We start from the raw sequence: 115,343 nt of genomic DNA on the forward strand, positions 1-115,343 counted from the left end.
TCTTTATTGGTGCTTCTGGAGCAGGAAAATGCAAATTGACAGATATTTTATCAGAAGAGTTTAAAATTCCGAAATTTAGTCTTAATATGAGCGAGTATAGCGATTTTAATTCTCTTGATAGATTGATTGGTCCTGTTTTAAGTAATGAAGGGTATTATGAATCTACTAGATTTTTCAAATTTTTGAACAAATCTTCTAATTCTATTATTTTCTTATCAGATTTTGATAAATGTAATAAAAGGGTTTTAGATTTTTTTTTGGAGGGGTTTAAAACGGGCAGACTTTTTGATGGTCTTGGGAAAAAGGTAAGCTTATCAGAAAGTTTAATAATAATAAGTATCAATGCTGAGAGTAATGAGCTTAATGGTATTGGCTTTAAAAATAAAATGGCAGGAGAAAATCATTTTGATCTTACATTGAAGAAGAGATTTCCTAATGAATTTTTAGAGTTAATAGATTATGTTTTTGTGTTTCAATCTATTGATGAGTTAGGTTTTGAAAAAATCATTTTTAATGAGCTTAATCGTTTTGCAAGGATATTAAGAGATAGAAAATTTGATGTTTTTTTTGAAAAAAGTGTTGTTGATTATATTCGGGAAAAGATTTATGGAAAGGGTTATGGATTAAAAAGTGTTAAAAAGTTCATATTCAAAGAAGTGGGAAAGCTTTTAATAGATGAAATTCTTTTTAAGAAAATTGAAAATTCTGGTAAAATAAAAATCTATTTAGATGAAACAATAAAATATGAGTTTTTATAAGGTTATAGGGAGTATTTATGAAAATATCAGTAATAGGAGCAGGCGCTTGGGGAACGGCTATTGCAAAGTCTTTGGCAGATAAATTTGATTTTAATATTTTTTTGTGGTCTTTTGAAGAAGATGTTAAGAATAGTATTAATAATAATAATGTTAATACCAAATATTTAAAGGGAATTAAATTGCCAAAAAATTTAGTTGCAAGTTCAGATTTGTTTGAAGTTGCAACGATGTCTGATTACATTTTCATTGCAACGCCTTCTCTTTTTACTGTTGATATTTTTAAAAAGTTGGATCAATTTTTCCATTCTTTAAAGATAAAGCCGAAATTAGCAATACTTACAAAAGGGTTTATTGCTTTTAATGGGAAAACTAATACAGTTATTGAAACCGCTGAAAAAATTATTAAAGGATATAAAGATGAAATTACTTATATTGTTGGTCCAAGTCATGCTGAGGAAGTTGGGCTTGGTGTAATAACAGGACTTGTTGCAGCTAGCAATAACAGAGAAAATGCATATTTATTTATTAATTTATTTAGTAAGACTTCAATTTCTTTGTTTTATAGCAATGATGTTTTTGGGGTGCAAATAGCAGCAGCTTTAAAAAATGTGTTTGCAATTGCATTTGGAATTTTAGATGCGTATAAATTAAATTATCCTAATTTGATAGGTAGTAATACAGAATCATTTTTATTTTCAATATCTTTAAATAATATGAAAGATATTGCAATAGAGCTTGGGGGAAGAAATATTGAAACTTTTTTATTTTTGTCTGGTTCTGGCGATTTAGATGTTACTTGTAGAAGCAAGTTTGGAAGAAATAGACGATTTGGTAATGAAATTGTTAGTAAAAACATTTTAGAAAGCTTTTTTAGCATAGATGATTTAATAAGTAATATTGAAAAAATTGGGTATTTACCAGAGGGAGTTTTGGCTACTAAATCAATTTTTTCCCTTTTAAAAGGATTAAATCGAGATATTAATTCCAATAGCTTGTTAAGTGTTATATATAGAATTTTGAATAAAGAATTGGAGTCTAAATCTGTTATTGAACACATGAGAGATATTATACAGTAAAATAAAGCCTCTTTAGAGGCTTTATTGTTTTTGCTCATTCATCATATATAAAATTTTATTATAAACATCTTCTATTATTTCAAAATTCATTACAATTTCTGTAAGCTCATTAGATTTAATAGTTCCTATTATGTTGTCATTTTTTGTTAAATCATCTCTTTTGACTAAAGAATTGCTGTCTACTAAAATTTTTATTCTTGTTATGTCCTTGTGTATGTTTTTAATATTTTTGATTCCCCCAAAGCATTCTACAATATGCTCTGCTACTTTGATTTTATTTGTTTTTTCTGAGTCTGCCATAGTTAATAATTTTATTCCTTGTAGAAAGCTTTGTATGCTAAGTAAGCATTGTATAAGTCAAATTTAGAAGTTATCTCCATTGGAGAATGCATACTTATAACAGCAGGTCCCATGTCTATTGTTCTTATTCCATATCTAGCTAAGAATTTGGCAACAGTTCCCCCTCCTCCTTCTTCTACCTTTCCAAGTGTTGCTACTTGCCAGGCTATATTATTTTTATTTAATAATTGTCTAATATAAGAAACAAGCTCGGCATCAGCATCGCTGGCCATACTTTTTCCACCATGTCCTGTGTATTTCATTATGGGTATACCATAGCCAAGTTTGGGAGCATTTTGTTCGTCATGAACTGAGTTAAATAGTGGGTTTATTGCTGCACAAACATCAGCAGAAATACTTTTTGAATTCCATAAAGCTTTTTGGACTTGAAGATTGTTGTATTCCGATTTTTTAATTTTAAAGATTATGTCAGAAACAAAATATTCAAGATATCTTGAGTCTAGTCCAGTTGAACCTGTTGAGCCAATTTCTTCTTTATCTACAAGAAAGCAAATAGCTGTTTTGTTTGGAATCTCTTCAAGATTAAATATGGATTCTAGCGAGGTGTAAGCGCAGATTTTGTCATCTTGTCCGTAAGCACCAATTAACGCTTTGTCAAATCCAATGTCTTTTGCTGTTCCTGCAGGCACTATTTCAATTTCTGATGATACGAAATCTTCTTCTTCTATTTTGTATTGTTCTTTTATTAATTGCAGAGTTGCTAGTTTAACTTTATCTTTTTCTTTTGTTTCAATTGGCAGGCTTCCAATTAAAATTTTTAGATTTTCTCCTTCAACAATTTCGTCTGATTTTTTATTCCTTTGTATTTTTCTGTCAAGATGAGGCAAAATGTCGGGAATTACGAATACAGGATCGTTTTCATTGTCACCAATATTGATTTCAACTTTTTCTCCATTTTTTAAGAATATCACACCCCTTATTGAAAGGGGTGTGGATAACCATTGGTACTTTTTTATTCCCCCGTAATAGTTGGTTTTAAGAAATGTAAGTTCGTTTTCTTCAGAGATTGGTGAAGGTTTTGCGTCAAGTCTTGGTGAATCTGTATGAGAAACAATTAAATTCATTCCATTTTCAATAGGATTTTTGCCAATAATAGCAAAAGCAACAGATTTTTCTCTACAGGTGTAAAAAATTTTATCGCCGGGCATTAAATTTTGTTTTTCTTCAGCGTTAAGGAACCCCCTTTTTTTTGCTCTATCTAAGGCATAGGATGTAACTTCTCTTTCTGTTTTAAATTTACTTATAAATTTTTTATAACTTTCAGAAAAATTGAAAATTTGATTTTTTTCTTCTTTGCTTAAAGAAATCCATGGATTTTGTTTTTTCATTAATAAGTCCTCCTATTTCATTTTAGCATTTTAATTGTTTTTAAAGTGTGTACAAAATAAATTATTTATTGTAAACTTACCTTTAATTTTAATATTATAAATAAATTATAAGGGAGAATTTTATGTATAAAAATGGTTTTTTGAAAAACTATTTAGTAGGGTTTTTATTTTTTTTAATAATTGCGTGTACCTCAAAAGACAGTTCAAATGAATATGTTGAGGAGCAAGAAGTGGATAACTCTTCTAAACTCAATGATGCTTCTCAAATAGATGAGCATACTATTGGTCATATTTTTCATGCTATGGGAGTAGTTCATTCAAAAAATGATCGAAAAGAATTGGGGAAAAATATAAAGGTTTTATATTTTTCTGAAAAAGATGGATACTTTGAAACAATACCTTCAAAAGAGGGTGCAAAGTTGATAGTTTATCTTTATGACAATATTTACGCAGGAGAGGCCCCAATTAATATCTCTGGAAAAGAAGCTTTTATTTTTGTTGGAATTACCTCGGATTTTAAAAAGATTATAAATAGTAATTTGCATGGTGCGCAAAGTGATCTTATTGGCACTTTTAAAGATCTTGATATTAAAAATTCAAAATTGGAAGTTACAGTTGATGAGAATAATTCAGATGCTAAAACTTTCCTTGAATCTATTAATTATATTATCGACGGTGTTGAAAAAATTTCACCTATGACAATGAATTAATTTATATTCTTGATTTTTTAGGCTTTAATTTAAAATTAAAGCCTATTTTGAAATCGAGATTTCAAGTCCTTTTATTAAAATTTCTGCTGTTTTTATGTTAGTTGCAAGCGGTATATTATGTACATCGCAAAGCCTAATGAGAGCCGACACATCTGGTTCGTGAGGTTGGTTTGTTAGGGGATCTCTAAAGAAGAATATAGCCAAGACATTTCCTTCAGCTATTTCAGCTCCAATTTGCTGATCTCCTCCCATGGGGCCCGATTTATATTTAATAATCGCAAGATCAGTAGCTTGTTGGATTCTGTACCCTGTTGTTCCTGTTGCAATAAGCTTGAATTTGGATAAGAAGAGATGGTTTTGTTTGACAAAATTTACTAAATCATCCTTTTTTTTATCATGTGCAATTAATGCTATTTTTTTTCCCATTAACTTTATTCCTTTTTTCAATGTAAAATAACTTTTGTTGAAATTTAATAAATTAAATCATTGTTGTGTTTTTAGAATTTATATTGGTTCTGGTTTATGCCATAAAAATCCCTGTCCATAGTCTATTTCTAGCTCATTTATTTTTTTTAATATTTCTTCATTATATACAAATTCGGCAATAATTTTTATATTTTTTGTATCTGCTATTTTTTTAATGGATTTTATTATTACAAAATCTATTTCACTAGAGTTTATGGCCTTTATGAAAGATCCATCTATTTTAAGCAAATCTATTGGTAGTGTTTTAATATATGAGAGTGATGTATGTCCGCTTCCAAAATCATCAAGTGCCAGTTTGATTCCAAAACTTTTTAATTCTTGAAAATATTTATTTATTATTTCAAAATTTTCAAGAATTCCAGTTTCTGTTATTTCTAAGCATATATTTTGAAGTGGAATTTGACTTTTCAACAAAGTGTCTTTTAAAAAGATTCGAAAGTTTTGTGATTTTAGTGAATAAGGAGATATGTTAATTGAGAAAACGTGAATCCCATTTTTTGATACAAAGCTTTTATATTCTCTTAAGGCCTTTTTAACCACCAATTTATCAACTTCAACAGTTAAATTATATTTGTCTATTAAGCTAAAAATTTGATCGTTTGGAATTGGTTTGCCCATGTGGTCAAAAAGTCTTGTCAAGATTTCTATTTTAGGTTTTAAGTTCTTTTTAAGAGGATTTATTTTTTGATAATAAAGAGTAAAAAAATCATTTTTTATTGCTTTGAGTATATATTGAAAGATTTTGTTTTGATTTTTTAAAATCACCGCTTCTGGTAGTTCTTCTTTGTATATAATAGGATTAGATTCTTTGTATTCTGATGATATTTTTGTAGCCATCATTAATTTGGGGATTTTGAATTCTAAATTTTCTTTTAAATTTACTTCTATTATTCCGATATTGAATTCGAATATAATAATATCTTCTTTTTGAAATGCCAACATAATTGTTTTTTTGATTTTTTTGGCAATTGAGATTATTTGTTTTTCACCGCCACTTGTGCATATAATTACTATTAAATTATTGTTTTTTAGCTTAAAAATATATTCAGAGTATAATGACATTATTTTTGAATACATTATTTTAAGTATTTTTATATTAAGCTTTTCTCTATCTCCTTTGTATTCATATTCTGTTGTTAGGGATAGGTCTAAATTAAGTAAGTATATTCTTTTTTTTTTGTTAATATCCATATTGTTTACTAGCAATTTTTCAATTTCTTTGACATTTTGAATCTCGTCTTGTGAATCAATAATTTCTAGATATTTATAGTTTTCTGTTTCATTAAGGTTTGGTATTTCTTTGATTGTTATTAATTTATCAATATTGTTTTGATCGATTGTGCTAATAAATACATCTACGTATATTTTTTTATTATTTTTTAAAGTTAAAAGACAGTTTGTTATTAATATATTTTTAAATTCAGAAATAGAATTTGTATGACAGCTTAAATCTATTTTTTTCAACTTTTCCCAATCTCGAATATCTATATCAGTTACTTTTATTGTATTCCCAGAAGTTTTTATTGGAAGATTAAGATTTTTACTACCTTTTTCATTGATATAAATAATTTCATTTTTGGTGTTTGTGATGATTACTATTTCTTTAATAAGTTCTGATAAATTTAAGAAGAAATCCAGAGTTGTGTTTTTATTGTCACAAAATAGTTTTTTTTGATGTATTAAGCTTTGCTTATATTCTAATTCGCTTATATCTTTTATTATTTCTATGTGATTAAGTTTTAAATATTCCTTATCGAATTTTTCATTGCTAATTATAATAGAATGGATTTTGTTTGTGTTTTTTAATTCATTCGCAATGTTTATTGAAAAATCTATTGGTTTTTCATAATTGTAAATAATGGCGAATTTAATATTATTTTGTTTTACATATTCACTGTATAAAGCTTTTTCAGATTTTACGATTTGAATTAAGTTAAAAATAGATTTAAGTTTTATAAGATCTCTAAGATTGATTTCGTTTTTAGAGATTACAACAGAATTTATATTTTGATAATTATTAACCTCTTTCATTTTATTGGTTTGCTCTTATTTTAATTTTTGTATGCCAAGTTTGTATTATTTTTTATTTTTGTATCTGCTATTTTTTTAGTGATTATTATCCAGATTAAACCCAATAACATTAGTGCTAGTGAGAGAATTTGTCCCATTGATATATTTAAAAAAGAAAATTCTAACAGACTTTTAATTGATTTGTAGTTTATTATAAATCCGAGTTCTTTATCTGGTTCTCTTAAATATTCGATAAAGAATCTGAAAAAAGCGTAAAGCATTATATATGTACCAAAAATAAACCCATCATGTTTTTTGATTTTTCTAAATAAAAACCATAGTAACATAAAAGTTACAGGCCCTTCGAAAAATCCTTCAATAAGTTGAGAAGGTATTCTTGGAAGGTTGATTAGCAGGTCATGAGGCAAAATTTCAAGCCCTACGGATGATGCAAATTCTTTTACACCCGGTATATTTGTGTCAAATGGTTCTGCATTAGGAAATATTATTCCCCCTTTTATTACTCTTCCATAAAGTTCTGCATTTGCGAAATTAGCAAGTCTTCCAAGTATATAGCCAGAAGAAAAAGCTATTGACCCATAGTCTGTTAATTTTAAAAAATATTTTTGTACATTTGTATTTTTAAGTTTTGTATTTATTATAATTAGAGGAGCAATTATTGCGCCTAAAAAACCACCATGAATTGCCATACCTCTAAAGCCTGTAAAGTTCCAATGTTGATCGAATGGTAAAAGAATTAACCAAGGATGAGAGTAATAGATCCCTGATTTGTCGTAAATCAAGGTAGATGCTAATCTGCCTCCTAATATTGCTCCAAGTACAAGCGAGAACATAAATGTTTCATAATCTTCTTTTTTGATATCAATATTGTCCGATTGTATTTGATACCAAATAAACTTATAAGAGATTAGTATAATAAAAATGTAAGATAGGCTATACCATGTAATTGGTATGCCTTGAATTACTTCAGGGTGCAACCAACTTGGATAATTTATATAATTTGGCATTAGACCTCCTTAGTCTTTTCAAGCTTTTCAAAAAGCTTTTTTTTAAATAACATATTTTGCTTTCTTAAGGTTTCGATTTCTCTTTTCTGAGATTTTATTATATCAATAATTTCGATACTGTCTATTGTTTTGTTTTTTATCAGTGACTCAAGATATTCAATTTTTTCAATGTATTCTTCTTGAGCTTCTCTTAGTACGAAATCGTAACTTTCATTTAAATCTTCTTCATTTAAAAGCTCAGCATTATTTGTTAAATCTTCAATTTCGATCAATTTTTTTGCAATTTTTTTTATACTTTTGGATGTTAAACTTGTAGGTTTGTATATAGTAATAGGGATTTTACTGTTTAAAGCTTGATCAACTATTTCATCTTTATAGATTGCCCCAATGCTTTGTAAATTTATGCTTAAATAGTTTTTTGCCGATTTTATTATTTTTTCGGTTTTTTCAATGTCATTGGGACTTTTGAGCATATTAAATATCATAAAAGGACTAATTGTTTTAAACAATTTGTTAAATTTAGAGTAATTTTCAGGATCTTCACTTTCGAGCTTTAACAGCAAGTTAGGTATATATATCTTTTGAAGATCGATTGAATTTTGTTTTATTGTTCTGAGAATTTCATTTCCTTTCGTCCCTCTTTTAAACACGCTTGATAACAGTCTAAATATTATATTTTTAAGAAATAAGTATGCATTCATTGTGGCTGTTACTGTTGGCGTTGTTACTATTACCCCTCTTTTTGACATTAAAAAAAAGTCTATGATATTAAAAGTTGTTCCTGCTCCAAGATCAATCACCAAGTAATCATATTTTAAAGCTTTTAAATTTTTTATTATAGTTTTTTTTTGAGAAGTAGCTATATTAGCAAGTTCTGGGATGTCAGAATCTCCTGCAATGAAGTTTAGATTTTTGATTTCGGATTTAATAATAATGTCTGAGAAATTAATATTTGTTTTTAAAAATGTGCCTATACTTTTTTTGGGTGTAATATTTAACATTGAATGTAAATTAGATGCTCCAAGGTCAAGATCAGCAAGCAAGACACTTTTTCCTTCATTTGCCAGGCAAATTGCTATATTTGTCGAGAAAAGAGATTTGCCAACTCCCCCTTTACCACTGGCTACAGGAATAATAATCAAGCTTTACTCCGTTGTTTTTATTTTTGCTTTAATTAGTGCTAAAATTATTGTATTAAATGTTAGATAAACTACTGTAATCCCTAAGAGTATGGCCAGAGAGATTTGATAGGCGTATATTTTAAAAGTAAATCCTAAGATAAATAATAATAATGTTAATATTATTTGAAATAATTTAGTTATTACTATGATGCCATGAAGAATTTTAAATTTTTCGTAGATAAAATAATAGAGTGTTAAATTAGCCATGAAAAATTCAGGTGAGTATAAAATAAATGTCAGCATAAATTTTATAGAGTAATTGTTAATAAAAATCAGTCTATTAATGGCTTGGTATAGTAAGGCTAAGATTAAAAGGCTTTCGAGTATTTGCAATATAATAAGGCTTGCTCGTATAAGGCTTTGTTTTTTTTTAGGATGTGAGTTTAACATAGTTTTAAAATATTATATTATGGAAATAAAATCAAGTTTTAATTTTTGCATTAGGAATGAATAAATGAAAAATAAATTTTTAATATGCGTGTATTTTTTGTTAACTTTGGGTATAAGTTCTTTAGTAATTGTTGAATCTATTTTTGCCTTTGATGAATCTAATAATAGTAAATTATCAAGATCTAGTTATGAGCAAATGATGATTCAAGCTTTTGAATTTGTAAAAGAAAATTATGTTGATCCTGTAAGCGACGAAGTAATTTTTGAAGGTGCTTTAAAAGGAATATTTCAATCCTTAGGTGATCCTTATTCTCAATATTTGACAAAAAGGGATTTAGAAGAAATTTCAAAAACAACAGTAGGAGATTATGTTGGTATTGGAATTTCTATAATAAAAAAAATGCATTCTCAAGATAAGCAGGAGAAGGCAAAAGATCTTGATCCTAATAGCTCTTGTGTTTCTATTGTCACCCCTTTTGAGGGAGGTCCGGCTTATAAGGCTGGAATTAAATCTGGAGATTGTATTACTGCTGTTGATGGTAAGAGTGTTTCTTCTATGGAGGTGGATCAAGTTGTTGATCTTTTAAAGGGCAAAGAGGGCACAAAAGTTAAAGTGTCTATTCTTAGGGGAAAAGATTTAATATTGGATTTTGAACTTACAAGAGAGAAGATAGAAATACAAACAATCAAGTATGATGTTATTAATTCAGATATTGGTTATATAAGAATAGTAAGTTTCAATCCACATACTTCTGTAGATTTTAGCAAAGCTTTAGACAATCTTAAGAGTAGAAATATTAAATCTTTAATTTTGGATTTAAGACTTAATACTGGGGGATATTTCCAGGCAGCTATAAAAATGGCGGATGATATTTTATCTAAAGGAACTATTGTTTCTACAAAATCAAGAAATTCTAGCAAGCCTGTTGATTATAAGGCAAGCTCAAAGCAGGTTTTGCCTTCAAATGTAAGAATCGTTGCTTTAATAGATAGATCATCAGCATCAGCGTCAGAAGTTTTTGTAGGGGCCTTAAAAGATAATAAGAGAGCCTATATTATAGGTGAAAAGTCTTATGGCAAGGGGCTTATTCAACATGTAGTTCCTTTTTATACTGGTGGATTTAAAATTACGAGCTCAAAGTATTATACCCCATCTGGAAAGAGTATTCATAAAGTTGGGATTGAACCCGATTTGGAAATAAAATCTCCAGATTTTTCTGAGGAGGAAACATTAATATATAAAGAAATTTTTGATAAAAAGCTGGTAGAAGACTTTTTGAAAGGCAAAAAATCCATTACCGAACAAGAGATTGATTTTTTTGTTGAGAATCTTGTTAAAGAAAATCCAAAATATAAAATTGATAAAGAATTTCTAGGCAAGTATGTGTTTTTTAATTACTATCAAGATAATAATAAAGAACTACCAATCTATAATATGCATTATGACAAAGTTTTAAAAGCAGCTTATGAGTATTTATCTAAATTAGGTAATTAAATTGTGAAGCAAATTGTTTTAGATTCGAATTGTTTAGTAGGCGATTTTGTTATTGTTAAAGATGTGAAAATATATCATCATCTTGTTAATGTAAGACGACTTAAAAAGGGTGATAAGCTGAACATTCTTTTAAAAAATAAGGAATTAAGGGTGTCAGAAGTATTGAAGATTGGCAGTAATTTTATTAAGTTTGTTACCAATAAAATAGATAAAATTGAAAAAAGTAACTTAGAGATAAGTATTTTTATTTCTAGTTTAAAGGGTAAAAAAATAGATTTGGTATTAAGACAGGTTGTTGAAATTGGAGTTTCAGAAATTAATATTATTAATGCAGATCATTCTGTGTCTAAAATAGATATAAGCAATACATCTGCTAAAGCTTTGAGATTTTCAAAAATAATAGATGAGGCCTTAAAGCAAAGCGGCAATAAAATTGTTCCCAAAATTAATTTTTATAATAATTTTTTTTATTTACCTTATTCTTTTTGTACTACTAGATATTATGTTGCCCATCAAAGTGGAATGATTTTAAGCAAGAATGAAAATTTTGACAATTTAAGCAAAATTGGAATTATAATAGGTCCTGAAGGATGCTTTTCAGACTCAGAAATTGCCTTTTTCAAGGAGAAAGGCTTTAATTTTGTAAGGTTTAACACTCCAATTTTAAGAGCAGATACGGCTATTATTTATTCCCTTGCTTATTTTAAGGCATTATTAGAGGATTTTAATGGCTAATTTAAAAGACATATATTCAAAACCAGACAGATTTTATTTTTTAGGTGTACCCATAGATGTTTTTGATAGTCGCAGTAAGCTTATAAGCAGATTTGTGTATCTTTCAGGGCATCCTTATCATTCGATAGTAATTTTTATCGGGTTTAAAGCTTTCTTAAAGGTTTTGATTTTTAAAAAGTTTAGAAATCACATTAAAAATTCTTCTCTTGTTTTTTTAAATTCTAAGATTGTAAGATTTTTTTGTAAGATTTTTAAAAGAGTTAATATTGACTGTTATGATTCAAATACAGTTCTTCTTATTTTAATGGGAATACTGGAAAATACCCATAAAACATGTTATATTATTGACAAGGATAAAGTGATTTCAAAGAAAAAATTTTTAAGATTGAAAGAATCTCATAAAGAAATTAGTTTTATTGGGTATTATGATTTAAAAGCTGTAAAGAGAAATAAAGAAATGTTTTTTGCAAATATTAATAAACTTACTCCTAGTGTAATAATAAGCTTTTGTAATGATAGATATCTTGAAAATTTATTTTACGATAATAAATTTAGTATTAGAACCAATTTAAGTGTTTTTTTATGAGCTTTTAAATTTTAACTATCTATATTTTATGAGGTGAATATGGCATTTTTGCTAAATCAATCGGTAGTTTATCCAATGCATGGAGTAGGTACTATTAAGGATATTAGAACTAAAGAGTTTAATGGTGAGATTATTGATTATTATGAGATACATTTTCCATTTAGTGATATGATTTTTATGGTTCCTGTTGCTAAGGTTGACGATTTTGGAATTAGAGCTTTGGTTAGCAGAGAAAAGGTAGAAGAAGTTTTTGATGTTATTAAAGAGTTTGAAGGTCAAATAGATTCAAAAAAAATAAAAGATGGCGGTCATGAATTTTATAAAAAAAGTGATATTTTAGATACAGCAAAGTTATATAAATTTTTATATAAAAAATCTACTCAAAAAGAACTTCCTTTCTACGAGAAAAGGATTTTGAATGATTTTGAGTTAATATTGGAGCACGAGATTAGTTTAGCTTTGCAAATTAGCTTTGAAGAAGCTAAGGAGAAGATCAAAAATATTTTGATCGATAGTAAAAAGGCTTAAAGTTTTTTCAATTTTTGAGAAGGTAGGATTTGCTGTGTTTGATTCTTTAAGATTGGTTTTTTTAATAATTTATAGGTTTATTTTAATATTTTGCCTTTTTTCTTTAATATTTATCTGTACATTTTATTTAAAGTATAAGTTTTTATATTTTAATTTTTCTATTTTTAGTTATAGTCTTTATTATAATGCCTATATTTATTCTTTCCCTTTGTCGCTTGTTGTTACTTTTATGAGGATGCCTTATCCTTTTTATGGAATGGTTTTAAACTCATCTAGAGAGACTTTTTATTTTTATTGTATTATCTTTATTCTTGTTTTATTGTTTTCTTATTTAGGATTTTTGGTTAGCCACAGCTTTCATTCTTACTATATTAATAGCAATAGACATAATAATTTTATCCTTAAAGATGAAGTTGTGCATTTTTTAAATGGTAAAATAATATTTTCTAGTAATAAACTTAGATTTTATGGTTTTAATGGAGTTTTAATTGTTTCAGAAGATGATAAAAAGGATAAAAGTTTTTCTTATCATCAGTCAAATCTTTCTGATTTTAGTATGATTAATTTTATTGGGAATAATTTTTCAGAGCAAAAAATTTATAATAACTTTGTTGATTTTCTTTTCAGGGATTTAAAAATTTTGAATAATTTTTTATTCTCACTCAATTATTTAAATTTAATTTTTAATATATTGGGAATTTCTTTATTGTTATTTGCATTTTCTTATGTTTTTAATCTTATTTTTTCAAATAGTTTTGCAATGTTTCTTTATCCCATTTTTATTATACTTTTTTTAAAAATTTATAATGTCTATTCAATTGAGTTTCCTAAGATTTACAATGTAATAATAGGAAAAAGTATGATCTCTGATTTTATTCCTTTTATTTTTTGTGTTTTAACTTTTTTTTCTACCTATTTATTTGGCTTTGTTTCAGAATATATTAAAATCAGCAAAGATTTAGATAATTTAGATAATGATTTATATAAGGATAGTTAATTATTAAAGCTTATGAAAAGAGAAATATATGCATTTTTGAGTAACTTTGTTATTTTTCTATGTGTTTTTTTAGGTTTATTATTTAGTTATTCTTATTTTTTTGGAGAAAATTTTTTAGAAAAGCATAGATTAATAGCAGCTTTTTTTGATTCTATTTTACTTTTTTATAAGTATTTTTATGGATTTTTTATTTTTATTGTTTGCATTTACTTTGCTTTTTTTGTGCAGCAAGAAATAAAGATTTATTTAAAATCGTATAATGGGTATTTATTTTCTAGGCTTTATGCATTTTTGCTGTTATTTTTTATTATGGGACTTTTTTTTACTTTTATATTTAATTTAATATTGCCTTATATAATTTCCCAGAGAAATGAGTATAAGTTTAGTTACGATAGATATAATCTTCTTGAAAGTGAAGCAAATCAAATATCTCTTAAAATTAAAAATATAGATATAAATTTGTCTTCAAATAGATTTTTTTTATCTTCTGATTTGTCAGATTCAATGAAGCAAAAGAGAAAACATCTTGAAAATTTGATTAGAATATATGATAAAATGCGAATTATTTATGTAAATAATGAAGAGCTTTTAACAAATTATTATTTAGTGAAATCTGAGTATAGTAAAATTCCAAACTATGACGTTGATTTGGAAAAGGTTAAAAAAACTTTTTCACGATATCCTTTGCAAAGCCTTAAAAAGCAAGATTTTTTTAATATTATCAATGAATTTATTGTTCAAAATGATTATTATACGGCCAATTATTTTGCTTATATTGCCCATGTTTCAACAAAAGATGATAAGTTTGTTGAGCTTTTAAATTTGACTTTAAAGTTTATTAATGAAAACAGGAATTTTGAAAAAGAAAAAATGCGGTTGATTTCTGAAGAAAAGCAAAAAAATTTTTTGTATCTTAATACTGAAAAATTTAAATTAGCTTATTATGGTTTTTCTAATCTTCATAAATTATTGCCCAGTGATAATGAAATTTTGAATTATAAAAATAAATCGCTTGAAAAGCTTAGGAAAAGATATCTTTTCTTTGATGAAATTGAAAAATATTTTGAATATTATGGAATAAATGATGTGTTTTTATTGCAACCAGATTCTAAGAGAGGTTTTTACGATTATATTTATATACAAAAAATTGTCACTCTTAATAATTATTCTAAAATAATAAAAAATTTTGAACTTATTAGATTTAATAAGACAGGAAATGTTATATTGCATATTAAAATTCCATTTGCTACTTTGAGAGGTAATTTTGTGTACCAAAATGTTTTAGACAAAGATAATGAGCATAGCGAAATTACTCTTACCAAAGTCTTTGCGTCTATGGACAGTTTTGATACAAGCGTTTTAGAAGTTGTTAAGATTAATGAAAATGTAGAAAATTTAGCTTTATTCTCAAATAATACTGAGGTTGGATTTTTTTTAAAAATCCAAAGTTTGTCAAGCGCTTTTTATAAGGTTGCTATATTAAATTTGAAATTAATTAATATTTTTTCCTTAAGTTTGATTTTGCTGATTTCTCCCATTTTGTTAGTTTTAATGGGAGCGTTTTTTATCTCTTTGTTTTCTAAAATAGAATTTAATTTCAATTCCAAGGTTATGATTTTTCTAGTATCATTAATGATAGCTATTTTCTCAGGGATTGCTTGTCTTTTTGCAAATTATTTTTTAATCGTTTTTACTTCTCTTCTTATATACGTTTTTAATAGCGTGTACATATCTTTAGCTATTCTTTCTGCGTTATTGTTTTTTCTTATTTTTAAAATAGTTATTTTAAATTACAAGGAAAAATGCATTTAATTTTTAACTTTTTTTTAGATTTTTAATTCTAGAGAAAAACCATTCATTTATTAGCAAGTTTTCTTTTTCAATTGTTTTTTTGCTTAATACATGAGAGTAGCTATTGATTTGAGTTTCGTCAATAATAAAAGGAGATATTCCATCAATTGAGTGTTTTATTTTTAAATTTAATTCTTTGTAAGGGGTAAAACCATTGGCAAATCCAAAATATATATTTGATTGAAATTGATTGTTAAATTCGATTAGGGTTTTTTGGATTTGTTTATCTAAAATCCAGTTGATAAATTTTTTAGTTAAAGTAGATGTTTCTAAAATACCAATAAAATTTGGGCTTGAGATAACAATTTCATTGTTATTGTTTATTAAATATGAAAATTTTATTTGCGTTTTCTCTTGTTCGCTTAAACTATTGTAAAAGGTTAGATCGCTCAATCCCGTTACTAAAAGAGATTTATTATTAAGCAATATTTTATTTAGTTTTAGGTAGCCATATCTATTGAAGAAATCTTTTTGCAAATCCATTTGTTTTGCATTTAAAAATGATGAGAAATATTCTAGCATTTTTAAAATTTTATTTTCATTGTAATTTAATTTATTCCTTTCAAGGGAAAACCCCACATCATTTATTTCGGAAATCACATAAAATAAATTTTCAGAAATATAGGGTGATATAAAGAATTTTCCGTCTTTTATGAAATTTTCATATTCTTCTTTTAAATATTTGATGTTTATGTATTTTTTAATTTGATATGTATTTTTATAGATTAAAATGGGAATGTCAAAACTTAATGGGATAATTTTATAGTTAAATTGTTTGAAAATATGTTTTAATATGGGGTAATCTGGATTAAAATTGATTTTTATAGATTTAAAATGGTTGGTAATGTTTGTGTTACCAATGTTTTTAGAAATAATTATTTGTGCATTTTCTTTTTCTATTGTTTGCAGGTCAATGCTATTTCTAAACTTAATTATAAAATTTAGTTTATTTTCGATGTTAAATTGATTTATATAAAATGGTATTGTTTTGTTGTCAGTTAGTATAACTATGTTCTTATTTATTGAACAGCTGAGGCTAATCAATAAAATTGCTATTGGTACTAAATTTTTTATTCTCATAAAATTATTCAAGTTTTTTCTTTTATTTTACAATAAATTATGTATAATTTTTATAGTTAATATCGATTTTCATGTTTAATTGGAAAATAGAGCAAGGGAACTGAAGAGTTTTTAGGGGGATGATGAATTTGAGTTTATTCGATTTTATACTTTCTATGTTTAATATCAATAAAGAGCTTACTTCTGAACAAATAAAGCAAAAAAGGCTAAAAGAAGTTAAAGTTAGTTTAAGCAGGGCAAGTAATTTTTTTAATGCTTCAAAGATTCAGGCTTTACCTCAATTTTCTAGATTTCTTTATAATTTTTATAAAATTTTTTCTCCCTTAAGACCATTTGCCCAAAGATATAAAAATTCTAATAAAATTGTTCATTTTGTTGTTGAAAAATATTTAAATGAAAGTCAAAAGAAATCTTTAGATTATATTTATTCTTTTTCTGCAAGCGATAACATGAATTTCGCTTCAGATCTTCCTAAAAAGTTGCATAATAATTTATCTCATTTGTTTAAAAATATAACTCAAGAGCAAATTAAATTGATTGATGAAACTTATGAAGCTTTACACAATTTTTTTGATTTGGTCTTATATCAATACTATTTGGTTCTTAAAAATTTTGATAACTTGCTTCCAGAAGATGATTTTGTGTATAGACCTAGATTCAGCTCTATAGGTTGTGGAGTTATTATAGATGATCTTAAAGATTTGTTAGAATGTATATCTTCTATTAAGAATATTTCCATTTGGAAAAACCTTTATGACATTGTTTTAGAAATTTATGGAAATAAAGAAGATTTTCCTATTAAATCGAATGTCTGGATTAAGATTATTTCTTCTATTTTGGATATAAATAAGAGTAAGGAAATTTTATATTTAATAAGATATGTTAGTGGAGATCCGGATTATTTTCCTATTTCTATTGGGCAAAAACCTAATCCAATAGCGAGAATATTTTTTAATGATCTTACTAAACATGTTTCCACTGAAATTGAAAAAATTAAAGTTTTGCAAAAAAATAGTAAATCTAAAGTATTGGCCGAACAGCTTTTTCCAGGAATATCTTTTTTAAATTTGGATAATTATAATGAAAAAATGAATGAAAAGATTGTATCTAAAATTGCGAGTACTACAGGTTATGTTTATTGTGAGCTTTTAGTTTATTTAAGAACATATACTATTCATTTTGTTAAAAAAGATCTTAATGATATTGTTAATTTACTTATTATTAAAGGACAATGGAAGCATATTGAGCTTTCGAGAGAAATGTCTAATGACATGCACGCCTTGATTAATATTTATGCAAGTCTTATTGATTTTGATTCTAATTTAGGAGATCAAGGTGGCTATGGTAACAGAATAAATGCATTGCTACATAGAGCTTCTGTGGGGGATAAATCTTCGGAGAAATTATTGTTAAATATAATAGCAGATATTAATAAAAAGGCGTTTACTATATCAAGTGAATATTATTCCAAAATTCATTCTATTGAGCAGCGTTTGCAAGATTGTCTTTCAGACTATTCAAAGGTATCTTTGGAAAGAGAGCTGATTTACAATTGGAAAGAGATTGATATAGATTTTGCTAAAAGCTACGGAAACAATTTAAACTTTGGGGGTGTAATGAAAAATATTTTAAGTAGTTTAGCTTTGTTTTTAAAGTTAATGGATTTATATTTGGAGAAAAAATCATAAATTAAAGGAGTGTCTAAATGGCTAGGAAATGCGAGATAACAGGGAAAAAAACTATGTTTGGAAATAATGTTCCAAGGAAGGGGCTTGCCAAGAAAAAAGGTGGAGCTGGGCAACATATTGGAGTAAAAACCAAAAGAACCTTTAAGGTTAATTTAATAAACAAGAAATTTTTTATTCCAGAGCTTGGAAGAAGTATTTACATTAAGGTTTCTGCTAATGCATTAAGAAGTATTTCTAAGATAGGGCTTGATTCTTTTTTAAAGAAAAACTGCAAAAAAATAGAAAACTTTTTATAAATTTTAATTTTGACAATTTTATTTTATTAGAATGCTGCTTGATATTAAGTATTCTGGGGGGTTGGCTGTTATTTTTGGGTCTGTAAATTCAAAATTTTTAAAAAGAATAGAGATGGCCATGATTGCATTTATGTTTTCTGGAAGTATTTTTTTTGATTTATAGCTTTCTAATATTAGATTAGGGCTAGGTGATTTTTCTTCGAGGAAGATGTGCTTTAAATTTTCTTCAAGTTTTAAGGCTTTTTTTATGTTTGTAGATTTTGAAATAAAGTGAGATAGTAGGATAAATGAATTTTCTTCTTTGCTTATAAAAGGTGTTAAAAACTCACAAAATTTTAGTAAATTTTTATTGCAAGTTTTCCCAAAAATTATTGGGATTATTTTTATATTTTTCTTTATATTGCTAATAAAATTCAATGTAATTTCAATTTTGTGGTCATTTTCGATTAATTTATCGTCTATATTTGTAAAATTTAAATTTTTTAACAATTTTAATATTTTTAGGTTTACCTTAATATTTTTATTAAAAATTCTCCATACATGATGATTGGATATATTGATTAAAAAATTGCTTTCTGCTTCAGAGATTATAAATACATTATTAGTTTGATTTGATATTATTTTTTTAAACAAATATTTATTTTTTAAAAAAAACTCATAGTTTCCATAACTTGTTATAATGGCTTTGTGAGTTTTTTTTTCTTCCAACTTAAATGATAAGTCGTCTGTATTATTTAAATAAAATATGTTTTCAACCAAAGGGTTTCTAACTTTCTTTATATATTTCGCCCCTTGATAGCATCTTCTACTGTGTTTATTTCCATAAATTCTGTTCCTTTGTCGATATCTCTATTTGGGTTGCCAGAAATAATTATTACAGTATCTTTATCATTAACAATGCCTTGCTCTTTTAATATTTTAAGAGAAGTTACCACAAATTCGGTAGTTCTTTTAAAATTATTGTCTACAAGATTAGAATAAACTCCGTAGGATAATGTCAATTCTCTTGCCAATCTCTCGCTATTTGTTGTAATGAACAAAGGAACACTTGCTCTGTAAGTTGCCATTATTCTTGCGGTTTTGCCCTTTAGAGAATCTACAATAATTGCTTTTACGTCTATAAGTTTTGTGGCATCGATTGCACATTTGATAATATAGTTTCTTGTAATGCTTTTGTCGTAAAAAAGTTCATCCTTATATGAGGTCATTTTTCTATGTTTTTCAACATTTTTAGCAATGCTTGTCATCATTTTTACAGCTTCAATCGGATATTTTCCGTAAGCGGTTTCTCCAGACAGCATAATTGCATCTGTACCGTTTAAAATAGCGTTAGCGATGTCAGATACTTCTGCTCTAGTAGGTCTTGGATTTTCAATCATTGTATGAAGCATTTGAGTTGCTGTAATCACAGGTACTCCATACTTTATGCAGGTTCGTGTTATTTTGAGTTGAGCAATAGGTACATCTTCTGCAGGAATTTCAACTCCCATATCTCCTCTTGCAACCATTATTCCATAAGATGCTTTTACAATTTCTTCAATATTGTCAATTCCTTCTTGATTTTCGATTTTGGATATGATTTTTACATCAGGATTTCCAGCAGCATTTAAAATTTTTTGAACATCTTGAACGTCTTTGGAATTTCTTACAAACGAATGGGCAATAAAATCAACATTGTATTTTGCTGCAAGCTCAATAAATCCTTTGTCTTTTTCGGTTACTGATTGCAGTTTAAGAGAAATGCCAGGAGTATTGATTGATTTTTTATTTTTAATTTGACCATCATTTTTAATTTCACAAATTAATCGATCAGATAGTTTAGCAACAACAGTCATTTCAAGCTCACCATCATCAATTAGCACTTTAGATCCTTGGGGTACTTCTTTAACAAACCCATCATAATTAGTTTGAAAGTTTTTAGGCTCATTAATGGGCGAAGTTGAGATGATTACTGTGTCTCCAGTTTTTACAATAATAGGATTTTCAATATTTGCTGTTCTAACTTCCGGTCCTTTTGTATCGATCATTAGAGCTATTTTATTTGAAATTTTTCTAACATTGTCTATTACTTTTATTGTATCTTCGTGTGATTGATGAGCAGTATTTAGTCTGATGACATTTACTCCCGCATCGTATAAATCTTTTATATGTTCTGGTTCGCATCTAAGATCAGAGATTGTTGCTACAATTTTTGTTAACTTTGAAATCATAAAGTTCTTCCTCCACTTTTATAAATTTTATGCTTTTTGTCTTTGAATAACAATATTTTGTAAAAAATTCAAAATATTGCTTTGCTAGCAGTATTTAGGTTTGATTTTTTAATTTTTTTACTAAAGTTTCATCTAACTTGATATGTAAATTTTTTTCTGCTTTTGGAATTACAAGACCTAGCTTTCCGTTTTTAACCCTTCTTAAATTTTTAACTTGAGTGTAGTAAAGATCCGCTTTTCCTGATTTTTTTGCTAATTTTGTATAAAATACGCATAAATTACCAGCAGCTAAAAGGACATCAAGGCAAGGAGTTTTATTTTTTTGACTTTTAATAAAAACATAAGCTCCAGGATAATCTCTTGTATGAAGCCAATAGTCATTTCCTTTAACGTAATGCCTTAAAAGTTCATCGTTTTCTTTTGCGTTTTTTCCAATAATAATTTCAAATCCACAAGAGGTAAAATGCAAGCCTATTTTTAGCGTTTTTTCTTTTTTTTTAATAGTATTTACTTCTTGGTTATATTCTTCTTTTGGAATTAAATTTTCGTTTAGCATCATTATTTTTGATTGAATGAAATTAAATTTGTCAAGATTATCTTGCAATTGATTTTGTATGGTTTTAAAAGAATTTTTGCCTTTTTTATACGCTTTAAAATATTGCAAGGCATTTTCTTTTGGTGATAATGATTGGTTTAAAGATATTTTTATTTTTTCTTCTTTATAATTTAAGAGGTGTATTTCTTTAATTCCTTTTTGTATTTTGTTAATATTTAATAAAATCAACTCACCTTTTTCCTTTTCATTTTCAATGTTTTCAATCAGCTTAATTTGTTTTTTTAAAGATTCTATTCTTTTTTCTAAAAAAATTAGCTCTTTTTTATATTTTTCAATAAGCAATTCTTTTATGTTAGTTTTTTTAATTTGATTATTGAGCGATTCGTAGTAATTTTCAAGAAATTCAGAATAAGATGTAAAATTGGCATTACTATATTCTTCTTTTAGATTCATAATTTTTTTATCAGATATTTTATTACTTTCATGTATTTCTTTGGCTTTTAAAAAGATTTCACCCGATGTTTCTTTTATTTTTGGTCTTCTGTAATATGCATCTAGTATTTTAAAGTTTGAGTTTGTAGCTATTATATTTGGAGAGGATGGCCACAATTTAATAAATAAAATAATTATTTCTTTTTTTAAAATCTCAAGAGAAATGATTCTTTCATTTTTCATTTGGAAAGCTTTTAGAATTTTTCCATTTTGAATTTTTGATTTTAGGAAGTCAGAAAATCTTAATTTTAAAGCGTTCCTTTTGAAATTTTTTTTTGTTATATGAAATCTGGTAGTGTTTGGATTTAAAGAAATTAATATTTTAAATTTTTTATTGTCAATTTTATTGTAAATCTCTAAAATCAAACTTTTATAATCCGGTTGTATTATTTTTTTTATTAAAGAGTTTTCGAAAGGGATTTCTTTAATTAAAGTGTTTATTTCAACATAATTCAAAGACATTTTTATCAAATCCTAATTCTTAAAAGATGTTTATACACAAGCTTTAAATTTTTATTTTATGTATTAAACTATTACTATCAATAATAGTTTATTTTAGTGATATGTAGTATTATGGAAGTAAAGTTTATTGGCAGTAAATAGTAAATGTGGTTTTTTGTCAATAGCTTAAGCTTAATAATAAGAGTTCATAAAATGATAAAAACAATTCTTCTGTTGGTTTTATATCCTGTTGCTGTGTTTGCTCAAGTATCTGCAAATCAATATTTTGAAGGAATTTATGCTAAATATCAAAATATAGAGGATATGCAAGCAACAATTAATTTTACTTTAAAAGGATTAAAGCAAACAGGTGTTTTGCTTTATAAGTTTCCAGATAAGTTTATTATTAGTTTAGATTCAAATAATCAAGTTTTTGTAAGTGATGGTGAATTTTTGACTGTTTATGTTCCATCCCTTGGGACTTCGTTTAATCAGCAATTAGTAAAAGGTAGCAGTGGGGGAGGTCTTATGAAAGTTTTAAATAGTGAGTATAGCGTGTCTTATACTAATTCTCCAAATCTAGAAGCTCTCGATTCATCTGATTCTGGAAAATATATTAAATTAACCTTTTCTAGAAAGCTTTACAAGGGGGCCGCTACTATTAATTCTTTTATTATTGCTTTTACCCCGGATGGAATAATCAGAAGAATTACTGCTTATCCTACTAGTGGTGGGCGTGAAATAGTTATTGATTTGACTACTGTGAAGTTTAATGTTGGAATTCTTGATAGCAAATTTAAGTACGATCCTCCAAAATCTTCAAATAAGGTAGATAATTTTTTATATGATATTAAAAAAAATTAAGGTTTAAATCTATGGAAGAAAATGATTTTATTAAATTTGGGAGTTATTTGAGAAAAATTAGAAATAGTAAAAATTTGACCCTTGAAATGGTGGCTGATGATATTAGAATTTCTATTAAGTATCTTAAAGCTCTTGAAGATTCTAATATTGAAATTTTTCCAAATGAAGTTTTGGCTGTTGGATTTTTAAGAACTTATAGCGAATATTTAGATATTGATTCTAGATTGATGTCAACTCTTTTTAAGGATTATAAAAATAGACTTAATAATAGTTATATTGGGATTAGATCTGAAGATAAAATTTCAAATTCAGGCTTTTTAAGCGATAATAAAGCTTTGAACAAAAAATTATTTTTTTTTAATTTAGAGTCTTTAAATATGTCGAAAATCCTGTTAGGAATTGTTGGTGTTATTTTGCTATTATTTGTGATTTTTGCTTTTAGAGAATTTGAATTTTTTTTTAAAAAATTTTTTAAGCTTAGTCAAGATGAGAAGATAATTTCAAATACTCATGAAGTGATTTTTGATAAAAAAAATTTTTGGAATGTTTCTCTTAAAGAGGGGGATTTTTTATCTTTAATGCATGGTGATAATATTGCAAAATATAGAGCATCGTTTGTTAGTGATGACTTGATTATTGTTAATGAGTCTAAAAAAAGTGAAAATATTTTTAATTTAGGAGAGTTTAAAGAGATAAATCTTGATGATAATATGAGAGTCAAAATTATTTATGAGAATTATTATTATGATAAGTCTAAAATAGCTCATGTAAGTTTAGAATCTTTTGATTTAAACGTTAAATATGTATCTGAAACTAATATTGACAATAGATTTGATATTTTAAATTGGCAGTTTGATGTTAAGGGAACTGAAAAATTATTAAGTAGCGATTATCTTACCTTATATTCTTCTCAGAAACTTTCAAATGTTGATTTAAAAATCGATTTTTTAAATGATACATTTTTTAGATATGCCGATGAAAGCAATCTTCATGGTAAATCTTTTTTAGCATCCAAAGGTATTCCTGTTAATTTAGCTTTTGAAAAATCTTTAATACTGTTTTTTTCAAGACTTTCTGATGTTAATATTGTTCTTAATGACAGAGATATTACTCCTTTTTTAAAAGAGCAGGGAAAAGAAATTTTTGCTGTTCAATTCTTCTGGGTAAAGACACCTTCAGGGTTTGATCTTAAGGTTTCTGAAGTTTATTAGCAATGGATAAGATAAAAAATTTTTTTTCTAGCTTAAATGTTTTTCAAAAGAAAATTGTTCTTAGTGAAAGTAAAAATCCAATTCTTGTTTTAGCAGGGCCTGGAAGTGGTAAAACAAGGGTTATAATTGCAAAAATTGTGTATTTAATCAAACATATGAATATAAATCCTAATGAAATTCTGGCTTTAACTTTTACCAATAAGGCTGCAAATGAAATGAATGACAGAATAAATGATCTTTTAAAATTTGACAAGAAACTTCATATTCAGACTTTTCATTCTTTTGGGGCTTGGCTTTTGAGAGTTTACTATAAGGATTTTGATAAAAATTATGATTCAAATTTTACAATTTGGGATACTAATGATGTTGTTAGGTTTGTCAAACAAATTGATCTTGCTTCAAATCTTGAAATGGCAAGGCATATTGCAACTTTGATTTTAAAAGACAAAGAAAATTTTTTCTTGGAAAAATTTATTGAATTTACAGAAAAGAAATATGAGTATATGAAAATTTATGAGGAAGAGAAAGCTAAGAATAATGCTTTTGATTTCTCAGATCTTATTATTAAGCCTATTTTAATGTTGAGGCATTCTAAATCTCTAAAAGAATCTGTTCAATCTAAATTTAAAGTTATTTTTGTAGATGAGTATCAAGATACAAATTATTCACAATTTTTATTTTTGAAAGAACTTTATTTGGATGGTATGTATTTTATGGTTGTAGGAGATGAAGATCAGTCAATATATTCTTTCAGAGGAGCTAGAATTGAAAATATTCTTGAATTTGAAAAAACTTTCAGCAATGTTGTTAAATTTTATTTAGTGCAAAACTATCGTTCGAATTCAAATATAGTGGGTATTGCAAATGGGGTTATCTCAAAAAATAAAAATAGGTATGAGAAGAAAATAACGACTCAAAATACTTCTGATAAGAGAATGAAGTTTTTAGTTTTTCAAAGCACATCAGATGAAGCTGAATATTTTTCTAATTTGTTTGTTACTAATGATATTGAAACAGCAATACTTTATAGATTTAATTCTCAATCTTTTCCTTTTGAGACATCCTTTTTAAGGAAAAATATCCCATACAAGATTTTAGGAGCAATTAAATTTTATGAGAGAGAGGAAATAAAAGATATTATTTGTTTGCTTAGACTTTTTATAAACAAGAAAGATAAAATATCTTTTTTGAGAATGATAAACAAGCCTTCTAGAGGAATTGGAAAAACTGCTCTAGATAAAATAATTAGTGCTTTAAATGATGGTGATGTTAATTTTAATTTGTTTTGCGCAAGTAAAAAGGCTTTGAATTTGCTTAAAAATAGAGCCAAAGAGTCTCTTTTTGTGTTTTTAAATGCTTATGATGAGCTGGGTAAAAAACTTTTTGAAAATAATTATATTAATTTATCTGCTTTTATTGAGGATGTTGTAATTAAATTTGGTCTTTTAGATTATTATAAAAAATTTGATAAGGACGAAAAATTAAGAAATATTGATGAACTTATTAATAGCGGAATTGAATATTCAGGTACATTTGAAGGCCTTGCTATATTTTTAGAAAATTCTTCACTTTCCCCTTTGATTTCTGGAGATTTTAAGTCCAGTATACTTTTGTCTTCGATTCATGGTGTTAAAGGACTTGAATTTGATAGAGTTGTGATTTCAGGACTTGAGAAAGGTCTTTTGCCAGCTGAAATTGAAGAATTAACAGAAGATAGACTTGAGGAGGAGAGAAGACTTTTTTATGTTGCAATTACAAGGGCTAAATCAGAGCTTATTGTTACCTTAAATTTGAAGCGAGCTTTTAGAGGTTCTTTTAGAAGTACTGCGCTTTCTGTTTTTTTCCAAGACATTGACAAAAATTCTTATGATATTATCTTTATTCCTGAGTATTTGAAAGAAAATTTTAATAATTTTTTTATTGATAATAAAAGGGATATTAGATTTAATATTGGGGACTATATAATTTATAATGGAGAAAGGGGAATGATTGTCGATAGTTGGCATCAAGGCAGCTCTCAGTTTGTTAAGATTAGTTTGAGAAATGGTAAGAAGGCTATTTTGAGTTCTGAGTATATTAAAAAAATTATTAAAGTTTAGAGGTTTATTTTGAAAGATATACATTTAGAAAATAGTTTAAAATTAAGCTTAGTGATACTCAGCAGAGAAAGTGAAGATAAATTTATTTCAAAATTTGAGAAGGTTATTAAATTGGTTAACGAAATCTCAAGTTTTGATGTTCAAGTTAGTTTTGATGCTAATAAGAAAAAGATTTCTGCATTGCGTGAAGATAAAGTAAGAGTTTCTCTTTCTATTGAATCGATTAAAAAGCTTAGTAATTCGTTTTTAGATGGATATTTTGCATCTCCTAAAATATTAGGATAAGGATAAGGCCTTGGACTTAAACAATTTAACTTTAACCAAAATTCAAGAATTAGTATTAACCAAAAAATGTAAAATTTATGACATTTTACTTGCTTATAGAAATAATTATGAATCAAATAAGGATATTAATGGATATATTGAATTTTTTGATGATTCTTTAGAGATTGCAAAAAAGTATGACGATTGTTTAAAAAATTTTGAATTAGAAGATTTGCCTTTAATTGGAATGCTTATTGCCGTTAAAGATAATATTTCAATTCAAGATAAATCTTTAACTTGTGCTTCTGAAATTTTAAAAGGCTATATTTCTCCTTATGATGCAACCGTGATCAAGAGGCTTAAGGATAAAGGAGCAATTCTAATTGGTAGAACCAATATGGATGAATTTGCTATGGGTTCTACCTGTGAATTTTCTTATTATGGTCCAACTTTAAATCCAATAAATAGAAAATATGTTATAGGTGGCAGTTCCGGGGGATCCGCAGCTGTAGTTGCATCTTTTCAAGCACCTTTTTCGCTTGGTAGTGATACTGGAGGCTCTGTTAGGCTTCCTGCATCTTTTTCAGGAATTTTGGGCTTCAAACCTTCTTATGGAGGCCTTTCTCGATATGGGCTTGCATCTTATGCTTCGTCTTTTGATCAAATAGGATTTTTTTCTCATTCTATTGAAGATATTGCTTTGATTTTAAAGCATACTTGTGGAGCTGATAAAATGGATTCTACTAGTGTAGACATTCTTGATGATTTTTATCCTTTAAAAATTGAGTCGTTGCAAGGTAAAAATTTAGCTGTGATTAAAGAACTCAGTGAAGATCTAATGGACAAAGATGTTGCAAGTGGTTTTTCCAAATTTAAATTTGATCTTTTGTCAAAAGGTATTAATATAAAAGAAGTTTCAATAGAAGAGATTAATTTTATCTTATCAATTTATTATACAATTTCTCCTGTTGAAGCATCCTCTAATCTTGCTCGTTATACCGGACTTTGTTATGGTAAGAGAATATCAGAAAATTTGAGTCTTAATGATTTTTATTTTAAGCATAGGAGTGATTTCTTGTCAGAAGAAGTTAAAAGGCGTATTGTTCTTGGAAATTATTTATTGTCAGAAGGTTATGATGCCAAATATTATTCAAAAGCTTGTGAAATTCTTCAAAATTTAATTATTCCCAAATTTAACAAGCTTTTTGAAAATTTCGATTTTATTATTACTCCAACAAGCTTTGTTAAACCTTTTAAAGTTGGTTTGGATTTTGATGATCCTGTTAAAATGTATTGTTCAGATATTTGTACGGTGATTGCAAATCTTATTGGAGCTCCTGCTATTTCGCTTCCGTATTTTAAGGATAAAGAAGGACTATCGATTGGAATGCAAATTATCGGGCGCAGCAAGAAGGATTTTGAACTTTTAAGTTTTTCGAAAAATGTGATTAGGGAATTAGGATTGAATGGAATATAAATTAGTTATTGGATTAGAAATTCACATTCAGCTGGGTTTAAGAACAAAGGCTTTTTGTGGGTGTAAGAATGATTTTGGAGGAGTTCCCAACTCCCGTGTTTGTCCAATTTGTCTTGGGTTGCCTGGTTCATTGCCAAGTGTGAATGCAGAGCTTATTAACAGTGCAATTTTGGCAGGGCATGCCACAAATTCAAAGATTAGACATGTTGTTAAATTTGATAGAAAACATTATTATTATCCAGATTTGCCAAAAGGATATCAAATCTCGCAAAATGATAAGCCGATTTGTGAGGGCGGAAGTTTATTGATCGAAACCTCTTCAGGGGTCAAAAAGATTAACATTATTAGAATTCATATGGAAGAAGATTCGGGTAAGAGTCTACATTTGTCTGATAGTGAAAATCAGAGCTATATTGATTTTAATCGTTCGGGTGCTCCTTTGCTTGAGATTGTTTCTGCTCCAGATATTAGCAGTGGGGATGAAGCAGTTGCTTTTTTAAGTTCTTTAAGAGAAATTTTTAGGTATCTTGATTTGTCGGAATGCAATATGGAGAATGGTTCTTTTAGATGTGATGTAAATGTCAATTTAATTGTCAAAGAGAATAACGTTGAGTATAAAACTCCCATAGCTGAAATAAAAAATTTAAACTCTTTTAAATCTATTAAAGTTGCCATTGAATATGAAGAATTAAGGCAGCAAGAGGAGTGGGTTCAATTTAGAAAAACCCTTGATAGTTGTGGCAAGCACACTAGAGGATTTGATGATAAGAGTGGAATGACAGTAATTCAAAGGGATAAGGAGACAGTATCTGATTATCGCTATTTTCAAGAACCCGACTTGCCTTTAATAGAGATTGATGATTTTTATATTGATAATATTAAAAATTTAAAGTTAATTGAACTTCCATTTGATGCAAGAGTTAGGCTTAAAGATCAATATGGACTAAGCGATTTTGATGTTATTACTTTAACATCAGATAAACACTTGCTTAGATATTTTGAAGAGGCTGTTATTAATGCAAGTGATCCTAAGAAAGTGGCCAATTGGATATTATCTGAAGTTTTAAATGTTCTTAATGAAAAAGGAATTAGTGTTCTTGAATTTAATTTGATTCCAAGCTACATTACAGAGCTTGTTGAGTTTATTATTGCTGGTAAAATAAGTGGTAAAATGGCAAAAAAGGTGTTTTCAGAGATGATGACCAGAAAAGTTAGTGCTTCTGTTATTATAAGTGAAAATCAATTAGAGCAAATAAGCGACAAGCTTGTTATTAATCAGATTGTGCTTGAAGTTTTAAATGAAAATCCTAAATCAATTGAACTTTACAAAAAGGGTAAAGATCATGCTATCAAATTTATGATGGGGCAAGTAATGAAAAAATCTTCAGGAAAGATTAATCCTATACTTGCAAATGAAATTCTTTTACAAAGTTTGTCAAATGTATGATTTGTCCTTAATAGACAATTTGCCGGTGATTAAAAGGGCAAGATTTTTTTATCTTTACGATATTCATGGCAAGAGATATTTGGATTTATATTTAAATGGTGGAAAAAATTTTTTAGGCTATAGGATTCAAGGGTTAAATCGCCTTTTTAAGCAAACTATGTCAAGGGGTTTGATATCCCCTTATCCTTCTGTTTTTAAAAATCAGTTTACCAACTTAGTATTTACTTTTTTTAAAGAGGCTGGATCTGTTTATATTTTCAAACTAGAAGAAGATGCAAAAGAATTTTTATTATCTTTAACTGGTAAAGATAAAGTTTTTATGCCTTGGGAAAAAGAAGAAGGAATATATGAGTTTAAAATAGGATTTAGAAACATCAAATATCCTATGATTTTTAATATTCCTTTGCCCGATTATATGTCCGTTAGTATTGTTGTTCTAGATAATCTTTCCAGAAAAATAGAATTTAAGGATAATTTTGATGCTGTAACTTTATCTTTGGCTAGACATACATTAAGCAAACTTTTATTTTATAGGAAAAATCTTAATGTTGATTTTAATTCTTTTGCTACTCCCTTATTTAGAGTGACTGATAGATATATGTTTCCCCTTTATAATGCTTCTTATCATGCTGAAATTTTTAATGAATTTCTCAAATATGGGTATTTAATTAGTCCAAATTTTAATACTCCATCTATTGCTCCTTTGAAGTTTTCTAAAGGGGATCTGGATAATTTTAAAAAAATTTGTTTTGCTCTTAAGAATAAGTTTATTGATGGGCTTGACAGTGATCCTTGCAAATAATACAATGAATAAGATTTATGCATAAAATTATATGTAAGGGTAATGTGCTATTATGAATAGAATAACTAATAATGTTACGATTTGGATCAAGCCAAAGACTGTTGAGAAAAAATGGTATGTAATTGATGCAGCAGATAGAATTTTAGGTAAAGTTGCTGTGGATGTTGTTAGGATTTTAAGAGGCAAGCATAAGGCTTATTATACTCCCCATCAAGATTTAGGTGACAATGTTATTATTATTAATGCCGCTAAGGTTAGACTTACGGGAAAGAAATATCAACAAAAGCTTTATTATAGACACTCGAGATATCCGGGAGGTCTTTATTCTGACACTTTTAGAACATTGTCAGAGAGAAAACCTTGCGCACCTCTTGAGATTGCTATTAAGGGTATGTTGCCAAAAGGGCCTTTAGGGCGCGATCTTTTTAGAAATTTAAAAGTATTTTCTGGTTCAGAGCATACTCTTAAAGCTCAAAATCCTGTAAAATTGGAATCTAATTCAAGAGAGGTAAAATGAAAAAATCAAATTTTAGCAATGTTAATTTATCAATGGGAACTGGTAGGAGAAAATCTTCTGTTGCTAGAGTTTACATTAGAGAGGGTAGTGGCAATATAAAAGTAAATAATAGAGACCTTGACTCTTACATTCAACTTGAAAATTTAAGAACAATAGCACTATCGCCTTTAGTTTTGACAAATACGCTTGGAAAATATGATCTTTATATTAATGTTTATGGGGGAGGGATTTCAGGTCAATCGGGGGCAATAAGGCACGGTATTTCAAGGGCTCTTTTTGAACTTGATGAATCTAATAAGATGATTTTGAGATCTAATGGATTTTTAACAAGAGATTCAAGGAAAGTTGAACGTAAAAAATTTGGAAAGAAAAAAGCACGAAAAAGTTTTCAATTTTCCAAAAGATAATTTTATTTTTTTTATAATTTTACATTTTTATTTAAGCAAAAAAAAATCCCTTTAAAAGGGATTTTTTTTATTTTTGCTTAATAGAATAAAAGACGTTTTTACCGTGGTATTCGGCAGTCGTTTCCAATTCTTCTTCTATTCTTATGAGTTGATTGTATTTTGCTATTCTGTCTGTTCTTGAGAGTGAACCGGTTTTTATTTGTCCTGTTCCAAGAGCTACAACAAGATCAGCTATTGTTGTATCTTCTGTTTCTCCCGACCTGTGGGAAACTATTGCTGTGTAGCCCGCTTTTTTAGCCATTTCCACAGCTTCAAATGTTTCTGTTAGTGTTCCAATTTGATTGACTTTGATAAGAATTGAATTAGCAACTCCCATTTCAATTCCTTTTTTAAGAAATGAGGTGTTTGTTACAAATAAATCATCTCCAACAAGTTGTATTTTGTTTCCAATTTTATCTGTAAGTTTTTTCCATCCATCCCAATCTTCTTCGGCCATGCCATCTTCAATTGAAATAATTGGATATTTTTCTACCCATTTTGACCAATATTCAACCATTTGTTCTGAAGTAAGCTTTTCTTTTGTTGACCATTTAAGTATATATTTTTTTGTTTTTGGATCATAAAGCTCAGATGTTGCTGGATCAAGAGCTATTGCTATGTCTTTTCCAGGCTCATATCCCGCTTTCTTTATTGCTTCTATAATCATCTCGCAGGCTTCTTCATTTGATTTTAAATTTGGAGCAAATCCCCCTTCATCTCCAACAGAGGTTGCATACCCTTTGCCATTTAGAATGCCTTTTAGTGTATGAAAAACTTCTGCTGACATTCTTATTGCTTCACTGAAAGTTTTTGCTCCTACTGGCATTATCATGAACTCCTGAAAGTCAACAGAGTTGTCAGAATGTGCACCACCATTAATTATGTTACACATAGGTGTAGGTAAAATGTTAGCTTTGTACGCTCCAAGATATTGATAAACCTTTAGTCCAAGATACTTTGCAGCAGCTTTGGCTGTAGCCATTGAAACTGCTAAGATTGCATTAGCACCAAGCTTTTCTTTTGTAGGGGTTCCATCAAGTTCAAGCATTTTTCTGTCAATTGCAACCTGATTTAAGGCGCTCATGCCTTCAAGTTCTGGGGCAATTATGTTTTTTATATTTTCAATTGCTTTTAAAACCCCTTTTCCCATATATACAGATTTATCACCATCTCTAAGCTCAACAGCTTCGTTAATTCCTGTTGATGCACCTGATGGTACAGCAGATCTTCCGTAAGTCCCATCTTCTAAAATGACATCAGCTTCAACTGTTGGATTCCCCCTAGAATCAATAATTTGTCTGGCTTTGATTTCATAAATGTGAAAACCCATTTTTGTACTCCTCGTATTATTTACTTTAATGTATGTTTTTAGTATAATGTTAAAAAGTCTAAATGTGTAGTATTTTATCAAAAGAATTATTGTGAGTTTTGTATATAATTTATGAGAGAAAGGCTTTTATGTTTATTGATTTTTGCAACTTTATGTGCTAACAATCTTTTTTCGAATGATTATATAATGTATGATTTTGATTTAAGTTTAAACGATTTTTTAGAAGTTTCAACAAGAAAAGACAATCTTGAACCTATGGTTGATTCCAAGCGGGTATTATTGTTTTATCCTCCTAGTAAAGAAATTAGAAAAATTTTTGCTGCTTTTGATTTTGATCAGTATTCCAAGAAATATTTATTCAAAAAAAATGAGTATGGAGTTTTTTTTGTTAAAGTTAATATTCCTCATGGTACAAGTGATATAAAATATAGACTTATTGTAGACGGTGTTTGGACTAATGACGAGTATAATAAAAATGTGGTTTATAATGAGGATTTAATTCCGTTTTCTAAAATTGAGGTTGCTAAAGAGAAATCTAGCTATATTTCTTTGAGAAATCCAATACAATCGTATGAAAATAATGAGATTGAAATTTTTTACATAGGCCGTCCTGGACAAATAGTTACAATAGCTGGTAGTTTTAACAATTTTAATCCTTTTTTAAATAGGCTTGTTGAAAAAGAAGACAATAAGGGAATTTATACTATTAAGCTTAAAAATTTACCCAAGGATAGAATTTATTATTATTTCATTGATTCTGGTAACAAAGTAATAGATAAAAATAATGTTAATAGAATTAATTTATACTTTGTTGAGGGGATTGATAATAAAATAGATTTTGAAGTCTCCTATTTTGACCATAAATGAGCTTTTAAATTGTTTATTTATTCATCTCGTCAAAAAGGTATTGAGATACAAAGTGATCTTTTTCTACTTCTTCAAGTTTTGGGTGTACTTGGGTTGATAAGTGAATTTTTCTAATGTTTGCCAGAGTTTGTTCGTCTAGCTTTATATTTTTATTTTTTCTTTTTTCAGGGTTGATTTCGGGAATTGATGCTATTAGCATTTTAGTATATGGATGAATTGGGTTTGAAAATAGTGTTTCTCTGGGTGCAAGTTCTAGTATAACTCCAAGGTACATTACAGCGATTTTATCACTCATATATTTTACTACAGCAAGATCGTGAGAAATGAACAAATAAGACAAATTGAATTCTTTTTGCAGTGTTTTTAGCAGATTTAAAATTTGAGCTCTGATTGATACATCAAGTGCAGAAACGGCTTCATCTAAAAGTAAAAGTTTAGGATTTAAAGCTAGTGCTCTAGCAATTCCTATTCTTTGTCTTTGACCCCCCGAAAATTCATGAGGATATCTAGCTAACATGCTTTTATGTAACCCGACAATATCTGTTAGTTCGTTTACCCTTTGCTCTATTTCTTGTTTTGTTTTTGGAAGAATTTTGTTTTCATTATATATTTCTAGTGGTTCTGCTATTATTTCTTTTATTGTCATTCTCGGATCAAGTGAAGTATGGGGATCTTGGAATACCATTTGCATATCTTTTTTTGTTCTTAAGAGTTCTTTTTTTGAAAGTTTAGTTATGTTTTTTTCGTTAAAGTAAATATTTCCAGAAGTTGGTGTGTAAAGTTGCATTATTGAGCGAAGAGTAGTGGATTTTCCGCACCCAGATTCTCCGACGAGTCCTAAAGTTTTATTTTTTTCAACTTCAAAGCTAACATTGTTTACTGCATTTACTTTTTGTTTGTTTTTCCAAAATAAAAAATCTTCTCCAGTTGTGAATGTTTGTATTAAGTTTTCTACTTTAAGAATTATTTCTTTTTTACTGCTCATTTAAAACTCCTCAATACTAGTTTTTGTGATTTCAACAGGATTTTCTTTTATTGAATAAAGTTTTTTATTTGGATCGTGCTCTAGAGTAAGAATTGATTTTAAAAGTCCAATGGTGTAAGGGTGTTTAGGGTTGTTAAATATTTCCTCTACTGTTCCTTCTTCTACAATTTTTCCTTGATACATGACAGATACTGTGTCACAAATTTCAGCAACAACCGCAAGGTCGTGAGTTATAAATATGATAGAAGTATTGAATTTTTTAGATAGGTTTTTGATTAATAATAATATTTGCTCTTGGATTGTAACATCAAGGGCTGTTGTCGGTTCATCTGCTATCAGTAAGGACGGATGACAGCTGAGCGCCATGGCAATCATGACTCTTTGTCTCATCCCCCCTGAAAATTGATGAGGGAAGTGTTTTATTCTCTCTTCTGCATTTACGACGCCAACAGTTTTTAGCATTTCTATTGCTTTTTCTTTGGCTTCTTTTTTTCCCAATCTTTGGTGTAAGATTATTGTTTCTTCAAGCTGAGTTGATATTCTTAAAAATGGGTTTAATGAAGTCATTGGGTCTTGAAATATCATTGATATTTTATTCCCTCTGATTTTTAAAAGTTCTTTTTCACTAAGTTTTAGCAGATCTTGATTTTCAAATAGTATTTCTCCACTTTTATATACTGTTGTAAGTTCTGGTAATAATTTTAAAATAGCCATGCTTGTTACGGATTTACCACTTCCAGATTCTCCGACAATGGCTCTAATTTCTCCTCTTTTTACAGATAGGTTAATATTGCTTACGGGATGAATTGTTGTATGTTTTAATCTAAATTCAATTGCTAAATTTTTTATTTCCAATATATTTTCTTTTTCCATTCAATTTCTCCCTAGATACTATCTTTTGGATCAAAAGCATCCCTTAATCCGTCACCTAAAAAGTTCATAAATAATAGAAATATTGTCATAACTATGGCCGGAATAAAAACTTTCCATGGATATTCAACAAATGTAGCAATTCCATTTTGTACTAATTCTCCCCAGCTTGTCATTGGAGCTGAAATTCCAAGTCCCAAAAAGGATAAAAATGCTTCAGCCATAATAAAGCTTGGAACTCTTATTGTTGTGAATATAACTATCATTCCAATGCTATTGGGGATTAAGTGTTTTAAGATTATTCTTTGATTTGTTGCACCAAAAGTTTTAGCTGCTTGTATAAATTCTGAACTTGATAGTGATTGTACTTGGCCCCGTACAACTCGAGCTACTGTTAGCCACGATACAAATGCAAGTGCAATAAATAGTCCTATTATACTTCTTTCCATTATGGCCATTAGTATTATTACAATAAGCAAATAGGGCAATACATAAAGAATTTCGATTGTTTTAGTGATTATTTTGTCAGGCAATCCCCCAAAAAATCCTGCTATTGAGCCTAGAATAGTTCCTGTTATCATAGACAAGAAAGCCCCAATAAATCCCACAGAAAGAGAGATTTGACTGCCCTGTATTAATCTTGCAAGCAAATCTCTTCCAAGATTGTCTGTTCCAAGTAAGTACACTCTTTTATGTATTTTTACTTCCTTTTTATCTATTATTTGAACTTCATTTTCTATTTTTCTTTTTATGTCTTCGAGTTTTTTTAGTTCGTCTTCACTTATTTCTCTTTTTTCTTTTTTTGCTAATTTTTCAATAAATTTTTTTTCTTTCTTGTACCATAATTCTCCAGCAGCCTGGAAAGATGGTGGCAAATCGGAATGTTCTACTATTTGAGCATGGTATTTATATATTGGCAATATTGGTTGTAGGATGGCAACTAAGATGTAAAATCCAATTACAAAAAGACTGCCAAATGCTAGTTTATTTTCTTTAAATCTTGACCAAGCTCTCCTTTCGGGTTTAGAATTGTTTTTTTCATTTTGTTTTTCAAGGTTATTCATTTTGATTTCCTCTTATACTCTTGGATCTAACATTTTATATATAATGTCTGATATTAATATAGAAATAAGCAGTATTATTGAATATACCAACAATCCACCCATTAATACTGGGTAATCTCTGTTTAGTGCGGATTCTGTTATAAACATTCCCATTCCAGCAATTCTAAATATTTTTTCAATAACTACGCTTCCAGAAATTATAGCAGCAAATGCTGGGCCTATATAACTTACTACAGGTAGCATTGCTCCTCTTAGCATATGTTTTATAACTATCTTTCTAAAACTTAGCCCTTTTGCACGCGCAGTTCTTATAAAGTCACTCTGTATTATTTCTAACATCGAACCTCTGATTATTCTTGCGAAAATAGCTATATTGGGCATGCTAAGGGTTATTATAGGTAGGATTAAATTTGAAAATCCCCCTCTTTCTGTAATCCATCCGGAGGTGTAAAGTAAGCCCCATTTAATTGCAAAAAAGTATTGTAAAATTGGTCCTATTACGAATAATGGTATGGAAATTCCTAATATTGCTATTGATGTTATTATGTAATCTATATAAGTATTTTTATAAATAGCAGCTAATATTCCTATTGGTATTCCTATTGATAGTGATATAATAAGGGATATTACTCCGAGTGTAAGTGACTTTGGAAATCCTAATTTTATGTATTGATTAACCGTAAGGTCTTTCTTTTTTAAAGAAGGTCCTAGATCTCCTTTGAGAACGTTTGAAATATAATAAAAAGCTTGAATGTAAAAAGGTCTGTCAAGGTGATATTTTTCCATCAATCTTGCTTTTACTTGAGGATCAATAGGTTTGTCAGAATCAAATGGACTTCCAGGGGCCATTCTCATTACAAAAAAGCATAGAAAAATTATTGCTAGTAAAGTTGGTATCATTCCTATTAATTTTTTTAAAGTAAACCGTAACATTTTTGCTCCTTTGTAAATAGGTATTGGCAACATTATGTATTAGTCAATTATATCATATAGTATTTATTGTTTTTCAAGCTATAGTTGATAATTTTTGATTAAGTACAAGGTTGAACAACCTTATACTTAATAATTTGATTTTCAATAAAATGAACTTTGTTTTTTTTAAAATTTTATTGAAAATCTTGTTATGTTGATTAGAGAAGGATTTGGTTTTTGCTTTAACAAGACTCTTCTTTTGAGCGTAATTTAGCCAGCTTTGCTTTTATGTTAGACTTAAATATTATTTTTAATATCTGTATTGAGCTATGTTTGGTCCTTTATAAAAATATTAATTGTGTTTTGTATTTTTGATTGGTTTTAGTTCAGAAAAATAATAAACCTCTGATACATTAGGATTCCATCCAGTCCATTTGTCGTTTCTGAAAAGATAGTGTCCAGAATATATGTATATTGGTGCGGCAGGAAAATCTTTTTCAATTATTATTGCTTCTGCTTTTCTGAGTAATTTTTTTCGCTTTATAGGATCTTCTTCAAAATCAGATTCTATGATGAGTTTGTCAAATTCTAAGTTTGAATATCCGTATGATGCAAGTTGCAAATTTTCGCTTGTGAATATAGTGAAGTATGTGTGTGGATCTAAATATTCTCCAATGCGGCCAATTCTTATTATTTCAAAATTACCTATATTTCTGCTATTGGTAAGAACGGGCCAATTTTCATTGGTAAGCATAATATTTATATTTAAAATTTTTTTCCACTGGTTTTGAATAAATGTAGCAACTTTTTTATGAGTTTCGTTTGTATTATATTTTAGTGTTAGTATTGGAAATCCTTTTCCATTAGGATATCCAGCTTTTGTTAAAAGTTTTTTAGATTTTTCGGGATCAAATAAAGCTAATTTTTTTCCGTAATTATAATTTTCAAGATCAGGAGTTATTTCTCTTGTGGGAACTGTACCATCGTTGAGTACTTTGTAAGTTAAAGTTTCTCTGTCAATGGCTAACGTTAAAGCTTCTCTAACTCTAGCATCATCAAGGGGTTTTATTTTTGTATTAAACGAATATAAATAAATTGCATTACTTTTGTGTTGATAATAGTCATTTTGTAGTTTTATCTCATTTACAATGTCTGGAGGGATGCTGTTAAAAATAGCATCAATTTCGTTGTTTTTGTACATATTGTACACAGTCAGATCATTGTCAGATGTAATGTAGACAAGTTCTTCAAGTTCTACTTCTTTTGCATTGTAATAGTTTTCGTTTTTTTCAAATATAATTTTTTCATTAGGTAATCTTTTTTTTAATTTAAAAGGACCACTGCTAACCATGTTCTCAGGGTTTGTCCAATTTCCCTTATGTTTTTCAATAACATGAATAGGTACTGGCATGAATGCGTGATGTAGAAGTAATTCAAGAAAATAGGGCTTTGGAGATGTAAGTGTTATTTTTAATGTTTTTTCATCAATTGCCTTAATTCCAAGTTCAGAATCAGATACTTTTCCATCGAAATATTCTTGTCCATTTTTTATTATTGATTTAAGCATGCTAACATGTGTAGATTCTGTTGTTTTATTTAAAATTCTTAAAAAAGATTTTCTTATTCCTTCAGCGGTAATTGAAACTCCATCGCTCCAAACAAGATTGTCTCTTAGGTGAAATTGATATGTTTTTTTATCTTTTGAGGTTTCCCAATTTTTAGCAAGTCCAGGCTTAAGCTTTCCTGTTTTAGTATCTAATGTCAAGAATCCTGAGAATACTTGTTCTAAAATTCTTGCTCCGATTGTCTCATCTACTAAGTGAGGGTCAAGCGATGAGGGCGCTCCCCCTATGTATACTTTAAATGTTAATTTTTCCTTTTCCGAGCTATTATTACATGTAATTAAGGACACGATAAGCATGATTAGTGTTGCTATCTTAATTTTTTTAGAGATTTTTTTAGTCTTATTAAAGCTCATTTTAACCTTTTCCCCAAATTAAAATTTAAAATTATTTATAAATTTAAGATATCTTTATCTTTTTTTAGAATAAAGTCAACAAAAATCGTCTATAAAAAGCAAATTAATAGACGATTTTTGTTTAATTAAATATTAATTATTTATTTTTTAATTTTAGTTGAGATAAATCAAATCTTTCTGAAATATTGGTATTCCAGCCCGTCCACTTATCATTTCTGAAAAGATAACTATTCCCATATATGTATATTGGAGCTATTGGAAAATCTTTTTCAATAATTATTTCTTCTGCTTGCCTTAAGATGTCTTGTCTTTTTATCGGATCAAGTTCAAGATCAGATTTCTTAATAAGTTCGTCGTATTCTAAGTTTGAATAATTGTGAGATGAAAATTGTGTGTATCCTTGTGTGAATATACTTAAAAATGTCGAAGGATCAGCATAATCGCCTACCCATCCCGCTCTTGCTATTTCGTAATTTCCATTTGATCTAGTGTTTAAGTAAGTTGTCCATTCTTCGTTTTCAAGTTCCACATCAATATTTAAATTTTTTTTCCATTGGTTTTGAATAAATTCACAAATTTTTTTATTTGCTTCGCTTGTATTATATTTTAATTTTAAAATGGGAAATCCATTGCCATTAGGATAGCCAGCTTCAACTAGAAGGGTTTTTGCAACTTCGGGATTAAATAATTCTAAATTTTTTGAATAAGAGTATGAGCTAAAGTTAGGAGTTGCTCTTCTTGTAGGAGTAGTTCCGTTGTCAAGAACTTTATATGCAAGTGTTTCTCTGTCAATAGCAAGGGTTAAGGCTTTCCTAACTTTAACATTGTCAAGCGGTTTAATGTGCGTGTTGAATGCGTAAAAGTATACAGCATTAACAGCTGATGAGTAATAATCGCTTCTTAATTTTAAATCTCTAATTAAATCGGGTGGTATAGAACCAAAGATGGCATCTAATTCTTCATTTTCATACATTTTATATGCTGTTGAGCTGTCATTTGTTGTATAAAATGCAATGTTTTGCACTTCTACTTCGCTTGAGTTGTAGTATTTATCATTTTTTTCGAGCACATATTTTTCGTTAGGAACTCTTTCTTTTAATTTAAAAGGACCACTGGTAACCATGTTTTCAGGGTTTGTCCAGCTTTGTCCGTATTTTTCGGTAACATGAATTGGTATCGGAATAAATGATTGGTGTACTAACATATCAATAAAATAGGGCTTTGGCGATTCTAGTGTTATTTCTAATGTTCTTTCATCAATTGCCCTAATTCCAAGTTCAGAGTCAGACACTTGTTCGTCAAAATATTTTTGACCATTTTTAATGGCTGATTTAACCATTTCAACGTACTTTGAGCCGGTTTCTTTATTCAAAATTCTAAGATAAGATTTTCTAATTCCTTCTGCAGTGATTGCAACCCCATCGCTCCAGGTGATTTGTTCTCTTAGGGTAAATGTATAAACAGTTCCGTCAGGAGAAATGTCCCAATTTTTTGCAAGTCCTGGCTTGTTTCCCCCCGTGTTGGGATCGCCTGTAACTAGCCCTCTAAACATCGTATCTATCATTTTTGATGAAATATTATCGTCTGATAATTGAGGGTCAAGACTGCTTGGCTCTGATCCCAAGCTTATTTTAAATGATACTCCTTCTGTTTTTTCCTCGTTGTTACAACAAAGAAAAGTTAGAAAAAATATTATTGAAAATAATATTTTTTGTAATTTCATAATTTTTTATACCTCCTTTTAAGGCTAACTTTAATTTTAAAATTGCTTTTCTGTAGATATTAATTTTAAATCTTAATTTTAAAATTACTTATTTTATTATTTTTTAGTTTTAATATCTTCATATAAATAGCTTTCTGCAATATTTGGCACCCATCCTGTCCATTTGTCATTCCTGAAAAGGTAATGAGATTTGGGTACATATAAGGGCGCCATAGGAAAATCTTTTTCTACTATGATTGCTTCAGCTTCTCTTAGAATGTCTTGTCTTTTTATTAGATCAGATTCCAAATTAGATTTTGTTATTAAAGCATCATATTCTTTGTTTGAATAACTGTATGATCCGAAAAAATGATTTTCTGTTGTAAATAAGCTTTCTAAGAATGTTAAAGGGTCAAAATAGTCCCCTATCCATCCTACGCTTGAAATTTGGTAATTTCCAGTTCTTCTGCTTCCTAAAAACGTTGTCCATTCTTCAGTTACGATTTCTATGTTAATGTTTAGGATTTTTTTAAATTGTTCTTGTAAGAATTCTGTTTCAATTGAGCTTCCCCCATTTGTTGAGATTTTGTATTTTAACGTAGGAAACCCTTTCCCCTCCGGATATCCAGCTTCAGCTAAAAGTTTTTTTGCATTCTCAGGATCAAATAATATTAAATTTTTTCCATAAGAATAATCATCAAATTTTGGAGTTAAATTTCTTGTTGGATCTGAACTTCCTTTTAGAACTACTTTAGACAAAGTTTCTCTATCAATAGCAAGCGAAAGGGCTTGTCGAACTTTTAAATTGTCCAGTGGCTTTAGGGTTGTGTTAAACGCCATGTATGCCATTGCATTTTTTAATCCGGAGTAATAATCATCCCTTATTTTAATTTCTTCTAAATTGTTCCTTTCTGCTCCTTGTAGAAAGTCGATTTCACCGTTTATGTACATATTGTAAGCTACGTTACCTTCTATTGGGTAAAATATCACTTCATCAATTTCTACATTTTTTGCATTATAGTACCTTTCATTTTTTTCTATTACTATTTTATCGTTAATTGACCTTTCTTTGAGTTTGTATGCACCACTAACAACTATATTTTCAGGATTTGTCCAATTTTCTCCATATTTTTCAACAATATGCATTGGAACTGGTATGTATGCTGAGTTTGTTAGCATGTCGGGGAAATAAGGCTTTGGAGATATTAATGTTATTTCTAAGGTTTTGCTGTCAATAGCTTTTATGCCAAGCTCAGATTCAGCGATTGTTTCATCAAAATATTCCTGTGCATTTTTTATTGTAGACTTTAGTAAATTAGCATATAATGCAGCTGTTTTCTTATTTAAAATTCTTAGGTATGATTTTTTTATTTCCTCAGCAGTAATGGCAACTCCGTCGCTCCAAACTATGTCTTCTCTTAGATGAAATGTGTAAATGGTTCCATTTTCAGAAACATCCCAACTTTTTGCAAGTCCAGGTTTATATTTTCCAGTTTGTGAATCTCTTAATGTTAGGCCTGAGAATAAATTTATGATGATGTTAGTACTGTAAAGATCTGTTGAGAGTTGAGGATCAAGCGATGATGGTTCGTTTAAGTTTGATACTCTAAAAACTATTTTTTCTTTTTTAGTACTATTAATGCAAGCTATTAAAAAGAAAAAAGTTAGCATCAAAGTCATTTTTATGTATTTCATGATATTTTCCTTTTTCAAAATTTTACATATTTGTTGTGTTGATTCTTTATTAATCTTTTTAATAAAGAATAATTTATTTTGTCTTACTTTTAAATATGTATGCCTCCTGATATTTTGATTTGTCTTGTGTTTAAATTTTACTTTAATTTTTACAATAAAAAAAGTCTAATAAATTGAATAGTTATTGGTGCTATTTTACCTATCATTGTAAGTTTAATTTTACTTTAATTTGTGTAATAAATAAGGTATAATTGATGTTAAATGTTTTCAAAAATGTATGCTTGTTTAGTATTGGTTATTTATTGTTGTTAATCTTGTAGGGTTATTTGTTAGTAATAAAAAATAATTTAACTAATGATTAAGTGGCAACATGGAATGCTTTAAAAGGTGCTATTTTTATGTTTGTACAAAATGAAAGTTTTGATAAATATTTTAAAGACATGGAGAGCGACTTTGTAAGTCAATTTAAGTCTGTTGAAAGTGTTGATTATTTGGACAAATCTTATCGTAATGCAGATTCTAATAGTAGAAGATTGGCAGATAGAATGATAGAGAGACTTCTTGAGAGTAGATCTACTATTGTTGGCATGCAAAATATTTTAGAACTTTATCAAAAGGCCAAATCTGGCAAGTCTTCAATTATATTAATGGAGCATTACAGTAATTTTGATTTTCCTTGTTTCCAATTTTTACTTTACAAAATGGGTTATCATGATATTGCAGATCATATTATTCCAATAGCCGGAGTTAAGCTTTTCAGAGATAATTTATTTGTTAAAACTCTTTCTTTGGGGTACAATGCAATATTAGTGTATCCACCGCATGCATTTGTTGGGGTTGGTATAGAGCATGTTAGGCAAAGACGTGTTTTTAACTCTAATTCTATGAAATATATTTATGAGAAGAAAAATAATGGATATATCATACTTGTTTTCCCTACGGCTACTAGATATAGAAAAGGAAGGCCCGAGACAAAAAAAATAATTTTAGAAATTGCTAATTATTTTAAAATTTTTGACTACTATTTAATGATTGGAGTCAATGGAAATGTTTTAGAAGTTTCTGAAGATGGAGATATGTCTCATGATATTTTTAAAAGAGATTCTCTTATATATAATGCTGATAAGGTTGTAAGCATTATTGAGTATAGGAATGAAATTTTAAGCTCTTTAAGAGATTGTCAGACAGAGATTACAAAGGAAGTTTTGGGGTTAAAAATTGCTGAAGATTTAGAAAATCGCTTTAATGTTCTTCACGCAGAAGGTCTTGAAATATATAAAAATAGCTTTTGATGAACATAGGAACTTGATTACAATATGCCTGATATAGATAAGATAAAACAGTTTAAAAGAGAAATATTAGACAATCTTTCGAATGAAAGATTGTCTAAGGAATCTTTTGGCGTTAGTATGGATGTTGAGCTTCCCGAGCCTGGAGAGAGCATTGTTCCCTGGATAGGTGAAGATTTTGCTTTAGAGGAAAATGATGATGAGCTTGATTTAAATTTTATGCTTGATGCTCTTGAGAATGAGGATAAATTGCCTTATTCTGACATTCTTAATGACAATTCACCTTTGAATAGTTCTGACTCTAGAGTTGATATGGATTCAGAGCTTTCAGCCTTGAATAATGATTTTGATGTTTCTTCTAATGATTCTTTTGAAAATAATATTGACAAAGTTCTTGATGATAATTCTATTGATTTAGAGATTGCTTCTAAGCTTGATTTTGATCAGTTAATCAATTCTTCGGAATTTAATTCTGAAGCCTTGATTAACAATCAAGGCGATGATAATTTTTTTAAAGCTAGCAATGATTCTTTTGTTTCAGGCGATGATGATTTTTTACAATCTAACGAACTTAATATTGACGATACGTTAAATAATAAAAGTCAGACAGAAGAACAATCAGAAATGTTTGTTGGAGGTGATTTAAATTTAAGTATCGATGATAATGATTTTGAAAATGTTGCCGATGATTTTAAATTTTTAGAGTATAATCAAAATGTAAATTCTAAACGTTCTGAATTTAAGGTTAATTATCCATTATTTTTAAGACATTTGGATTCTTACCCTAGAAATTTAAGAATTGCAATTGCTGAGGCTTTAACTAAGGAGAATGTTTCAAAGTATAAACTTGAAGCGTTAATTGATCTTGTTGAAAGAAATAAAAAAGGGTTGAAATTTATTGCTAAATTTGTAGGGGATATTGTTGGTCGATCTATTAAATTGCCTTTAATTTATTTTAAGGCAGAAGAATTTAGCAAGCTTCAGCAGAAATTGAGCTATAGAGTTTCAAGAGCTTTGCTACCTTTGATAAAAATAGCTTCTCTTTTTGTTGTTTTAGTCTTAGTTTCTTTGTACTTTATAGTAGATGTAGTATTTTTTTATGTTGCCTCTGAGAGTAAGTACAAAGAGGGTATAGATTCTATATATGCAAATAAAAGAGAGCTTGCAAAAGATCTTTTTAGAGATGCTTATTATATTAGACCCGATGATAAATGGTTTGTCAATTACGCTAAAGCGTTTGAAGAAATCAGGGATTTTGATAGTGCTGAAGAGAAGTATGAAGAATTGTTTACAATTGAGCCTTTTTCTAAAAATTCTACAAGTAGAAGGCGAAAAAAGTTTAATAAGGAAGGATATATTGCATATGCTTCTATGAAAATTAGTCTTGGAGAATATTCTGAGGCTAATTCAATACTTGATGAGGTTATATCTTATGATCTTTATGATTATGATGCTTTGGTATTAAAAGGGGATAATTATTTTAAATGGGCTAAGACAAATTCTAGCTACTATAAAGACAGTATTAATAGTTATACGGTTGTGCTTTCAAAGTATGGACAAAAAAAAGAGATTTTATTTAAACTTTTCAATGCTTATATTGAAGCTGATTTAGATACTGAGTCTGACAATGTTAATAATTTTATTAAATCAAATGAAATTATAGATGTTGATGAAGTTGTTTACACAAAATATGCTAAAAAGCTAGTAGACAAGTATATTTCTTTTGTGACTTATAATCAGAGGGCGAATAATCTTGCTATAAACTTAAATTATCTTAATGGACAAACGAATTTGTTGAATAAAGAATTCTCCGATTTGAAAAGAAATGATGGCAGAACTATTTTCAAGCTTGACAATAATGTTAATATGAATTCAGAGATCGAATACATTCTCAGAAAAATATTGAATAAAAATCCCAATTACGATAAGGCACTTTTTGAAAGCGGAAGATATTCGTATTACATAGGGGATTTTAAAAAAGCAGAAGTTTATTTGCTTAAAGCATTGAATAGTTTTAGGCAGAAAAATTCAATTGAAGATGCTGGGGACAAAATATTGGCTTATAAAATTTTAGCAGACATCTATGAAAAATCCAGGGATTCTCTTAGAGCTAGCAATGTTATTGGTTTAGCCTTGAATGATTATTCTTTTTATAAAAAACACAATCTTATAAAAGGGTCTAAGGAAATTTCTTCAATTTATGAAAAGCAAGGTGATATTCTTAGATCTTTAAATGATTTTAAGTCCGCTATATCTTCTTACAAATTGGCAATAAATGAGGGTGTTGATTATCCAGATGTTTACTATAAAGTTGGATTACTTAGTTACAGGGAGAATAATTACGATGATGCATTGAAATACTTATTTAAAGTAGAGAGCATGGCAGGATTTTCAAGTAGTAACGAAGTTTTAAATTCTATTGCCTTAACTCTTTATAAGACAGGTGATTTTTTAGCTTCTAGAAGCTATTATTTAAGAGTTATGCAAAATTTAGAACTAGAGAAGGCCAATGTTTTGAATTTTAATCCCAAGGAAAACGATTATCATAAAATTCTTTTGTTAAAAGAAATTGAGACTTACAATAATCTTGGAGTTGTAGAAGTAATGGCTTCTTTTTCATCCATAAGAGATACTAAACTTTTTAATTCTGGGGTTAGTAATTTAAGCGAATCAGCTAAGATTTTTGATATATTAAATAGAGATGATGATATGGTAAAAAGCGTTAAAAAAGATCTTGCTAGTTTGAATCTTAGGAATATTTTTAAGAATAGTTTTTCTAAATCGAATGTTTTGTTTTATGAAAATTTATCCGAAAAACTTTAATTATAGGCCTTATTTATTAGTTTTAAACTGTTTATGAGGGTGGTTTCCTTATGAAGAAAATTTTTTTATTTTTTTTTAGTAGCTTTTATTTGTTTGGATTTGAAGATAATTCTTTGAAAATAGGTATTGATGATGTTTATGTTGAGGCCCATGAAGAAGGATTTCATCTTTTTATTAGAAAAAAACCTTCAATCAAATCAGTAATATTGACAGAGTCTTTTGAAATTCCTGATAAGAAAAAAGATGTGGCTACTTATTCATTTCGCACATTAAGCTATAATAAGGTTAATGGAGATGAAATTCGAATTTTAAATGGAAGGGTTATTAAGAATAAAGAACTTTTATCATTGACATCTTCCACGCCTGTTCCTAATAAGAAGTTTGGAGAAGCTTTTCATATATTGATTCCAAAAAAATTAAAGTATGGATTTCCAAATTTTTCAACAAGAAGTGGTGAGATTGATTTAGAAATATTAAAAAATAAAAAAGAGCCCTTTTGGTTTTCTATAAGATCTTTTGAGAAAAAATATAATGATTATTTGGGTAGGTATCAGGATAATGCTTATGAATTGTTTTTCAAGGATAGTCAAAATCAAGGAAAAATTGAATTTAATGAATTAAAGGATAATTTTACAAAATTTTCGGATGAGGTTGTTATTGCTAACAATGGCATTGATATTGTGGATAAAATAAAAAAAATTTTGAAAAACTCAGAAGATTCAGAATATGATTTAGATTTAGTGCTTGTTGTTGATGTTACTGACAGTATGAAAAGCAATATTGAGATTTTAAAAGAACATTTATTTTCAATAATAGAGCCTCAGCTGCAAAAGTTTAAATCCTATAGAATAGGTCTTGTTTTTTATAAAGACTATCTTGAAGATTTTTTAACCAAAGCTTTTGATTTTAATACTATTCCTTATTTAAATAACATTCTTAAATATGTTAATGTTGGCGGTGGTGGAGATTATCCAGAAGCTGTGTTTGAAGGGATTGATGCTGCTGTAACTCAGTTTGATTGGCGGGCAGAAAGAAGATTTATTATTGTTATAGGGGACTCGCCACCTCATGAGTACCCAAGGGGGTCTGTTGTTTATAGGGATGTTATCAATTCTGCAAAAGAAAAAGATATTACAATTTATGGTATAATATTTCAGTAAAAGTTTTAATTTTCTATTTTATTTAATATTTTTTTAGCTAAAGGTTTAATCCATTTGGGCATTTCCAATTTATTTTCTATTAGCTCTTCAAATATTTTTTTTGCTTTTTCTGTTTTGTTTGTTGTGTAGTATATGAATGCGATTTCATATTTACCAATAGCAACTATATTCGAATTGTGATCAAAATTTTGAATCATTTTTTCGTATGCTTTTAATGCAGAGTTGTAATCATTGATATTAATAGCCTTTTGAGCTTCTCTGAGATAAACTCCATAAGGAGTTTCTTTTGTTAATTTTTCTAAGTTAATTGAATAGCATGAAATAAGTATTAAGCTTAATAATGTTAGTTTCTTTTTCATTTTCTGTCTCTTTTAGAATGTTTTTCTTGTTTAATTTTATTAGATATAAAACAAGAAAGCAAGGCTTAAAAGCCTTGCTTTTTGATTGTTTTTACTTATTTAGCAGGAATTATTATCTTCCAGTTAGAATGAATCAGATCTGGATTTTGTATTTTTTGTCTGTTAGCAAACCAAATTTTTGGCCATAAGTAAGGATCATTGTACAGTTTTTTAGAAATTCCCCATAAGGTATTACCTATTTTTATTACATAAAGCTCACTGCTTGCATTGCTTTGATAAGCTTCTAAGTACCTTGCAGATTCTAAAAATAATTCATTGGCAAGTCTAAAGTTTTTGGCATGTTTAGCTTCAACCCCTTTTTCCCATAATTTTCTAGATTGCTCAATAAGTTCTAGTGTTTTGAATTGTTCTTGAGGTTTAGAGGTTTTTGCTATTTCTATCTTTTCTTCATATGCGAGCACTATTGGAGTTGGAGTTTCTGTTTTTCCAAGAAGATAGACGTCTTCATTAATATTTAAAAGGTTTAAGTGGCTGTTTTTTTCTTTAATAAATGCTCTACCATTCCATGGAGAAGGTTTGATAAGTTTATTATTGCTATAAATTGGTAAGTTGGAAGCCGCTTCAAGCGCTTTTAATTGTTTGTACATTCTCTCGTCAGTTTCTTTTAAAGCCTTAGCTTCTTTAGCATTTTTTGCTGCTTGTTGTGCTCTGTTGAATGCTTTGCTATACATGTCAAGGGCATTGTCAAGATCGTAATTTTTATATTTTCTTGTTGCTTCAAAATATAAGTTATTTACTTCGTCTATTTCCAATGGAATCCATATATATGCCTCATTTGCTTCTGCATCGTTTAGATACTTTTCAATATTTTCTTTAAGGTAATTTGTTTTTTCTTTTTTTTCTCTTGTTTCTTTTATTATTGTTTTGTACCTTTCGAGTACTTTTAGCGCAATTTCATTTCCTTCTTTTGTGTGTTTTTTAGAAAAATTTTGTTTCATTGTTTCTTCTAATTTTTCAGCTTCATTAAACTCTTTAGAGTAAAAAAGATGCCCCCGCTCTCTTATTAGTTCATTTTTGATGTCTTTTATATCTCTTAATTGAAAATTTTTATTATCTAGCTGTGCAATTTTAGCATTTTTGCTCTCTCTTGCTTCTGGAGGCGTTTTGCATGCGATAAAAGAGATTGTCGCTACAATGCGCAGCATCAATATTAATTTATTCTTTATATTCATAAATACACCCTTATAATAACTTGGCTTCTATTGTCTTTAAAGTAAGAACCCCTAAATATTAAAGTTCTTCTTTTTGCTATTTTATTATTATAGCAATAATAGCATGTCAATAAAAACTTAATATTTTTAATTCTTAAATTGAATTATAGTTCTTTTTCATCATTGTTCAAAGTGTAATAAATTTATGTAAAACAAGGTATAATTAAGTTTATAATTTTTTCAAAGATCAGGAGAGCTGTATTTTTAGAATATGTCATTTTGTTTTTTTGATATTGCTTTTAAGTAGAGCGTTATTTTCTCAAGTAGCAGTTGTAAAAGAAATAGAAGGCAAAGTTGGTGTTATTAGGAATACATTTTATGTTAAGTTGGATTTAGATGACGAAATTTTTGAGTATGATTTTATCGAGGTTGGAGAAAATTCAAAGCTCAAAATAAATTTATATGAAATAAACGGTATTTCTGCAGATTTAATTTTTTATTCCAATACAAATAGTTTTGTGTTTTATTCCCCTCTTAGGGATTTGCAAGATGCAAAAATATATTTGTTTAGAGGAAGTGTTGATGCTGTAATACATAATGTTGTTAAAGGATCTTCATTCTCCCTTATAATAAATAATAATTCGTTTAAAGCTGAAAATACGTCAAAATTTTATGCCAACAGTGATTATTTCAATAATTGTTTTATTAATGTTTACAAGGGTAGTGTCAGACACATTAATAAAGCTGAGTATTTAATTTTTCCCAATACCAGTCTTTTGCTTTTTAATGGAAATTCTTTTCTACATAAAGTTAATGAAGGCATTCTAAAGGGTGTTAATCAGAATTTTATAAGGATGGCTAAAGATAATTTTATGTCTTTAAATAAAGGGTTTTTATATTTTTTTATTTTAAAATATATTGAAGATAGTTTTAGATTTAACTTTATGTATAATTATTTAATAAAAGATTTTAAATTTAATTCTATATATTCAAAATGGAGCTTAGAGGATGAGAATTATAAACTTGGCAACAGGGTTGATATGATTAAAAATATTAATTATTTAAAGGGTAGAATTGGAGTGCTTTTTAATAATTTTGTTGATTTGGCTAATAAGTTTTATTTTGTGGATGATGTTTTGAAATATTTTTCTACTTTTTTCGATAAGTCAATAACTACTAACGGTCCTATTTCAAAATTTATAAAAGATTATAAAACCAATAAAATTGTTTTAAAAAATAAGTTTTTTAAAACAATTCATTCTTTAAAGATGTATTTAAGACGTTCAAATGATGATATTACTAGTAATTTAAACGTTAATGAATTGCATTTATTAAGCCCTAGAGAGTTTTGATTTTTATATATTTTTTAGCTTTTTATGTTAAAGTTATTTGTTAGATAAGATGATATATTCCTTGAAAATTCAAATAGAAGGAGAAATTAATCTATTTTTTTTATTAGTTATTAATATTGAGTATTGTTGAAAAAATGAAAAATCTTCAAATTTTATTATATTATTCAACGGAATTTAAAATTGACATTCAGAATTTACGTAATGTTTTATTAAATTTGGGTTTTGAATTTTTTGCCAAAATTTTATAATAAGTAAAAAATATGTTCTTTAAATGTTTGGATAATTTTTTAATTAAGTTTTGGCAGCTTTATTTTTATAGCTTATTAGTGGTCTTTTTTTATTTGATTTTCGTGGCATTAAGGTGAATTAATGATAATTAATAAAAGGATGCTTTATTCTTATGAATAAGAACGTGTTTTTTAAAGGATTTTGGATTTTATTTACAATATTCCATTTATATTTATTTGTTTATTTAATTTTTTTAAAGAAGAGAAAGGTTGATGTTTCTAGTAAAACTAATATTGCGTTATTTATTCCAGGGGTTATTTCAGGATCCCCGTCTTATAGAGAAATGTATGATTCTTTGTTCGAATTTAAAAAAAATCATAAAAATCTTGAAATTAAAGTTTTAGAAGCTGGATTTAATCAAAGCGAGTGGATAGACATACTTGAAAAATTATTAACTTCAAAAAAATATGATTTTTTAATAACTACAAATAATGCTATGCAAGATATTGTTGACAGTGTTTCAAATAATTATCCTTATACTAAGTTTATTATTTTTGATTCTTTAGTTAAAAACACCAACAATCAAGTTTATTCAGTTTCTTATAATGTTGCAGAAGAAGCGTATATTTTAGGATATTATGTAGGTCTTTTTTTAAAGGAATTTAATTCCGACTTAGGTAATGTTGCTCTGATTGCAGGTCAAGAATATCCTGTTATGAGAGATTATATTTATTATTATTTCAAAAAAGGCATTCTTGATGTTGGTGTGAATTCTAAAGTTTATTATAGAGTTTTAGGAAATTGGCATGATAGTAATTTGGCCAAATTACTATCAAATTCTTTGATTCAAAATTCGGGTGTTTTAGTGATACTTCCTATTGTAGGTCCTGCTGTTGAAGGGGTGCTTTCTTCTGTTAGAGAGAATAATATTTTTGCGATTCTTTTTGATAGTGAAGATTATTTGGATAATAAGGAAAATATTATTGGTTCAGGAATTACAAATCAAAAATATTATGTTTCATATATTTTAGATAAGGCGCTTAAGTCAGAGATTAGCTATGGAAATTCTGATATTTTTGGCATAAAACACAAAGGAGTTTTATTTAATATTTCTAATGTTTTTTACTTAGAGCGAACCAGTCAAAAGTTGAAAGAAGATCTTTTAAAAAAAATAGAAGAGGTTAGTGCAAATGGTATAAAAATTAATTTGGAACAAAATTAATGGTAGAGTTTAAAAATATAGTTAAGTATTTTCCAGATATTGATAAGCCCATTTTGGACAGTATTAATTTAAAAATTGGAGAAGTTAAAATTTTCACAGTAGTTGGTAAAAATGGAGAAGGAAAGAGCACCCTAGCCAAGATTATTGCTGGATTTGTTGAATTTGATGGTGGGGAAATATTGGTAAATGGCATTAAGCAGAAAAATTGGAATGTAGATAAAGCTAAAAATAACGGCATCTATCTTGTTTCTCAAGTTCCTAATTTAAAAATGAATTTAAGAGTGTGGGAATATTTAAGCATTTATTGGTTTGGTTATGCATTTTTTATGCCTATGAATAAATCTAAAACCTATAAATACTATAAATGGCTTATGCAATTTTATAAAATTTCTTTTGATTTAGATAAGAAAATTAAAGATTTAAATATTAAAGAGATTTATTTTCTGCTTATTATTGCTTCTCTTAAAGAGAATGCAAAAATAATTATTTTTGATGAGAGTGCTGCTTATTTTTCTCAAAAAGAAGCGCAAGCTTTTATAAAATTGCTTGTATTGCTTAAGAAATCAGGAATTGCTTCTCTTTTTATTACCCACAGTGAAATTGCAGATGCTGTAAAATTTAGCGATGAATTTATTGTTTTAAAAGATGGAAAGTGTTTTAGAACAATAAACAAAGAATCAATTTTGAGCAAACTTGATTCTTCTAGCGATAAAATATTTTTTGCAAATATTAATTTTAATAAATTTGAGAAAGATTCTATTAAATTTAATCTGTTTTTTGAAGATTTTTGGAAGTATGATGTTAGTTTTTCTTTAAATAAAAGGGGTGTTTTAGGAATAATTGGCGAAGAAACTGCAATTAGAACTTGGGAAAAATTATTCTTAGGAGAGCTTATTTTTGTTGGGTGCATAAAAATTGATGGCATTAGATATGAGCGAATAAATATTTTTGAGTGTAAAGCGGGATTTTTACCCCTAGGTATTGGTAATTTATTTCCGGATAATAGCAGTATATTAGATAATTTTTTAGCTAAATCTATGAGCTTTGAAAATAAAATTTTTATTAGGCAATCTTATATTAATAAGATTAAAGATTTTTTTAAAAAAAAAATGGAATTTTATAGCGAAGAGAAAATATATAGAATTCTTTATTCTAAGTCTTTGGCATTTTCTGGAGGAACTTTGAAGAAGTTTGCTCTTTACAGAGAGATGTATATTGCAAAAAGTTTTTTGATTTGTTTTTCTCCTTTAAGTAATTTGGATCACAAAGCTTATAATGAAATGTCTGTTGCTATTCGCAATTATTCGAAAGAAAAACCAGTTCTTTTGATTACCTCTAATTTAGATGAATTATTTTTACTCTCTGATAATATTTTGGCAATGAAAATGGGAGAAGTTTTGTTAAACGTATCTAGAGAAAAGATTAGTAAAGAAAAATTAAAGGAATTGCTATTTTTATGACTTTGTTTAGAAATGGCTTTATGGCGTTGATTTTTTCTTTTTTGGTATTAAGTATCAGCTATTTTTTTAGTGATTTTTTTCAATTTTCTTATATTAAGATGATATCTTGGCGTTTTATTTTATTTTTAATCATGGCTACTGGTATTGCCACCTGCGGCAAGAGTAATTCATTAAATCTTGGAAATGAAGGTCAGGTTTATTTCGGAGCATTTTTTGTTTATATATTTTCAAGTTTTTTTGGATTAAACCATTTTAATTTTATATATTTGATATTTTTGAGCTCTTTTCTTGTAGGATTTTTAGGGCTTATTCCTTTTTATATTACTTTTTTCTTTGGTTTAAATAGAGCTTTAACAGGTCTTTTAATATCTTATGGAAATCAAAGGTTGATAGATGGGTTTATTTTAAATATGTTAAAAACAGGTAGTTTTTCTAATCAAACAAAAAGAATCAATAGCTTATTTACTTTAGATTCATCACTTGTTTACTTGTTTTTGTTTGGCATGTCAATTTGGCTTTTTTATGTTTTTATTCATAAAAAAACTATTTATGGGCTTCAGCTTGAAATATTAAGCAATAAGAAAAAGATAGATATTTTTTTCAATATAAATGAATTTAAATATAAGTTTTTTGCTGTATTTGGCAGTGCCTTTTTAAATGGTCTTGCAGGTTCTATGTTTGTAGTATTTTTTAAACTGTATTTAGTTTTAGGGCTAACTTCAGGACTTGGTTGGAGTAGTTTAATTATTGCTGTAATTTCAGGATTTAATTATATTTATGTATTATTTTTTAGTCTATTGTTTTCAATATTAATAGAATTTAATAATTTTCTTAATATAAATTATGACTTTAAGTATGAATTTATTGGGTTGTGTCAATCAATTGCTATTTTTTTATCTTTATTTTTAATTAAAGCCAGGAAAAAGTAGATGTTTGATATTTTTGAGCAAGCTATTGTATTTTCGTATTTGGCACTTGGGGTTCTTTATACAGAAAGAATAGGACTTTTAAATGTATCTATTGAGGGTATTTCGTATCTTTCAATATTTTTAACATCTTTTTTTATTTATTTTGGATATGGAGTTTTTGTATCGATCATTTTCACTCTTTTTATAAGCTTTTTGTTTGGGTTTTTTTTGTCTTTTATAGTGAATAAAAATTATGATATTTTTATAGCAGGAATAGGTATTAATATTTTTTGTTATTTTTTTGTTGATTATTTGATGAAGAGTAGTTTTGATTTTATTCCTGGTTTTACTTTAAATCTATCTGGAAATTTTGAGATTATTGCTTTTATTGTTATTTTTTTCATTTTTCTATTTATTACTGTTTATGTTATAAATTATTCAAGAATTAGAGCAGTTTTTGAATTTATCTCTTCAGGGAATTATGAAGATATTTTGGGAGAGAAAATAAGCAATCGTTTCAAATCTTTTGCAATTTTTGTATCAATTTTCACAGCAAGTCTTGCCGGTTCGTTTATTGCGGTAAATCTTAATGCTTACTCTTATAATTTGGGATTAAACAATGGTTGGCTTGCTATTTGCATTCTTTATATTGCATTTTCAAATCCTTTGTTAATTTTCCCAATTTCTTTTTTGATAGTTTTTTTTGAATATCAATTTTTTCATACCCAAGAGTATATAAATTCTTATTTTTCTCTTTCTTTTCCATTTTATGTAGCAATAATAATAAATATATTAGTTTCGTTGATTAAGAAAAAAGATAAATTCTAGTTTAAGTTCTGCACTTTGTATTTTGAATTGTTTTTAAGGTGCTAATTTGCAGATATAATTCTTTTAATTTTTTTCTATTAAAATAATAAAAGGGTATTTGTTTTATTATTTCCAAATTATTTAAAAAAATTATAAATAAGGTATCGTCATTAAGTGCTAATTGGAAAGTGTAGGTTAATATTGTATTAAATGCTGTATTTTCATTGTTTATAAAATGATAAATGCTTTTTTTAAAAAGAGCATCAATTGCTATAAATATATTTTCTTTAAACAATTCTTTACTGCCTTGAAAAAATTTAATTATGTAGTCCATTGAATTTTCAACTTCTCCTATTAAAAAGTATGCCCAAGAGATATCTAAAAAGTTTTTTTTATCTTTAAAGTCTATTATTTTTAAGTAATCTTGAGATTTAATAATTGCTTTTTTCCAGTTTTTATTCAAATATTCTAATTCTGAGAGCAAAAGATGAGCGTCAACTTGATTTTTATCCATGTTAATTATCTTTTTTAGATTTGCTATAGCTTCGTTATATTTTTTTGATTTTTTCAGCATCATTGATTTTTGGTAAAGTTTTTCTATTGTATATTTGCTTGCCTGTTCACCTAGTGTTAATTTTGATGTTATTGCAGGGTGAATATTTGTGATCAAGCCATAAAAAAGCGCTATTATTATTGTTTTTCTCATTAAATTCCTTCTTTTATTTGTTCGACAATTTCTATTAGCAGATTTTTATATTTATTTGTTAATGGGTATAAATCGAGTTCTGTTTTAAACTCGTTTAGATATTTTAAGGCAGTAATAGTTGAGTTTTTTATTGATTTTGATGAATTTATCATTTCTATTAATTTAAATATTTCTTTTCTTGCTTTATCGTTTTTGGTATTTTTTATTTGATTGAATTTTGAAATAATTTTTGGTTCAAATTTTTTTTCTTGTAAGAAATAAATTATTGGCAAACTTTTTTTTCCTTCAAGTAAATCGTCTCCAAATTCTTTGCCATTAATTTTGTTTTTGATATTTTTAATATCGTCTATTATTTGAAAATAAACACCAAGTTTTAAGAACGTGCTGTAAATTTTTTTAGCTTTGTCTTCATTGTTTGTGAGTATTGCAGCTAGAAAGCTAGCCATTCCGAAAAGCGAAGCTGTTTTTAATTCTACTAAAGAAATGTATTCCTTAATGCTTGGAATGTATGATTCATTGTGAAATTTAATATCAATTCCTTGTCCTAGGTGGAGATTTGAAAGAGTTGTAAAGAAATTTTCATAAATCAGTAATTTTTGATTTTCTTTTAAATTTGATCTTTCTATTAATTTCGCAGGTAAAAAGTAAATTAAATTACCAGCATTTATACTGTTATCTATTCCATAGATTAAATGTATTGCTGATGTGCCCCGTCTTTTTAGCGAATTGTCTTCAATGTCATCAATAATCAAGCTTCCAGAATGAGGAAGTTCAAGTAGTAAGCTTAATTTATATATTAATTTGTAATTTTTTTCTTTTAAGCCCAATGCGTATGCTAAAAGAATCATTATCATTGGTCGTATTCGTTTTCCACCTCTATTAATGATTTCAATTGCTGGTGCTTTAATATAATTAAGGGTTTCTTTTTTTATTTTAAAAGTAAATTTTAAATCTTTATCTTTGAATAAATTTAGAAAATTAGTTGTTGAAAAGATGTTATTAATATTTTTTTCAATATTTTTTAAAAATAGTTTATTTTGCATAATAAGAATTATAATGAAAAAGTATAATAAAGTGTATTAAAGGTATTGATGTGTATCGTCTGTGTGATGAGTATTTTCAAAAAGCCAAAAGAGAAGGGTATTTGGCAAGATCTGTGTATAAGTTGATAGAAATTAATGAAAAATTTTCTTTATTTACTTCTGGCAATGTTTTAGATATTGGCGCATCGCCCGGTAGTTTTTCTCAATATGCTTATAAAAACCTTAAAAAAGGTGTTCTTGTGTCTGTTGATATTAATGATATTGGCCTTAAATATGTTGATAATTTTTATTTTGTAAAGGGAGATATATTTTCAGATGATACAGTTTTTAAAATTAATAAGTTTGGACCTTATAGCCTTGTTATTAGCGATGTGGCTCCTAGAACTACTGGAAATAGACTTGTAGATACTAGTAATTCTTTTAATTTAAGCATGAGAATAATAGATTTATCGCTTGAAGTTTTACTTAAAAAAGGAAATTTGCTTATTAAAGTTTTTCAGGGAGGAGATGAGATGCAAATTTTTAAAAAGTTTGAAAAATATTTTAAATTTGTAAAAAAAATTAGGCCCAAAGCTGTGAGAAAAAATTCTTTTGAAATTTATTTTTTGGGCAAAAGTTTTGGCAAGTAATAAGTTGATCAACTTGTTATAAGTATCAATTTAAAAGGTATAAAATATGTTAAGAAAAGAAAAATCTAAAGACGGTAAGTCACAGCTTCAAGTTGCAGGTTTTAAAATAGGTAAAGAAAGTTATGGTGTGTCAATAGAGCATATTAGGGAAATTATTAAAGTTCCGTCAGAAGGAGTTTATGCTATACCAAATGTACCTGAATATATTATAGGTATTTATAATCTTAGAGGCAGTATTATCCCTTTAGTTAATTTAAATATTAAATTTGGGGTTCCTTCTATTTCAATAACAGAAGAAGATATGCTTTTGACAGGATACTTAATAGTTAAGATTGAAAATAAACTTTTAGGCATTTTTGTTGACAGGGTTCTTAAAGTTATTAGCTTTGATGATTCTAGAGTTCAAGAACCCCCTGCTACTTTGCAAACTTTAGATAGAAAATATATATCTGGAGTTGTAAAGCTTGATGAGACTGATAATCTTGAGAGTGAATATTTAGTATTAATTGATATTGTAAAAATTTTTGATAAATGTGAATTTGACGATATTCCCTATAAAGATCAACATGAAGAATAAAGCTCTTCTTTGCATTAATACTTTAAAGTCAGGAGCTAGTATTTTAGGCAATGATATTAAAGTTTATTTAGAAACTAAGTATTTTGTTGAGGTGGTATTAATAGATGTTGGTAAGCCTTTATTTTCTTTTCCAAAAGAAAATTTTCTTTTTTTGATAACCTTAGGAGGAGACGGGACAGTTCTTTTGGCTGTTAATTTGCTTCTTGAAAATAAAAATATTAATATCCCAATTATTTCAATTAATATGGGTAAGGTAGGGTTTTTAGCAGATATTAAGATTGAGGATTTTAAAAAAGTCATAGATAGATTTTTTAACAATTCTTTAGTTATTAATAAAAAATTTTTACTTCATGTAACAGTTTGTCAGCGTGGTAAAGATTTAATTTCTAAATATGCTTTAAATGATATTATTATTCGCTCAAGTGTTCTTAATAAAATGATTTATGTAGATCTTAAGGTTAATTCTGAAAGTTTTTTATCATATAAAAGTGATGGAATAATTGTGTCTACTCCAACAGGTTCAACAGGATATTCTTTTTCTGCAGGAGGGCCTATTTTAGAAGCAGATCTTGAGGGATTTTTACTTACACCTATTTCCCCCCATTCTGTTTATAATCGTTCTTTTGTGTTTTCTAAATTAAGTAAACTTTCTCTTTCTTTTTCAAAGGAACATTTTCTAGCGTCAGCATCAATTTTTTTAGATGGGATTAATTTTGGTTCTTTCGGAGTTGATGTTGTTTTTGAATTTGAAATTTCTTCTCAAAGCTTAAATTTTGTTGCATTTTGCACGGATACTTTTGTTAAGAGATTGAAAAACAAATTATTGTAAGTTTAATTCTTTTTTTAAACAGTGTTCTTTTTTAAAAAATGTCATTGTTTGTTAATTTGAATGTTTAACTTAATTTAATCTTTAGTCTGAAACCAAAGGATTTTGTATGTTTTAAGGTTTGGTACTTTTAAAAATTAGTTAAAATTTTACATAATTTACTATAAGTATGCTAATGTTTTTCTTATTCACAGAGTTAATGTTTCAAGGGTGTTTTTTATAAATTTATAACTTGTTAAAATATTTAATATGTTTGTTGTTAGAATCAATATATTGGATAGCTGATAAATCACTTTTGTATGAGTTTAGGCAGGTGTTTATGGATTTAATTAATAATGAAAATTATAAAAAAATAGTGTACATCAATAATCTTGTTTTAAGAACTTTAAATGATATAGCAGTTATAAAAGAGACCAGCGAATTTACATCAAATTCTAAACTTTCATTTGATCTTATCGATTTTAATTTAAATGTTTTAAGCTATATTTCGTCTTTAAATTATTTTTATACTAAGCCCAGATTGAAAGTAAATTATTCTATAAAAAAAATTTTGTCTGGATTGATTTCTGATTTTAGTTTGGTTATTAGTCCTGTTCTTAGTATCGCCCCAAGCGAGTTAATTGAAATGCCCCAGTCTCTTAATTTAAATCCCGAGGAGAGATTTTTAATTGTTAAAAAATTAGGTTATTTAATTGATTTGGCTAAAAGTTTTAGTAAAAAAGATTCTAAAACACTTGTTTTTCTTGAAGATATGTATCTTAGGTTTATTGTTTTTTCTAAAAATATTATTGATTTTAGAAATTTTTATAAAAATCTAAAACTTGAGAGCCCTTATTACAAATTTCAATTTGAACACCTTATTAAAGTGTTGGAGCTTTTAGAAGAGGGAGCATTTATTTTAAGGAGCAAATATGAGCTTAGTGGATCTCAGGAATTTGGATTACATTCTCTTAGTTATCTTGAAGCTGGAAGAGCGTTAGCTACTATAGCTTCTCAAAAAGAAGTCGCTGAAAAATTTTCAAGGTTTCATGGGGTTTGGTCTTCAAAGTTTAGTTCAGATTTAATTAAAGCAAAATAGATAGATCAAGTATTAGGGGGGAAGTAGTTATATTGAGTTTTAATGTAGAAGAGGGCATAGTTAAATTCAAAAAGTTAAAAATTTTTTTGATCTTGAGTTTGTTTTTATTATTTATAATTTTGATTGATTTTTTTATAAGATCTACTATGAATGTATCTAATTTTTATGATTTTAAGAATTTTGAAAATAAATCTGACTACAAAAATATAAATTTAAGCAAAAATGTTTTTTTATCAAATAAGGTTTTGAATCTTAATTTTGGAGAATTTTGGTATTCTCTTTTAAGTGATAACTTAATAAGTTATTCAGACTATTATTATGTGCTTTTTAATTCTAGTGAGGATTATTCTGTTTTTTCTGTTAAAAATAATAAATTTTTATTTACACTCAAGTTCAAGGATTTTGTTTTTGCAATAAATAATTTAATTTTTACTCTAAACAACCTATATAGAACTTTAGAGATTTATGATTCTGGCGGAAATAATATACTGGAGCTCAATTTTTTGTCCTCAATTTTAAGTTTGGACTATAATAATGAAGTTTTAGTCTTAGGGCTTTCTAATGGTGAGATTTATGTATATAAGCAAGGCAAAATAATTTATATGGAAAATTTTTTAGAGAGAAAAGTTCCAACATGTTTTGTTAAATTAAGTTCTGATAATAAATATTTAGTTACACTAAAAGGTAATTCTGAGTATTTTTTAGAAATAATTGATTTAGAGAGTAATTATAAAAAAATTTTAGAATTAAGCAATTTAAGTATTAATAGTTTTGAGACTTTTATAAAAATAGACGATTATCATAATTTGTTTATTGAAGGCAAAAATTCCTTTGTAGTGATAAATATTAAAAGTGGTAAAATATTTAAAGTTGAAAATAAAAATTCTATTTTAAGAGCATCATATGATTATTTTCAAAATGTTTACAGAGTGTATTTTTATTCTGAGAGTGAAAAAATTATTAATATAAAGACTTATTCTGCAAATTTTTTTAGATTATTTGATAATGTTTTTATTAAAGATGAAATAATCTCTTTTGTTGAATTTGGAAAGGGACTTTTGTATTTTAATAGTAATAATGATTTAAAATATTTGGGATTGGGACAATGATTTTAATTGTTTTTATATTTTTCTTTAATATTTTAAATTTATATTCATTTTTGGAATTTAGAAATGATGAAAAGTTTGCTTTAGTTAAAGATTTTGGTGTATTGGATAATAATAAATTGAATATTGGAGTAAGGTTGAGACCCTTGGAAAAGACCATATCTGTTTTTTCAAATAATTATAAAATCTTATATTCAAAAAATAAGTTAGATAGAAATAGTAGTATTTTAATTATTTTTGACAATGATTTAAATTTGAATTTAGAGGTTTTAGGAGGGTTTTTTTATAGACATGGGAAGATTTTTTTAAAGGATGAAAATAGTGTTATTGATTTAGTAGTTAATGATCCGAATTCTAAAAAGATTATCAATCCTTTGTTTATTATCAAAAATAAGAGCAATGTAGTTGCTGAGACGGTATATACTTTAGGCAGGTTTTTTTTAAAAGGAAAGGGTGATGATGAAAGATTGGAATTATCAAAAAATATGAATTTAAATGTCGATTCTGGTCAGTACAACCTTTTGTTATATTTTCATACTCAAAAAGTAGAATCTTTTGAAAATTCTCTTAAAGGAATTTATTATTTTGAGGCTATTTTGAATAATAAAAGTATTTTTCGTTCAGATTTTCAAAATATTTTTTTGACTAATAATACATATGCTTTAGCTCAAGAGAAAAATTATGGATTAGATGTTTTGAATATTAAAAAAGATGGCGGATGCCTTAAAATAAATGATCTTAATCTTATTAAGGGCAAGAATGAACTTAAAATAAAATATGGCGATGTTTATGGAAATGAAAAAAAAATAATTTATAGGTTTAAATTAAATGAATAATAATGTTTTTCATTTCCCAGTACTACTTGATGCAATTTGTAAGCTTATAGAAGATTTGCCTGTAAAAAGCAATTTAATATACATTGATTCTACTCTTGGAGAAGGTGCCCATGCAAAAGCTATCCTTGAGAAATATGACTTTTTAAGTTTGGTTGGAATTGAAAGAGATTCTCAAATTTTAGAAAGAGCAAAGCAGTTTCTTCTTATTTTTAAAGAGAGAGTTACATATTTTAATGATTGGTTTGATAATTTTTTCGGCAATTACCCTTTAAATGTCAAAGCTAATTTTATTTTAGTTGATCTTGGAATTTCTATGTTTCATTACAAGGGGAGTAAAAAAGGATTTTCTTTTCTTGAAGATGAGCCTTTGGATATGAGGCTTTGTTCTTCTTCTTGTAGTATTAGTGCGGCTGAGGTTGTAAACACTTTTAGTAAATATGATCTTGAAAGTTTAATTTATAATTTAAGCAATGAGCATTATTCTAGAAGAATCTCTAAGGCTATTGTAGAATATCGAAAAATTAAAAAAATACAAACTGCAAAGGAGCTACAATCCATAATAAACAAGGTTTATCCTTTTTCAAAAGTTAAAATAAATCCAGCTACAAGGACTTTTCAAGCGTTAAGAATTTATGTAAATGATGAGCTTGCTAGGCTTAAAAGGAGTTTGCCTTTGTGGGTAGAAAATTTAGCCAAAGATGGAATTTTGGCTGTTATTACGTTTCATTCAATAGAAGATCGTATTGTAAAAGATTTTTTTACAAGTTTAAGCTGCGATTTGTATGCTAAGATTTCAAAAAAGCCTATTATTCCGAGTTTTGATGAGATTAAAAAAAATAAACCTTCAAGGAGTGCTAAGCTTAGAGCTGTAAGAAAATTATGAATAGTATAAGTAAGATTGAGTTTGAAGTTTATTGTATTTTAATTTTGATACTAACAGTTGTAGTATGTTTTAATATTTACTTAAATTTCAGATATGTTGTAAAGCTTAGAGAATTTAATCATTTAGATAGTGAACAGGAAAATATCATTGATGATAATTTAAGATTGCTGACAGTAATATATGAACTTGAAAATATTAATAGAATAGAAAGTTTTTGTTTTGGAGAATTAAATTTGGAAAAAAAAGCTAATGAAGATATAAATATTTTTGCTGAGTAAAAGATTTTAGAATGAGGTTTTAGTGCGTATAAAGATTAAGGATATTTTAATCTCTTCTAAAGATGTGAAGTTTGTAGGAAATATAAAAAATATTGAGAAGGTAGTATCGTTTTACTCGTTAGATAGTCGTGAAATAAAGGATAGTAACATTAATGTTAGTCTTTATTTTGCACATAAGGGAAATAAAGTAGATGGATTTTCTTTTGTTAAATATTTAATTGATTTGGGTGTTAAATGTTTTATATGTTCAAGAGATCATGAATCTGAGTGTATTGAATATTTAAATGATAATGAAGGATTAGTTTTTTTACTTACAAGCAATGTAATAAAACTTCTTCAAACTTTAGCATCGTATTTAATTGAAAGGACAAGCTTTAAAAGAATTGCTATTACAGGTAGTAACGGTAAGACTACAACCAAAGAAATGCTTTATAGTATACTTTCTAAGAAATATAAAACTTACAAAACTTGGGGTAATTTAAATTCTGACATTGGACTTCCCCTTAGTATTTTAAGAGTAGAAGGCAATGAAGAATATGCTGTTTTTGAAGTTGGAGTTAGTTATGTTGGAGAAATGGATCTTTTGTCCCAAATTTTAAAACCAGAAATTGTTATTATTACGAATATAAGCTATGCACATATGCAAGCTTTCAAGGAGTTACAATCTATTGCTTTTGAAAAGAGCAAAATTATTGGCAAAAATATTGAAATCTTTGTTGTAAATGAAATGAATGATTATTGTGTTTATCTTGAAAAAAGAGCAAAAATTGCAAATTCAAATGTTAAAATTGTTTATTTTGATTTTAAAAATCTTAATATTAAATCATTTTCTTTTTTAGAAGGGAAATTTTCTTATGATTTTGTTTACAAAGGGTTTGAGTACTCTATTTTATTGTTAGGTAAGCATAATATTTTTAATGCAATAGGGTGTATTAATTTGGCCCTATTTTTAGGAATGAGTGAAAAAGAAATAAGAGAAGGACTTATTGAAACTGCTTTTCAAAAAGGCAGGGCAGAAATTTTGACAAAAAATGGATATTTAATTTTGAATGATTCTTATAATGGCAATATGGGTTCTTTTCTAGCTTTAAAAAATATGATTTTAGATCTTAATATCCAAAATAAAAAATTTGTAGTTCTTGGTTCTTTTAAAGAGCTTGGAGAATTTTCATACAAAACTCACAAATATTTAATTCAAGAGGCTATTGCAATAAATTTTGATAAAATTTTTTTAATTGGCGAAGAATTTTTAGATGTTAGGGATTCTGAGAATTTGGTTAAAAAGTGTTTATATTATTTTAGTGAGTTTGATAAATTTATTGATTTTTTTTTAAAAAGCTTGGAACCTTCAGTTTTTATTGTCATTAAGGGCTCAAGGTTTAACAGATTGGAGAGAATTTTAAATTATATTTAGATGATAATGAGGTTCTTATGTTTTACCTTTTAGGTTTGCGTTTGCTCAAATATATTACCTTTAGAATGGCTTATGCTACAATTTTTGCATTTTTGCTTTCTTTAATTATAGGTCCTTATATTATTTTAAGGCTAAAAAAATTAAGAGCCGATCAGATTTTAAGAGAAGATGGCCCTAAAAGACATTTGAGTGAAAAAACAGGAATTCCTACTATGGGAGGCATTCTTATTTTTTTTTGTGTTTTTATCTCTTTAGTGTTTTGGAGTAACATTTTGAATATTTATTTTTTGATTATGGTTTTTGTTATGCTTGGATTTGCTTTTTTGGGATTTATAGATGATTTTTTGAAAATCAAAAAGAAAACTTCAGATGGACTTAAAGCCCGGTTTAAGGTTTATGGACAAATAATATTTTCTTTTATTTCTGTTAGCATTTTGTATTATTTTGGGAGTGAGCATGTTAGTATAATCTATTTTCCCTTTATTAAGTCTTTCCAAGTAGATTTGGGATTGTTTTACATTCCTTTTGGCATGTTCATTTTAATTTCTGCTTCGAATTCTTTTAATTTAACAGATGGTCTTGATGGACTTGCAATTGGATTAAGCATAGTTATAACAGGGGCTTTAATAATAATTGCCTATCTTACGAGCAGGTCAGATTTTGCAACTTATTTGCATATTCCAAATATTAAAGGTTCTGAAGAGCTTGTAATATTTCTTGGAGCTTTGCTTGGAGGTAGTTTTGGATTTCTATGGTTTAATGCCTATCCTGCTAAAATTATGATGGGAGATACAGGTAGTCTGGCTTTGGGCGCCATTCTTGGAATGGCAGCTTTGATTTTAAAAAGTGAAATACTTTTTTCAATTCTTGCAGGTGTTTTTATTATTGAAACTATGTCTGTAATTATTCAAGTTATGGTTTACAAAAAAACCAAGAAAAGAGTATTCAAAATGGCTCCACTTCATCATCATTTCGAAGAACTTGGTTGGTCTGAGATGCAAGTTGTTATTAGATTTTGGATAATAGGGTTAATATTTGCTATAATTGCTTTAAGTACGATAAAAATCAGATAATTTATTATGTTTGTAGAAATAAATTCACTTAGGATATGCTATTTGCTTGTTTTGCTACTATTGGTAGCTTATGGACTTGTAGTTTTTTATACGTCTTCCTTTTTCCTAAGCTTAGAGCTGACAGGTAATCCAAATTTTTTATTTTTCACAAGACTTAATTATCTTTTTTTGAGCTTTATAGTTTTTCTTGTTTTTGAGAGAATTTCTTTAAATTTTTTAAAAAAATCAATATTCCCCGTATTGATTATAACTCTTTTTTTAATTATGGCAACTTTTTTATCTCCAAGTATTTCTGGAGCAAGGAGATGGATATTTTTTCAAGGTGTTAGTATTCAACCTTCTGAGATTTTTAAAATATCTTTTACTATTTATCTTTCATCTTATTTGAGTAAGTTCGATCCAAGAAAAAACAATGGTATTTCATACTGGTTAAAGCCTATGTTGATTTTTGCAATTTTTTGGGTGTTAATAATTTTGCAAAATGATTATTCAACAGCTATTTATTTTGCTATTCTTTTTTTTATTGTTTTGTTTGTTTCTAATATGGCATTTAGTTATGTTTTTGCCATTGTGATTACTTTTTTGCCAGTTTCTGCCATATTTTTAATGCTTGAACCTTATAGGGTTTCTAGAATTTTTGCCTTTCTCAATCCTTACGATGATCCTTCCGGTAAAGGTTACCAAATAATAGCGTCTATTAATGCTTTAAAAAGTGGGGGAATTTTAGGTAAAGGTCTAGGAATGGGGGAGGTGAAACTTGGAAAGCTGCCAGAGGCCAATTCTGATTTTATTTTTTCAGTTCTTGGAGAAGAATTGGGATTTTTAGGTGTTTTGTTTGCAATAGGTTTGTTTTTTTTGTTTTTTTACTTTGGTTATTTTATAGCTATTCATTCTAATAGCAGGTTTAAATTTTTTATTGCGTTTATTTCAAGTCTTGCAATTTTTCTTCAAAGTATAATGAATATTTTAATTGCAATTGGTCTTTTACCCCCCACTGGTATAAATTTACCGTTTTTTTCATCTGGAGGATCTTCTATTATTGTTACTATGGCTCTTTCTGGTCTTATTTCAAATGTTGCAAAAAACTTAAGTAATAATTGATTAGATTTTTCTAGTAGTATAAGTCGGGTTAGTTTATGTTTTTTGAGAGGAAATTTTTAATTAAGTATGTATACTTTTCGATGTTTTTAATTTTTTTTGAAATAATAATTATTGTTTTTGCGTCTCCTTATTTTTTGATTAGGTATATTAGCATCAATGATGATATTTCTCTTTCTAAAGAGGATATAATCAAGATCTCAGGAATTAAGCCTAATACATATTATCATAATGCTAATGTTAGAATATATGAGGAAAATCTTAAAAGAGATTTAAGGGTAAAGAGCGCTAAGGTTGATCTTAAGTTTCCAAATAAAATCATTATTAAAATAGAAAAAAGAATACCCATTGCTGTTGCTTTAGAAAACATAAGTGGCAATATTACTTATTATTGTATTGCATCAGACGGTGTAATTTTGGAAAAAAGTAAACATTTAATTTATGATTTACCTATAATTAGCGGATTAGTTTTAAATGACAATAATGTAGGAGATTTTCTGGAAGATAGAATGCTTAATGTTGTAAGGGGCCTTGATTATCTTAAAATAAATCAAAAATATTTGTATAATTTAATATCAGAGGTGAATTTTTTAAAATTGAATTTCTATGATTATAATGTAATTTTGTATGTTAAAAGTATATATAATAAAATATTGATAACAGTTGATATGGATTTAATGGATGTGATGCATAAAGCGTTTCTTGCAGTTGATTTGCTTAAAGGAAAGCCTAGTGTTATAGATTTAAGAAGTGGTGATATCATTTTGTTAGGAGAAGGCTAGTGTCTAGGAATTTGATAGTAGGTTTGGATGTTGGAACTTCAAAAATTTGTACTGTTGTTGCTGAGGTAAATTTAAATGATCAATTAGAAATAGTTGGAATAGGCACTAGTATATCAAGAGGAGTTAGAAAAGGGGTTTTAATAAATATTGAAGCGGCTCTTGATTCAATATCTAATTCTATTGAGGCTGCAGAGCTAATTTCAGGATGTGACATTGCATCGCTTTCAGTTTCTATGTCTGGAAGTAGTGTTGAGGGAACTAATTCACGCGGTGTTGTTGCAATAAATTCAAGAACAAGAGAGATTAGCGAAGAAGATGTTGATAGGGTAATTGAAGCAGCAAAAGCAATTGTCATTCCAATGGATAGAGAAATTCTTCATGTTATTCCTCAAGAATTTATTGTGGATGGAATACCCCATATAAAAAACCCAATAGACATGATGGGCATTCGTCTTGAAGGAGAAGTGCACATTATTACGGGGTCTAGTTCTTCTAGTCAGAATTTAGTCAGATGCGTAAATAGAGCTGGCTTTGCTGTTGATGAGGTTGTTCTTGGAAGCTTAGCTTCATCTTATGCAACTCTTTCTAAAGAAGAGCGTGAGATGGGTGTTTTGTTTATTGATATGGGTAAAGGGACGACAGATATTATTCTTTATATTGACGGTTCTCCTTATTATACAGGCGTGATTCCTATTGGTGTTAATAGAGTAACCCTTGATATTGCGCAAGTTTGGAAGGTTCCTGAGGATGTTGCTGAAAATATTAAAATAACGGCTGGAATTGCTCATCCGTCTATTCTAGAGAGTCAAATGGAAACTGTAATTATTCCAAATCTTGGAACTCGACCTCCTCAAGAGAAAAGTAGAAAAGAGTTGTCTGTAATAATTAATTCAAGATTGAGAGAAATTTTTGAAATGATGAGAGCAGAAATACTTAAACGAGGGCTTTATAATAAGATTAATGGTGGTATAGTTTTAACGGGTGGAGGAGCTTTATTTCCAGGTATTTCTAATTTAATAGAAGAAGTATTTAATTATCCCGCAAGAATAGGTTTGCCAATGAGTATTAATGGTATTGGGGAAGAGCATATAGATCCCAAGTTTTCTTCAGCCCTTGGTCTTGTTCTTTATAAGCACGAGCAACAAAAATTCAATAAATTAAAGAAGGTAAGCAGTAAAGTTAAAAGAAAAAATAAAATATCTTCAAAGTTGAAAGGTTGGTTTTTGAAAGAATGGTTTTGACCAATCGTGGAGGAAGCGTTAATGAAAGATTATAATATGATTGATAGCCACACAAGAAGATTCGATTCTACTACAAATCCCACAATTCTTAAGGTGATTGGTGCAGGAGGAGGAGGTAGTAATGCTGTTAATCGTATGATTGAATATGGGGTAAGAGATGTTGAATTTATTGTGGCTAATACTGATCTTCAGGCTCTCCAAACTTCTATTGCTCCCATAAAAATTGCTCTTGGAGCAAAAGTTACAGCAGGGCTTGGTGCTGGAGGAAAGCCTGAGATTGGGCAAGCTGCAGCAGAGGAGGACATTGATGTTATACGCAACCATCTTTCTGGTGCTGATATGGTATTTATTACTGCTGGTATGGGGGGTGGAACAGGAACTGGAGCGGCTCCGGTTATTGCGCAAGTTGCAAAAGAGCTTGGTATTTTAACAGTTGGAGTTGTGACAAAGCCTTTTAAGTTTGAAGGTCCTAAGAAATTAAGACTTGCTGAGCAAGGAATAAATAATTTAAGAAAGTCTGTAGATACATTGATTATTATTCCAAATCAAAAGCTTTTAACCGTTGTTGACAAAAGGACTACCATTAAAGATGCTTTTAAGCGCGCAGATGATGTTTTAAGAATGGGCGTTCAAGGTATTGCAGGACTTATTATTGAGCATGGAGAGGTTAATATTGATTTTGCTGATGTTAAAAGCATTATGCAGGGGCAAGGTGATGCTTTAATGGGAATTGGATATGGCAAAGGTGAGAACAGAGCTGTTGATGCTGCAACTTCTGCGATTAGCAATCCATTGCTTGAAGAAGTTCGTATTGAAGGATCTAAGGGGCTTCTTGTTAATGTTACTGGTGGAGATGATTTTTCATTACTTGAGCTTGAAGAGATTATGGGGATAATTACTGTTAGTGTTGATGATGAGGCTACTGTAATATATGGTCATGCCATTAATTCAAATCTTGAAGATGAGATTTATGTTACAGTTGTTGCTACAGGTTTTGCATCCAAAAGGCAAAAAGAAATATCAAATGCACCGGAAAATAATACCTTAAGCTCTAAGGAGTTCGATACCTTAATGTCGGGTAATCAAAATATTCCTTCCGGATCTTATGAGCATCAAGATTCTTCTTTTGCAGCAAAGTCTAAAAATGTCAATTATTTTGATGATGACATTGATGTTCCGACGTTTCTTAGAAATTTAAATAAAAAAAGTAGCGATGATTAGATGAAAATTTTGTCGTCAATAATACTTATTAATTTATTTTTATCTTGTGGCAGTGAATCTAAAGAAAAATTGAATCTTGGGCTTAGATTAAGAGAATTGGAAATTTCAGGTGGTGGATCTGAATCTAAGATTGAAGTTTATAAAGAATTCATTGAAAAAGAAGATAAGAATATTTTAAAGATAGTTAATTCTATTGACAAGAAAGCTAGATTTTTCAATTTGATTGGTCTTGAATTTTTTAAGCTTGGTCAGTATGGGCCTGCTATTGAATATTTTGCTAAAAATTTAGAAATTAACTCCAATAATTATTTATCTCATTTTTACATAGGTGTTGCTTCTTATAATTTAGCTAAAAATTTAAGAGTAAAAGATGAAGTTGAAAAATACATCATTCTTGCTGAAAATTCTTTTTTAAAATCACTTTCAATAAGAGATGATTTTAAAGAATCTCTTTTTGCTATTGCTAATATGTATGTATATGATCTTGACAAACAACTTGAAGCTAAAAATTATTTAAATAAACTTGATGATATGGGTGAGGATTATTTTGAGTTTTTTATGTTAAGAGGTGCAAATTATTATTCGCTAGGTGATCTTGGTAATGCCATATTGTTTTATAATAAAGCTGATAAAAATGCTTCAACCGAGGAGCAAAAAGAAGGTGTTTCTAGGATCATGAGTAATTTGAAGTAATTATTTATGATGAAGTTGCTTTATATTGATAATTTGAAATTTTTAAAAAGTAAAGAAAAGTTAAAACTTTTTAATAATTTTGATTTTAATGATATTGTTAAATTAACCCAAAAGGACATTGAGGCTTATTTTCTAAGATCATTTAGAAGATCATTTATTTTGCCTGATTTAAAGTTAGTAGAATCGCAAGAAAAAGTTATTCGAAGAACAAATGCTAAAATTGCTATTCTAGGATCTAAATTTTATCCCAATAAGCTTAAAAGAATTTATGATCCCCCGTTTGCTATTTACTATAAAGGCAATTTGCCAAATTTTTCTTCATTGTCTTGGGCTGTTGTTGGTTCTAGAAGAATTAGCAAAACTCTTGCTGAGAGAACAAGAGAATTTTCTTCACATCTTGCAAAAAATGGTGTAGAGATTATTTCTGGATTTGCAATTGGAGCTGATATTGAAGCCCATATAGCAGCAATGAATGAGAATAGTAGGACATTTGCTGTTATTCCAACAGATATTGATAATATTTATCCTAAGCAAAATCGAAAATATGTTTTCAAACTTTTAGAACAAGGTGGGGGAATAATTACTGAGACTTTGCCATTTGATAAGATTCAGAATTATTTTTTTGCCAAAAGAAATAGATTGATCTCAGGTTTGTCCGATGCTATTTTTATAACTTATGCACCCTTGAAATCTGGGGCTTTGATTACGGCCGAACTTGGTCTTGACTTAGGACTTGACATATATGTTTATGATTTAGATTTTTGTGGTGATGGAGCCGTAAAATTGTATGACTTTGGGGCACAAGAGATAAAAACTGTTAAAGATCTTTATGCTTTATTGAATATTAAGTATGTAGATTCCAATAATATTGAAGATGATCCTAAAGAGTGTTGTGATTGTAAAGATGTATCTGATGTTCTTATTGGAGAACTTTTAAGAGAGGTATATAAATAGGGGGTAATATGGACTTTAAAGGAACTACAGTTATTGCAATAAAAAAAAATGGCAAGACTGTGGTGGCAGCAGATGGACAAGTAACTTTTGGACATACTGTTTTAAAAAGTAATGCTATTAAAATACGAAAATTGCTTAATGGAAGAATTTTAGCAGGATTTGCAGGTTCAACATCTGATGCAATCACTCTTTTTGAGAAATTTGAAGAAAAAATCAAGGCTAAAGGTGATGGTTTGATTGATATTAAAAGGGCGGCTGTTGATCTTGCAAAAGATTGGCGTTCTGACAAAATACTTCATAAGCTTGAGGCTATGATGCTTGTTGCTGATTCTAAAAATATTCTTTTGATTTCTGGTACTGGTGATGTTGTTGAACCCGAAGAGGATGTTATTTCGATTGGTAGTGGTGGCAATTATGCATATTCAGCAGCTCTTGCTTACATGGAGAATAAAAAATTAAGTGCTTTTGAGGTTGCACTTAGATCTTTAAAAATAGCAGCAAGAGTATGTATATATACTAATTCTAACATTGTGCTTGAGGAGATTGAAAATGAATAAATTAGAAGAGCATTATATAGTTCCCAAAGATGTAGTTGCAGAACTTGATAAGTACATAATAGGTCAAGATGAAGCTAAAAAATTAGTATCGATTGCTCTTGTTAATAGATATATAAGATCTAGACTTCCAAAAGAAATAAAAGACGAGGTAATGCCTAAAAACATTATTATGATTGGGTCTACTGGCATTGGAAAGACTGAGATTGCAAGAAGACTTTCTAAGTTAATTAAAGCTCCTTTTATTAAAGTTGAAGCTACAAAATATACCGAGGTTGGCTATGTTGGTCGTGATGTTGAATCCATGGTTAGAGATTTAATGGGCATTGCAGTTAATATGGTAAAAGAAGAGATGTATAATGCTGTAAGAGATGATGCTTTAGTGAAAACAGAAGAGAGAATAGTTGAGAGCCTTTTTAAAGGATCTAGCAGTTCTGAGAATATAGATCCAAACGAAATAAAGGCAGAAGAAAAGGTAAAAGAGAAGCTTAGAAAAAAGCTTAGAGCAGGTGAACTTGATGATACTAGCATTGAAATACAAATTTCTAGTAAAATGCCATTTTCCACAATAGAAATATTTACAGGTGGTAATTTTGAAGAGATTGATATGGGAATTGGTGGTTTATTGGGTAATATATTTGATAGAAAAAAGAAAAGAGAATTTAAGATCAAAAAAGCAAAGGAAATAATTTTAACAGAAGAGCTTGAGAAATTGGTTGATCACGAAAACATTTCAGATATTGCAAAATCTAAAGTTGAAAATATGGGAATTATTTTTATTGACGAGATCGATAAAATAGCTGCTAAGAATAGAAGCGGTAATGATGTATCTAGAGAAGGTGTTCAAAGAGACATTTTGCCAATTATTGAAGGCTCTAAAGTTAATACAAAATATGGAATAGTTGATACTTCTCATATCTTATTTATTGCAGCAGGAGCATTTAATTTGGCTAAACCTTCTGATTTAATACCCGAACTTCAAGGTAGATTTCCGATTAAGGTTGAGCTTAAAAGTCTAAGCATAGACGATTTGAAAAAAATTTTAAAACAAACAAAAAATTCTTTAATAAAGCAATATGTTGCGATGTTTAAGGTTTATAATTTGGATTTAAAGTTTAGCGAAGAGGCTATAGATAGAATTGCAGAGCTTACTTTCAGTATGAATCTTGAGAATGAAAATCTTGGTGCCAGAAGACTTCACGGTGTTATGGAAAGAGTGCTTGCAGATCTTTTTTTTGAGGTGCCTGGCAGTAAGTTGAAAAAATTTGAAATAAACTTGGACTATGTTAATAAAAAAATACAAATTAACGAACAAAAAGATTTAAATTATTATATAATTTAGTTAAAAGCAATTTTAAACAGAGGGGGTTTTAATTTGAATGATTTTGAAAGATCTATAGATTTTTCACATAGATATTTGGATGTTTTAAGTTTAAGGCAAGATGTTATTTCTGACAATATAGCAAATGTAGATACTCCAAATTTTAAAAGAAGTAAAGTTTCTTTTGAGTCAGAGCTTGAAAAGGCTTTTTTAAATAAAGATAAAAATGATCTAAACTTAATCAAGTCTAGTGATAAGCATTTGTCTGGGTTTAAAAATCCAGAATATTCAGATGTCAAGCCCCATAGAGTTCTTGACCATTTTTCAACTATGAATAATAATGGCAATAATGTTGATATTGATTCTGAGATTAAGGTGCTTGTACAAAATCAAATGATGTATCATCTTATGACTAATGTTCAGGCGCATTATTTTAAAAGTATAAATATTGTATTAAAATAAATATTAAAATAAATTAATATTTTAAGGGATGTAAAATGGGATTGTTTTCAAGCATTAATGTAGCTTCAACGGGATTAACAGCACAAAGGTTGAGGATTGATGTTATTTCTAATAATATTGCAAATGTTTCTACTTCTAGAACTCCTGATGGTGGGCCTTATAGAAGGCAAAGGATTGTTTTTGCTCCAAGAGTGAATAATCCTTATTGGAAGGGTCCTTTTATTCCGGATTATCTTGATAATGGGATTGGGCAAGGAGTTAGGGTTGCTAGTATTGAAAAAGATAAGTCTCCATTAAAATTAAAATATGATCCAACTCATCCTGATTCAATAAGATCTGGAGATAAAAAAGGCTATGTGGAGCTTCCTAATGTTAATTTAGTTGAAGAAATGGTAGATATGATTTCAGCTTCTCGTGCTTATGAGGCAAATTCTACTGTTGTAAATAGTAGCAAGTCTATGTTTAGAAGTGCATTAGCTATACTTCAAAGCTAAAGGAGATATCATTGGTGAGAGTAGATTCTTTTTTTACAGAGAATAATATTAATTTAGTTAAAAAAAATCCTTTGCATTTTGATGTGAATCTTTTTAATTCAAAAATCAGCGCCAAAAACAATGATGTTGAAACATTTAAGGATGTTTTAATAAATACGATTGCTGATGTCAATAAAAGCCAATTAAATGTTTCTAAGGTTATGGAGCAAGCTATTCTTCAGCCTGGTAGTATTGATGTTCACGATTTTGTAATAGCTATGTCTAAGGCCAATATGAATTTAAGCATTTTAAAGGCTGTTGTTGAGAGGGGTATGAAGGCTTATCAAGATATAATCAATATTCGTTAAGGAGCCATAAGATTTTGAGCAATTTTTTTACTAATTTTTTTGTTTCAGCAAAAGGGATCTTCAAAAAAGCTAGTACGGTTCAGAAAATAGCCTTAGGATTGATTATTTTTTTTGTGATTCTTGCGTTTGTTTTTTTGATAGGGCTTTCTACCAAAAGTCAAAGTATTGCTCTTTTTGGAGTTGAGATTAAAGATCAATATCTCTTAGATAGAATATCGCAAAGACTTGATAGAGAAAATGTCAAGTATTTTTTGAGTCCCGATGGAAGAATTTATTTGGATGATGAAAAGCTTGCAAAAAAAATGAGAGCAATTCTTGTAAGAGAAGAGCTTGTACCTGTTCATATGGATCCATGGGCTTTGTTTGATATTGATAGATGGACTATTACTGATTTTGAAAGAAGCATTAATCTTAGAAGATCTATTACAAGAGCGGTTGAGCAACATATTGTAGCTTTAGATGATGTTGATGCTGTTAGCGTGAATCTTGTTATGCCTGAAAAAGCTCTTTTTAAAGAGTCACAAGAGCCTGTCAAGGCATCTGTTAGAATTACTCCAAGACCCGGTTCTGATATTATTACCAATAGAAAAAAAGTTGAAGGACTTGTTAAGCTTATTCAGTATGCTATTGAAGGTCTTGAATCCGATAATATTGCTATTGTTGATAATAGTGGAACTATTTTAAACGATTTTTCTAATTTAGATGGAATAGATAGAATAGACTTAGCAGAAAAAGAGCGTAAATTAAAACTTAAGTATGAAGCTATGCTTAGGGGAGAAATCGACTCTGCATTAAGTAAGGTTTTATCTGTTGATAGATTTATGATAGCAAGAGTGAATGTAAAACTTGACACCTCAAAAGAAACCACAGAGTCCAAAGAATATGCTCCTATTGAGCTTCAATCCCAAGATCCAAAAGTTTCTTATAACACTAGAAAAGTAAGCGATTCAACTATCATATCTTCTCAGACTCAAAAAAAAGAATATCAAGGACAAGGATATAGTCCATGGGGTCCTCCTGGACAAGAAGGCAATACTCCCCCTGAATATCAGGATTTAAGCGATATTACTGGTAAATACAATGAGTCTCAAGAGATTAAAAATGTTGCTTTAAATGAAAAAAAATCTACAAGCGAAAAAGAGCCTGCTAGGATTGTAGGAGTTTCTCTTGGTATTTTCGTAGATGGTATCTGGAGTTTTGTGTATGATGAGAAGGGAGATTTTGTAATAGAAAATGGAATGAGAAAAAGAGAATATAAGCCTATGGCATTAGAAGAAATAAAAAATATTGAAGATGTTTTGCAAAGTTCTTTTGAATATAAGCCAGAAAGAGGTGATTCAATAACGGTTAGAAATATATCTTTTGATCGTATGAATGAATTTAGAGAAATAGATGAAAATTATTTTGCAAGCGAAAGGTTTAAATATTTTTTATTTATTGCAAGCATAATATTCTCGTTGTTAATTTTAGTATTTACGATATTTTTTGCTATTTCTAGAGAACTTGAAAGACGAAGACGTCTTAGAGAAGAGGAATTGGCAAAGCAAGCACATTTAAGGCGTCAACAAGCCTTAATGGATGGTGGCGACGATATTGGTGTTGATGATGTTGTTGGTGGGATTAGAGAAGGTGATGAGCTTCAAAACAATGCTGAGCTTTTAGCCAGGGAAAAGCCAGAAGATGTTGCTAAGCTTATAAGAACATGGCTTTTGAAAAATGCATAAAAGGTAGTAATTGATATGGAAGAAAAAAAAGAAAAGGAGATTCTTGATGTTTCTGCTTTAACTGGTAAGCAAAAGGCCGCTATTTTATTGGTTTCAATAGGTTCTGAAATCTCTTCTAAAGTGTTTAAGTATCTTTCTCAAGAGGAGATAGAGTCTTTAACATTTGAGATAGCAAAGCTTGAGACAATTACTTCTGAGCTTAAAGATAATGTTCTTTTAGAGTTTAAAGAATTAATGATGGCTCAAGAATTTATTCAAAAGGGTGGAATTGATTATGCAAGAGAACTTCTTGAAAAATCTCTTGGAACTCAAAAGGCAGTTGACATTATTAATAATTTGGGTTCTGCTTTACAATCTAGGCCTTTTGAATTTGTCAGAAGAGCAGATCCTGCAAATATTTTAAACTTTATTCAACAAGAACATCCCCAAACAATTGCTTTAATACTTTCATATCTTGATCCCCAAAAGGCTTCTTTTATTCTATCTAGTTTGCCTACAGAGGTGCAAACCAATGTTGCAAGGAGAATTGCATTAATGGATAGAACTTCTCCTGAGGTTGTAAGAGAGGTTGAAAGAGTTCTTGAAAAAAAGCTAGCTTCTCTTTCTTCAGAAGATTACACGTCAGCAGGAGGAGTTGACAATGTTGTCGAGATAATTAATATGGCTGATAGAAAGACGGAGAAGTTTATTATTGAATCTCTTGAAGAAGAAGACCCAGAGCTTGCAGAAGAGATAAAAAAGAAAATGTTTGTATTTGAGGATATAGTTTTGCTTGATGACAGATCTATACAAAGGGTTTTAAGAGAAATAGATGGTCAAGAGTTAGCAAAAGCTTTAAAATCTGTAGATATTCCTGTCCAAGAAAAAATTTTCAAAAACATGTCAAAAAGAGCAGCTTCAATGCTTAAAGAGGATATGGAATTTTTGGGCCCTACTAGGCGAAAAGATGTTGAGGAATCCCAGCAAAAAATTGTTTCTCTTATTAGGAAATTAGAAGAGCAGGGAGAAATAGTTATTTCAAGAGGTGGCGAGGAAGATGTACTTGTCTGATAAAGGAGTTTTGTTTGCCTAAGGTTTTATATAAATCATCAGAAGTTGATAATTCAGTAAAGTTTGAATTTGTTGAGATAGCAAAGCCTGTTTTTGAATCCTTGGAAATTAAGGAGAAAGAAAGCAAGGTTTACGACATAGAAAGTCAAATTACTAATCTTAAAGAAGAGTTGCAAATTCTAAGAGATGAAAAATTACGACTTGAAGAGGAACTTATTAAAAGGCAAGAACTTGCCAAAGAAGAAGTTCAAATTGAATCTAATAGGCTTATTGAAGAGGCTAAGGTAAAAGCCAATGAAGTATTAGAGGCAGCCAGGCAAGAAGCAGATCTTTTACAAAGGGAAGCTATTTATAAGAAGGAATCCATTGAAGCTGAATCTAATGCCGAGATTGAAAGATTGGCAAGAGAGTATGGTGAAAAATTAAAAACAGATCTTGAGATAGCAACAGCTAAAGGTAGAGAAGAAGGTTATAACAAAGGTTATGAAAGTGGTTTTGAAGATTTTGATAAAGTTATGAGAAAGTTGCATAGCATAATAGCATCTTTGATTGCCGAAAGGAAAGGTATTCTTGAGTCTTCTGGTGCTCAAATAGTAAGTCTTGTTATGCAAATTGCAATTAAGGTTATTAAGAGGATTACAGATTCTCAAAAAGATATTATTTTAGAAAATGTTAATGAGGCGTTGAAAAGAGTAAAAGATAAAACACAAATTACCATTCGTGTAAATCTTGATGATTTAGATATCCTTAGGCATAAAAAGAGTGATTTTATTTCTAAATTTGATGTTATAGAAAATTTAGAAATCATAGAGGATCCCAACATAGGCAAAGGTGGTTGTATAATTGAAACTAATTTTGGAGAGATTGATGCACGTATTTCTTCTCAACTTGATAAAATAGAGGAAAAGTTTAAAAATTTTTCTTTATTAAGTTGATTATATAAAGGAATTTTAGTGAGCAATTTTTTTGAAAATTATTTAAGACAAGTAGATGATATTGAAACCGTCTCTTTTGTTGGCAGGGTGCAAAAAATAAAAGGTCTTTTAGTCGAAAGCTTAGGTCCCCAGTGTGCCATTGGAGATTTGTGTTTAATTGATCAAAGAAATAATAAAAAGGTATGTGCTGAGGTTTTAGGATTTAATGGTCCTTACGTTAGTCTTATGTCTTATGAAGGATTTAGTGGAATTGAAGTTGGAAATAAAGTCTATTCTTTGAATAAAGGGCTAGAAATAAATCTTAGCGATGAGCTTTTAGGAAGAGTTATTGATTCTCTTGGCAGACCTATTGATAATAAAGGGCCATTTTTGAACAATAGGTATAAAGAGTTAATTTTTAAAAAAATTAATCCAACCAGTAGAAGTATTTTTGAAAAGCAAATATTAACAGGGGTTAAAGTTCTTGACGGGTTTTTGCCAGTTGCAAAAGGGCAAAGAGTTGGTATTTTTTCTGGTGCGGGTGTTGGTAAATCTACTTTGCTTGGCATGATTGCAAAAAATTCAAATGCAGATGTAAATGTTATCGCTTTTATTGGGGAAAGAGGCCGAGAGCTTAATGAGTTTATTGAATATGAACTTGGTGAGGAGCGTTTAAAAAAAAGTGTTTTAGTTGTTTCAACCTCAGATGAATCGCCCATATCAAGGTATAAAGGAGCTTATGTTGCCACCATGATAGCAGAATACTTTAGGGAGAAAGGCAAAGATGTGGTTTTGCTTTTTGATTCTATTACTAGATTTGCAAATGCCAAAAGGGAGATGTCTCTTTCTTTAGGAGAGCCTCCGGTAGCTAAAGGCTATCCGCCTTCTGTTTTTGTTGAAATTTCAATTCTACTTGAGAGATCGGGTTTTAATGGTAATGGAGGAAGTGTTACTGGGTTTTATACGGTTCTTGTTGAGGGGGATGATTTTACAGAACCTATAGCCGATAATGTTAAGGCTGTTTTGGATGGTCATATTATTTTAGACAGAGATTTGTTTGATAGAGGAATCTATCCTTCAATAAATGTTCTTAGTTCAACTTCAAGATCTATTCATAGAATAATGAGTTTAGAAAAGCAAAAATTAATAATAAAAGCTAGAAATTTGTTGTCTGTTTATAAAGATTATGAAGATCTTATTAGAACTGGGATTTATCTTAAAGGTTCTAATAAGGATGTTGATTTTGCAATTTCTAAGTATCCTAAGATTATTGATTTTATTTCTCAAGAAATAAATGAAACATTTGATTTTCAAAATTTAGAAGATGAAATAAGGGAAATATTGTCTTGAATGATTTAAACTTTAAAAAACAAAAGCTTAATAGAGTATTAACCATTAGAACTTATCATCGAAAGTTAAGTGAGAGAGATCTAATGAATATAAATGAGAAAATTTTAAAAATAAATCAGTTTTCAGATGGAATTTCCAATCTTTTAAAGAACTTGAATAGTTTTGATGATCTTTCCATAAGAGGTTATATAGACTGTTTGAATTATAAAAAAAAACAAAATTATAAAATTCTTAAGGGACTTAGAAAGTATTATGATGAGTGTTATGACATTTATGTGGACAAATATAGGGAAGAAAAAAAGATCAATATATTAATAAAAACTTTAAATAATTCTATAATTAAAAGTAGAGAAAAGAAGGAAAGCTTATTGCTAGATGAGTATGTAAATTATAAAGTTTGTCAAAATCTGAGGATTAAAAGTGAATAATTTTTTATCGTTCTTTTTTAGGGCATTTTTTTTATTATTTTTAATAGTTATTTTATTTTTCTTTGTATTGTTCTCTATTGATTTTCTTGGAATGTATAATACTAAGAGATATTTTCCTGAGTTTGTAAGAACTAAGTTTTTAGGAGAAAATTCTCTAGTCTTTGATCATAATTCCAATATAATTCTTGATGAAGCTAGACTTGTTAAGGAAAGAGAAGCTATTGATATTAAGAATCAGCAAATTGAAAAGCTTAAAGAAGATCTAAAGCTGAGAGAAGACAGCTTAAATAAGCTTGAATTTGAGCTTAAGCAAAAGCAGAAAGATTTAGATTTAAAACAAAAGGTAATAGATGACATTATAAATAAATATAATGACGAGGAAGCGAATATTTTACAAACAGCTGTATATTTAATGAATATGCCTCCAGAAGATGCTGTTAAGCGGCTTGAAGACTTAAATCCTGAGCTTGCAATATCTTATATGCGAAAAATTGAAGAGCTTTCTAGAAGAGAAGGCCGTCTATCAATTGTTCCTTATTGGTTGTCTCTTATGGATTCTAAAAAAGCTGCTGTATTAATTAGAAAAATGTCTGTTAGTCCATTGGAGTAGTGCTTATATGGGTGATTTATTAAATTTGAGTAAAGCTTATGACAACAAATTTAATCTTTTAAATGCAATTAAAGGAGTAAATTCAAATGTTTCTAAAATGGAATCTAGAAAGAATGCAAGTTCTTTTTTAAATATTATGTTTTCCGAATCTAAAAAATTGGCTAAAACAAAATTTATGATATTTGATTTTTTAAATTTTTTAAAAAATAATGGACTTATTTCTAAAAATTTAAAAAAATCGTCTTTAAATAAGTCCTTTTTTTTAAAAAAACTTGAGAATGAGTCTTTTGCTTCTGATTTGAAGTCCTTGTTTGCTAGAATGAATGTTTTTTTAGAATTTGAAGGTTTAAATAGTATTAAAGAAAATTTATCATTTAATTTTGATAATTTTGATTTTCTAGGTAAAGAAAAATTTTTTGAAAAAATTGAAAGACTTTTTTTGACTTTTAATAATTTAAGTTCTTTTTTGGGTTTTGATTTTTTAACCGCCTTGATTGATGATTATTATGATCAGGTAAGCTTGAATGATAAAAAGGAAGAAAAAAATGTTATTAACATTGATGTGAAAAATTTTAAGAAGAATAATGTTGATCACAATAATTTTGTTTTTTCAAAGGTTAGCTTAAATGCAATTAATGGTCAAAATTTTGCTGGTAGGTATAAAGTTAAAGAAATATCAGATAGCCCTTTAAAAGGTTTTGTTGAAGAGTTTGCTGATTATAACATAAAAAGCTTCAAAGAGGTTGATAGTTTTGATTTTCTCAGCAGTTTAAAGCCAGAGTGGAACCTTAAAATTAATAAAAATATTGTGGATAAAGCTAAAGTTGTGTTAAAATCGAATAATACAGGAGAGATTAAGTTGGTTTTAAAGCCCAAAGAGCTTGGTAGCATACGAATTAATTTGAACCTTGATTCTAATAATAATTTATTGGGAAAGATCGTAGTGGACAATCAAAATGTTAAAATGCTTTTTGATCAAAATATGCATTCATTAAATAAAATGCTTGGTGAGAGTGGTTTTAATGCCAGCTTAAATCTTTTTCTTGCAGGTGAGAATTTAAATTCTTTTTCTAAAAATTTTAAGGATGACTCAAAGGATCAAAATTTTCATTTTGGTTATAATAAGTTTTTTCAAATTGAAGAAGAAGTTGAATTTTCTTACGATGTAGACAAGAATATTAATTTAATTGTTTAGATGGCGGAGTTAAATGAGTGAGATAAATGGAATTGAAAATGTTTCTGATTTGACTATTAGTAACAAAATTAAAAAAGAATCAGGTTTTAAGGTTGATAATGTGTCTAATAAGGTGAATCTTGGCAGAGATGATTTTTTAAAGTTGCTTATTACTCAGCTTAGATATCAAGACCCTACAAGTCCAATGAAGGATAAAGAATTTATTGCCCAAATGGCACAATTTTCAGCTCTTGAGCAAATGACCAATATGAGTAAGTCATTTGAAAAACTTTCATCTTCTTTAGAAATAAGAAAAGATTTGGATTTATTAGGTAAAGTAATTAAATTTCAACATAGTGATGGGGAAATTGTTGAAGGCCGTGTTACAAATATTAAGACAGGCGCAATACCTCAAGTTATGGTTAATGGTAATTATTATGTATATAAAAATATATTGTCGGTAGGTTTGGAGGAATAATTATATGATGAGGTCTTTATATTCTGGTGTTTCTGGGCTTCAGAATCACCAGACAAGAATGGATGTTGTTGGTAACAACATTGCTAATGTAAATACAATTGGTTTTAAGAAGGGAAGAGTAAATTTCCAAGATATGATATCACAGTCTATTTCTGGAGCTTCTCGTCCTACTGATGCTCGTGGTGGGACTAATCCTAAGCAAGTTGGATTAGGTATGAATGTTGCTGCAATTGACACTATTCACACTCAAGGGGCTTTTCAAAGTACTCAAAAAGCGTCTGATCTTGGAGTTAGTGGAAATGGATTTTTTATTTTAAAAGAAGGTAATAATTTGTTTTATACGAGAGCTGGTGCTTTTGATGTGGACTCTGATCGACATCTTGTAAATCCTGCAAATGGAATGCGAATTCAAGGTTGGATGGCAAGAGATTTAGAAGGTGAGAAGTTTATCAATACATCTTCTGATGTTGAGGATCTAATTATCCCAATTGGAGATAAAGAGGGAGCAAGGTCTACCAAGAACGTTACTTTTGCTTGTAATCTTGATAAGAGATTGCCCGTAATTCAAGAAGGTGCAAGTTCGTCAGATATTGCTCGTGGAACTTGGGTTGTCAATAAGTCATTGTATGATAGTTTTGGAAATGTTAGTGTTCTTGAGCTTAGGGTTGTAAAAGATCCAAATATTCCTAATTTATGGAATGCAACAGTGCTTGTAAATGGTGAGCAAAATTCAAATTTTACGCTTGGGTTTGACAATGAAGGGGCGTTGGCGTCTTTAAATGGGCAACCAAGCCAAAAAGGAGATATCCTTCAAATTCCTATAACATTTAATGTTTTAGGCGCAAATGTAGGTGAAATTGGTGAGCAGCAAACTGTAAATTTGAAATTGGGAACAGTTGGGAGCTATACTGATTCAATAACTCAGTTTGCTGATTCTAGTAGCACAAAGGCTATTGTTCAAGATGGATATGGCATGGGATATATGGAAAATTATGAAATTGATCAAAATGGTGTTATAGTTGGTATTTATTCAAATGGCATAAGGCGAGATCTTGGCAAGATTGCCCTAGCTTCTTTTATGAATCCCGGAGGACTTGCAAAATCAGGTGATACTAATTTTGTAGAAACAAGCAATTCAGGTCAAGTTAGAATAGGCGAAACTGGGCTTGCTGGACTTGGTGATATTAGATCTGGTGTTTTAGAAATGGCTAATGTTGATCTTGCAGAGCAGTTTACAGATATGATAGTGACTCAAAGAGGATTTCAGGCAAATGCTAAAACTATTACTACTTCTGATCAATTATTGCAAGAACTTGTAAGATTGAAAAATTAAGCTAAGATTGTTTTTTTAACATATGATTTTTGTAACTAAGCTTAATGGTTATGGATATTATTTAAATCCTTATCACATTGAAAGTATTGAATCTAATCCTGATACTACAATTCTTCTTATGAATGGTAAGAAGTTAATTGTAAAAGAAAAAGTTGAAGAGGTGGTCAAAAGGATTAAGTCGTATAGAAAGGAAGTTGCTTCTTTTGAAAGAATTGTAGGAGAAGTAAATGGAGACGTTGAATTATGAATTTGGCTAGTATAATTGGGTGGGGAGTTGGATTTGGAGCTATTTTAATTTCCATGGCATTTACTCCCACAGGACTTGGTGTTTTTTGGGATTTAAGTTCTGTTTTTATTACTGTTGTTGGATCTTTTTCCGCGCTTATGGCTTCTTCAGAAGTTATTGCTGTAAAAAAAATTCCTACTTATTTGGGATTTTTCTTTAAAAGAAATTCTTATGCCAAGATTTCTATTATAAAAGTGTTAGTAGAGCTTTCAGAAAAGGCTAGAAAAGAAGGTCTTTTGTCTCTTGACGATGAGCTTGAACAAATTAATGATCCATTTTTTAAGTCAGGAATGAGACTTGTTGTTGATGGTGCAGATCCCGAGGTAATTAGAACTATGCTTTATTTAGAGCTTGATCAAATGCAAGAAAGGCATAAAGTTGGCTCAGATCTTTTTAAGACTTGGGCAAAACTTGCCCCGGCTTTTGGTATGACGGGCACTCTAATAGGACTTGTAGCTCTTCTAGGTAATCTAGAGGACAAGTCTGCGCTTGGTTCTTCTATGGCTGTTGCTCTTATTACAACTCTTTATGGGACCATAATGGCAAATTTAATGTTTACTCCTGTCCAACTTAAGTTGGAGAAAATTGATTCTGAGGAGGCTGCAGTAAAGACAATGATAATTGAAGGTGTTTTATCAATTCAGTCCGGAGATAATCCTAGAATTTTAGAGCAAAAACTGATGACGTTTTTGACCCCCAAAGATCGAAACCAGCTTAGTAGCAGTATTGGAGGTGAGTAATGGCTTTGAGAGCTAAAAAGCCTTTAAAATGTGATGAGGGATCTCCAGATTATATGTTGACTTATGGAGATATGGTTACCTTGCTGCTTGTATTTTTTGTTACAATGTTTTCATTAAATGATATTATTTTTCAAGAAAATGTAATAAGGATAATGTCTGCTTCTTTTACTGGTGCAGGATTTTTTAAAGGCGGTAAGACTTTAGATTTTAATAAATTATCTTATTTGAGCAATAGTTTTATGTCTTTGCCTTCTACTGTTCGCAATAAACAAGCATCTCAAACTGCTAAAAATAAATCTATGATTGAATTTATTGAGAAAATTCAATCCAAAAATATTATGGTTAGGCAGGAAGAGAGAGGTATTGTGATATCTCTTGCAGCAGATGCATTTTTTGATTCTGCTAGTGCAGATGTTAAGCTTGAAGACAATAGAGATTCTATTCAAAAAATAGCATCTTTTATTGGGGTTTTAAGTTCTAGAGGCTATAATTTTAAAATAGAAGGGCATACGGATAATATTGATACTGATGTAAATGGGCCTTGGAAAAGCAATTGGGAGCTTTCGGTTGCAAGATCTGTTAATATGCTGGAACATATTTTGAACTATCTAGATCAATCTAATGTTAAGAGCATTGAAAATAGGTTTGAAGTATCTGGTTTTGGCGGAAGCAGGCCTATTGTAACAGACGATACTCCTGAGGGCAGAGCTTATAATAGAAGAATTGATATATTAATTACTACGGATGCATCTTTAAGTTTTCCTAGGGAAATTACACAATAATAATTCTTTTTAATTGTAAAGAAGAAATTAATAGGAGGAATTTTATTATGCCGAATAAGGATGATGAAAATTTAGATGTAGGAGATTCTAATATTAGCAGAAAAGGTGGTTTATTGCCTGATATTATAATAAAAATTTTGCAGATACTAGCAATAGGAATATTTACTGTTGCGATAATGATAATTGTTTCTTATTTTGTATCTAAAATGGTAGTAAGCCAAAGTGGGGCTCCTAGTGATTTTCCAGTTTTTTCTAATGAATACCTAGGAAAGCCGCCTATGCTTATATGGTATGAAAGCATAGATGAGATTAGAGGCAATACTTTAGATATTCCTCCAAAAACTTTTGTTGTAAAGCTTGCTTTAGGGTATGCAGAGAATAATGTTAATATTCTCAATGAGCTTGGAAGACAAAAAGTTCGCTTAAAAGACATTATTAGAGAATATTTTAGTCAAAGAACTGGTCAAGAAATAAAAAATGAAAGTCAAATAAAAGCAGAGATTAAAGCAAGAATTAATAGTATTCTTAGAAATGGAGAAATAAAAGAAATAGCATTAACTCAAATTGATATTTTTGATATGTAATAAAAATTTAAAGGAATTTTAAATGGCAAACAATCCAGGAGCTTTGTCTCAAGACGATATAGATAGTCTTTTAGAGTCTATCAACTCATCTGAAAGTTTATCGTTAGATGAACCCCTTTCTAATGTTATATCTAGTCCTACAGGCAAAAAGCAAAAAGTTAAGTTGTATGATTTTAAAAGGCCAGATAAATTTTCAAAAGAGCAAGTCAGAACTGTTTCAAGTTTTCATGAGGCATTTGCTAGGTATACTACAACCTCACTTTCTGCTCTTTTAAGAAAAATGGTTCATGTTCATGTGGCTTCAGTTGATCAGTTAACTTATGAAGAGTTTATTAGGTCGATACCCAACCCCACAACTTTAGCAATAATAAACATGGATCCTCTTAAAGGGTCTGCTATTTTTGAAGTTGATCCAACCATAGCATTTGCCATAGTAGATAGGCTTTTTGGTGGAGATGGAGATACGATTAAAGATAAAAGTAGAGATTTAACAGAAATTGAACAATCTGTCATGGAAAGTGTTATTATTCGTATACTTGCTAATATGAGAGAGGCTTGGTCTCAAGTAGTTGATCTAAGACCAAGATTTGGACATATTGAGGTTAATCCACAATTTGCTCAAATAGTTCCCCCTACAGAAATGATTATTTTAGTAACTCTTGAGGTTAAAATAGGAAAAGTGGAAGGGCTTATGAATTTTTGTTTGCCTTATATTACCATAGAGCCTATTGTTTCAAAATTATCAACAAGATATTGGCATTCTTTGATTGGAGTTGGAACCACTAGCGAGAATCTTGATGCTTTGCGTGAAAAGTTGGAAAATACAGCAATGCCTTTAGTAGCAGAAATAGGAGAAGTTAAGCTTAAGGTAAGAGAAATTTTATCGCTTGACAAAGGTGATGTTTTAAATCTTGAATCTTCTCTAATAAATAAAGATTTAACTTTAAAAGTTGGTACTAAAGAAAAGTTTAAATGTAGAATGGGTTTAATGGGAAATAAAGTTTCAGTACAAATTACGGAAAAAATTGGAGATATAAAGGGTTTTGATTTGTTAAAAGAGCTTACAGAAGAGGTTGAGTGATAGTTGTTTATTTATTATAACTTAAATTATTAAGAGGTTAAATTTATGAGTGTAGATGAAAAAAATGATAATGGAGAAAAGCCGGAAATAAAGGGAGTTAAGCTTCCCGATTTAATTGATACTTTGCCAGAAGGAGTTGATCCTAGTAATTTTGGGCTTTTGATGGATGTTTCTATGCAGCTTACTGTAGAACTTGGGAGAACAGAGCGCAAAATAAAGGATATACTTGGCATGTCTGAGGGCACGATTATTACTCTTGATAAACTTGCTGGTGAGCCTGTAGATATTTTAGTAAATGGTAAAATAGTTGCCAGGGGAGAAGTAGTCGTAATCGATGAGAATTTTGGAGTTAGAATTACTGAGATAATTAAAACTAAAAATGAATAATAAATTTTTATTTTTAGTTTTTTTAGCGTTTTCTAATTTTTTTACACATGCTAATTCACAAGAGCAGGTAGATTCAATATCTACTGATTTAGAAAATGAATCCAGCTTGCCAATTTTTGAAGAGGATAAGCCAGCTCTTACTAATAATGACAGTGTTCAAACGATTTCTCTTTTTAATATTTCTGATTTGGTCAAGATAGTTTTATTTCTACTTATTGCTTTTTTTATCTTTTTCTTATTTAAAAAGTTGATTTTTCATTCAAAAAAAAGCAAATATGAACAAAATTCTAATTTGATCAAGGAACTTGTTTTTTACGAGATAAATGTTAAAAACTCAATAAGAATTATAAACATACTAGACAATGTTTACGTATTTTTAGTTTCCAGCAATTCTTCTACTTTACTCAAAGAGGTTAAATCTGAAGAAGAGTTAGAAGATTTAAAACTTAGACTTAGCGAAATTAATAATTTTGCTAAGAAAGAAGATTCTTTTAAATCAATCTTTAAGAAAATGTTGCTCAAAAAAGAAGAGATTCCTTTTTCTAGGAATGATTATGTTAAACTTGAGAAGAAAATTGAGACTTCACTTAAGGATAAACAAGATAGATTAAAAAAATTTTAGAGGGTTTATTTTGAGAAAGTGTTTTTTTTTATTTTTTAGTGTAACAAGTTTATCTTTTGCTCAAACAAAGTCTTTGCAAGCTACCAATGGTCTTAATTTTCCGTTTTTAAATTTTGAAAATATTAGTGGTTCAGAGATAGCTTTTTCTTTACAACTTTTGATTCTATTAACCATTATTACTCTTTCTCCAGCATTTTTAGTTTTAATGACTTCGTTTTTGCGAATATCTATAGTTTTGGATTTTATTAGGCGTGCGTTATCTCTTCAGCAATCTCCTCCTACTCAAATAGTAATGGGATTGGCCTTGTTTTTAACTATTTTTACTATGTGGCCAACCTTTAATATTATATATAAACAAGCTTATTTGCCCCTTAAAGAATCAAAAATAAATTTTGATGAATTTTATAATAAAGGAATTGCTCCTCTTAGAATTTTTATGTATAAGCAGATGTCTGATGGGCGCCATGAAGAGATTAGGTTATTTATGAGTATTAGTAATTATGATCGACCAAAAAATTTTAGCGAAGTGCCAACACATGTTTTAATAGCAGCTTTTATTTTGCATGAGCTTAAAGTGGCTTTCAAGATGGGAATTTTAATATTTTTGCCTTTTATAGTTTTAGATATTATTGTTGCTTCTGTTTTAATGGCTATGGGTATGATAATGTTACCTCCTGTAATGATATCTTTGCCTTTTAAGTTGATTCTTTTTGTAATGGTAGATGGCTGGACTTTAATTACCAATGGTCTTATTAAAAGTTTTATGTAAGGTTGTATATGACTGCAGGGCACATTCTTTATTTAATTAGAATTTCTATTGAAAATATTATTATTTTATCAGCTCCAATGTTGATTATAGCTCTTATAGTTGGTCTTTTGATTTCGATTTTTCAAGCTATTACTTCAATTCAAGATCAAACTTTAAGTTTTATTCCAAAGATTATTGTTATACTTTTAACTATTGTGATTTTCGGTCCTTGGATTTTGAATAAGCTTATGCAGTTTACCTATGTGATTTTCAATCAATTGCAAAATGTTTAATTTATGATTTTAAATTGTATTATTTGGATGAAATTTTGAATTTGAATTTTTTAGTTTTAAAATCTTTTACAATTTTGCCTGTTTTGGTTAGAATTTTTATGTTTTTAAAATTCTCTCCATTTTTTTCAACAATAAAAATGGGATATTTTAATTTTTTCTTTTCTTTGATTCTATCTGTAATCGTTGTTGAAAAGATTAAAGTTGCTTATCCTTTGGACAATATGTTTTCTTTTATGTTAATTTTATCAGGAGAAGCTATTTTAGGCCTTATTCAAGCATTTTTTGTTAGTATAATTTTCAATGTTTTTCATTTAGTTGGATTTTTCTTCTCTAATCAAATTGGGCTTGCTTATGCAAATATTTTTGATATCTTTTCAGAAGAAGATAGCATGATTATTTCGCAAATTTTTGCTTATTTGTTTTTACTTTTGTTCTTATCAAGCAATTTTTTACTTCGATTTTTTGTGATTGGCATACACGATTCTGTTTTGAATATTAGGGTTGAACATTTGGTCAATATGAGAAATTCAGAATTTGTCAAGCTTTTACTTATATCTTTTGGATTTCTTTTTGAAAAAGCTTTATTAATTTCGTTTCCAATATTGGCTTTGCTTTTGCTTTTTTATCTGGTATTAGGAATACTTTCAAAATCATCTCCTCAGATTAATTTATTAGTAATTAGTTTTTCAACTTCGCTATTTTTAGGGTTGTTAATTTTGTATATTGGATTTCCAAGCTTAGCAATATCTTCAAAAAGAGTAATTGAACTTTCCTTAGATTCTCTTGCTAGTTTTTTAAAATTGTTTTCCAGAGTTTTAAAATAATGATAAAAGATGAATTTTTGATTAAAAGTTGGTATATTCCTCTTAATTTTTTTTCTGCAGATGATGAAGGAAGAACCGAATTACCCACTGATCAGAAAAAGCAAAAAGCAAGAGAAGAGGGGCGGGTATTAAAGTCCACTGAAATCAATACTGCTATTAGTCTTTTATTGCTGTTTGCATTGTTTTTTTTCATGCTTTCTTATTTTACTTTAGATTTAGTAGCTGTTTTTAAAGAGCAAACCAGCAAGCTTCCTGAAGTTATGAGGATTAGTGTTTATTCTATGGGTTTTGCATATATTAGATCCATTATTGGGTATGTCGTTTTGTTTTTTTTTGCATCCTTGGCTGTTAATTTTTTTGCCAATATTATTCAAGTAGGCTTTTTTATTACTTTTAAATCTTTGGAGCCAAGGTGGGATAAAATTAGTTTTAATTTTTTCAGGTGGGCCAAGAATTCTTTTTTTTCAGCAGGGGCTTTTTTCAATTTGTTTAAAAGTTTGTTAAAAGTTGTTATAATATGCTTGATATATTATTTTATTATAGAAAACAATATAGGCAAAATTTCTAAGCTTTCGGAGTATACACTTCAGTCTGGAATTTCTATTGTATTGGTGCTTGCCTATAAGATATGTTTTTTCTCAGCAATCTTTTTGGCAATTGTCGGAGTGTTTGATTATTTGTTTCAAAGATCTCAGTACATTGAGAGTTTGAAAATGACAAAAGAAGAGGTAAAGCAGGAGAGAAAGGAAATGGAAGGTGATCCTTTACTTCGATCTAGAATAAAAGAGAGAATGAGGATTGTTTTAAGTACTAATTTAAGAGTAGCTGTTCCTCAAGCAGATGTGGTGGTTACAAATCCAGAACATTTTGCAGTTGCTATTAAGTGGGATAGTGAAACAATGTTAGCTCCAAGGGTGCTTGCAAAAGGTCAGGATGAAATAGCTCTCACAATTAAAAAAATTGCAAGAGAAAATAATATTCCTTTAATGGAAAATAAGCTGCTTGCAAGAGCGCTTTATGCTAATGTTAAGGTTAACGAAGAGATTCCAAGAGAATATTGGGAGGTTGTTTCAAAAATTCTTGTGAGAGTATATTCTATTACTAAAAAGTTTAATTAGAGGTTCTATTGTTGGATGCTAGAAAAAATTTTATATTAGGATATTTAGGGCTTAATAATAAGTCTGATTTAATAATTTCAGTCGGTTTGATATTTATTGTTGCTGGGTTTATCTTACCTCTTCCCGCGGTTATTTTGGATGTTTTGATTACTGTTAATTTAGTAATAAGTCTTTTAATTATTTTAATTGTTCTTTATTCTAAGAGATCTCTAGATTTTTCTGTTTTTCCTACCTTATTACTTGTGATGACTATTTTTGGACTTGTTCTTAATATTTCTTCTACTAGGTTGATTTTAACTAAAGGTGTAAATTTTGATGGGCAAATGATAAGAACGTTTGGTACATTTGTTGTAGGTAGTTCTGGAATTCAAGGACTTGTTGTTGGATTTATAATATTTATAATAATAATTGCTGTTCAGTTTATTGTAATTACCAAGGGAGCAACAAGGGTAGCCGAAGTTGCAGCTCGGTTTGCTCTTGATGCGCTTCCTGGCAAGCAAATGGCCATTGATTCTGCCTACAGTTCTGGAAATTTGACAGAAGAAGAAGCTACAAGGCAAAAAAACGATTTACAATCTGAAGTCAATTTTTATGGAGCAATGGATGGAGCTTCTAAATTTGTATCGGGAAATGTTAAGGTTGGATTTTTGATAACTCTTATAAATATTCTTGGTGGTTTGTTGGTAGGAATAACTTTGCAAGGTCTTAGCTTTAACGAAGCTCTTAATAATTATGTTTCATTGACAGTTGGTGATGGGCTTGTGTCTCAATTGCCGTCTCTTTTAATTTCAACGGCTACAGGCTTGATTGTAACTAGATCGATTTCAAAAAATAGCTTTGGTGGCGAGATTTTTGAGCAATTCACAAATTATTTAGGAATTTATTGGATTGTTTCTGGATTTTTGTTTTTCTTAGCTTTTCTTCCTGGATTTCCAACCTTAATTCTTATTTCTTTAAGCTTGCTGATTGCATTTTTAGCTTATTCTCTTTCAGGAATAAAGCGCAAAGAAGAAATTGCTGAAAAAAGGAAGCTGGAAGAGGAGCAAGCGTCAGTGTATTCAGATAAAGATGTTGCGCCTGTTGTTCCTCTTGATCCACTAGCTCTTGAAATTGGATATAATCTTGTTCCAATAGTTGATGATACAAAAACTTCTGAACTACTTGATCGTATTATTAAGATAAGGCGTGAGATTGCATTTGAATTTGGAATAGTTGTGCCTAAGATTAGAATAGTTGACAATATGCGACTTCAACCCAATGTTTATTCTTTTAAATTAAGAGGAGTTGAAGTTGGACGAGGTGAGATTAAACTTGGTAAATTTTTAGTGATAAATATTGGAATTGACTCTGGAATAGATGGAGATCTTGTTAAAGATCCTTCATTTGGACTTCCTTCTCTTTGGGTAAATGATGATGGGCGAGAAACTGCTGAAAAATTGGGTTATACTGTTGTAGATCCCCCTTCGATTATTGCTACTCATATGACAGAGCTTATTAAAAGACATTCTTACGAAATTTTGACTCGTCAAGATGTTCAAAATACCCTTGATGTTTTTAAAAAAGATTATGGAGCTATTGTTGAAGAAGTTCTTAAGAATTTTTCAGTTGGCGAGATTCAAAGGGTTTTACAGGGGCTTTTAAAAGAGCAGGTTTCAATTCGCAATTTGGTTACAATTTTTGAAACAATTGCAGATTTTACAAGCATTACTAAGGATATATTTTTCTTGATTGAAAAATGTAGACAATCAATTGGAAGGCAAATAACTAGTGGATATTTAGACTTAAATTCTGAGCTTAATGTAATAACCTTAAACCCCGGTTTTGAGCAAATAATAATTGATTCTCGTGTGGAATCCAATCATGATCTTATAAGCTCAATTGATCCTAATTTGAAAACTAAATTTATTTATGAACTTTTCAAAGTTGTAAACGAAGTTCAAGCAGAAGGGTTTTATCCAGTCATCCTCTCAAGTGAATCATCAAGGCCTATAATAAAAGTGATAACAAGCAGAGAGATTCCAGAGCTTGTTGTTATGTCTGTTTTAGAGGTTCCCCAAAATATTAAAGTTAATGTTCTTAAAACGGTAGAGGTTAAAGAATAGTATTATGGTTCAATATTTTACAGAAAAAGGCCCAACTTATAATGAAGTTATAGAAATAATTAAGAAAAAATATGGTAAGAATGCTAGGGTTATGACCTATAAAACTATTCCTCATGGAGGAATTTTAGGCTTGTTTACCAAAGATTGGGTTGAAGTTTCAGGTTATGTTAGATATGATATTGGTAATCAACAGATTAATGTTGAAGATGAAAAGCGAAAGATCCTGCAAAGCATTAAAAGAGAAGAAAATTCTTCAATCGAAGATGTGCTCAAAGAAGTTAAATCTCTTAAAACAGAGCTTGCTCATAAAAAGGAAAATATCAATCATCCAACAATTACAAAAATTGAAGATATTTTAAGAGAAAATGATTTTTCTGAAAATTATATTAAAGACATTAATGAGTTTATTAAAAGAGAATTTAGTTTGTCAGATCTTGATGATTACGAGAGAGTTAGAGAAGACGTTGTTTTGTATATTGCAAAGACAATTAAATGCTCAGGCTCTATTATTGATAATCTTAAGAAAAGGGTTTTTATTTTAGTTGGTCCGACAGGTGTTGGAAAGACTACCACAATTGCAAAACTTGCAGCAATTTATGGCATTAATGGAGAATCTAAGAGCTTGAATATTAAGATTATTACTATTGATAATTATCGTATTGGGGCTAAAAAACAAATTCAAACTTATGGTGATATTATGGGCATTCCGGTTAGAGCAATTGAATCTTTTAAAGATTTAAAAGATGAAATTACTGATTCAAAGGATTTTGATCTTATACTTGTTGACACAATTGGCAAAAGTCCTAAAGATTTTATGAAGCTTGCTGAGATGAAGGAGCTTCTTAATGCTTGCGGAAGAGATGCTGAATTTCATTTGGCTGTGAGCTCTACTACAAAAACATCAGATGTTAAAGAAATATTTCATCAATTCTCTCCTTTTAATTACAAAACTGTGATTTTTACCAAAGTGGATGAAACTACTTGTGTTGGAAATTTGATAAGTTTGATTTATGAAATGAAGAAAGTAGTTTCTTACGTTACAGATGGGCAAATTGTTCCTCATAATATTAGTGTTGCAGAACCACTTACTTTTATTAGAAAAATAAATGGCTACAGAATAAGCGATGATGCAGAATTTATTAAGAAGATAAAAGGTAAATCTTATTATTAAGGATAGTTATAATGGAAGATCAAGCTCAAAGTTTAAGAGATATGATGAGATTAAATGGTAAATTTAATTTTTCAGTTGATGAGAAAGTTCAAAACAGTAAAACAAGATTTATTGCTGTTAGTAGTGGCAAAGGCGGTGTTGGTAAAAGCAATATTGCAATTGGACTTGCTCTTAAATATTCTGAGCTTGGCAAAAAGGTATTAATACTTGATGCTGATATTGGAATGGCTAATGTTAATATTTTGCTTGGAGTTATTCCCAAATATAGTATATATCATATGATTACTCAAAGTCGCGATATTAGGGATGTAATAACAAAAACAGAGTACAATATTGATCTTTTAGCCGGTGCTTCTGGTACAATGGAGCTTTTAGACCTCTCTGATGTTGATGTTAATAAATTTATAAAAGAATTATTAAAAATATATGAATATGATATAGTTGTAATAGACACTAGTGCTGGGATTTCAAGGCAAGTTATTTCGTTTTTACTTTCCAGTGACGATGTTGTTATTGTTACTACTCCCGAGCCTACTTCAATTACTGATGCTTATGGGATAATAAAGGTTTTGTCTTATAAGATGGAGAATTTAAAAAACTTAAGACTTATTGTTAATAGAGTAGCTAATGTTAGTGAGGCTAAGGGGGTTGCCAAAAAGGTTATAGATATTTCAGGGCAATTTTTAAATTTAAATATTGATTATTTGGGATACATTTATGAGGATCAAAATATTAGAAGCTCTGTTTTCAAACAAAAGCCTTTTGTTTTGGTAAATCCAAATAGTAAAGCTAGCTATTGTCTTGATTCTATTGTTGCCACTCTTGAGGAGGTTTCTCTAGATAGCAGAAAAAGAAGAGGTGTTATAGGTTTTATATTAAGATTTTTTGGTGTGGAATAAGGCATTATGTTTATAAGTAGGGAATTAAAGTATATTTTATTAGCCAGTGTATCAGCATTATTTATTTCAGCAATTTTAGGTTTGTTTTGTGGTTTGCCATTTTTTACAATTTTAGTAAGATCTTTTTTGCAGTTTGTATTTTTTTTTGTTATTGGACTTTTAATCGAGTTTATCTATAAAAAGTATTTATCGAATCTTTTTTCAACAGAATTGTCTAGTGATATGGAAAATAATCTTCAAGATAATAAGAAGACAGTTTACAAGGATTTAAATGAGAATCTTGATTTCCAAAATAAAAATTCTCATTATGATAACTCTCAAAATAACAGTAGTAGTGTTGATTTTATAGAAGAGGTCAAAAAGTATAAATTTGAGACTGAAGATATGAATGAGGCAAGTGTCAAAATTAAAAAAATGTCATTTATTGAAGATAATGATCCAAAAGTTGTTGCAGATGCTATTAAAACTTTAATGAGCAGGAAGGAATAAATATGGATAATAGGGTTATAAATTTTTCTGAACTTTGTGATAAAATGCGAGTTTACTTGGAAAGAGAAAGTCATGTTGATTTGATGGAAATAGAAGCAGATACTCTTGAAGAGGCTTTAAATGATGCTTCTTTAGAACTTTCAGTGCCTTATAAAGAGCTAGATTATGAGATTTTGTCAAAAGGCAGTAATGGCATATTGGGATATGGAAGGAAAAAATGGAAAATAGTTGCCTATAGAAATTCTTATAGCAAGCCTAAAGTGTCTTTTGATTCAAAAAATGATTCAGGAGAAGAAAAAACGATTTCATTGGATGGTGAATTTTTTATCAGGAAATCTTCTAAAGGTGTGTTTCTAAAGGTTATCTCATCAAGGGGACAAGGAGTTTCTATTAAGTATCAAGATGTTCTTTCTAAATTAGAATTACATAGCAATATTGAAAAGTTTAATAAAGACATTGTGAAGGGTGTAGTTGAGAATGCTAGTGGATACTATGAAAAAATTGCTGATTTTGAATCTGATCCTTCTGAGAATGTAACAATGATGGTTCAAATATCAGAAAATTCAATGTCAGTTACTATTGAATTTACCGCTCCTGGAATTAATGGAGCTGAAATTTTTGCACAAGATATTTTTAATATTCTTAGAAAATATGGAGTTATAGATATTGCAATACTTAAAGATAAAGTGGCAAAATTTGTAGATTATCCTGTTTATGGTGAGCCTGTTGAACTTGCAAGGGGGTTAGAGCCAGTAAAGGGCAAGGATTCTTATATCGATTTCATTGTTGATGATAATAATAGGCTTGGTGAGTATGAAGTTTCAAGCATAGGATTTAGGAATGTTGTTGAGGGCGAGGAATTGGCCAGAATTATTCCTTTTGGGAAAGGTGTAGATGGTTATACCGTTTTTGGCAAAGTGTTAAAATCAGAGAGTGGGCAGGATATTAATTTTGTTTTAGGTGAAAATACTTTTAGAGATGGTTATAAAATTCTTGCAAAATGTAATGGGTATATGTCTGTTTCATATGGTGTAATATCTGTTCACAATATTTATTTAGTCAAGGGTGATGTTGGACCTGCTACTGGAGATATAGTAAATAATGGAATGGTTCTTGTTCAAGGCAGTGTTTTAGATGGATACAATATTATGGCCAAAAGTGGAATAGAGGTGAAAGGATTAGTGGGGCGGTGCAATTTAAAAACGGATGGGTCTATTATTTTTCATAGCGGTGTAAATGGCAAAGGTGATTCTAATATTTATGCACGGGGTAATATTAGGGCTAAGTTTTTAGAAAATGTTACTTTAAATTGTGGTGGTGAAGTTGAAGTTTTAAGAGGCATTGTGAATTCTTCAGTTTCTTCTAAAAAGAGAGTTCTTTGCATCGGTAAAAAATCAAAAATAGTTGGTTCTAATGTTTATGCTAAAGAAGAGGTTAGGGCTTATTCTATAGGTTCTGATAGAAGTTGTGAAACTTGTATTGACGTTGGTTATGATCCTGAAATTAAAGATTTGCTAACCAGGTTTACTAGCCATCTTGAAAAGATTGAAAAGCGATTAGAAGTTTTAACCAAAGATATTGCTGCTTTAAAAAAGAATATTGTGCTCATTACAGATAAGTCAGAAAAATCCTTAAAGATTGATAGTTACAATGAATTTGTTAATGAGAGTAAAATTCTTAGAATGGAAATAAAAATGATAGAGGCTAAGCGAGTTGATTTGCAAAACGAGCTTGAAAATACTAAGATAGAGGGTAAAGTTTCTGTTGAAAATGTAGCTTGTTCGGGTGTTAAGCTTTATATTAAGAATGCTTTTTATGAGCTTTCAAAAGATTATATCAACGTTACCTTTGTAGAGGATGATAATTACATTAAAGTTATGACTTATATTCCCTTTAAGTCTGGGTGAATGATCTTTGATATAAGGATTTGGATATGGATACATTTGAAGTTTTTAAAGTGTCTGTTGTTGGCTCTTTTAAGACTAGGCAACTTTTAAGTGAAGATGAAAAGCATAAGAGATTAAAAATTAATCAAAATGCTAGATTTAAATTTTTAAGAGATTGTCATACTGATTCTGAAGTTAATAATGTATGTTCGGTTGGTAGAACTGAGGATAATTTTTTGCTTTCATTTCCAGTTAAAAAAAATAAGAATGAAGAGAAGATAATGCTTGGTTTGTATGCTGGCAAATTTGAAGATCCTAAAATTGGTAAAAATGTTAATATTAAAAGATAAAGTGTTTTAGGGCTTTTATATGTTTATTGTTTTTTATTTTATTTTAATTATATTTATTTTTATATATTTTCATGTGTATGTTAATTTAAAAATAAAATCTAATAGCATACTTAGAAAGTTTAAAAGCGAGGTAGATAAAACAATCATTGAAATTAATCAAGCTACGGATAGAAATATAAATATTATTGAAATAAAAATTGAAAGTTTAAACAGAATCATTAAAGAGGTTGATGAGAGAATTGAAATTCTTGATCAGAGATTGTTGGGGTTTAACAACGGCTCTATTCCTGGAAATAATTCTTCTAGTTTTGGATCTAAGAGTGATGGAATTTATAAAAACAATTTGGATTATTCTATGCCTACTATTGAAAAAAATATAATAAAAGAAAGTTATAATGTTCGCAATCAAATTATTTTACTTCATGAACAAGGTATGTCTTTTGAAGCTATTGCTAAAAAATTTAAGTTAGATCTAGGTGAGGTTGAGTTAATTGTTTCAATACATAGGGGAGGTATTCATGAAAAAATGGATAGGTATTGATCTTGGAACCACTAATACTGTAGCATCGTATTTTGATGTTAGTTCTAAGATAATATTAAATGAAAGGGGTGAGCGAATGACCCCTTCTATTGTTTCTTTCTCAGATAAGGATGTTCTTGTTGGAAGTGCCGCTAAAAATCAAATATTAGTTAATCCTAAAAAGACATTCTATGATTTTAAGACTAATATAGGTTCTAATACTTTTTATAAAGTAGATGGTGAATTTTATAGAGCAGAATATATTTCAGCACATTTGCTTTCCAGTGTCAAAAAGAACGCTGAAAAATTTTTAGATGAAGAGATTGAAAATGCTGTAATAACAGTTCCTGCGTATTTTTCTGAGATCCAAAGAAGAGGTGTTGTTGAAGCTGCAAATTTTGCTGGTTTGAATTGCAAGGCCATACTTAATGAGCCAACTGCAGCTGCTATCGCTTATGCCTTTGAAAGACAAATTGATGGAATTTTTCTTATTTACGATCTTGGGGGTGGAACTTTTGATGTAACTCTCATGGAAAAGCAAGGTGAGATCTATACTGTTCTTTCGGTTAAAGGACAAAGCCGACTTGGAGGAAATGATTTTAATAAGATCATTGAAAAGCATGTTTTAGATAGTTTTAAAAATGAATATCCCGATTTTAATTTAGAAGATGTTTTCCTTCTTGAAGAATTAAGAGAACGAATTGAAGAAGGTAAAAAAAATTTATCTGTTATGGAAGAGGTTGACATCACTTTGCTTTTTCTTGATGGTAAACATTTAAATTACAGACTTAAAAGGAATGAATTTAATTTAATGATAAGTGAATATGTTGAAAAGACTATTCAATTGTCTATGGAATGTATTGCTGATTCTGGGGTTGATATTAATAGTGTTTCAAAAATCATACTTTCCGGTGGCTCAACAAGGATTCCTTTGATTGAAAAAGTTTTAAAGGAATCTTTTCCTTCTGTTTCGATTTTAGACGCTTTAAATCAAGATGAAGTTGTAGCTATTGGTGCAGGTATTCATGCTTTTAGTCTTTCTAGGAATGATTCTATTATTAAGTTTAAAGATGTGACTCCTTATTCTCTTGGACTTGAGATAAAGGGCAATGAATGTTTTACTTTAATAGAGAGAAATGCAGCTTTACCAGTTTCTAGGAGCAAACTATTTACGACTACTAATGATTATCAGGATGAAATTGAGATTCATATACTTCAAGGTGAATATAAAAAAGCTTCTTTGAATTGTTCTATAGGTAGGTTTTCCTTTGGGAATATTCAAAAAGCTTTAAAAGGAATCCCCAAAATAGAAGTACTTTTTACATTAAATGAAAGTGGTATTTTGAGTGTTAATGCCAAAGATTTGCAGACAAATTCTTCTAACTTTATTGAAATAAAAATTACAAGTTCATCTGACAATGTAGCAAAAGAAAGCCTTTCAAATACTTTTACAAGTATTATTGATTGAAGACTTAAAGAAATAAGATATTTTTTTAAAAATAATAAATTATTTTTCCCAATATGTTATCAATTTTTATAAATCCGTAATCTCTTGAGTCTAATGAGTTTTTTTTATTTTCTCCTACGACTAAATAGTGATTGTCCGGAATTTTTTCAGTATTTTTTTTTAAAATATTTTCATCTATTTTGAAGTTTAAGTCATGTATGCATATTCCATTTTTTTCTATTTGTTTAAATTTTTCTCCTGGGATTGCAAAAATTTTTTTGATGGCAATTTTTTTTGTTATAGGATCTTTAATAAGTACCACTTCATTTTTTTTGGGATTTTTCCATAATAAAAAGTATTTTTGTTGATTTTTAAGTCTAATTCCATATGCAAATTTGTGATTTACAATCCAATTTTTGTCAAATATTGTTGGGGTCATTGATTCGCCTTTTACTATGTAAAAGGATAAGAACAATTTTATTAAGGTTAATAAAAATAAGGAGGCGGCTAAAATTGACGCTAGTGCATATTTGTGAGCTTTAAATATTCTCATAACTTTTAAACAATGCTTTCATTAAAATGCAATTTTCTATTGTATAATGAAATAGCATGTTATGATTATACCAAAAAAAAAGCAAAGGGTAGAAAAACGTAAAAAAAATTTTTTATTTAATAGCAAAAAGAGTGCTAATTTAGAATTAAAAGATTTTGCCAATATTAGGAATATTGGCAAAATAAGAAAAAAGGTTTTCAAGTTTAAAAACTTTTTAAAAAAAATTGATTTTTTTTTAAAAAAGTTTTCTTTATTTTTCTATAAGCTTAAAATACAAAATATCAATCATTATGAATATAAATATTATTATAAGGGCTTGAGAGAGAAAGTTTTTGACATTTTTAGCTTAAAACTTGATTATAAGCTCGTTTTTAAGCTAAATGCAATAATTTTTATTTTTATATTAATATTTTATATTAATATTTTTTCTTACTACGATTCATATGTTTTTTTAAATAGACTCGCTTTTCCAAAAGATTATTTTATTGATACATTTTTATATTATAGCGATCAAGATATAGCCCAAATTAGTAGTTATTTGCTTGAATCTAATGTTTCTACAAATACTCCCGGATTTAAAAAAAATTTTGTATTAAAGGTATTGGACCATAAAATTAAGCCTGGAGAAACGCTCTCCCATGTTGCAGCTAGGTATCAGATAACCAGTGAAACTTTAATTTCTTTTAATGACATTAAAGATGTAAGAAGTATTAGGCCAAATTCGGTTATTAAAGTTCCTAATATGAAAGGAATTGTTTATGTTGTCAAAAAAAATGACTCTATTTCGTCTATAGCTAGTGCTTATAATGTTCCCAAGGTGGATATTTTAGATTCTAATAATCTTGATAATGAGGTTTTATTTTTAGGGCAAAAATTGTTTATTCCTGGAGGAAGATTGCCCAAAGATTTTTTAAAAGAAGTATTAGGAGAGACTTTTATTTATCCTGTACAAGGTGTTATTACTTCAGGATATGGTTATCGACCAGATCCTTTTACAAGAGTTATTAGCTTTCATAATGGAATAGATATTGCAAATTTAGCTAATACCCCTATTAAAGCTTCAAGAGAGGGTATTGTTGTAACTGTGGGATTTAATGCTGGAGGGTATGGGAAATATGTTGTTATTTCTCACAGTAACGGATTTCAAACTTTATATGCGCATTTGAATTCTTTTGCTGTTAAAGTTGGGAAAAAAGTTTCAAGAGGAGCAATAATAGGTTACATGGGAAGTACTGGATATAGCACAGGTAATCACTTGCATTTTACCATTTTTAAGAATGGTAAAACCGAAAATCCTATGAAATATTTAAGGTAGTGTTTTTCATATATATTTGGATATATTAATTTTTTTAAGTATTTGAGTTAGTCTTTTGCCTTCTACTAAATCAATAAGCCTTCCTTCAATCATTTGTTTGGCCTTTAAAGAGAATTTTGATGGAGCAATACAGAGCCCTTTTATTTTATTTTCTTTTATTTTTGAAATGAAATCTTTTAAAAATAATTCACCAAAAGTGTCTTGTTCAGTTCTTACAAAGCGTACTATTAAATTTTCTTCCCACTGATTGTTAGCTAAGTGAAAGTTCATATCAATAAATTGTGATGTTATTTCGTTTATTTTAGAATCTCTTACTTGAAATTTATTTAAATATAGTTTTAAAATAATTTCATTTGCTAGTTTTTCAAAATTTTCTTTTGAACTGCGCAAATATATTCTTAGTGCTATGTTTTCGTTTAATCTTTTGCTAAATTCTAATTTTTCTTTAATTTTTTTGTAATTTGGATCAATATCTTCAACTCTGGTAAAAGCTTCTGTAGCTTTTTGATAATTTTCAACAGAGATTTGGAGTTCTCCAAGATTATAAAATAATTCAAGAAAAATTTTTTTAGGCAAGTCAGGTTTTACTTTTATTATTTCTTTAATATTTTGTTCTAATTTCTCTAATTCTTTATTTTTTGAATGAATCTCTGATGTAATTAGCAAAGCCTCATAAATCATTCCGTCTTTTTGTTTTATTTTGTTAGCAATCTCTAGTGCTAGATGATCTTGGTTCATTTTTGATAAAGATTTAGCATATGCTAAAAGAGCGTCAATATCTCCTTGTATATGTTTTTTAATGTTATTAAATATTCCAGCAGCTTTTCTATAGTTTTCCAGATTAAATAAAGTTATTCCTATGTGTTTTAGAATGTCTTTATTATTTTTATTAAACTTGTAGACTTTTGTAAGATAGTATAGAGCTTCTTTATACATTTCATTTTTTAAGAATGCTATGCCAAGATAATAATTTGCATCCTCATCTGTTTTTTTTATCAAGTAAGCTTTTTTTAAAAATTCTAAGGCTTCTCTATTAAAATTTCTTTTAAGATTGTAAAATCCATAGCTTAAAAAAGCTTTAAATGTGTTTATTTCTTGGCTTATTGGGTTGTCTTCTATTAATTGGCATAATTTTTTTGCATATTTTATACCATTCTCATAGTCTTTATTTTTATAGTAGTAATCATTTAAAATTTCAAGGGCACCTATTTCGTTTGGATTTGTTTTTAATATAGAAATTGCTCTTTCGATTAATTTTCGTGTTCTCTCGTCATCTTTTTTGATTTTTCCTTTAGTTTTGCCCATTGTAAGTTTTAATGCGATTTTAAAAAATAAAAATACTAAAATAAATACTGTTAATGAAGAGATTACTATAAATAGCGATAACACTCGTATTGCTCCTAAATTCAAAATATCTCATTAATTTGTATAATCATCATATCTACTTTTAATAAAAGCTATTTACTTAAAATAAAAGTAATTTGTAAGTTGAACATCACATTATTTATATTATATTATAGTTATAATAATAATGATAACTATAATTAGTACATAAATTTGGTTTCAATAAAATAAAGCAAAGAGGTTGTAATTTTTGAAAGGGTTTTTAGCAATAAAATTATCTAATAATGAGTATTATTCGGTTTTAAATTTAGATGATAGTTCTGTTAAAAGAGTAATATTGGGCAAGATTGCGGGCGATACTAGTATTAAGTTGAATTTTTATGTTAGTGAATATGAAGATTTTTCAGCTCCTTTTTTAGTTGGTTCTTTTTTCTTGGATAATCTAAAAAAGGAAAGCTTGAGTGTAAATGTTTATTTTAAAGTTATAGATGAAATACTTTATGTTTATAGTGAATCTGATGGGATTCAAGATAAATCGAAGTTCGATTTAAGTCTTGTAGATTTTAATCAAAACTTTAAAGAATCTAATGGGGAGGGCGACCTTTTAAATGGTTTTAAAAGCAATATTGGCAATGATTTGCCTGTTGAAAATTTGGGTTCTGAGTTTGATTTAAATTTTGAAGAAAGAGATGATTTTGTTAAAAAAGATGTTTTTGATTTAACTATGCCTATTGTTGATTCTGTAGATTTAAAAACCGAAGAAGATCAAAAAATTGAGTTAAATGATTCAGATGATAATGATAGTGATAATGATGATGATGATTTCAAAGAAGAGTTTAATTTAGAAGCTAAAAAAATTGATTATATTGATGAGGGGTCTTTGAATCTTAATAATTTTGAGTTTCAAGAATTAAAAGAATTTTCTTCTGAAGAAGAAGATTTGCATGATTTAAGTGTTGAAGACATTATTGCAGATATTGACAAAGATTTAATAGATACTTCAGATGAAGATGTTGAACTAGATCTTAGAGAGGATTTTGAGAATGATGTGGTGAAAAATAATTTTAAATTAAATTCAAGTGAGGGAGTAGTTCATTCCCCCATGTTATATTTAAGTCTTATTTCTCTTTTTCTTCTAATATTTTTTTCTTTATTTTTAATTTTTTCAAAAATTTTAAAGCCCAGAGATTTTGTCTCATATTACTTTAAATGTGGTAAAAATAGAATTGAGAAATATGGAAAAGATCAACATGTTTAATAGAAATTTTTGTGTATTGCAAAATTTTCTTTTTTTATCTTTAAGTTTTTTTTCATGCTTTGTGAAAAAAGAAATTTCAGGTAGTGATTTTATCAAGGTGCATTCAAAAGAGTTTGATTTAAATAATTTGAATTGGTTATGGAATTTTGATTATTCAAAAAAAAATTTTGATAAGCATTTTAACATAGATTCAAGTTCTTATATATATGTTGCTTATTTGTTTAAAAAAATAGGATTTGAAGAGAAATTTGTAGAGTATATGAAAAAGGCTATAGCTGATGGGGATAGTATTGCATCCCAGTTTGCCGGAATTAAACTTATTGAATATTTTAACTCAATAAAAGAGTATTCTTCGTCTGAATTGATTGGAGAGAGACTTCATAAAAAATACGAAAATAATAAATTCATTATGCTAGGCTATTTTAAAAGTCTTTATTGGCAAAAGAAGAACGATAAAGCACTTAGTCTTTTAAGTAAACTTGATAAGATGAAATTTTCTGATTATCAGGAAAATGAAAATATTTTGTTAAAGGCAGCTCTTTATCTTAATCTTTCTAATGTAAGTGAGTCAAAAATTTATTTTAATAAGCTTTTTGAGAATTTACCTTCAAATTATTTACATGTAAGAGCTTATGATTATTTTATTATTGAAAATAAGTCTAAATACTTTAGTGAAAATTTTTTAAATCTTGTTAGGTTTAAGTATGAAGTGGCGAATGGTAATTTTAATAGTGCAATAAATATATTGAATAAAAATGGTTTGCGTGATTATTATGACAATAATGTTGTGTTAAGCGATGTTTATAAGGCTTTTATTAGTTCTGGAAAAATTTCAAATGCTTTAACATTTTTTAGTAAAATAAGGAGCAAATATAAGAATTATTACTTAGGCATTTTAAATCTTAGGAGAAGAAATAATTTAGGACTTCTTATTTTAAAAGAATATCTTGAAGGTTTAAATCTTAGTAATGAGATTAACAGGCTTGCTTTGCTTAATACGGCTTTTAGCAATTTAATTTTTACTAAAAGTGCAAGAGATTATTTTGCCGAAAGTGTAGCCAAGTTTTATACCGAGAGCGATAAAAAAAATTCTACTTTTATTAAGATTTTAGAAGAATATATTTTAGAATCAATTCAGCTTGAAGACTATGGCAACCTTTATAAACTTTATTCTAATGCTCAAAAAGTTATTTCTGATTCTATTTTGTCTAAGCTTGCCTTTATTAATGCTAGACTTATATATCATAAATTAATTAAACCTAAGGGAAGCGGAGAGTATAAGAGTCTTTTGCATTCTGCTGTTAATTATGATAAATGGTCTTATTCTTCATTTATGAGTAGGTACTTATTAGATCAAAATATTGATGATTTTTTTACAAGCGGGCTTGATGTTAAATATGAACAATCTGATTATGAGATTTTTTTAGAGAGGTTTTTAAAATTCAATCTTTGTCATTATCTTAGAGAGTTTATTTCTGAAGATTTTAGGAATGGATATAAATTTTCGCTCGATTTTTATCGAAGAGTATACGATGAACTTTTAAAGAGTGAAAATTATTATGATGCAACTCTTGTAATTAATTATCTTGTAAGTCAAGATGAATCTGCTTTAATGGAGAGTGACTATAAAAGGCTTTATCCTTATTTGTATGGATCTCTGGTAGAATATTGGGCTAAAAGGCGTGGACTTGAAACTAGTGTTGTATTTTCTTTAATAAAAGCAGAGAGTAGCTTTGAGAAAAATGCTGTCTCAAAGCCCGGTGCTATTGGTCTTATGCAGGTTATGCCGTCAACAGCAAATGATATTTCTAAGGAACTTAAGTATTTTGATTATAATTTAAAGGCCCCAAAAGATAATATAATAATTGGGACATATTATTTGAAAAAAAGAATATCTACAACCGGTAGCCTTTACAAAGCCCTTGCATCTTATAATGGAGGTATTGGCAATGTTAGAAAGTGGGAAAAAAGTTATGGACATTTGTCTAAAGAGCTTTTTATTGAGGCAATTCCTTTTAGTCAGACTAGAAATTATATTAAAAAAATATTAGTTTATTCGATATTTTATGACGCTTTGTATGAAAAGAAGGGAATAGATTCGGTGATAGTTAAAATTATGGGTGAATTTCCTAAAAATTAGTATTGGAGCATTTAATGACAAATATTTTAAGTGTAATTATTCTGGGTATTGTTCAAGGTATTACAGAGTTTTTGCCAATATCTAGTTCTGGGCATTTATTGCTTTTTAGACATTTTATGCATTTAAATCTTCCAATAATATTTGATATTTATTTACACTTTGCAACAGTTTTGGTTATTATTATTTACTATCGTCAACGAATTTTAGAACTTTTTTCAACTTTTATAAGGTTTTTTTTAATAAAAACCGTTAAATCTGATTTAACAAATTTAAAGTTAATGTTTCTAATATTAATAATAACTATTGTTACCGGAGTTGTTGGAACTTTTATTTCAAAATACGAGAGAATGTTTACATTGCCTTTTGTTTTAATTAATTTCATTATAACAGGGATTTTAATTTTGATACTGGAATTTAATTTTTTTAAAATTGATTTTAAAGGCAATATTTTGTTAGTAGGAATTTTTATGGGGCTAATGCAAGGTTTAGGTGCGATTCCAGGGATCTCTCGTTCGGGAGTTACAATTTTTTCTGCGGCGGTTTTAGGATTTAATAGAAAGAGTGCATTTGAAATTTCATTTTTGTCTTTAATCCCAATAGTTTTTGGAGCGATTTTATTAAAATATAAAGAATTTTATGATGCTTTTATGGTTTTAAATTTTTTTGAAATAAACTTAGGAGCATTGGTTGCTTTTGTTGTTGGTATTTTATCAATAAATTTCTTTTTCAAAATGCTTAATAACAAAAAACTATATTATTTTTCAATATATTTATTTGCACTTTCAATTACAGTTTGTTATTTTTTTAGAATATGAAAGATTTTTATCAGTATTTTCAATTTTTGTTTTTTTTTATGCTTTCGGTTATTTCTTTTTCCCTTTTTGTAGCATTGACCCCTTTGAGCAATATATTTATGTTTTTTGTTTTCAACCTAATAGGACAAATACTGCTTAATGTTTTTTCATTTTTATCATTTTATTTAATAATTTATCCACTTGTTAATTGGTACGCTTATAAAAAACATATTTTTACTAAACGATTTATATTCAATTGGAATTATACTGTAATATTGTTTTTTACTTTAATATTTTTAATAAAAATTAATTCTAATGTTGAAAAATCTTATCTTATTAAGATATTTCTTGTCAATTTTGGTACAATACTAGGAAATTTTTTTATTTTTATTTTTTTAATATTAGAATTTGTTGTTTGGATTTACTTGAATTATGCCTTTTTCAAGGATGTTAATTTTATTTTAGATACTTTTAAATTTTTAGAGTTTAAGATCAAAATTTTGTTTGAAAATATATTAAGTTATTTTCCCTTTTCAAATTCATTGGATGTAAAAAAAGATATTAAAGTTTATGGAGATTTTGCAGAAGATTTAAAAGATTCTCAAAGTTTTGATGAGAAAAAGAATATTATTAATGATGAGGAATATCAAGCTTTATGGTCATTTAGTGATTTTTTAAGAAGCAATAGAAAGCCTTCCAATGTTAATTTAGCCAAAACTGTTTTTGAAAGCTCAGATCCAGATTCCAGAGAATCAGACTCTTTAAATAAGGAGACTTTAGATGATAACGCTTTAAATTCAGCTGAAATTGATGATTCTTGCGAATATAAATATTTGGATAATCTTGAAGATAATAAGCTGATTATTAGTGGGAAGGTTAAGGCCGGTGAGATAAGGGCTAAAGGCATAATTAGTAAAGTTACTGTTCCTCATGTTTATAACGAAAATGTAGTTTTAAATAAAAAAAGTGATTCTTACGTTATTGATATTTCAGTTTTTGACCAAAAAGAGGTTAAAAATAATGTAGAGGATGTTGAATATGAGAAAGAAATTCAAAAGCAATCAATTATTCTTCAGGAGACATTAAAAGAGTTTAATATTAATGCTAAGTTAATTGATGTTATTAAAGGTCCTGTTGTGACAATGTATGCTGTTCGTCCTGATAAGGGGATTAAACTTTCTAAGATTACTTCTATTTCTGATAATATTGCCTTAAGACTTGCAGCTATTAGGGTTAGAATTATTGCTCCAATTCCTGGCAGGGAAGCTGTAGGAATTGAAATTCCCAATAAAAGACGTGAGTTTATTTTAATTTCAGAGATAATAGACAGCAAGGAATTCAGAGGTGATTTTAGAATTCCTTTTGCTCTTGGGAAAGAGATTAGTGGTGAAAATATTGTTTTTGACCTTGTTAGTTCTCCCCATCTATTAATAGCTGGTGCAACCGGAGCGGGTAAATCGGTTTGTGTAAATTCTTTAATTGCATCAATTATTTTTTCCAAATCTCCAGATGAAGTGAAATTAATTATGATAGATCCCAAAATAGTTGAGCTTAAACTTTTCAATGATATTCCTCATTTATTAACTCCAGTTATTACAGATGTAAAGAGAGCCTTAGAAGCTCTTAGATGGTGTCTTGACGAGATGGAGAGAAGGTATGTGTTTCTTGATAATTTATTGGTAAGAGATATTTCCTCTTATAATAAAAAAATAAAAGATGAAAATTTGAATTTAATGGCTTTGCCATATCTTGTAATAATTATTGATGAATTTGCAGATCTTATTCTTTCTGCAAGAAAAGATTTAGAAAATTTAATTTCTAGACTTGCTGCAATGGCTAGAGCTGTAGGTATCCATTTGGTTCTTGCAACCCAAAGACCTTCAGTTGACGTTATTACAGGGGTAATAAAAGCCAATTTTCCTTCAAGGATTTCTTTTATGGTAGCCAGTTCTATGGATTCTAGAATAATTCTTGGATCTTCTGGTGCTGAAAAGCTTTTAGGAAAGGGCGATATGCTTTATATTAGTTCTTTAAATCCTTTTCCCAAAAGAATTCAAGGTGGATTTTTAAAGGAAAGAGAAGTTTACAGACTTGTTGAAGAGGTTAAAAAATTTGGTTTTCCAAATTATATTGATGATGAAATATTTATTGATAGTGCAAAAGAGCCAGATTCAGTTGCTCTTGGACCTTCTGACGAGCCAATGTTTGATGAAGCTCTTGAGATTGTTAAAGCCACAAGAAAGGCATCAGCATCTTATCTGCAAAGAAGATTAAAGATAGGTTACAATAGAGCGGCTCGAATTATTGAAATTATGGAAGATATGGGATACATAGGGCCTGTTAATGGATCAAAACCAAGAGAGGTGTTAATTTAAAATAAAGAGACATCCATTTGAACATCTCTTGCTATCTATCTATTAGTTTTCTGTTTTAATTTTCTTACTTTTTTTGCTTGTTTTCTTTTAAAAGCTTTTTCTTTTTTTACACGGATTGTAGATGGTTTTTCATAATATTCTCTTCTTTTCCATTCACGAATAATTGCTTCTTTTTCAATCATTCTTTTAAAACGTTTCAATGCTTTTTCAAGATTTTCATTTTTGTCCACAATGACTGTTACCAAAAAATCACCTCCTTTTACTCTATTCTTTTAATATTATTTATTATTTTATTTTTGTCAATAAGCATGCCATTCAAAAGGAAATCTGGGTTTATTGCTATGCCATTAATTCTTACTTCGAAGTGTAAATGAGGGCCTGTTGAGAGACCCGTATTTCCAGTATGCCCAATATATTCGCCAGCACTAACTATTTTATTCTCACTTGTTCCCAATTTTGAGAGGTGAAGGTAAATTGTAAATACACCCGGTAAATGCTGTATTATAATGGTATTGCCCGTTAGCTCTCTATTTTGTGCAAATATAACTTTTCCTTTACCAGCAGCAAAAATTGGAGTATTTTCTCTTTTAAATGGTGCATAATCAATCCCATTGTGCATTGTATAATTTGAAATTTTTTTGTTGCCTTGCATGTAAAGTCTTAAATCTCCGTATTGGCTTGTTATAATGTATTTATCTTTTATAGGTTTAACTAAGGCATCATAGTGGTATATTGTTGTGTCTCCAATGTTACCAATAATATTCCATAAAAGCAAAGCTTGTTCTTTTTGTTTTATGGATTTTTTTTGGGTAATAAGCTTGGCTTTTTCTTTATTAAAACTAATTTTTGTTTTTTTGAAGTTAAATTTTTTTATTTCTATTTCTTTGATATAGCTTTTATTTTCGAATTCTATTTGAATTTCTCTTTTTCCCTCTTTTATCATTGGTGTAATTCCTATAAATGCTATGTAATAAATTTTACTTCCTACTGTAAATTTAAACGGAGAAGAACTTACAATCGGATTTTTATTTATGCTTAAAAGTGATAACTTTTTAAAGTTATCATTACTTGCAAAGTATATGTAATCTCCTTGAAATGCCTCTTTTTTATATAGGACTTTAGGAATAGCATTAGTTATTTCTGAATTTATATTTTTTATTCCCAGAATACAAAATATAAGTAAGATTTTTTGTATTCTAAGCATTGAGTTGAGCACTCTTTTTTATGTCTATGATTTTCAAAATTTTTTCTCTTGGGCAGTAAAAATCTTCATTAACTGTAAAAATTATGTCTAAATATTGATCTTCTTTTATATTTAATTCTTCTATTTTTCTTGTCCCGTTAAAAAAGATAGCTTTATAGTAATCATTTTGTGATTTAATGCGCATATTTATATGTTTTGAGCTTTGATTTTTATCAATTATTTTTAGTTCTTGAAGGTAAACATTTTCCATCATTAGTATTGGCTCTCTAAATTCATAGCCATAAGGTTCAAGTATTTCTATTGTTTTAAAAAGAGAATCTTTTGATAAATTTTTTGGAATAATAGCATCTATTGATATTGATTTATTTTCATCAGTAGCTTCATATTTAACTTTTGTAGTTGCATATTCTAATTCTTTAATAAAGTCTTCGAGTAAATTTTCATGCAGTGTAAATCCAGCTGCAGCTTTATGTCCCCCCGAATTTATTACTAAATGAGAAGGTATTATAGATATTAGTGCTTTTGAATTGATTTTATTGTTTGATCTAATTGATCCTTTAATAATATTATCTTGCTTTGTTAAAAAAATAGCAACTTTTTGGTAGTAAATAGAAAGTCTAGTTGCAATTCTGGAACTTATTCCTTTTGGAGTATTTTTATCATAGCAAACTATGAATTTATCGTTTTTAAAAATAGTATTTTTATTATGCGAATTCCAAGCTTTTTCTTCTTTATATTTTCTCTGTTCATTGATTTCTTTTATTTCTTTAAATTTATTTTCTATTTGATTAATGTCGTTAGTTAATAAAAAATTTATTGCAATATCTGCTTTTTCAAGTCTTCCTGTTGAGTTTAGTATTGGTGCAATTTTATATGCGATATCCATTGAAGTTATGTTTGGTTTTGTTAATATGTTTGCATCTTTTAATAGATAATTAATAGACATTCTTTCTCTTAGAGCAATTTCTTTAAGCCCTATTTTTAGAATTATTCTGTTTTCATTAATAATAGGCATATTGTCTGCTATTGTTCCTATTGCTACAAAGCTAAGTCTTTTTAGGCATTTTTGGAGCAAATTTTTATTAGTTTCAAAAATTACATTGTAAAATATGTAATAAAGCTTGTCTTTAATCTCAACTTCTTTATATTTAAAATATTTAGTTGCTTGGATTAAATCTTTTAATGTTTTTTTTCTAAAATTTGGGTATTTTTTTATAAAATTTTCACTAATATCAATTGTGTTTATATTTATGCTTCTTCTGAAGTGTTTATTTAATAATTGATCTTGATCTTCTTTGTTAAAGACTATTATATATTTGTTTTGTACAAAGTTTTCTAGTTTGTTTGAGTTAATTAAAGGGTCATTTTTATTATTTAATATTAGGTATTCTTTTAAAATATAGTTGTTTATTTTGATTGCATGAAGAATTATTTCATTTTTTGTTTGTTCTAAAAATAAAAATACAAGGTTTTTAGAATAAAGATCTGTGAAGGACATGCTAAGAGCAAGACAAGTCTTAAAACTTACACAGCATCCTGCTATTTCTTTAAATGGATATTTGTCATCTTTTAGATGGGGATTTATAACTATGCTTCCAGTTTTAAAATCTTCACTTGGAAGATGGTGGTCTGTAATTATTATTTCTATTCCTTTTGAATTTGCATAATTTATTTCTTCAATACTAGAGATACCATTATCAACGGTTATTATTAAAGAGATTTTTTTTTCTAAAGCTATGTTGATTAATTCGTTTGAAAGTCCATAAAATTCTCCATTTGAAGGTATTTTATAACTAACATTAAGTCCAAAATCTTTAAGAGTTTCATACATTATTATTGTTGCTGTGATTCCATCAGCATCTTTGTCTCCAAAGATTAATATGCTTTCATTCTTTTCAATTGCTTTGTTAATTCTTTTTATAAATTTACCTATATTTTTTAATAAAAATGGGTTGTGTAGTAAATTTACGCTGTCTTCAAGGAAAAACATGAAATCTTCTTCTTTGATTTCTCGCCTTATAAGCAAAGTTGCTTCAAAAGGATTGATATTGTATTGCTTGGCAATGCGAGTTAATTCTTGGTCTTGTATATTAGTTTCTTTTTGCTGCCAAATTTTCATTTATTTCTCTAAAATTCATTTTTCAATCGATTATTCAAGGATTTTTCTTTACCAATTTCACCAAAGATTAATTAATCTTAAGCAGTAGTCATTTTGCTTATTATTGAATGGCATAGCTTTGGTGTATTGCAATTTTCATCACAATCTAAATTCATAATCATAATTTTAACTTTGCAAACTCTCATTTTATCATTCTATAATAAAAAAAAATATTATTAAATAAATTTCCATAAAATATTTGTTTTGTTATAATTAGCTTAGGAGATTTTAAATTTTATGGATGAAGTTAAAAAAGCTAAATTAGGAGGCAAAAAGAAAGAAAAAGTCGTAGCTGGGATTTTGCCTCATTCTAATAAGCCTGTAAGAGCACCTTTAATAGCGGTTCCTTCCCATCCAGTTTTTCCAGGGATGTTTATTCCAATTGTTATAATCTCTGATTCTGATATGAAAGCAATTGATTATGCTATGAAAGGTAATGGAATTATTGCTTTGTTTGTTTTGAATGATAAATTTTTAGAAAAAAACAATAATAATGCTCAACAGAAATTAATTATTGATTACAGTAAAGATATTTATTCTGTTGGAGTTACTGGAAAGATAATAAAAAAAATTAATCTTCCAGATGGTGGTTACAATATATTCGTTTCAACTTTTGATAGGATTAAATTTGTTAAAGTTGTTCTAAGTGATAAATTTCCCATAATTGAGATTGACTATTTGAAGCAAATTCCAGTTAGAAAAGACGATATTCAATCAAAGGCAGTTTACAGTAGTATTTTGCTTAGAACTAAAGAGATATTTTCACATAGAAAAATGCCTGAAGTTCAATTAAATATGGTTAATATTGAAGATAAGGGAAAATTATGTGATATTGTGGCCAGTACTATTTCATCTTCAAAAAATGATCATCAAATAGTTCTTGAAACTTTGAGCGTAAAAGATAGGCTTAAAAAAGTTTTAGAGCTAATTTATGAAGAGCTTAATTTAATTGAAATTCAAAATAAAATTGCTAAGGGCATTCAAGAGAGATTAGAGAAACAGCAAAAAGAGTTTTTTTTAAAAGAACAGCTTAAAGCCATTAAAGCTGAACTTGGCGTGGGCGATAAAAAAAACAGCGATTTAGAAAAGCTTAAAACTAAGCTAAAGGCTTTAGAATTAAAAGGAGAATCTTTAGATGTAGTTGAAAAGGAGTTAGAAAAATTTTCACTTCTTGAGACAAGTTCAGCTGAATATATTGTTATTAGAAATTATCTTGAACTTATTACTGAGCTTCCTTGGCGAGGTTTGAAAATTAATTTCGATAAATTAGATTTGCAAAAATCCAAAAAAATTTTAGATAAAACTCATTATGGAATGATGGAAGTTAAGGATAGAATTATTGAATATATTTCTGTTCTTAAATTAAGAAAGACTCAAAAAGGGGCTATTATTCTTTTGGTGGGACCTCCTGGTGTGGGAAAAACTTCTGTTGGGGCGGCTATTGCAAAAGTTTTGCGCACCAAGTTTTTTAGATTTTCTGTTGGTGGAATGCGTGATGAATCAGAGATTAAAGGACACAGAAGAACTTATGTTGGTGCTTTGCCAGGCAAAATTATTCAAGGTTT

Annotated in this window: 112 protein-coding genes (2 of these 112 cut by a window edge); 84 read left to right on the forward strand and 28 right to left on the reverse strand. The window is 28.5% G+C overall.

The window, feature by feature from the left end; genetic code table 11:
* Together BLO14_RS02455 and BLO14_RS02460 are read left to right on the forward strand one after the other, a co-directional pair.
* Positions 1–758 carry the final stretch of an AAA family ATPase gene (locus tag BLO14_RS02455; protein ID WP_200780483.1) on the forward strand. It extends 1,537 nt beyond the left edge of the window, so only the last 758 of its 2,295 coding nucleotides appear in the window; its start codon lies off the left edge, out of view; it ends in the stop codon at positions 756–758.
* 17 nt (positions 759–775) lie between these two features.
* Entirely contained in the window at positions 776–1,834 is a 1,059-nt protein-coding gene (locus BLO14_RS02460; RefSeq protein WP_091972402.1) for an NAD(P)H-dependent glycerol-3-phosphate dehydrogenase, read from the forward strand.
* A 21-nt stretch (positions 1,835–1,855) separates the two neighbouring features.
* On the opposite strand, the gene BLO14_RS02465 is transcribed toward BLO14_RS02460, so the two are convergent.
* A complete protein-coding gene (locus BLO14_RS02465) occupies positions 1,856–2,134 on the reverse strand; it encodes a PTS transporter subunit EIIB (RefSeq protein ID WP_091972404.1) in 279 nt (92 codons plus the stop codon).
* Positions 2,135–2,145: 11 nt separating this feature from the next.
* The gene (locus tag BLO14_RS02470; RefSeq protein WP_091972406.1) at positions 2,146–3,522 is read right to left on the reverse strand and encodes an aminopeptidase; all 1,377 of its coding nucleotides are present in this window, start codon (positions 3,520–3,522) and stop codon (positions 2,146–2,148) included.
* 122 nt (positions 3,523–3,644) lie between these two features.
* Between BLO14_RS02470 and p22 the strand changes: the two genes are divergently transcribed.
* Positions 3,645–4,232: a lipoprotein P22 gene (gene p22, locus BLO14_RS02475; protein WP_091972408.1), complete on the forward strand. Its 588-nt coding sequence runs from the start codon at positions 3,645–3,647 to the stop codon at positions 4,230–4,232.
* Positions 4,233–4,274: 42 nt separating this feature from the next.
* On the opposite strand, the gene mgsA is transcribed toward p22, so the two are convergent.
* The 5 genes from mgsA to BLO14_RS06215 form a co-directional block, all read right to left on the reverse strand.
* Positions 4,275–4,658 carry a methylglyoxal synthase gene (gene mgsA / locus BLO14_RS02480; protein WP_091972410.1) on the reverse strand — a complete coding sequence of 128 codons (384 nt, stop codon included), beginning with the start codon at positions 4,656–4,658 and terminating at the stop codon, positions 4,275–4,277.
* A 78-nt stretch (positions 4,659–4,736) separates the two neighbouring features.
* Positions 4,737–6,749, reverse strand: coding sequence for an EAL domain-containing protein (locus tag BLO14_RS02485; protein ID WP_091972412.1), 2,013 nt, complete (start codon positions 6,747–6,749; stop codon positions 4,737–4,739).
* Between the two features lie 20 nt (positions 6,750–6,769).
* Positions 6,770–7,756 (reverse strand): prolipoprotein diacylglyceryl transferase, encoded by a 987-nt coding sequence (gene lgt / locus BLO14_RS02490; protein WP_091972414.1) that lies wholly within the window; start codon positions 7,754–7,756, stop codon positions 6,770–6,772.
* Positions 7,756–8,898 carry a MinD/ParA family protein gene (locus BLO14_RS02495; RefSeq protein WP_091972416.1) on the reverse strand — a complete coding sequence of 381 codons (1,143 nt, stop codon included), beginning with the start codon at positions 8,896–8,898 and terminating at the stop codon, positions 7,756–7,758. Before BLO14_RS02495 ends, lgt begins: the two co-directional genes overlap by 1 nt.
* 3 nt (positions 8,899–8,901) lie before the next feature.
* Positions 8,902–9,327, reverse strand: a complete 426-nt coding sequence (locus BLO14_RS06215; protein WP_091972417.1) for a hypothetical protein — start codon at positions 9,325–9,327, stop codon at positions 8,902–8,904.
* 64 nt (positions 9,328–9,391) lie between these two features.
* Between BLO14_RS06215 and BLO14_RS02505 the strand changes: the two genes are divergently transcribed.
* Genes BLO14_RS02505 through BLO14_RS02530 form a run of 6 tightly spaced genes read left to right on the forward strand, consistent with a single transcriptional unit; the run spans position 9,392 to position 15,480 of the window.
* Positions 9,392–10,822 (forward strand): S41 family peptidase, encoded by a 1,431-nt coding sequence (locus BLO14_RS02505; protein ID WP_091972419.1) that lies wholly within the window; start codon positions 9,392–9,394, stop codon positions 10,820–10,822.
* 3 nt (positions 10,823–10,825) lie between these two features.
* Entirely contained in the window at positions 10,826–11,557 is a 732-nt protein-coding gene (locus BLO14_RS02510) for a 16S rRNA (uracil(1498)-N(3))-methyltransferase (protein WP_091972421.1), read from the forward strand.
* Positions 11,550–12,143 carry a hypothetical protein gene (locus BLO14_RS02515; protein ID WP_091972423.1) on the forward strand — a complete coding sequence of 198 codons (594 nt, stop codon included), beginning with the start codon at positions 11,550–11,552 and terminating at the stop codon, positions 12,141–12,143. The genes BLO14_RS02510 and BLO14_RS02515 overlap by 8 nt, the downstream gene beginning before the upstream one ends.
* Positions 12,144–12,182: 39 nt before the next feature.
* On the forward strand, positions 12,183–12,671 hold the full coding sequence (locus BLO14_RS02520; RefSeq protein ID WP_091972425.1) for a CarD family transcriptional regulator: 489 nt from the start codon (positions 12,183–12,185) through the stop codon (positions 12,669–12,671).
* 34 nt (positions 12,672–12,705) lie between these two features.
* Positions 12,706–13,668, forward strand: coding sequence for a hypothetical protein (locus BLO14_RS02525; RefSeq protein ID WP_200780484.1), 963 nt, complete (start codon positions 12,706–12,708; stop codon positions 13,666–13,668).
* Positions 13,669–13,680: 12 nt separating this feature from the next.
* Entirely contained in the window at positions 13,681–15,480 is a 1,800-nt protein-coding gene (locus tag BLO14_RS02530; protein WP_091972428.1) for a hypothetical protein, read from the forward strand.
* A gap of 3 nt (positions 15,481–15,483) precedes the next feature.
* Here BLO14_RS02530 and BLO14_RS02535 read toward each other — a convergent pair whose 3' ends face one another.
* Positions 15,484–16,611, reverse strand: a complete 1,128-nt coding sequence (locus BLO14_RS02535) for a hypothetical protein (protein WP_091972430.1) — start codon at positions 16,609–16,611, stop codon at positions 15,484–15,486.
* A 110-nt stretch (positions 16,612–16,721) separates the two neighbouring features.
* Here BLO14_RS02535 and BLO14_RS02540 point away from each other — a divergent pair, with 110 nt between their 5' ends.
* A complete protein-coding gene (locus tag BLO14_RS02540; protein ID WP_091972432.1) occupies positions 16,722–18,287 on the forward strand; it encodes a hypothetical protein in 1,566 nt (521 codons plus the stop codon).
* Positions 18,288–18,304: 17 nt separating this feature from the next.
* The gene (gene rpmB, locus BLO14_RS02545) at positions 18,305–18,583 is read left to right on the forward strand and encodes a 50S ribosomal protein L28 (protein ID WP_091972434.1); all 279 of its coding nucleotides are present in this window, start codon (positions 18,305–18,307) and stop codon (positions 18,581–18,583) included.
* 18 nt (positions 18,584–18,601) lie between these two features.
* On the opposite strand, the gene amrB is transcribed toward rpmB, so the two are convergent.
* The 3 genes from amrB to BLO14_RS02560 form a co-directional block, all read right to left on the reverse strand.
* On the reverse strand, positions 18,602–19,342 hold the full coding sequence (gene amrB / locus BLO14_RS02550) for an AmmeMemoRadiSam system protein B (RefSeq protein ID WP_091972436.1): 741 nt from the start codon (positions 19,340–19,342) through the stop codon (positions 18,602–18,604).
* Positions 19,343–19,359: 17 nt separating this feature from the next.
* A complete protein-coding gene (pyk, locus tag BLO14_RS02555) occupies positions 19,360–20,793 on the reverse strand; it encodes a pyruvate kinase (protein ID WP_091972438.1) in 1,434 nt (477 codons plus the stop codon).
* Positions 20,794–20,887: 94 nt separating this feature from the next.
* The gene (locus BLO14_RS02560; protein WP_091972449.1) at positions 20,888–22,303 is read right to left on the reverse strand and encodes an NFACT RNA binding domain-containing protein; all 1,416 of its coding nucleotides are present in this window, start codon (positions 22,301–22,303) and stop codon (positions 20,888–20,890) included.
* A gap of 192 nt (positions 22,304–22,495) precedes the next feature.
* On the opposite strand from BLO14_RS02560, the gene BLO14_RS02565 reads away from it, so the two are divergent.
* Genes BLO14_RS02565 through rpsI form a run of 9 tightly spaced genes read left to right on the forward strand, consistent with a single transcriptional unit; the run spans position 22,496 to position 31,370 of the window.
* A complete protein-coding gene (locus BLO14_RS02565) occupies positions 22,496–23,146 on the forward strand; it encodes a LolA family protein (protein ID WP_091972450.1) in 651 nt (216 codons plus the stop codon).
* An 11-nt stretch (positions 23,147–23,157) separates the two neighbouring features.
* Entirely contained in the window at positions 23,158–24,357 is a 1,200-nt protein-coding gene (locus BLO14_RS02570) for a BB_0345 family helix-turn-helix protein (RefSeq protein ID WP_091972451.1), read from the forward strand.
* Positions 24,358–24,359: 2 nt separating this feature from the next.
* Complete coding sequence (locus tag BLO14_RS02575; RefSeq protein WP_091972452.1) at positions 24,360–26,456, forward strand: ATP-dependent helicase; 2,097 nt, start codon at positions 24,360–24,362, stop codon at positions 26,454–26,456.
* Positions 26,457–26,465: 9 nt separating this feature from the next.
* Positions 26,466–26,741, forward strand: coding sequence for an Asp-tRNA(Asn)/Glu-tRNA(Gln) amidotransferase subunit GatC (gene gatC, locus BLO14_RS02580; RefSeq protein WP_091972453.1), 276 nt, complete (start codon positions 26,466–26,468; stop codon positions 26,739–26,741).
* Between the two features lie 10 nt (positions 26,742–26,751).
* Entirely contained in the window at positions 26,752–28,197 is a 1,446-nt protein-coding gene (gatA, locus tag BLO14_RS02585) for an Asp-tRNA(Asn)/Glu-tRNA(Gln) amidotransferase subunit GatA (protein WP_091972454.1), read from the forward strand.
* Entirely contained in the window at positions 28,187–29,644 is a 1,458-nt protein-coding gene (gene gatB / locus BLO14_RS02590; protein ID WP_091972455.1) for an Asp-tRNA(Asn)/Glu-tRNA(Gln) amidotransferase subunit GatB, read from the forward strand. The genes gatA and gatB overlap by 11 nt, the downstream gene beginning before the upstream one ends.
* Positions 29,637–30,446, forward strand: coding sequence for a hypothetical protein (locus tag BLO14_RS02595; RefSeq protein ID WP_091972772.1), 810 nt, complete (start codon positions 29,637–29,639; stop codon positions 30,444–30,446). Before gatB ends, BLO14_RS02595 begins: the two co-directional genes overlap by 8 nt.
* Before the next feature lie 52 nt (positions 30,447–30,498).
* Positions 30,499–30,963 carry a 50S ribosomal protein L13 gene (gene rplM, locus BLO14_RS02600; RefSeq protein ID WP_091972457.1) on the forward strand — a complete coding sequence of 155 codons (465 nt, stop codon included), beginning with the start codon at positions 30,499–30,501 and terminating at the stop codon, positions 30,961–30,963.
* Positions 30,960–31,370: a 30S ribosomal protein S9 gene (gene rpsI / locus BLO14_RS02605; RefSeq protein ID WP_091972461.1), complete on the forward strand. Its 411-nt coding sequence runs from the start codon at positions 30,960–30,962 to the stop codon at positions 31,368–31,370. Before rplM ends, rpsI begins: the two co-directional genes overlap by 4 nt.
* A gap of 67 nt (positions 31,371–31,437) precedes the next feature.
* Here the strand turns inward: rpsI and eno are convergent, their stop codons facing one another.
* Positions 31,438–32,739, reverse strand: a complete 1,302-nt coding sequence (gene eno / locus BLO14_RS02610) for a phosphopyruvate hydratase (RefSeq protein WP_091972463.1) — start codon at positions 32,737–32,739, stop codon at positions 31,438–31,440.
* 135 nt (positions 32,740–32,874) lie between these two features.
* Between eno and BLO14_RS02615 the strand changes: the two genes are divergently transcribed.
* On the forward strand, positions 32,875–33,606 hold the full coding sequence (locus BLO14_RS02615) for an early set domain-containing protein (RefSeq protein ID WP_200780488.1): 732 nt from the start codon (positions 32,875–32,877) through the stop codon (positions 33,604–33,606).
* A 13-nt stretch (positions 33,607–33,619) separates the two neighbouring features.
* On the opposite strand, the gene BLO14_RS02620 is transcribed toward BLO14_RS02615, so the two are convergent.
* From BLO14_RS02620 to BLO14_RS02650, 7 genes are all read right to left on the reverse strand, one after another.
* The gene (locus tag BLO14_RS02620; RefSeq protein WP_091972465.1) at positions 33,620–34,591 is read right to left on the reverse strand and encodes an ATP-binding cassette domain-containing protein; all 972 of its coding nucleotides are present in this window, start codon (positions 34,589–34,591) and stop codon (positions 33,620–33,622) included.
* A complete protein-coding gene (locus tag BLO14_RS02625; protein WP_091972466.1) occupies positions 34,592–35,464 on the reverse strand; it encodes an ABC transporter ATP-binding protein in 873 nt (290 codons plus the stop codon).
* An 11-nt stretch (positions 35,465–35,475) separates the two neighbouring features.
* A complete protein-coding gene (locus BLO14_RS02630) occupies positions 35,476–36,525 on the reverse strand; it encodes an ABC transporter permease (RefSeq protein WP_091972467.1) in 1,050 nt (349 codons plus the stop codon).
* A gap of 12 nt (positions 36,526–36,537) precedes the next feature.
* Positions 36,538–37,458 (reverse strand): ABC transporter permease, encoded by a 921-nt coding sequence (locus BLO14_RS02635; RefSeq protein WP_091972468.1) that lies wholly within the window; start codon positions 37,456–37,458, stop codon positions 36,538–36,540.
* Between the two features lie 331 nt (positions 37,459–37,789).
* A complete protein-coding gene (locus tag BLO14_RS02640) occupies positions 37,790–39,415 on the reverse strand; it encodes a peptide ABC transporter substrate-binding protein (protein WP_091972470.1) in 1,626 nt (541 codons plus the stop codon).
* Positions 39,416–39,551: 136 nt separating this feature from the next.
* Positions 39,552–41,138 carry a peptide ABC transporter substrate-binding protein gene (locus tag BLO14_RS02645; RefSeq protein ID WP_091972473.1) on the reverse strand — a complete coding sequence of 529 codons (1,587 nt, stop codon included), beginning with the start codon at positions 41,136–41,138 and terminating at the stop codon, positions 39,552–39,554.
* 96 nt (positions 41,139–41,234) lie between these two features.
* Positions 41,235–42,812, reverse strand: a complete 1,578-nt coding sequence (locus BLO14_RS02650) for a peptide ABC transporter substrate-binding protein (protein WP_091972480.1) — start codon at positions 42,810–42,812, stop codon at positions 41,235–41,237.
* A gap of 398 nt (positions 42,813–43,210) precedes the next feature.
* Here BLO14_RS02650 and BLO14_RS02655 point away from each other — a divergent pair, with 398 nt between their 5' ends.
* The 3 genes from BLO14_RS02655 to BLO14_RS02665 are packed head-to-tail and all read left to right on the forward strand — an operon-like array spanning position 43,211 to position 48,084.
* A complete protein-coding gene (locus BLO14_RS02655) occupies positions 43,211–44,104 on the forward strand; it encodes a 1-acyl-sn-glycerol-3-phosphate acyltransferase (protein ID WP_091972482.1) in 894 nt (297 codons plus the stop codon).
* A 24-nt stretch (positions 44,105–44,128) separates the two neighbouring features.
* Positions 44,129–46,924, forward strand: a complete 2,796-nt coding sequence (gene flcA / locus BLO14_RS02660; RefSeq protein WP_091972484.1) for a periplasmic flagellar collar protein FlcA — start codon at positions 44,129–44,131, stop codon at positions 46,922–46,924.
* 50 nt (positions 46,925–46,974) lie between these two features.
* The gene (locus tag BLO14_RS02665; RefSeq protein WP_091972489.1) at positions 46,975–48,084 is read left to right on the forward strand and encodes a VWA domain-containing protein; all 1,110 of its coding nucleotides are present in this window, start codon (positions 46,975–46,977) and stop codon (positions 48,082–48,084) included.
* A 5-nt stretch (positions 48,085–48,089) separates the two neighbouring features.
* Here the strand turns inward: BLO14_RS02665 and BLO14_RS02670 are convergent, their stop codons facing one another.
* Positions 48,090–48,443, reverse strand: coding sequence for a tetratricopeptide repeat protein (locus BLO14_RS02670; protein WP_091972491.1), 354 nt, complete (start codon positions 48,441–48,443; stop codon positions 48,090–48,092).
* A 95-nt stretch (positions 48,444–48,538) separates the two neighbouring features.
* Positions 48,539–49,675, reverse strand: coding sequence for a LysM peptidoglycan-binding domain-containing protein (locus BLO14_RS02675; RefSeq protein ID WP_091972492.1), 1,137 nt, complete (start codon positions 49,673–49,675; stop codon positions 48,539–48,541).
* Between the two features lie 272 nt (positions 49,676–49,947).
* On the opposite strand from BLO14_RS02675, the gene BLO14_RS02680 reads away from it, so the two are divergent.
* The 5 genes from BLO14_RS02680 to BLO14_RS02705 all read left to right on the forward strand — a co-directional run bounded on the left by BLO14_RS02680 (position 49,948) and on the right by BLO14_RS02705 (position 55,652).
* Complete coding sequence (locus tag BLO14_RS02680) at positions 49,948–51,006, forward strand: hypothetical protein (protein ID WP_091972774.1); 1,059 nt, start codon at positions 49,948–49,950, stop codon at positions 51,004–51,006.
* A gap of 400 nt (positions 51,007–51,406) precedes the next feature.
* Complete coding sequence (locus tag BLO14_RS02690; protein WP_091972493.1) at positions 51,407–52,456, forward strand: BMP family ABC transporter substrate-binding protein; 1,050 nt, start codon at positions 51,407–51,409, stop codon at positions 52,454–52,456.
* A complete protein-coding gene (locus tag BLO14_RS02695) occupies positions 52,456–53,916 on the forward strand; it encodes an ATP-binding cassette domain-containing protein (protein WP_091972495.1) in 1,461 nt (486 codons plus the stop codon). Before BLO14_RS02690 ends, BLO14_RS02695 begins: the two co-directional genes overlap by 1 nt.
* Positions 53,913–54,845: an ABC transporter permease gene (locus tag BLO14_RS02700; RefSeq protein WP_091972501.1), complete on the forward strand. Its 933-nt coding sequence runs from the start codon at positions 53,913–53,915 to the stop codon at positions 54,843–54,845. Before BLO14_RS02695 ends, BLO14_RS02700 begins: the two co-directional genes overlap by 4 nt.
* Positions 54,846–55,652 (forward strand): ABC transporter permease, encoded by an 807-nt coding sequence (locus BLO14_RS02705; protein WP_091972529.1) that lies wholly within the window; start codon positions 54,846–54,848, stop codon positions 55,650–55,652. It abuts the gene before it with no gap.
* Between the two features lies 1 nt (position 55,653).
* Here the strand turns inward: BLO14_RS02705 and BLO14_RS02710 are convergent, their stop codons facing one another.
* Together BLO14_RS02710 and BLO14_RS02715 are read right to left on the reverse strand one after the other, a co-directional pair.
* Positions 55,654–56,337, reverse strand: a complete 684-nt coding sequence (locus tag BLO14_RS02710; protein WP_091972530.1) for a tetratricopeptide repeat protein — start codon at positions 56,335–56,337, stop codon at positions 55,654–55,656.
* The gene (locus BLO14_RS02715) at positions 56,337–57,380 is read right to left on the reverse strand and encodes a polyprenyl synthetase family protein (RefSeq protein WP_091972531.1); all 1,044 of its coding nucleotides are present in this window, start codon (positions 57,378–57,380) and stop codon (positions 56,337–56,339) included. Before BLO14_RS02715 ends, BLO14_RS02710 begins: the two co-directional genes overlap by 1 nt.
* Positions 57,381–57,430: 50 nt before the next feature.
* Between BLO14_RS02715 and BLO14_RS02720 the strand changes: the two genes are divergently transcribed.
* The 49 genes from BLO14_RS02720 to BLO14_RS02960 all read left to right on the forward strand — a co-directional run bounded on the left by BLO14_RS02720 (position 57,431) and on the right by BLO14_RS02960 (position 100,658).
* Complete coding sequence (locus BLO14_RS02720) at positions 57,431–58,009, forward strand: SAM-dependent methyltransferase (protein ID WP_200780486.1); 579 nt, start codon at positions 57,431–57,433, stop codon at positions 58,007–58,009.
* Between the two features lie 46 nt (positions 58,010–58,055).
* Positions 58,056–58,586, forward strand: coding sequence for a chemotaxis protein CheW (locus BLO14_RS02725; protein WP_091972532.1), 531 nt, complete (start codon positions 58,056–58,058; stop codon positions 58,584–58,586).
* A complete protein-coding gene (locus BLO14_RS02730; RefSeq protein ID WP_091972540.1) occupies positions 58,576–59,415 on the forward strand; it encodes an NAD(+)/NADH kinase in 840 nt (279 codons plus the stop codon). The genes BLO14_RS02725 and BLO14_RS02730 overlap by 11 nt, the downstream gene beginning before the upstream one ends.
* Positions 59,416–59,731: 316 nt before the next feature.
* Complete coding sequence (locus tag BLO14_RS02735; RefSeq protein ID WP_091972546.1) at positions 59,732–60,490, forward strand: hypothetical protein; 759 nt, start codon at positions 59,732–59,734, stop codon at positions 60,488–60,490.
* Between the two features lie 32 nt (positions 60,491–60,522).
* On the forward strand, positions 60,523–61,599 hold the full coding sequence (locus BLO14_RS02740) for a hypothetical protein (RefSeq protein ID WP_091972547.1): 1,077 nt from the start codon (positions 60,523–60,525) through the stop codon (positions 61,597–61,599).
* Positions 61,596–62,432, forward strand: a complete 837-nt coding sequence (locus BLO14_RS02745) for a hypothetical protein (protein WP_091972548.1) — start codon at positions 61,596–61,598, stop codon at positions 62,430–62,432. The genes BLO14_RS02740 and BLO14_RS02745 overlap by 4 nt, the downstream gene beginning before the upstream one ends.
* On the forward strand, positions 62,425–63,315 hold the full coding sequence (rsmH, locus tag BLO14_RS02750) for a 16S rRNA (cytosine(1402)-N(4))-methyltransferase RsmH (protein ID WP_091972549.1): 891 nt from the start codon (positions 62,425–62,427) through the stop codon (positions 63,313–63,315). Before BLO14_RS02745 ends, rsmH begins: the two co-directional genes overlap by 8 nt.
* A complete protein-coding gene (locus BLO14_RS02755; RefSeq protein WP_091972552.1) occupies positions 63,312–63,593 on the forward strand; it encodes a hypothetical protein in 282 nt (93 codons plus the stop codon). The genes rsmH and BLO14_RS02755 overlap by 4 nt, the downstream gene beginning before the upstream one ends.
* A gap of 22 nt (positions 63,594–63,615) precedes the next feature.
* Positions 63,616–65,007, forward strand: coding sequence for a UDP-N-acetylmuramoyl-tripeptide--D-alanyl-D-alanine ligase (locus tag BLO14_RS02760; protein ID WP_091972555.1), 1,392 nt, complete (start codon positions 63,616–63,618; stop codon positions 65,005–65,007).
* 17 nt (positions 65,008–65,024) lie between these two features.
* Positions 65,025–66,080, forward strand: a complete 1,056-nt coding sequence (mraY, locus tag BLO14_RS02765) for a phospho-N-acetylmuramoyl-pentapeptide-transferase (RefSeq protein ID WP_091972557.1) — start codon at positions 65,025–65,027, stop codon at positions 66,078–66,080.
* Positions 66,081–66,122: 42 nt separating this feature from the next.
* Entirely contained in the window at positions 66,123–67,181 is a 1,059-nt protein-coding gene (gene ftsW / locus BLO14_RS02770; RefSeq protein WP_091972559.1) for a putative lipid II flippase FtsW, read from the forward strand.
* A 35-nt stretch (positions 67,182–67,216) separates the two neighbouring features.
* Positions 67,217–67,960 carry an FtsQ-type POTRA domain-containing protein gene (locus BLO14_RS02775; protein WP_091972561.1) on the forward strand — a complete coding sequence of 248 codons (744 nt, stop codon included), beginning with the start codon at positions 67,217–67,219 and terminating at the stop codon, positions 67,958–67,960.
* Positions 67,960–69,201 carry a cell division protein FtsA gene (gene ftsA / locus BLO14_RS02780; protein WP_091972563.1) on the forward strand — a complete coding sequence of 414 codons (1,242 nt, stop codon included), beginning with the start codon at positions 67,960–67,962 and terminating at the stop codon, positions 69,199–69,201. The genes BLO14_RS02775 and ftsA overlap by 1 nt, the downstream gene beginning before the upstream one ends.
* Before the next feature lie 21 nt (positions 69,202–69,222).
* The gene (ftsZ, locus tag BLO14_RS02785; protein ID WP_091972565.1) at positions 69,223–70,422 is read left to right on the forward strand and encodes a cell division protein FtsZ; all 1,200 of its coding nucleotides are present in this window, start codon (positions 69,223–69,225) and stop codon (positions 70,420–70,422) included.
* Positions 70,423–71,115: a tetratricopeptide repeat protein gene (locus BLO14_RS02790; RefSeq protein WP_091972576.1), complete on the forward strand. Its 693-nt coding sequence runs from the start codon at positions 70,423–70,425 to the stop codon at positions 71,113–71,115.
* Between the two features lie 9 nt (positions 71,116–71,124).
* Positions 71,125–72,069 (forward strand): DNA-processing protein DprA, encoded by a 945-nt coding sequence (dprA, locus tag BLO14_RS02795; protein WP_091972581.1) that lies wholly within the window; start codon positions 71,125–71,127, stop codon positions 72,067–72,069.
* 8 nt (positions 72,070–72,077) lie between these two features.
* Positions 72,078–72,626, forward strand: coding sequence for an ATP-dependent protease subunit HslV (gene hslV / locus BLO14_RS02800; RefSeq protein WP_091972584.1), 549 nt, complete (start codon positions 72,078–72,080; stop codon positions 72,624–72,626).
* A complete protein-coding gene (gene hslU / locus BLO14_RS02805; RefSeq protein WP_091972590.1) occupies positions 72,619–73,965 on the forward strand; it encodes an HslU--HslV peptidase ATPase subunit in 1,347 nt (448 codons plus the stop codon). Before hslV ends, hslU begins: the two co-directional genes overlap by 8 nt.
* A gap of 33 nt (positions 73,966–73,998) precedes the next feature.
* A complete protein-coding gene (gene flgB / locus BLO14_RS02810; protein WP_091972591.1) occupies positions 73,999–74,406 on the forward strand; it encodes a flagellar basal body rod protein FlgB in 408 nt (135 codons plus the stop codon).
* A gap of 35 nt (positions 74,407–74,441) precedes the next feature.
* Positions 74,442–74,900 carry a flagellar basal body rod protein FlgC gene (gene flgC, locus BLO14_RS02815; protein ID WP_091972592.1) on the forward strand — a complete coding sequence of 153 codons (459 nt, stop codon included), beginning with the start codon at positions 74,442–74,444 and terminating at the stop codon, positions 74,898–74,900.
* An 11-nt stretch (positions 74,901–74,911) separates the two neighbouring features.
* Complete coding sequence (gene fliE, locus BLO14_RS02820; protein ID WP_091972593.1) at positions 74,912–75,247, forward strand: flagellar hook-basal body complex protein FliE; 336 nt, start codon at positions 74,912–74,914, stop codon at positions 75,245–75,247.
* A gap of 14 nt (positions 75,248–75,261) precedes the next feature.
* Positions 75,262–76,971, forward strand: a complete 1,710-nt coding sequence (gene fliF / locus BLO14_RS02825; RefSeq protein WP_091972595.1) for a flagellar basal-body MS-ring/collar protein FliF — start codon at positions 75,262–75,264, stop codon at positions 76,969–76,971.
* 15 nt (positions 76,972–76,986) lie between these two features.
* On the forward strand, positions 76,987–78,021 hold the full coding sequence (gene fliG, locus BLO14_RS02830; protein ID WP_002556889.1) for a flagellar motor switch protein FliG: 1,035 nt from the start codon (positions 76,987–76,989) through the stop codon (positions 78,019–78,021).
* Positions 78,022–78,035: 14 nt separating this feature from the next.
* Complete coding sequence (fliH, locus tag BLO14_RS02835) at positions 78,036–78,956, forward strand: flagellar assembly protein FliH (protein WP_091972597.1); 921 nt, start codon at positions 78,036–78,038, stop codon at positions 78,954–78,956.
* 18 nt (positions 78,957–78,974) lie between these two features.
* The gene (locus tag BLO14_RS02840; RefSeq protein ID WP_091972599.1) at positions 78,975–80,285 is read left to right on the forward strand and encodes a FliI/YscN family ATPase; all 1,311 of its coding nucleotides are present in this window, start codon (positions 78,975–78,977) and stop codon (positions 80,283–80,285) included.
* Positions 80,282–80,713: a flagellar protein FlbA gene (locus BLO14_RS02845; protein WP_091972602.1), complete on the forward strand. Its 432-nt coding sequence runs from the start codon at positions 80,282–80,284 to the stop codon at positions 80,711–80,713. The genes BLO14_RS02840 and BLO14_RS02845 overlap by 4 nt, the downstream gene beginning before the upstream one ends.
* A complete protein-coding gene (locus BLO14_RS02850) occupies positions 80,706–81,323 on the forward strand; it encodes a periplasmic-type flagellar collar protein FlbB (protein ID WP_091972608.1) in 618 nt (205 codons plus the stop codon). The genes BLO14_RS02845 and BLO14_RS02850 overlap by 8 nt, the downstream gene beginning before the upstream one ends.
* 7 nt (positions 81,324–81,330) lie before the next feature.
* Positions 81,331–82,518, forward strand: coding sequence for a flagellar hook-length control protein FliK (locus BLO14_RS02855; RefSeq protein WP_091972612.1), 1,188 nt, complete (start codon positions 81,331–81,333; stop codon positions 82,516–82,518).
* A gap of 13 nt (positions 82,519–82,531) precedes the next feature.
* Positions 82,532–82,975: a flagellar hook assembly protein FlgD gene (gene flgD, locus BLO14_RS02860; RefSeq protein WP_091972614.1), complete on the forward strand. Its 444-nt coding sequence runs from the start codon at positions 82,532–82,534 to the stop codon at positions 82,973–82,975.
* Positions 82,976–82,979: 4 nt separating this feature from the next.
* A complete protein-coding gene (gene flgE, locus BLO14_RS02865; RefSeq protein ID WP_091972622.1) occupies positions 82,980–84,308 on the forward strand; it encodes a flagellar hook protein FlgE in 1,329 nt (442 codons plus the stop codon).
* 22 nt (positions 84,309–84,330) lie between these two features.
* Positions 84,331–84,555 carry a flagellar FlbD family protein gene (locus BLO14_RS02870; RefSeq protein WP_091972625.1) on the forward strand — a complete coding sequence of 75 codons (225 nt, stop codon included), beginning with the start codon at positions 84,331–84,333 and terminating at the stop codon, positions 84,553–84,555.
* Complete coding sequence (locus BLO14_RS02875; protein ID WP_091972626.1) at positions 84,552–85,334, forward strand: motility protein A; 783 nt, start codon at positions 84,552–84,554, stop codon at positions 85,332–85,334. Before BLO14_RS02870 ends, BLO14_RS02875 begins: the two co-directional genes overlap by 4 nt.
* The gene (gene motB / locus BLO14_RS02880; RefSeq protein ID WP_091972627.1) at positions 85,334–86,116 is read left to right on the forward strand and encodes a flagellar motor protein MotB; all 783 of its coding nucleotides are present in this window, start codon (positions 85,334–85,336) and stop codon (positions 86,114–86,116) included. The genes BLO14_RS02875 and motB overlap by 1 nt, the downstream gene beginning before the upstream one ends.
* Positions 86,117–86,163: 47 nt before the next feature.
* A complete protein-coding gene (gene fliL / locus BLO14_RS02885) occupies positions 86,164–86,700 on the forward strand; it encodes a flagellar basal body-associated protein FliL (RefSeq protein WP_091972628.1) in 537 nt (178 codons plus the stop codon).
* Between the two features lie 22 nt (positions 86,701–86,722).
* The gene (gene fliM, locus BLO14_RS02890) at positions 86,723–87,781 is read left to right on the forward strand and encodes a flagellar motor switch protein FliM (protein ID WP_091972629.1); all 1,059 of its coding nucleotides are present in this window, start codon (positions 86,723–86,725) and stop codon (positions 87,779–87,781) included.
* 45 nt (positions 87,782–87,826) lie between these two features.
* Entirely contained in the window at positions 87,827–88,168 is a 342-nt protein-coding gene (gene fliN, locus BLO14_RS02895) for a flagellar motor switch protein FliN (protein WP_091972630.1), read from the forward strand.
* Entirely contained in the window at positions 88,161–88,790 is a 630-nt protein-coding gene (locus BLO14_RS02900; RefSeq protein ID WP_091972632.1) for a flagella biosynthesis regulatory protein FliZ, read from the forward strand. Before fliN ends, BLO14_RS02900 begins: the two co-directional genes overlap by 8 nt.
* Before the next feature lie 10 nt (positions 88,791–88,800).
* On the forward strand, positions 88,801–89,559 hold the full coding sequence (fliP, locus tag BLO14_RS02905) for a flagellar type III secretion system pore protein FliP (protein ID WP_091972635.1): 759 nt from the start codon (positions 88,801–88,803) through the stop codon (positions 89,557–89,559).
* Positions 89,560–89,567: 8 nt separating this feature from the next.
* Positions 89,568–89,831 (forward strand): flagellar biosynthesis protein FliQ, encoded by a 264-nt coding sequence (fliQ, locus tag BLO14_RS02910; protein WP_091972637.1) that lies wholly within the window; start codon positions 89,568–89,570, stop codon positions 89,829–89,831.
* Between the two features lie 35 nt (positions 89,832–89,866).
* Positions 89,867–90,655 carry a flagellar biosynthetic protein FliR gene (fliR, locus tag BLO14_RS02915; protein ID WP_091972639.1) on the forward strand — a complete coding sequence of 263 codons (789 nt, stop codon included), beginning with the start codon at positions 89,867–89,869 and terminating at the stop codon, positions 90,653–90,655.
* Complete coding sequence (flhB, locus tag BLO14_RS02920) at positions 90,655–91,773, forward strand: flagellar biosynthesis protein FlhB (protein WP_091972641.1); 1,119 nt, start codon at positions 90,655–90,657, stop codon at positions 91,771–91,773. The genes fliR and flhB overlap by 1 nt, the downstream gene beginning before the upstream one ends.
* A gap of 8 nt (positions 91,774–91,781) precedes the next feature.
* On the forward strand, positions 91,782–93,875 hold the full coding sequence (flhA, locus tag BLO14_RS02925) for a flagellar biosynthesis protein FlhA (RefSeq protein ID WP_091972643.1): 2,094 nt from the start codon (positions 91,782–91,784) through the stop codon (positions 93,873–93,875).
* Positions 93,876–93,879: 4 nt separating this feature from the next.
* Positions 93,880–95,046 (forward strand): flagellar biosynthesis protein FlhF, encoded by a 1,167-nt coding sequence (gene flhF, locus BLO14_RS02930; protein ID WP_091972645.1) that lies wholly within the window; start codon positions 93,880–93,882, stop codon positions 95,044–95,046.
* Between the two features lie 11 nt (positions 95,047–95,057).
* Complete coding sequence (locus BLO14_RS02935; RefSeq protein WP_091972647.1) at positions 95,058–95,945, forward strand: MinD/ParA family protein; 888 nt, start codon at positions 95,058–95,060, stop codon at positions 95,943–95,945.
* A 6-nt stretch (positions 95,946–95,951) separates the two neighbouring features.
* Positions 95,952–96,434, forward strand: a complete 483-nt coding sequence (locus tag BLO14_RS02940; RefSeq protein WP_091972649.1) for a hypothetical protein — start codon at positions 95,952–95,954, stop codon at positions 96,432–96,434.
* A gap of 2 nt (positions 96,435–96,436) precedes the next feature.
* Positions 96,437–98,341 carry a FapA family protein gene (locus BLO14_RS02945; protein ID WP_091972651.1) on the forward strand — a complete coding sequence of 635 codons (1,905 nt, stop codon included), beginning with the start codon at positions 96,437–96,439 and terminating at the stop codon, positions 98,339–98,341.
* A 26-nt stretch (positions 98,342–98,367) separates the two neighbouring features.
* Positions 98,368–98,670, forward strand: coding sequence for a hypothetical protein (locus tag BLO14_RS02950; protein ID WP_091972653.1), 303 nt, complete (start codon positions 98,368–98,370; stop codon positions 98,668–98,670).
* Positions 98,671–98,689: 19 nt separating this feature from the next.
* Entirely contained in the window at positions 98,690–99,211 is a 522-nt protein-coding gene (locus BLO14_RS02955; RefSeq protein ID WP_091972655.1) for a DUF6115 domain-containing protein, read from the forward strand.
* A complete protein-coding gene (locus BLO14_RS02960) occupies positions 99,189–100,658 on the forward strand; it encodes an Hsp70 family protein (protein WP_091972657.1) in 1,470 nt (489 codons plus the stop codon). The genes BLO14_RS02955 and BLO14_RS02960 overlap by 23 nt, the downstream gene beginning before the upstream one ends.
* Before the next feature lie 25 nt (positions 100,659–100,683).
* Here the strand turns inward: BLO14_RS02960 and lepB are convergent, their stop codons facing one another.
* Positions 100,684–101,190, reverse strand: a complete 507-nt coding sequence (gene lepB / locus BLO14_RS02965; protein WP_091972659.1) for a signal peptidase I — start codon at positions 101,188–101,190, stop codon at positions 100,684–100,686.
* Positions 101,191–101,251: 61 nt separating this feature from the next.
* Between lepB and BLO14_RS02970 the strand changes: the two genes are divergently transcribed.
* Positions 101,252–102,505: a M23 family metallopeptidase gene (locus BLO14_RS02970; RefSeq protein WP_091972661.1), complete on the forward strand. Its 1,254-nt coding sequence runs from the start codon at positions 101,252–101,254 to the stop codon at positions 102,503–102,505.
* A 6-nt stretch (positions 102,506–102,511) separates the two neighbouring features.
* On the opposite strand, the gene BLO14_RS02975 is transcribed toward BLO14_RS02970, so the two are convergent.
* The gene (locus BLO14_RS02975) at positions 102,512–103,894 is read right to left on the reverse strand and encodes a tetratricopeptide repeat protein (protein WP_091972663.1); all 1,383 of its coding nucleotides are present in this window, start codon (positions 103,892–103,894) and stop codon (positions 102,512–102,514) included.
* Positions 103,895–104,099: 205 nt separating this feature from the next.
* On the opposite strand from BLO14_RS02975, the gene BLO14_RS02980 reads away from it, so the two are divergent.
* From BLO14_RS02980 to BLO14_RS02995, 4 genes are read left to right on the forward strand one after another with little or no spacing between them, the layout of a single operon-like run.
* Positions 104,100–105,107 (forward strand): hypothetical protein, encoded by a 1,008-nt coding sequence (locus tag BLO14_RS02980; RefSeq protein ID WP_091972665.1) that lies wholly within the window; start codon positions 104,100–104,102, stop codon positions 105,105–105,107.
* Positions 105,100–107,247, forward strand: a complete 2,148-nt coding sequence (locus BLO14_RS02985; RefSeq protein ID WP_091972667.1) for a flagellar assembly lytic transglycosylase — start codon at positions 105,100–105,102, stop codon at positions 107,245–107,247. Before BLO14_RS02980 ends, BLO14_RS02985 begins: the two co-directional genes overlap by 8 nt.
* Positions 107,248–107,261: 14 nt before the next feature.
* Positions 107,262–108,062 carry an undecaprenyl-diphosphate phosphatase gene (locus tag BLO14_RS02990; RefSeq protein ID WP_091972669.1) on the forward strand — a complete coding sequence of 267 codons (801 nt, stop codon included), beginning with the start codon at positions 107,262–107,264 and terminating at the stop codon, positions 108,060–108,062.
* On the forward strand, positions 108,059–110,416 hold the full coding sequence (locus tag BLO14_RS02995; protein WP_091972671.1) for a DNA translocase FtsK: 2,358 nt from the start codon (positions 108,059–108,061) through the stop codon (positions 110,414–110,416). Before BLO14_RS02990 ends, BLO14_RS02995 begins: the two co-directional genes overlap by 4 nt.
* 35 nt (positions 110,417–110,451) lie before the next feature.
* On the opposite strand, the gene rpsU is transcribed toward BLO14_RS02995, so the two are convergent.
* The 3 genes from rpsU to recJ are packed head-to-tail and all read right to left on the reverse strand — an operon-like array spanning position 110,452 to position 113,739.
* Positions 110,452–110,661 (reverse strand): 30S ribosomal protein S21, encoded by a 210-nt coding sequence (gene rpsU, locus BLO14_RS03000; RefSeq protein ID WP_091972673.1) that lies wholly within the window; start codon positions 110,659–110,661, stop codon positions 110,452–110,454.
* 14 nt (positions 110,662–110,675) lie between these two features.
* Positions 110,676–111,620, reverse strand: coding sequence for a M23 family metallopeptidase (locus BLO14_RS03005; protein ID WP_091972676.1), 945 nt, complete (start codon positions 111,618–111,620; stop codon positions 110,676–110,678).
* Positions 111,613–113,739, reverse strand: a complete 2,127-nt coding sequence (gene recJ / locus BLO14_RS03010; RefSeq protein WP_091972678.1) for a single-stranded-DNA-specific exonuclease RecJ — start codon at positions 113,737–113,739, stop codon at positions 111,613–111,615. Before recJ ends, BLO14_RS03005 begins: the two co-directional genes overlap by 8 nt.
* 276 nt (positions 113,740–114,015) lie before the next feature.
* Here recJ and lon point away from each other — a divergent pair, with 276 nt between their 5' ends.
* A protein-coding gene (gene lon / locus BLO14_RS03015; RefSeq protein WP_091972680.1) for an endopeptidase La crosses the window boundary here: on the forward strand, positions 114,016–115,343 show its 5' portion. It continues 1,093 nt past the right edge of the window; the window shows 1,328 of its 2,421 coding nt (coding positions 1–1,328); it begins with the start codon at positions 114,016–114,018; the stop codon falls past the right edge of the window.

Source organism: Borreliella japonica, assembly GCF_900099615.1.
GTDB classification, from domain to species: domain Bacteria; phylum Spirochaetota; class Spirochaetia; order Borreliales; family Borreliaceae; genus Borreliella; species Borreliella japonica.

Bases quoted from the DNA above. Each gene is read 5' to 3' on its own strand.
- BLO14_RS02460 (WP_091972402.1), top strand. From the start codon at position 776: ATGAAAATATCAGTAATAGGAGCAGGCGCTTGGGGAACGGCTATTGCA.
- BLO14_RS02465 (WP_091972404.1), bottom strand. From the start codon at position 2,134: ATGGCAGACTCAGAAAAAACAAATAAAATCAAAGTAGCAGAGCATATT.
- BLO14_RS02470 (WP_091972406.1), bottom strand. From the start codon at position 3,522: ATGAAAAAACAAAATCCATGGATTTCTTTAAGCAAAGAAGAAAAAAAT.
- p22 (WP_091972408.1), top strand. From the start codon at position 3,645: ATGTATAAAAATGGTTTTTTGAAAAACTATTTAGTAGGGTTTTTATTT.
- mgsA (WP_091972410.1), bottom strand. From the start codon at position 4,658: ATGGGAAAAAAAATAGCATTAATTGCACATGATAAAAAAAAGGATGAT.
- BLO14_RS02485 (WP_091972412.1), bottom strand. From the start codon at position 6,749: ATGAAAGAGGTTAATAATTATCAAAATATAAATTCTGTTGTAATCTCT.
- lgt (WP_091972414.1), bottom strand. From the start codon at position 7,756: ATGCCAAATTATATAAATTATCCAAGTTGGTTGCACCCTGAAGTAATT.
- BLO14_RS06215 (WP_091972417.1), bottom strand. From the start codon at position 9,327: ATGTTAAACTCACATCCTAAAAAAAAACAAAGCCTTATACGAGCAAGC.
- BLO14_RS02505 (WP_091972419.1), top strand. From the start codon at position 9,392: ATGAAAAATAAATTTTTAATATGCGTGTATTTTTTGTTAACTTTGGGT.
- BLO14_RS02515 (WP_091972423.1), top strand. From the start codon at position 11,550: ATGGCTAATTTAAAAGACATATATTCAAAACCAGACAGATTTTATTTT.
- BLO14_RS02520 (WP_091972425.1), top strand. From the start codon at position 12,183: ATGGCATTTTTGCTAAATCAATCGGTAGTTTATCCAATGCATGGAGTA.
- BLO14_RS02530 (WP_091972428.1), top strand. From the start codon at position 13,681: ATGAAAAGAGAAATATATGCATTTTTGAGTAACTTTGTTATTTTTCTA.
- BLO14_RS02540 (WP_091972432.1), top strand. From the start codon at position 16,722: ATGAATTTGAGTTTATTCGATTTTATACTTTCTATGTTTAATATCAAT.
- rpmB (WP_091972434.1), top strand. From the start codon at position 18,305: ATGGCTAGGAAATGCGAGATAACAGGGAAAAAAACTATGTTTGGAAAT.
- pyk (WP_091972438.1), bottom strand. From the start codon at position 20,793: ATGATTTCAAAGTTAACAAAAATTGTAGCAACAATCTCTGATCTTAGA.
- BLO14_RS02560 (WP_091972449.1), bottom strand. From the start codon at position 22,303: ATGTCTTTGAATTATGTTGAAATAAACACTTTAATTAAAGAAATCCCT.
- BLO14_RS02565 (WP_091972450.1), top strand. From the start codon at position 22,496: ATGATAAAAACAATTCTTCTGTTGGTTTTATATCCTGTTGCTGTGTTT.
- BLO14_RS02570 (WP_091972451.1), top strand. From the start codon at position 23,158: ATGGAAGAAAATGATTTTATTAAATTTGGGAGTTATTTGAGAAAAATT.
- BLO14_RS02575 (WP_091972452.1), top strand. From the start codon at position 24,360: ATGGATAAGATAAAAAATTTTTTTTCTAGCTTAAATGTTTTTCAAAAG.
- gatB (WP_091972455.1), top strand. From the start codon at position 28,187: ATGGAATATAAATTAGTTATTGGATTAGAAATTCACATTCAGCTGGGT.
- BLO14_RS02595 (WP_091972772.1), top strand. From the start codon at position 29,637: ATGTATGATTTGTCCTTAATAGACAATTTGCCGGTGATTAAAAGGGCA.
- rplM (WP_091972457.1), top strand. From the start codon at position 30,499: ATGAATAGAATAACTAATAATGTTACGATTTGGATCAAGCCAAAGACT.
- rpsI (WP_091972461.1), top strand. From the start codon at position 30,960: ATGAAAAAATCAAATTTTAGCAATGTTAATTTATCAATGGGAACTGGT.
- eno (WP_091972463.1), bottom strand. From the start codon at position 32,739: ATGGGTTTTCACATTTATGAAATCAAAGCCAGACAAATTATTGATTCT.
- BLO14_RS02620 (WP_091972465.1), bottom strand. From the start codon at position 34,591: ATGAGCAGTAAAAAAGAAATAATTCTTAAAGTAGAAAACTTAATACAA.
- BLO14_RS02625 (WP_091972466.1), bottom strand. From the start codon at position 35,464: ATGGAAAAAGAAAATATATTGGAAATAAAAAATTTAGCAATTGAATTT.
- BLO14_RS02630 (WP_091972467.1), bottom strand. From the start codon at position 36,525: ATGAATAACCTTGAAAAACAAAATGAAAAAAACAATTCTAAACCCGAA.
- BLO14_RS02635 (WP_091972468.1), bottom strand. From the start codon at position 37,458: ATGTTACGGTTTACTTTAAAAAAATTAATAGGAATGATACCAACTTTA.
- BLO14_RS02640 (WP_091972470.1), bottom strand. From the start codon at position 39,415: ATGAGCTTTAATAAGACTAAAAAAATCTCTAAAAAAATTAAGATAGCA.
- BLO14_RS02645 (WP_091972473.1), bottom strand. From the start codon at position 41,138: ATGAAATTACAAAAAATATTATTTTCAATAATATTTTTTCTAACTTTT.
- BLO14_RS02650 (WP_091972480.1), bottom strand. From the start codon at position 42,812: ATGAAATACATAAAAATGACTTTGATGCTAACTTTTTTCTTTTTAATA.
- BLO14_RS02655 (WP_091972482.1), top strand. From the start codon at position 43,211: ATGTTTGTACAAAATGAAAGTTTTGATAAATATTTTAAAGACATGGAG.
- flcA (WP_091972484.1), top strand. From the start codon at position 44,129: ATGCCTGATATAGATAAGATAAAACAGTTTAAAAGAGAAATATTAGAC.
- BLO14_RS02665 (WP_091972489.1), top strand. From the start codon at position 46,975: ATGAAGAAAATTTTTTTATTTTTTTTTAGTAGCTTTTATTTGTTTGGA.
- BLO14_RS02670 (WP_091972491.1), bottom strand. From the start codon at position 48,443: ATGAAAAAGAAACTAACATTATTAAGCTTAATACTTATTTCATGCTAT.
- BLO14_RS02675 (WP_091972492.1), bottom strand. From the start codon at position 49,675: ATGAATATAAAGAATAAATTAATATTGATGCTGCGCATTGTAGCGACA.
- BLO14_RS02690 (WP_091972493.1), top strand. From the start codon at position 51,407: ATGAATAAGAACGTGTTTTTTAAAGGATTTTGGATTTTATTTACAATA.
- BLO14_RS02695 (WP_091972495.1), top strand. From the start codon at position 52,456: ATGGTAGAGTTTAAAAATATAGTTAAGTATTTTCCAGATATTGATAAG.
- BLO14_RS02700 (WP_091972501.1), top strand. From the start codon at position 53,913: ATGACTTTGTTTAGAAATGGCTTTATGGCGTTGATTTTTTCTTTTTTG.
- BLO14_RS02705 (WP_091972529.1), top strand. From the start codon at position 54,846: ATGTTTGATATTTTTGAGCAAGCTATTGTATTTTCGTATTTGGCACTT.
- BLO14_RS02710 (WP_091972530.1), bottom strand. From the start codon at position 56,337: ATGAGAAAAACAATAATAATAGCGCTTTTTTATGGCTTGATCACAAAT.
- BLO14_RS02715 (WP_091972531.1), bottom strand. From the start codon at position 57,380: ATGCAAAATAAACTATTTTTAAAAAATATTGAAAAAAATATTAATAAC.
- BLO14_RS02725 (WP_091972532.1), top strand. From the start codon at position 58,056: ATGTTAAGAAAAGAAAAATCTAAAGACGGTAAGTCACAGCTTCAAGTT.
- BLO14_RS02730 (WP_091972540.1), top strand. From the start codon at position 58,576: ATGAAGAATAAAGCTCTTCTTTGCATTAATACTTTAAAGTCAGGAGCT.
- BLO14_RS02735 (WP_091972546.1), top strand. From the start codon at position 59,732: ATGGATTTAATTAATAATGAAAATTATAAAAAAATAGTGTACATCAAT.
- BLO14_RS02745 (WP_091972548.1), top strand. From the start codon at position 61,596: ATGATTTTAATTGTTTTTATATTTTTCTTTAATATTTTAAATTTATAT.
- rsmH (WP_091972549.1), top strand. From the start codon at position 62,425: ATGAATAATAATGTTTTTCATTTCCCAGTACTACTTGATGCAATTTGT.
- BLO14_RS02755 (WP_091972552.1), top strand. From the start codon at position 63,312: ATGAATAGTATAAGTAAGATTGAGTTTGAAGTTTATTGTATTTTAATT.
- mraY (WP_091972557.1), top strand. From the start codon at position 65,025: ATGTTTTACCTTTTAGGTTTGCGTTTGCTCAAATATATTACCTTTAGA.
- BLO14_RS02775 (WP_091972561.1), top strand. From the start codon at position 67,217: ATGTTTTTTGAGAGGAAATTTTTAATTAAGTATGTATACTTTTCGATG.
- ftsZ (WP_091972565.1), top strand. From the start codon at position 69,223: ATGAAAGATTATAATATGATTGATAGCCACACAAGAAGATTCGATTCT.
- BLO14_RS02790 (WP_091972576.1), top strand. From the start codon at position 70,423: ATGAAAATTTTGTCGTCAATAATACTTATTAATTTATTTTTATCTTGT.
- dprA (WP_091972581.1), top strand. From the start codon at position 71,125: ATGAAGTTGCTTTATATTGATAATTTGAAATTTTTAAAAAGTAAAGAA.
- hslV (WP_091972584.1), top strand. From the start codon at position 72,078: ATGGACTTTAAAGGAACTACAGTTATTGCAATAAAAAAAAATGGCAAG.
- hslU (WP_091972590.1), top strand. From the start codon at position 72,619: ATGAATAAATTAGAAGAGCATTATATAGTTCCCAAAGATGTAGTTGCA.
- flgC (WP_091972592.1), top strand. From the start codon at position 74,442: ATGGGATTGTTTTCAAGCATTAATGTAGCTTCAACGGGATTAACAGCA.
- fliG (WP_002556889.1), top strand. From the start codon at position 76,987: ATGGAAGAAAAAAAAGAAAAGGAGATTCTTGATGTTTCTGCTTTAACT.
- BLO14_RS02855 (WP_091972612.1), top strand. From the start codon at position 81,331: ATGGGTGATTTATTAAATTTGAGTAAAGCTTATGACAACAAATTTAAT.
- flgD (WP_091972614.1), top strand. From the start codon at position 82,532: ATGAGTGAGATAAATGGAATTGAAAATGTTTCTGATTTGACTATTAGT.
- flgE (WP_091972622.1), top strand. From the start codon at position 82,980: ATGATGAGGTCTTTATATTCTGGTGTTTCTGGGCTTCAGAATCACCAG.
- BLO14_RS02870 (WP_091972625.1), top strand. From the start codon at position 84,331: ATGATTTTTGTAACTAAGCTTAATGGTTATGGATATTATTTAAATCCT.
- BLO14_RS02875 (WP_091972626.1), top strand. From the start codon at position 84,552: ATGAATTTGGCTAGTATAATTGGGTGGGGAGTTGGATTTGGAGCTATT.
- motB (WP_091972627.1), top strand. From the start codon at position 85,334: ATGGCTTTGAGAGCTAAAAAGCCTTTAAAATGTGATGAGGGATCTCCA.
- fliL (WP_091972628.1), top strand. From the start codon at position 86,164: ATGCCGAATAAGGATGATGAAAATTTAGATGTAGGAGATTCTAATATT.
- fliM (WP_091972629.1), top strand. From the start codon at position 86,723: ATGGCAAACAATCCAGGAGCTTTGTCTCAAGACGATATAGATAGTCTT.
- fliN (WP_091972630.1), top strand. From the start codon at position 87,827: ATGAGTGTAGATGAAAAAAATGATAATGGAGAAAAGCCGGAAATAAAG.
- BLO14_RS02900 (WP_091972632.1), top strand. From the start codon at position 88,161: ATGAATAATAAATTTTTATTTTTAGTTTTTTTAGCGTTTTCTAATTTT.
- fliQ (WP_091972637.1), top strand. From the start codon at position 89,568: ATGACTGCAGGGCACATTCTTTATTTAATTAGAATTTCTATTGAAAAT.
- flhB (WP_091972641.1), top strand. From the start codon at position 90,655: ATGATAAAAGATGAATTTTTGATTAAAAGTTGGTATATTCCTCTTAAT.
- flhF (WP_091972645.1), top strand. From the start codon at position 93,880: ATGGTTCAATATTTTACAGAAAAAGGCCCAACTTATAATGAAGTTATA.
- BLO14_RS02935 (WP_091972647.1), top strand. From the start codon at position 95,058: ATGGAAGATCAAGCTCAAAGTTTAAGAGATATGATGAGATTAAATGGT.
- BLO14_RS02940 (WP_091972649.1), top strand. From the start codon at position 95,952: ATGTTTATAAGTAGGGAATTAAAGTATATTTTATTAGCCAGTGTATCA.
- BLO14_RS02945 (WP_091972651.1), top strand. From the start codon at position 96,437: ATGGATAATAGGGTTATAAATTTTTCTGAACTTTGTGATAAAATGCGA.
- BLO14_RS02950 (WP_091972653.1), top strand. From the start codon at position 98,368: ATGGATACATTTGAAGTTTTTAAAGTGTCTGTTGTTGGCTCTTTTAAG.
- BLO14_RS02955 (WP_091972655.1), top strand. From the start codon at position 98,690: ATGTTTATTGTTTTTTATTTTATTTTAATTATATTTATTTTTATATAT.
- BLO14_RS02960 (WP_091972657.1), top strand. From the start codon at position 99,189: ATGAAAAAATGGATAGGTATTGATCTTGGAACCACTAATACTGTAGCA.
- lepB (WP_091972659.1), bottom strand. From the start codon at position 101,190: ATGAGAATATTTAAAGCTCACAAATATGCACTAGCGTCAATTTTAGCC.
- BLO14_RS02970 (WP_091972661.1), top strand. From the start codon at position 101,252: ATGATTATACCAAAAAAAAAGCAAAGGGTAGAAAAACGTAAAAAAAAT.
- BLO14_RS02985 (WP_091972667.1), top strand. From the start codon at position 105,100: ATGTTTAATAGAAATTTTTGTGTATTGCAAAATTTTCTTTTTTTATCT.
- BLO14_RS02990 (WP_091972669.1), top strand. From the start codon at position 107,262: ATGACAAATATTTTAAGTGTAATTATTCTGGGTATTGTTCAAGGTATT.
- BLO14_RS02995 (WP_091972671.1), top strand. From the start codon at position 108,059: ATGAAAGATTTTTATCAGTATTTTCAATTTTTGTTTTTTTTTATGCTT.
- BLO14_RS03005 (WP_091972676.1), bottom strand. From the start codon at position 111,620: ATGCTTAGAATACAAAAAATCTTACTTATATTTTGTATTCTGGGAATA.
- recJ (WP_091972678.1), bottom strand. From the start codon at position 113,739: ATGAAAATTTGGCAGCAAAAAGAAACTAATATACAAGACCAAGAATTA.